The sequence below is a fragment of the Pseudomonas sp. genome (assembly GCF_017744435.1).
Lineage (GTDB): Bacteria > Pseudomonadota > Gammaproteobacteria > Pseudomonadales > Pseudomonadaceae > Aquipseudomonas.
This window is the reverse complement of sequence record NZ_JAGIBG010000018.1, coordinates 1-98,703: the sequence shown is the minus strand read 5'-3', so window position 1 is coordinate 98,703 and position 98,703 is coordinate 1. Positions and strand designations below refer to the sequence as shown.

The following is a 98,703-nucleotide window of genomic DNA, read 5'->3' as shown; positions in this document are numbered from 1 at the left end:
GCCTGCACCTGTCCAACAGCCGGGATCGCCTGCTGCCGGACTAGGGGCTGCTTTGCAGCCCTTCGCGGGCATGCCCGCTCCCACAGGGATCTCACAGATTTCAAGCACGGTGCAGTACCTGTGGGAGCGGGCATGCCCGCGAAGGGCTGCAAAGCAGCCCCTAGTCCGGCAGCAGGCGATCCCGGCTGTTGGACAGGTGCAGGCAGATCGCCGCCCGCGCCGCGTCCGGGTCCTGTCGGCGGATGGCATTGAGGATCGCCTCATGCTCGAGGTTCGCCAGATACGCATGCCGCGCCAGCCTGGCCCCGGCGCGTTCGGCCAGGGCCATGCGGTTACGCGGGATCAACCCGTTACCCAACTGCGCCATCATCTCGCTGAAATACAGGTTGCCGGTGGCCTCGGCGATCAACAGGTGAAAGCGCCGGTCCGCCTCGATGCAGCTGTCCCCGGCAGCCGCCAGGTCCTGATAGTCATCCAGCGCCTTGCGCATGCGTGCCAGGTGCTCGTCACTGCGGCGCACGGCCGCCAGGGCCGCCGCCTGGCCCTCCAGGCCGATGCGCAGCTCCAGCAGGTCGCGCACGCTCGCGGCATTCTCCGCCCCCACGCGCAAACCCGCCTGGCCCTGGCGCTCCATCACGAAAGTGCCGATGCCGTGGCGCGGTTCCACCAGGCCTGAGGCCTGCAGTTTCGACAGCGCTTCACGGACCACGGTGCGGCTGACGCCATGCTCGCGCACCAGGGTGTTCTCCGACGGCAGCTTGTCACCTGGCTTGAAGGTGCCCAGCAGGATCTGCTGGGTCAGGCTCGACACCAGGTCGTGGGCGCGGCTGTGGCTGCGTTTGGCAGGGGAGGTGTCCATTGGTGGTTCCGAATAAGGTTTGCTTGTACGACAAGTTAACCAACAAAAATATTTTTTGCCTGTTTTTTCTCTGCACGGTACAGGGCTGTTAATTACTTTGTCGGCACGTTCGGCTCAATATTGCTATTTATCAGCTTGTATTTTGCCATTTAAGCGATATTCGACACCTTGTCGTACAACCTCGCTGCGCATATGCTCCATCCCACTGTCATGTCAGACAACTTCGACCCGCACAAAAACAATTAGTGGGAGATCCACAAGTGAACGACACCCTCGCTCCGTCTGCCCGAAATGACGGCGACGTCTTGGCCTGTGCCGTGGCCAAGGTCAAGCGCCACGTCCTGCCGCTGTTCGTCATCATGTTCATCGTCAACTACCTCGACCGCGTCAATATCGGCTTCGTCCGCCCGCACCTGGAAAGCGACCTGGGCATCAGTGCCGCCGCCTTTGGTTTCGGCGCCGGGCTGTTCTTCATCGGCTACGCGCTGTTCGAAGTGCCCTCGAACATGCTGCTGCAAAAGGTCGGTGCGCGGCTGTGGCTGACCCGCATCATGTTCACCTGGGGCCTGGTGGCCACCGCCATGGCCTTCGTCCAGAACGAAACCCAGTTCTACGTGTTGCGCTTCCTGCTGGGCGTGGCCGAGGCGGGCTTCTTCCCCGGCGTGATCTACTACTTCACCCGCTGGCTGCCGGCCGCCGAGCGCGGCAAGGCGATCGCCATCTTTCTCAGTGGCTCTGCCTTGGCGTCGCTGATTTCCGGGCCGCTGGCCGGCGCGCTGATGCAGATCCAGGGCCTGGGCCTGCACGGCTGGCAGTGGATGCTGTTCATCGAAGGGATGGCTTCGGTGACCCTGTGCTTCTTCGTGTTCTTCTGGCTCGACTCCAAGCCGCAGGATGCCAAGTGGCTGAGCCAGGCGGAACAGGACGCGCTGGTGGCAACCATCGACCGTGAGCAGCGTGAGCGCGAAGCGGTCGGCGCGGTGAAGCCTTCGGCCTGGAGCCTGCTCAAGGACCGCCAGATCGTACTGTTCTGCCTGATTTACTTCTGCATCCAGCTGACCATCTACGCCGCCACCTTCTGGCTGCCAAGCATCATCAAGCGCATGGGCGACCTCAGCGACCTGCAGGTCGGCTTCTTCAACTCCATCCCATGGCTGATCTCGATCATCGCCATGTATGCCTTCGCTGCCGGCTCCACGCGCTGGAAGTTCCAGCAGGCCTGGGTGGCGGGTGCCCTGGTGGTCGCCGCCATCGGCATGTTCATGTCCACCACCGGCGGCCCGGTGTTCGCCTTCGTCGCCGTGTGCTTCGCCGCCATCGGCTTCAAGTCGGCCTCGTCGCTGTTCTGGCCGATTCCGCAAGGCTACCTGGACGCCCGTATCGCTGCGGCCGTGATCGCCCTGATCAACTCGGTCGGCAACCTCGGTGGCTTTGTTGCCCCCACCACCTTCGGCCTGCTCGAACAGCAGACCGGCTCGATCCAGGGCGGGCTGTATGGCCTGGCCGTGACCTCGGTGCTGGCGGCCATCGCCATCTTCTTCGTACGCATTCGCCCGAAGGGCGCTCCCTCTGACGACCACAAGGCGCCTTCGGCCTTGGGCCAGACCCACTGATGACTGCGAGACAACAACCATGAACCAGCAGACCAATCCCGCCGTTCACACCCGCACACCGGTCGTCACCGACCTGCGCGTGATCCCCGTGGCTGGCCACGACAGCATGCTGCTCAACCTCAGTGGCGCCCATGGCCCGTACTTCACCCGCAATGTCGTGGTGCTGCGCGACAGTGCCGGCAACACTGGCCTGGGCGAAGTGCCCGGTGGCGAGAAGATCCGCCAGACCCTGGAAGACGCCCGCAGCCTGGTGGTCGGCCAGCCGATCGGCCACTACCAGCGCGTGCTCAACGCCATGCGCCAGACCTTCGCCAACCGCGATTCTGCCGGCCGTGGCCTGCAGACCTTCGACCTGCGCATTACCGTGCACGCGGTAACCGCCATCGAGTCGGCGCTGCTCGACCTGCTCGGCCAGCACCTCAATGTGCCGATGGCGGCACTGCTGGGTGAAGGCCAGCAGCGCGAGGCGGTGAAGATGCTCGGCTACCTGTTCTACATCGGCGACCGCCAGCAGACCGACCTGGCCTACCGCAACGAAGCCGATGCCGACGATGACTGGTTCCGCCTGCGCCACGAAAAGGCCCTGACCCCGGAAGCGGTGGTGCGCCTGGCCGAAGCCGCCAAGCAACGCTATGGCTTCAGCGACTTCAAGCTCAAGGGCGGTGTGTTGCGTGGCGAGGAAGAAATGGAAGCGGTAACGGCCCTGGCCGAACGCTTCCCCGAAGCGCGTATCACCCTCGACCCTAACGGCGCCTGGTCGCTGAAAGAAGCCATCGCCCTGTGCCGCGACAAGCACGAGGTGCTGGCCTACGCCGAAGACCCGTGCGGTGCCGAGAACGGCTATTCGGGCCGTGAAGTGATGGCCGAGTTCCGTCGTGCCACCGGCCTGCCGACGGCCACCAACATGATCGCCACCGACTGGCGGCAGATGGGCCATGCGATCCAGCTGCAGTCGGTGGACATCCCCTTGGCCGACCCGCACTTCTGGACCTTGCAGGGCTCGGTGCGGGTGGCGCAGATGTGCAACGACTGGGGCCTGACCTGGGGCTCGCACTCGAACAACCACTTCGACATTTCGCTGGCGATGTTCACCCAGGTGGCAGCGGCGGCGCCGGGTGAAATCACCGCCATCGATACCCACTGGATCTGGCAGGACGGCCAGCGCCTGACCCGTGAGCCGCTGCGCATCGTCGACGGCCATGTGCGGGTGCCGGCGCGGCCAGGGCTGGGGGTGGAGCTGGATGAAGACCAGCTGGCCAAGGCCCATGAGTGCTACCGCAACATGGGGCTGGGCGCGCGGGATGACAGCGTGGCGATGCAGTTCCTGATTCCCGGTTGGCGCTTCGACAACAAGCGGCCTTGCCTGGTGCGCTAAGGAACCTGTGCACAGGCAGGAGCCTGAGCAACAGAGGCCCCGGGGAACCGGGGCTTTTTTGTGCCTGGTGAAAACACATTCAAATGAAAAACGAAAGCGTCATACGGCCCGCTGGCGTGATCGGATATGCCATTCGCGACATCTGGCGTTTATGGAAATGCGCTGTCGTGATCGAACAGTTCCGAGGCGTTCTCGTGTAATTTCCCACAGCCTCGCGGGGCTTAAATGAAGCCCGAACCACACCGGCATCTTGCTCTGTGACGTGTGCCAAAGATCAACAACAGCGCACCAGCAACGTGTCGACTTCCTGATTTGAAAGGAGCTATTTTCGCCTACGCCTGCCCGTCCTTCCTTGTGTCAGCAAAAAGAGAACAAGATCAATGAACACCGTGGGATCTGATGGCAACCTTGCACAAGGTTTCAAGCCACGTCATGTAACGATGCTGTCGATTGCGGGCATCATCGGTGCCGGACTTTTCGTAGGCTCCGGGCACGCCATCGCGGCGGCCGGGCCAGCCACCATTCTTTCGTACTTCGTGGCCGGGACCCTGGTGGTACTGGTCATGCGCATGCTCGGCGAAATGGCCGTGGCACACCCTGACACTGGATCGTTCTCCACTTACGCTGACCAGGCCATCGGCCGCTGGGCCGGCTATACCATCGGCTGGTTGTACTGGTGGTTCTGGGTGCTGGTGATCCCGATCGAGGCACTGGCGGCAGGGCATGTGCTCAACGCCTGGTTCCCCGATATCCCCAGCTGGATCTTCGCCCTCGCTTCGGTGCTGTTACTGGCGGGCACCAACCTGTTCAGCGTGGCCAAGTACGGCGAGTTCGAGTTCTGGTTCGCCATCCTCAAGGTCACGGCGATTCTCGGCTTCATCGGCCTCGGTTTCGCCGCGCTGATGGGCTGGCTGCCCAACCGTGAAGTCAGCGGCCTGAGCGGGCTGATGGCCGAGCATGGCGGCTTCGCGCCGAAGGGCTGGTCGGCGGTGGTCGGTGCGTTCATCACCGTGATGTTCAGCTTCATCGGCACCGAGGCCGTGACCATCGCCGCTTCCGAATCCAGCGACCCATCGCGCAACATTGCCAAGGCCACCCGCTCGGTGATCTGGCGCATCAGCACCTTCTACATCCTGTCGATCTTCGTGATCATCTCTGTGGTGCCGTGGAACGACCCACAGCTGGCAGTGGTGGGTTCGTACCAGCGCGCGCTGGAAATCATGAACATCCCCAACGCTGCCTTCATGGTCGACCTGGTGGTGCTGGTGGCCGTGACCAGCTGCATGAACTCGTCGATCTACATCGCCTCGCGGATGATGTACTCGCTGGCCAAGCGCGGCGACGCCCCGGCGTTCCTCAACAAGACCTCCAAGGTCGGCGTGCCACGTTCGGCAGTGTTCGGCAGTACCCTGATCGGTGCCGCCATCGCCATCCTCAACTACTTCGCACCCAAGGGCGTGTTCGAGTTCCTGCTGGCCAGCTCGGGCGCGATCGCGCTGCTGGTGTACATGGTCATCGCCATCTCCCAGCTGCGCATGCGTCGCCGGCTGGAGCGCGAGAACACCGAGCTGAAGTTCCGCATGTGGCTGTTCCCGTACCTGACCTGGGCGGTGATCATCTTCATTGCCGGCGCGCTGGCGGTGATGATGTACACGCCTGAACACCGGGCGGAAGTGAGTTCGACCTTGGGCCTGGCGATCGTGATTTCCTTCCTGGGGATCGTGACCTCGCGGGGCCATGCGCAAACGGTGGGGGCGCGGTCGATGGGGTGATTGAGTTCACCTTGCAACAAGGGCAGGGGCACCAGTGGATGGGTGCCCTTGTTTTTTGTGTCAGCGCTGCAGGCACAAATCGATGTATCTTTTCACCGCAGGCGCTTTCTCGAAGCGCCGGTGGACCAGGCTCAACCACGAGCTGGCCTGGCAATCGGCAATACGCCGGTAGTTCACTTGCGGCAGGCTGATGCGCTGCACCACCGACTCCGGCACCACTGCAATTCCTTGCCCCAGCGACACCAAGGTAATCACCGCCACCAGGCTGCCCGGTTGGGGCCCCAGCCGTGGGACGAAGCCACCCTGCGCCGCCGCCTCCAGCGTGCCGGAAATCTGTTCCGGCAGGATGAAGGTTTCGTTGGCCAGGCGTGCGGCCGGAATCTGCGCCAGTTCGTTGATCCGCGAGCTGGCAGGCAGGGCGAGCACGAAGCCTTCCTGATGCAGGGCGATGGCTTCGAGTTCTTCCGGCAACTCCATCTGCAAGCGCACATAAGCCAGGTCGAGCAAGCCATCACGCACCATGCCCGGCAGCTCGGCCATGGGCAGTTCGCGGATGTTCAGACGCACCCCGGGGTGTGCATCGCTGAAGTTGATCACCTGCCGCTGCAGCATGCCCGAATACGCCGCCGACGCCACATAGCCCAGCTCGATACGCCCGCTTTCGCCACGCCCGGCACGCTGCGCGCCCAGCTGCGCGGCATCGAACTGGCGCACCGCCTGCTCGGCTTCGATCAGCAGCGCCTGGCCCGCGGCTGTGAGGTTCACTTCACGCTGGTTGCGCTCGAACAGCCGCACGCCCAGCTCGCGCTCCATGTCCTGAATCTGCCGGCTGAGGGTGGGCGGGGCGATGCCCAGCTGCTCGGCGGCACGGGTGAAGTGACCGTGGCGGGCGACGCAGAGGAAGTAGCGGAAGTGACGGATCTCCATGCGGTGTTACCTGCAGGCTAATGACGCGGTCCCTTGAGGCTAACAAGCTTCGGGGCTGAAGGCATTAAGGTGATTGCAACCTGCAGGGGACCGCTGCGCGGTCCATCGCAGGCAAGCCAGCTCCCACAGGTACAGCGCAAGACGCTAGGGTCACGCTGTATTGTGGGAGCCGCGCTTGCCGGCGATGGGCTGCAAAGCAGCCCCGGCGATCTGGCTGACAAACGAAAACCGGAGCCCAACGATGCCCTCAGCCCGCTTCACCCTGCTCACCTCCTCCCTGGTCTGCGCCCTGATCATCCTCGACACCAACATCGTCGCCGTCAGCCTACCGAGCATCGCCCGCGACCTGTCCGGCTCGTTCGCCGATATCGAATGGGTCGTCAGCGCCTACCTCCTGGCCTTCGCCGCCTGCCTGCTGCCCGCAGGCAGCCTGGCCGACCGCTTCGGTCGCCAGCGCATGCTGCTGATCGGCCTGGCCGTATTCGGCATCGCCTCGCTCGCCTGCGGCGCGGCCCCCAGCCTGCTGTTCCTCGACCTGGCCCGGGCAGCCAAAGGCGTAGGCGCGGCCATGCTGCTGACCTCGGCCCTGGCCGCCATCGGCCACCGCTTCCACGAACCGCAAGCGCGCATGCGTGCCTGGGCATTCTGGGGCGCCTGCATGGGCGCGACCATCACCTTCGCGCCACTGCTCGGCGGCGTGATCGCCAGCACCCTCGGCTGGCGCTGGATCTTCTACATCAACCTGCCATTGGTAGCGGTGCTGGCGCTGATGGTGCTGCGCAGTATCGAAGAGTCTCGCGACAGCGATGCCGCGCGGCTCGACCCGATGGGCAGCCTGACCTTCGCCGGCAGCCTGGGCTGCCTGATCTGGGCGATGATTGAGGCCAACCTGGTGGGCTGGACCAGTATCGATACGCTCGGGCGCCTGCTGATCAGTGCGTTTCTGTTGGGGCTGTTCATCATGGTCGAGCGGAGCCAGGAACGGCCGATGATCGACCTGCAACTGATGCGTAGCGGGCGCTTCATCGGGGCCCTGTTGGGGATGTTCGCTTACGCCGCTTGTGCTCAGGTGATGATGACGTTGTTGCCGTTGTACCTGCAGAACGGGTTGCAGTTGTCGGCGCTGGCGGCGGGGGCGGGGATGTTGCCGTTTGCGCTGGCGATGTTGCTGACGCCGCGGTGGGGGATGCGACTGGCTGGGCGGTTGAGCCCGGCGCAGGTGTTTGCCTTGGGGCTGGTGTTGGTGGGGGTGGGGAATCTGCTGTGTGCCTGGGCTGTCGGGGTTGGGGGGTATGGGGCGTTTGCCTTGGCCAGCCTGGTGTTGGGGGCGGGGGCTGGGCTGCTTAATGGGGATACGCAGAAGAACATCATGGCGTGTGTGCCGCGGGAGAGGACGGGGATGGCTTCCGGGTTGAGTACGACTACGCGGTTTGGGGGGATTGTGTTGGCGATTGGTGTCTTGGGCGGAGTGTTGGCTGCACGTGGTGAGCAGTTGCTGCGTCAGGCTTTGCAACAAGTGGCGCCGGACCAGTTAGCTAACGTTGGTGCCATGGCAACACGCGTAGCTGCGGGTGATGTGCCTGCGGCACTGGCGATGGTCGAGCCGAGTTTGCGTGATGCTGTGGCGCCCTTGGCGTTGCAGGCGTTCATGGGTGGGTTTCAGATGATGCTGGTCTGTGCGGGCGGCGCGGCGTTGGTTTTTGCGGTGCTGGTCGGGCTGCTTCTCAGTCGCCCGATGCCTGCATCGGTGCTGCAGACTGCGCGCTAGGTGTTCAACCTCCGAGATCGCCGGGGCCGCTTTGCGGCCTGTTCGCGGGCGGCTTGGCAAGGGATGCCGGCTTCAATGCGGAACAGTGGGTGGGTCTGGTTGTCACCTTGGAAGAAGGTGGTTTTTTGCCGACGGTGAATCGGGTTTCTTCGGTCGCCATTGTTTGATCTCCCTGAAGTCGTAGATGCCTGGCCTGGCAGGCCAGGCGGATCATGATGCGGATCAGTGCAGCGTCTGCGGATCGGCGGGCTTCTGGATCTGGATCAGCGCCGCCTCAAGCAATTTGCGCAAGGTTTCGAGCTCGTGCATCGACGTCATGATCAGCAGCGACACAGGTGATTTGGGCTGCATCAGCATTGCCTGCTGGGCGACGACTTCTGCGCATAGCGCGTAGTCGGCGGCGATCAACAGCGTGTCTTCCAAGGAGTGGAGGAGGTGGGGTGGATCGGGGACTATTTTAAGCATTGTGCAGGCCTGTTCAGTTGGGGCCACCACCGTCTGCTGTCAAACAGAATGGCGGCAGCTGTACATGGGTTGACAGACCGGGAACAGACCAAACCGGCGCTCAAGAGGTGCCCCATGGACAGCTGCCATAACGGCAAAGCCATGTGGTTAGTTCAGGGCGGCCTGTCAAAGCCGGTCGTTGCTTGGCAACGACAGACCGACACTGGTACCTAGCCCGGAGCACCACAATGGCTGCGAGTATCTTTGGGAAATGTCCTACAAAAAAGGGGTTAGTTCTGATTTTTCGCTGCTTTTCGAAACAAACTGTAACGCCAAGTCGGAGATCGCTGGATTTTTCCAGGCACAAAAAAAGACGCCTTAGGGCGTCTTCTTCTTTGGGCCGGGGTCCCTTGAACTTGATTTATAAGATGTTGTTTTATAAGGTTTTCTCTATGTGTAAAAAATAAAAGGCATACATATTGGCATACAAGATGCTGGCTGCTGGCCTGGCTTGAGCCTTCTTAGCTTGCTACTTTATCAATGTTTTTTGGCCAAGCTGATCGAATAAGCGCTTCCCGAGACACTCGGCGCCCAATGCGGACTGTTTCCTGCTCGTCGTTGCTTCTGGAAGCGCGATTTTCCATGGAAACTTTGCTGACACCCGATTCTCGAAAAGCATCTGAACTGGCGCTCTACTTTGCGACGCAGGGTGGCCATTCCCTGCAGTCCCATACAGGCCGATTCCCTGATAACCGGCTTGGTTACCTGTGTTTGTTAACTGATTTTTGCGCTAACCAGCTCACTAACCTGTGTTCGCTAACCAGTTCGTTTCGTGCTTGATTCGCTGCGTACTAGGCCGCCCTATGTGATCGGTGTGACGATTGCTCCGGCCGCCTTGGGGGGGCGCCGCATTCGCCAGCAAATGTCGGCGCGCCGTCTAGAGGTTCGACAGCGCGAACAATCGGAATGGGGGCGACCTTGGCACGTACCTGCGTCTTGGCCTTCTCAACCTTGCGCTTGGCGTTGTACAGCGCGCTGCGTTTGCTCAGCTTGTTGTACGTACTGCGGCGTGCAGTGATCTGCCAGATCACCTACGGGCCTTCATGTTCCGGGCGCTTCTTCACGCCGGTGTAACCCGCGTCGTCACCGACCATGTTTTCCTCGCCGTGCAACAGTCTGTCGACCTGTTAGACTTTCATCCGGTTTAAGCTACTTGAGACGCTTTTAATTGGAAGGCATGGCCATTATGACTGCAGAACCATGGGTTTCCGTCGATCGGGTCGCGCAGCACTTGGGTGTGGCCAAGGACACTGTTTACCGCTGGCGTGAGCATAGAGGGCTGCCAGCGCATCGTGTGGGACGCCTATGGAAATTCAAGCTTTCGGAGGTGGATGACTGGGTATGCGCGGGCGGTGCCGATGATGGTGCTAGCGGTATAGACGAGCCCAAATAAGAAACGCAGAGCACTGGATGCGCTGCCCACGCTGGGACGCAATTCGGGCTGACACTAAACCGCAGCCGTTGTCATTCCAAACACCTTCTTGTACATCGAGATGCACCTATGAGCGCCAACTTTCAACAACTCGCCAATTTCATCTGGTCCGTAGCCGATCTGCTGCGCGGCCCGTATCGCCCGCCGCAATACGAACGCGTGATGCTGCCGCTGACCGTGCTGCGCCGCTTCGATGCAGTGCTGGCCCCCACCAAGCAACTCGTCCTTGCTCGCTACGAAGCACTGAAAGGTAAGGAGCCCGCATTGGTGGACCGGATATTGAACGAGGTTGCCAGGAGCGAGGACGGCACGCCGCTGGGTTTTCACAACCATAGCCAGCTCGATTTCTACAAGCTCAAGGGCGACCCTGACAACATTGCTCGCCACCTCACTGACTACATCAACAATTTTTCTGAGAACGTTCGCAAGATTTTTGAACGTTTCGATTTCGAAAAAGAAATTGAAAAGCTGGAAGAGTCTAACCGCCTCTATCAGGTCGTTTCCCAGTTTGCCGAAATCGACTTGCACCCCGGTCGCGTGGACAACATCACCATGGGACTGCTGTTTGAAGACCTGATCCGTCGCTTCAACGAATCGGCCAATGAAACAGCGGGGGACCACTTCACACCTCGCGAAGTCATCCAGCTGATGGTCAACCTGCTGCTGGAGCCTGACACCAACGTACTCACGCAAGAGGGCGTCATCGTCACCATTTGTGACCCGGCTTGCGGCACGGGCGGCATGCTGGCCGAGGCCCAAAACTGGATACGTGCTCACAACGAGCAGGCCACCGTGAAGGTGTATGGGCAGGACTACAACCCGCGCTCCTATGCCGTGGCGGCCTCCGACCTCCTGATCAAAGGGCAGAAGGATAGCCGCGTCGAACTCGGTAACACCCTCACCGATGATCGCTTTGCCGACATGCAGTGGTTCGATTATCTGCTGGCCAACCCACCGTTCGGGGTGGACTGGAAGGCCGAGAAAAAGGAGATCGACCGCTGGCCCGATTTCCGGGGTTACAAGGGCAAGTTGCCGCGTATCAATGATGGCGCCTTGCTCTTCCTGCTGCACATGATCAGCAAATTTGCCGACTACGAACCGGGCAACAAGGATCTGCCCGGCTCGCGCGCTGCGGTCGTGCTCAATGGCTCGCCGTTGTTCACCGGTGCCGCGGGCAGTGGCGAGAGCGACATTCGCCGCTGGATCATCGAGCTCGATATGCTCGAAGCCATCGTCGCCCTGCCGGAGCAGATGTTCTACAACACCGGCATCGGTACTTTCGTCTGGGTGGTGACCAACCGAAAGGCAGCTGGCCGCAAAGGCAAGATCCAGCTGATCGACGCACGTGAACGCTACACACCCATGAGGCGCAGCCTGGGCGACAAGCGCCGCTACCTTGAGCAGACTGCCATTGATGCCATTACCCGTGAGCATGGATCGAGCTCAAGCGCAAAGTATTGGGTAAGGCTGGACAAGGACGATAAGCCCCTGGAGTGGCGTGAGTCGGGGCCGAAAGAGCAGGCACCCGAAGGTCAGAAGTGGAGCAAACGTGCTACCGCTCAGGTTTTCGACAACACCGACTTCGGCTACCGCCGCATCACCGTGCTGCGCCCCCTTCGCCTGCGCTTTGAGATCAGTGATGAGGCGTGTGAACGTTTCCTCAATACCTGCCCCGAACTGTACGACGCCCTGCAAGCTGTGCAGGAGCGACTTGGCAGTGAGCCGCATTTCGACTGGAACCGGGTGTGGGATGAGGTGCAGCAGGTATTCAAGCATCTGCCTCGCAATGTGGAAGGCTGGACGAAGGGGGCCAAGGGCACAGCGCAGAAGAAAATCTTCCGCGAGTGCTTCACCACGACCGATCCCGATGCCGCGTCGGTCATCGTCAAGCGCCACAAGAAGGGCGAGGTTTCCGTCAGCACTGCACTGTTCCCGCAGCAGGCACTGCCTCCATTGGAGCCCAGTGAGCTGTATGGCCTGCTGGGGTTGTACGCCGAGGGCAACACCCTTGTGGAATACGAACCCGATCCGACCCTGAAGGATGCCGAGAACATTCCGCTGAAAGAGGACATCGTTAGCTACGTGCTGCGCGAGGTGAGCCCCTATGTGGACGACGCCTGGATCGACCGCGAGACGCTAGACGAGCAGGATGGCGGCATCGGCAAGGTGGGTTACGAAATCAACTTCAACCGCGTGTTCTTCCAGTATCAGCCGCCGAGGCCGCTGGCCGAGATCAATGCAGAGCTGGCTGAGGTCGAGAAGCGGATTTTGAGCTTGCTGCGGGAGGTGACGGAGTGAACGAAGCCACAGTTCGAGTGAAGTTTATCTGCCGCCTCGGGTATGGCGAGTCATTGCCAAAGGAAGAAGAGTTCGCCGGTGACGTGCCCGTATATGGGTCGAATGGACAGTACGCAACCACAGCTGCGAGAAATACCGAAGTGCCAGCCATTGTGTTGGGGCGCAAAGGGTCATACGGGAAAGTAAATTGGGCTTCTATGGGCTGCTTCGCTTCAGATACGACTTTCTTCGTCGACGAGCGTCTTACTACCACGAATCTTCGATGGCTATATTGGGGGCTTCAGACTCTGGGTTTGGATGAAGGCTCTCAAGAAGCAGCGGTCCCCGGGCTTAATCGGGAATCTGTATATGAGGAACGAATATTACTTCCTTCATCGGCCAATCAAGCGTTCATCGCCAAATACCTAGATCGCGAAACCGCCCGAATCGACGATTTGATTGCCGAGAAGGAGCGCATGCTATCGCTACTGAATGAAAAGCACGCCGCCCTTGTCAGTCATTCCGTCACCCGTGGCCTCAATCCTGATGCCCCGCTCAAACCAACTGGTCAGGAGTGGCTGGGTGAGATTCCGACGCATTGGGAGCTGTGTCGCATCAAGTTCATTGTTGCTCGGCTGGATCAAGGTAGTTCTCCGGTCGCGGCAAATACCCAAGCGGGACCGGGCGAGCTAGGCGTATTGAAACTAAGTGCCGTTTCAAAAGGACGATTCAACCGGGACGAAAACAAGGCGCTCCGTGCGGCGGAAGAGGAAGATCAGTTCCTCGCGCTTCGCAAAGGGGATGTGCTCATAACTCGGGGAAATACGCCGGAGCTTGTGGCTGACGTTGCATGCGTCCAAAACGACGAGCCGAACTTGCTACTTCCTGACCTCATTTACAGGCTTCGGGTTCAGGAAGAAAAGATTCTTCCCGAGTACCTGACGTCTTTCCTAATTACAGGCAAAGCACGTGTTCAGATTCGTCGTGATGCACGTGGTTCAAGTGGGTCGATGGTGAAGGTCTCACAAGGCCACGTGTTGGATTGGTTAACGCCGCTGCCCCCCGTTTCTGAGCAGACTGAGATAGTGAATAGTCTCCAGCGCGCAGAAGAAAGATTTCAGGCAATGGCAAGAGAAGTCTCTTCTTCTTTGTCTTTACTTCTTGAGTACCGTGCCGCGATGATCTCCGCCGCCGTCACGGGCGAGATCCCACTGGAGGAGATGAAAAGTTGAAGCTGAAAAATTTAAGGCTGACAAACTTTCGTGGTTTTGAACGTCTGGATATCGATTTTGACGAGCACATGACCCTGATTGCAGGGGTTAATGGAGTCGGTAAGTCAACGATCCTGCAGGCAATCGCTATCGCGTATTCCCATGCCCTACCGGAGTTTACGGTTTCCAGAGAGAAACCTCTACCAATACGTAACTCCGACATTCAACAAGGCAAGTCATCCTGCATTATAGAAATGGGAAGTGATGGCTTGGAAGCTGCGTCGCTGATCGTGTTTCTTTCCAAGGAGGATCTTGATCGGAATGAAAAGCTGTCTCTTGAACGCAAACAGTCCTTGATGAAGAAGGAGCTTTCTAGCCTAGAAAAGGGTTTGCCAAATTACAAGAACTTGAAGAATGAAATTTCCTGGATAGATAAGCGATTAGAGGGCGATTTTGAGAAGCGCTTGAACTGGTTATTTACCGACACCCATGAGTCAGAAGCACGACTAAAGCGGTACTTCAAAAGCAGTCCTGTGCAGCCGTTGGTTATTTACTATTCGACACACCGTTTGCTGTCGAGGCTGCCTCCAAAATTACAGGGTGAATTACCTTTTAAGCAGTCTGCCGCTTTCTCAAAATCTCTGACGCAGCTTGAAATATCTCTCACCGAGTTTGCAAAGTGGCACCGCGCAATGAACTCGTCTCGGATTATCAGAAAAGACAGTCAACATGCTTCGCGTATCCTAAGTCATCTCCAAGAAGCAATCACGGGCCTCATGCCCCAGATCAAGGAGTTTTGGTTTCATGAGGGCAGCTCGCCTCGCTACTCCGTCATTAAAAGCGCAGCGCTTGATGAACAGTTTAATGGCGATAGGGTTGAAAAGGAGCTTTTTTTGGAGCAACTATCCGACGGAGAGCGAGGTTTGATTGCATTGGTTTTCGATCTCACCCGTCGTCTAGCTGTTGCCAACCCGAATAGCCAAAATCCCATCGCGGAAGGCGAGGCGTTGGTATTGATTGATGAGGTTGAACTGCACTTACATCCCAAATGGCAAAGAGAGGTGCTTTCACGGTTGCGCGATACTTTCAAGAGTTGCCAGTTTGTGGTTACTACTCATTCGCCGCAGGTTATTGGTGAAGTTGAGGCGCGGTGTGTGCGCTTTCTGGAGTACGTTGATGGCAATGTGAGCGTTACCATTCCAACTGAAGCGTATGGTATTGATTCTAATCGCATCTTGCAGGAGTTCATGGGCGCTCCTGTTCGCAACCGGCTTATAGACATTGAACTTAGAACCCTCTTCGAACTGATTGACCAAGAGCGCTTCGACGAGGCCAGTGCCGCAATCGTGGCACTTGAACGCAAGCTGGGCGAGGACGAACCCGAACTGACGAGGGCCAGTTCGCTGATCCACTTTCTGAAGGGTAGCGAGTAAATGCGGACCATCCAGAAAGGGCCGGAACCAGCCAGCCTGACCCAACATCGGAAGCAAACGCACGCCGACTACGACAATTATGCCGACAAGGCCGCCTTGCGGCAGGCCTTGGTGGCTGAGCAGCGTGGCTTGTGCTGTTACTGCCAGGCGCGTATCCGCGCCACGCCCGAGGGTATGAAAATCGAGCACTGGCAATGTCAAGCGCGTCACCAAGCAAGGCAGATCGATTTCAGCAACTTACACGGTGCCTGTCTTGGTGGTCATGGTCAGCCTGAGCGAAACCATCACTGCGACACACGCAAGCGCAATGATGATTTGTGCTTCAGTGTGTGTGATCCCACGCATCCTATCGAGCGGAAGATCATTTTTTTGGGCGATGGCCGCATTCAGTCTGATGATGAAGCCATCAACACAGACTTGAACAAAGTTCTCAACCTCAATAGCTCTCGCCTTGTACGCAACCGCAAGGCCGTTCTCGACGCGTTCAAACTGCGGCTTGGCAAGGGGACTCTGAACGTAGCGCAAGAGCTGAAGAGGTGGGATGGCACACAGGCCGGCGAGCTGCCTGAATTTGCTCAGGTCATGGTGTTCTGGTTGAAGAAACGAATTGCAAGGAACGCTGCATGAAATCCACTTCCGAAGCCGTCTTTGAAACCGCCATCGAAGCCGTTCTGCTGGCCAATGGCTACGCTTGTGTTGACCGCAAGGCCTTCGACCGCGAGCGGGCAATCTTCCCCGATGAGGCGTTGGCCTTCATCCGTGCCACCCAAGGCAAGGTGTGGAAAAAACTGGAGGCTTTGCACGGTGAGCGGACTGGGGCTCGGGTGCTGGAATCGCTGGTCAAGTGGCTGGATAGCCATGGTGCGCTTGCGACCCTACGCCACGGTTTCAAATGCTTTGGTAAGACGTTGCGCGTTGCCTTCTTCCGCCCGGCGCATGGCTTGAATCCCGAGCTTGAAGCACGCTACCAGGACAACCGGCTGGGGCTGACCCGGCAGTTGCACTTCAGCCCGAAGAATGAAAAGTCGCTGGACGTGGTGCTGTCGGTCAACGGCATTCCGCTGGTGACACTGGAGCTGAAGAACCCCTTGAGCGGGCAGACGGCCGCCAACGCCATTCATCAGTACCGTCATGATCGTGACCCGCGAGAGCCGATCTTCGTTTTCAGCAAACGCACCCTGGTGCACTTTGCGGTGGACACCGAAGAGGCGCACATGGCCACCCGGCTGGCGGGGACTTCCACTTACTTCTTGCCTTTCAACCGAGGTTTTGAGCGCGGCGCTGGCAATCCGCCCGATCCAGATGGCCGCAATTACAAGACCGCCTACCTATGGGAAGAGGTGCTGCAGCGTGACAGCCTGCTTGATTTGCTCGCCCGTTTTTTGCATCTGAGCGTGGAAGAAAAGACCACGGACGAAGGCAAGAAGGTGCGCAAGGAAAGCCTGGTCTTCCCACGCTACCACCAGTTGCAGGCGGTGCGCGCCATGGTGGGGGCGGCTGCCCGCGAGGGTGTCGGGCATAACTATCTGGTCGAGCATTCTGCAGGCAGCGGCAAGAGCAATACCATTGCCTGGCTGGCACATCGCCTCTCTAGTCTGCACAACCAAAAGGATGAGCGGCTGTTCGACAGCGTGGTAGTTATCACCGACCGGGTGGTGCTGGATCGCCAGTTGCAGAACACCATCTACCAGTTCGATCACCGGCAAGGTGTGGTGCAGAAAATCGATGAAGATTCGCGCCAGCTGGCCGAGGCGCTTGAAGCTGGCGTACCCATCATCATCACGACCCTGCAGAAGTTTCCGTTCGTCTCTGCGCAACTGGCCAGATTGAATGAGGAGCGAGGCGAGGCGAAGCGGAGCCATCTGCCCACACGCAAGTACGCAGTCATTATTGACGAGGCGCACAGCTCGCAATCGGGCGAAACGGCCACTGAGCTCAAAGGCGTGTTGGGTGGCGCGCAACTGCGCGACAAGGCGCTGGAAATGGCTATGGAGGAGGGTGAGGCGGATCTCGAACGCCTGTTCCGTTCGATGGCCAAACGTGGCCAGCAGCCCAACATGAGCTTTTTCGCCTTCACTGCTACGCCCAAGCACAAGACCTTGGCGATCTTTGGCCGCAGCGGTGAACCCTTCCACAGCTACACGATGCGGCAGGCGATTGAGGAGGGCTTTATCGAGGACGTGCTGAAGAGCTACGTCACCTACAAGACCTATTACAAGCTGATCAAGAAGGCAGAAGAAGATCCCAGCGTTGAGCGCAAGAAAGCGGCCAAGGCACTCGCCCGTTTCATGCGCCTACACCCGCACAACATCGGCCAGAAAACCGAAGTGATGGTGGAGCACTTTCAGCACTTCACTCGCCACAAGATCGGAGGCCATGCTAAGGCCATGGTTGTGACGGGCTCACGGCTGGAAGCCGTGCGCTACAAACAGGAGTTCGACCGCTACATCCAAGAGAAGGGCTACTCCATCAAGAGCCTGGTGGCATTTTCGGGCAGTGTGGAAGACGACAAGATCCCGGAAAAGCAGTACACCGAAGTCGAAATGAACGATGGGCTGAAGGAAAAGGATCTGCCCGAGACCTTTACCAAGCCTGATTTCCGTGTGCTGCTGGTCGCCGAGAAGTATCAGACCGGCTTCGATCAGCCGCTGTTGCACACCATGTACGTGGACAAGCGCCTAGCGGGCATTCAGGCGGTGCAGACGTTTTCGCGGCTGAACCGTACTCATCCGCTCAAGGATGATACCTTCGTCCTCGATTTCGTGAATGATTCTCGCGAAATCCAAGAGGCCTTCCGCCAGTACTACGAAGGCTCGGTGATGGGGGAAGAGGTTGATCCCGACAAGCTGTACGAGGTGAAGGCTGAGCTCGATGCCTCCGGTATTTACCTGCAAGCCGAAGTGGCCGATTTCACCAGCGTCTTTTTTGCACCGAAGCGTCGCCAAAGCTCAGGTGACCATAAAACCATGAACGCGATCCTTGACCAGGCAGTTGCACGTTTTGCCCAGCTGCAGGGTTCCGAGGAAGAGGAGGCAGAACTCTGGCGCGGAAAGCTGCAAGCCTTCCGCAATCTATACAGCTTCCTGAGTCAAGTGATTCCGTACCAAGACAGCGATTTGGAAAAGCTCTTCACCTACCTGCGACACCTTGCTCTGAAGTTGCCCAAGCGCAAGAGCGGGCCGGGCTATCAGTTCGATGAAGAGGTCGAGCTCGATTACTACAGGCTGCAAAAGATAAGTGAAGGCTCGATCAGCCTCAACGAGGGCTATGCCAAACCACTTGATGGCCCACACGAGGTTGGGTCAGGCATGGTTCGCGAAGAACATGTAGCCCTTTCGCGGCTCATTGACACCATCAACGAGCGCTTTGGTGGCGAGCTGAACGAAGCAGATCAACTCTTCTTTGACCAGATCGCGGAGGCGGCAAGCCTAAACGAATCCCTGCAAAAGGCCGCTGAAGTCAATTCGCTCGACAAGTTTCAGCTAGTGTTTCGGCAGGTGCTGGAGTCCTTGTTTATCGAGCGGATGGAGCTGAACGAAGAGCTGTTTATCGACTATATGGGTAAGCCTGAGTTGCAGGAGCTGATCTCAAAATGGCTCGGTAGCCAAGTCTACGCGCGGCTATCAGTCGCATCTAAGCTTGGAGACTAGTCGGCTTTGTTCGCCTGATCGAGGATTAGCAATTGGGGCACCCCTACTCTCTGTAATAGGCCGATTCCGTGTTAACTGGCTTGTTAACCTCCGTTCGGTAACCCGGCGATTCGTGCTAACTCGTTTGCTTAGCTCCGACGCGCTAACTAGGCCACCACCGACGCACTCTTCGTGGTCGTGCCAGGCTCCTTTGTTCAGATCCACCGAGAGCGAGCCGTGAGTGCCGAAACGCAGCTCGTTGCTCTTACTCATTGCTGCATTCGGCTCGCCAAGAAGGTGAAGCGCTACCGGTCCCATCAAGGAATCGAGGCCGAACGAATCCCCCGTCGCTTGTGCGACGTTTCGATTATTCATTTCTAAGGCCTCGGTTAGGCTGGCGTAGCGACGCTGATCAACGGGCGCCCTGCGTCTGTCTGGAACTGCTCGGTCATTGTGTCCAGCGTCTCGATGGCTCCAATCGGTGAGCCTTGAGCTGCTGCCGCAGAGGATTTCGACGTAGCTGCTTCGGTACGGCTAGCGCCGGTGCGAGGCAACGGGCTGCGTTCTTCTTTGGGAGGCGTGGTCTTTTTCATGCAGCATCCCTGCTGGCGATTTTGGTCTGGCGCCAAGCCTCAACCTCTGCAAACACATAGAACGCTGCCGCCTGGCGGGCATCGCCATCCTTGATTGGTTTAGGGAAGGTCGGATCTTTCCTGCGTAGTTTGTCCAGGCCGGAGCGGGGCAAGTCGAGCCAGTTGCAGAGTGCGGTCTGGCGGACGAGGGCTCTAGCTGGAGAGGGATTGTGTGGCGTCATGTTCATGCCTCTGTATGGTTGAGGCTTCCCATTTTTCACATGGCGCAGAGCCGATCATCCTATTTAACTCGACCTATTTCATATTGGGTGCGTGTGTGATAAGGGCTGCAGCATTGGTAGACGTGCCCGTCTTTTTCTATAAAAGAGTCGGGCACAGGTTTGCGCAATAGTCGGTCAAGCAGATAGGTTGCTGCAGGGCAGCGAAGTAGGAAGCGCCGTCTGGCGCACGAAGGCCATGATCTGAAATCGGCATTCATCACCGGTAAGGTGATCGGGCGTGCTGCCGGACGCGGGTCGTCCTTATGGGGAACCATTGCGGGATCGGTGTGATATTGAATGTCCGGGCCCCCTGGAGTGTGGCCTTCGACTGCGCCTTCACGGTCAGTTCTTGGCCTGTAGATAACCCGTTGAGGCGTCAAACAGTCAGCGCTACTTTTGAATATCGTCTACGAGCACCCGAACCATTACGTTGAGGTGGTATGAGGCTGCGAGCCTGCGATGGTTACCCAACATCACTCCGGTGTGATTGAGATAGCGGGCGCATTCCATGATTTTCGTCGCTTGCTCTTTGGCGTCAATTACCGCTATCCCAGGGGTCGTGCTGAATAGTTGTCGGTCAAGGCCGTAGCGATTATCTGGATTGCCTGCGTAAGCGGTGGCTGCAATTTCGTTTTTTTGCATGGGTGGGCTCTTCTGGGCGTCTGCGCTGGTGCTGAGATTGCTGGGGCCGCTTTGCGGCCCTTTCGCGACGCAAGGCCGCTCCTACAAAAAGAGCGGCTGCGGGAGCTATTTCAGGGCGTGTTGGTCATACCCAGTTCGGCGTCGTCGAGCAGGGCCTTGGCCAGGGCGCAGAGGTAGTGCGAGGCCCAGAGTAGCTGGGGTTTGTCTTCCATGAGGCCGTCGATGGACAGGTCGCGAACGTAGCCCATCAGTTCCGAAGCTTGTTCGCGGGCGCTCTGGCAAGGGATGCCGGCTTCGATGCGGAACAGCGGGTGGGTCTGGTTTTCACCTTGGAAGAAGGTGGTTTTGCCGACGGTGAATCCGGTTTCGTCGGTAGCCATTGTTGGATCTCCCTGAAGTCGTAGATGCCTGGCCCGTCAGGCCAGGCGGATCATGATGCGGATCAGTGCAATGTCTGCGGATCGGCGGGCTTCTGGATCTGGGCCAGCGCCGTTTCGAGCAATTTGCGCAAGCTGTCTAGCTCGTGCATTGACGTCATGATCAGCAACGACACCGGTGACTTGGGCTGCATCAGCATTGCCTGCTGGGCGACGGCTTCTGCGCAGAGCGCGTAGTCGGCGGCCATCATCAGCGTGTCTTCCAGGGAGTGGAGGAGGTGGGGTGGATCGGGGACTATCTTCAGCATTGTGCAGGCCTGTTCAGTTGGGGCCACAACCATCTGCTGTCAAACAGAAAGGCGGCAGCTGTGCATGGGTTGACAGACCGGCGAACAGACCAAAACCGGCGCACACGAGGTGCCCCATGACAGCTGCCATAAAGGCAAAGCCATGTGGTTAGTTCGGGGCGGCCTGTCAAAGCCGATCGTTGCTTGGCAACGACAAACCGACATTAGTACCTAGCCCGGAACACCACAATGGCTGGGAGTATCTTTGGGAAATGCCCTACAAGAAAGGGGTTAAATCTGATTTTTCGCTGCATTTCGAAACAATTTGTAATGTCTAAGCAGGTGGGTCAGATTATCCCAGACACAAAAAAAGACGCCCTAAGGCGTCTGCTTTCTTGGATTTGGTGGAGCCGGGGGGATTTGAACCCCCGTCCGCCAGTACTCCGCTGTCGGTACTACATGCTTAGCCGTGTCTACTGATTTAATCCGCAGCCGCCCGACGGGCAGGGTGCTTTGGATGAGTTGGGTAAGTTTTAGTCGCTTTGCCCCCAACGTGCTACACGACGATCCTGTTCTGTATGACAATCATTTCGGGTTTACAGGCATCCCCTGATGATTGCTGGAGCCGAAGCTACCAGGAGAGCGGGCTCAGCTGCTTACGCAGCGAGAGCGTAGCCCTCGTAGTTTTCGTCATTGGCAACTATAGAAAGTTGCAACAGTGGATTTACGAGTTCTGTTACCAACTCGGCATGCACCTAGAGTTTCGCTACCGGCGTCGAATCCTGATCGGCCCCACACTAGCTCTTGGCTAACGCACCTTACGGCACGTGAGGCGGAGTATACGCCATTGTGCGGGCGACGTCGACAGCCGGTCCTGTCGCCCGCGCTGCGAGGGCTCAAGCACCGCTGCCGGCCGCGCCGCCGCCTTTCTCGGTCTTTTCCAGGCGCTCCAGCACCTTGCTGGTGATGGCGATGCAGTCTTTGGTGTTGCCGGATGCCTGGGCGGCCTTGGCTTTGTCGACCTGCTCGGTCAGGGCCTTGTCCAGGCCTTCGGAGGTGGCGCCGGCGGTGGCCATGCTGTCGTCGATCTTCTGCAGGTTGGTGGTGCACAGGTCATCGGCGGCGAAGGCCGGGGATGCCAGGAGGGTAGCGGCCGCGAAGAGGGCCGAGAGCGCGGTACCTTTCATGGGTGTCTCCTTTTATGGCCGTTTGGAGGTGGGCCTGTAAGGGTGGACTGCCGGGGGTTGGCGTGGGTTCAATCGGGGTGATGGTGTGTGGGAGCGGGCGTGCCCGCGAAGCAGGCGCTGCGGTGGATGGCACGGGCTTCGCCCGTGTTCGCGGGCGCGCCCGCTCCCACAGGGATTGCGCCGGTTTCTGGATATTGAGTTTCAGGGGCCGCAGCGCGGCCCCGGGGCAGGTCAGAGGCTGCGTGGGCGGGTGACGCGGTCTACCAGGTAGACCAGGCCGTGATAGTCGATGCCGCTGTGGCTGGACAGGCCGATTTCGCAAGTGCGGCTGGTGGAGATGCCTTCGCTGCAATACTGCACCGCATCTTTCAGGCTGCGCAGCGAGTGGGCGTTGAGCTCGGGGGTGGTGAAGCCCTTGTCGCCGGCGAAGCCGCAGCAGTGAATGCCTTCCGGGATTACCACCTGCTTGCTGCAACGGCGTGCCAGGTCGATCAGTGCCTGGCTTTCGCCCAGGTGCTGGGTGCTGCAGGTCACGTGCACGGCCACCGGTTCGTCCTGGGGGGTGAACTCCAGTTTGTCGAGCAGGTGGGTGCGGATGAAGCGCACCGGGTCGTACAGGTCCAGCCGGGTTTCGCCCAGGTCCTGCACCAGGCGCAGGGTGCAGGGGCTGGTGTCGCAGTAGATCGGGTCGAGGCCGCCGCGGCTGGCGTGGAGCAGGGCGTTGATCAGTTCCTGGCGCTTGTGTTCGGCTTGCTCGGGGTAGCCCTTGGAGGCGAACGGCTGGCCGCAGCAGAGGCTGTCGGCGTTGTCCGGAAACACCACCTGGTAACCGGCCTTTTCCAGCAGGGCGCGGGTCTTGTCGAGCAGCGAACTTTGCTCGCGGTCGGCGTAAGCCGGGCCCATTACGCGCGATACGCAGGCGGCGAGGTAGACCACGCGGGGGCGGGCGTCGTTGCTTGCCGGGCCGAAGTCCATGGTGCGCAGCGGCTGTGGCATGGCCGGGGTCCACTGCGGCAGGCGGCCTTTGCTGGCCTTGCTCAGTGCTGCACTGAGGCGCCCGAGGCGTGGGGCGCCGAGCAGTTTGCGGGCGGTGTTGGCGGCGGTCAGGGTGAAGCGGGCGCCGCCCAGGGCGGTGTGGAAATGCTCGGCCAGCCAGTCGGCGGCCTTGGCATGGTCGGCGGCCTGGCTGCGCAGCTTCTTTACCAGTTCGCCGGTGTTGATGCCGACCGGGCAGCGCTGGGCGCACAGGCCGGTGGCGGCGCAGGTGTCGATGCCTTGGTATTGGTAGGTCTGCAGCAGTTCGCGGGTGTCGACGCCGGCGCGCTTTTTCGCCTGGATGTCGCGCCACATGACGATGCGCTGGCGCGGGCTGAGGGTCAGTCCCTTGGACGGGCAGACCGGTTCGCAGAAGCCGCACTCGATGCACTTGTCGACGATATCGTCGGCGGCGGGCAGCGGCTTGAGGTTCTTCAGGTGGATATCCGGGTCTTCACTCAGCACCACGTCGGGGTTGAGGATGCCGTTGGGGTCGAGCAGGCGTTTGAGCTTCCACATCAGCTGGTAGGCGTCATGGCCCCACTCCAGCTCCACGAACGGCGCCATGTTGCGGCCGGTGCCGTGCTCGGCCTTGAGCGAGCCGCCGAACTCGACGGCCACCAGCTGCGCGACGTCGTCCATGAACGCCTGGTAGCGTGCGACTTCTTCGGCGCTGTTGAAGCCCTGGGTGAAGACGAAGTGCAGGTTACCTTCCAGCGCGTGGCCGAAGATGATCGCCTCGTCGTAGTGGTGCTTGTCGAACAGCTGGATCAGGCGGTTGACGCCTTCGGCCAGTTGCTCGATGGGGAAGGTGACGTCTTCGATGATCACCGTGGTGCCGGTCTGGCGCACGGCGCCGACGGCGGGGAAGGTGTCCTTGCGGATCTTCCACAGCTGGTTGTACACGGCCGGGTCTTCGCTGAACTCGACCTTCTGCTCCAGCGGGTAGTCGGCGATCGAGGCCATTACCAACTGCAGTTGCTCGTGCAGCAGGCTCTGGCTGGCGGCTCGGGACTCGATCAGCAGGGCGCAGGCGTTGTCCGACAGGCCTTTGACCCACAGCGGCATGCCTGGCATGTTCTGCACCGAACGCAGGCTGCGGCGGTCGAGCAGCTCGACGGCGGACACCGGCTGGCGCTTGAGCACGGTGACGGCGCGGCAGCAGCTTTCCACGCTGGGGAAAACCAGCAGCGCGCTGGCCTTGTGCGGGTGATCGGGCACGGTGTCGTAGGTGACGGCGCTGATGAAGCCCAGGGTGCCTTCGGAGCCGACCAGCAGGTGCTGCAGGATATCCAGCGGCTGGTCGTAGTCCACCAGCGCATTGAGTGACAGACCGGTGGTGTTCTTCAGCCGGTACTTGTGCCTGATGCGGTCGGCTAGGTCGGTGTTGGCGCGGGTTTCGCGGCCCAGCCGGGCCAGCGCTTCGAGCAGGTCGGCGTGGCTGTTTTCAAAGGCTGCGACACTGGCTGGGTCTTCGCTGTCCAGGCGGGTGCCGTCGGCCAGCACCAGGCGCAGGCCGGCGAGGGTGTGGTAGGTGTTCTGCGCGGTGCCGCAGCACATGCCGCTGGCGTTGTTGGCGACGATACCGCCGATCTTGCAGGCGTTGATCGAGGCCGGGTCGGGGCCGATCTTGCGCCCGTACGGGGCCAGCCAGGCGTTGGCCTGGGCGCCGATGACGCCGGGTTGCAGGCGGATCTGCTCACCCTGGCCGCGGATTTCTTTACCCCCCCAGTTATCGCCGAGCACGATCAGCACCGAGTCGCTGATGGCCTGGCCGGACAGGCTGGTGCCAGCGGCGCGGAAGGTCACCGGTACGCGATCGCGCTGGGCCAGTTGAATCAGCCCGACCACTTCGTCCTCGGACTCGACGCGCACCACCAGCTTGGGGATCAGCCGGTAGAAGCTGGCGTCGGTGCCGAAGGCCAGGGTGGAGGTCGGGTCGTCGAAACGGCGTTCGGCGGGGATCAGGCGCTCGGCATCACGCAGGAACGCAGCGGGCAGGCTCATGCAATCTCCTCGCGGGGCCGCAGCGTCTGGCGCGCAGCGTGCCCCGGTCATTCAGGCGGTACTGTAGAGGGGCGCTCAGGCGCCCAGTTCGCGGACCAGCGAGTCGCGGGTGATCTCGCTGATCGACTTGGCGCCGGTCAGCACCATGGCCACGCGCATTTCCTTCTCGAACAGTTCGAGCAGGTTTTTCACCCCGGCCTGGCCATGCACCGCCAGGGCCCAGAGGAAGGCGCGGCCGATTAGCACGGTGTCGGCACCGAGGGCAATCATGCGCACCACGTCGAGGCCGCTGCGGATGCCGGAGTCGGCAAGGATCTTCAGGTCGCCTTTGACCGCGTCGGCAATCGCCGGCAGGGCGCGGGCGCTGGAAAGCACGCCGTCGAGCTGGCGGCCGCCGTGGTTGGACACGACGATGCCGTCGGCGCCGAACTTGACCGCGTCACGGGCGTCGTCGGCGTCGAGGATGCCCTTGATGATCATCGGGCCGTCCCAGAATTCGCGAATCCACTCCAGGTCCTTCCACGAGATCGACGGGTCGAAGTTGTTGCCCAGCCAGCCGATGTAGTCGGCCAGGCCGGTGGGGTTGCCGCGGTACTTGGAGATGTTGCCCAGGTCGTGCGGGCGGCCCATCACGCCGACGTCCCACGCCCACTCGGGGTGCGTCATGGCCTGCAGCACACGGCGGATCGGGCCGTTCGCGCCGCTCATGCCAGAGTGGGCGTCGCGGTAACGGGCTCCAGGCACCGGCATGTCGACGGTGAACACCAGGGTTTTCACGCCGGCGGCCTTGGCCCGTTCCAGGGCGTTGCGCATGAAGCCGCGGTCCTTGAGCACGTACAGCTGGAACCACATCGGCCGGTCGATGGCGGGCGCCACTTCTTCGATCGGGCACACCGACACCGTCGACATGGTGAACGGAATGCCGTGGGCCGCCGCCGCACGGGCCGCCTGCACTTCGCCACGGCGGGCGTACATGCCGGTGAGGCCGACCGGGGCCAGGGCCACGGGCATGCTCAGGGTCTCGTCGAACAGCTTGGTTTCCAGGCTGAGCTCGGACATGTTCCTCAGCACGCGCTGGCGCAGGGCGATGCTGGCCAGATCCGAGACGTTGTGGCGCAGGGTGTGCTCGGCGTAGGCACCGCCGTCGGCGTAGTGGAACAGGAAGGGAGGCAGCTTGCGTTGGGCCGCGGCGCGATAGTCGGTGGAGGCGGAAATGATCATGGATTCTCGCAGCGTGGGTTGAAGGAGATGCCGGGCGCGTCTTGGCGCCCGGCCTCTTTCACTTTAGTGATGAACCAGCATGCCGGTCAGCCAATAGGCCTGGATCAGGGTGATCAGGCCGACGATGGTGGCGAAGAACAGGCTGTGCTTGACGGTGAAGCGGAACAGGTCGGATTCCTTGCCGACCAGGCCGGTGGCGGCGCAAGCCACGGCGATCGACTGCGGCGAGATCATCTTGCCGGTCACGCCGCCGCTGGTGTTGGCCGCTACCAGCAGGGTGTCGTTGACCCCGATCTGGTGCGCGGTGGTGGCCTGCAGCGAGCTGAACAGGGCGTTGGACGAGGTGTCGGAACCGGTCAGGAACACGCCCAGCCAGCCGAGGAACGGCGAGAAGAACGGGAACGCGGCGCCCGTGCCGGCCAGCACCAGGGCCATGGTCGAGGACATGCCCGAGTAGTTGGTGACAAAGGCGAAGGCCAGCACCATGCCGATCGACAGGATCGGCCAGCGCAGTTCCCAGAAGGTCTCTTTGAAAGTGGTCAGACCAGTTTTGAAGTTGATCTTCAGCACGGCCATGGAGATCAGCGCCGAGAGGAAGATGGCAGTGCCGGTGGCGGAGATCGGGTCGAGCTTGAACACTGCTGGCATGGCAGTCGGTGCGGTGACGATGGGCGCGGTCTTGATCACCAGCTGGTCGAGGTGCGGGATGGCGAAGTTGAACACGAAGTTGTACATCGCGCCGCCCGGGGCGAAGGCCGCCTTGAACGGCTTCAGGGTCCAGATGGTGACCAGCACGGTGAGGATCAGGAACGGCGACCAGGCCTTGAAGATCTCGCCGAAGCTGTACGGGGTCGGCTGGCTGCCGCTCGGCTGCACCACGGCGGCGCCGACGCTGCCCTTGGCTTCGGTGAACGAGCGCTTGGGCTGCCAGACTTTCAGGAACAGCGTCAGGCAGATCAGGCTGGCCAGGGCCGAGGTGATGTCCGGCAGCTCAGGGCCGATGAAGTTCGAGGTGAAGTACTGGGTCACGGCGAAGCTCAGGCCGGCGACCAGGGCAGCAGGCCAGGTTTCCTTCACGCCGCGCAGGCCGTCCATCATGAATACCAGCCAGAACGGTACGAACAGCGACAGCAGCGGCAGCTGGCGGCCGGTCATGGCGCCGATGTGGAAGGCGTCGATGCCGGTGACCTGGCCAGCCACGATGATCGGGATGCCCAGGGCGCCAAAGGCCACCGGTGCGGTGTTGGCGATCAGGCACAGGCCAGCGGCGTACAGCGGGTTGAAGCCCAGGCCTACCAGCAGCGCGGCAGTGATGGCCACCGGGGCGCCGAAGCCGGCCGCACCTTCGAGGAAGGCGCCGAAGCAGAAGCCGATCAGCAGTACCTGCAGGCGCTGGTCGTCGGTGATCGACAGTACTGAGCTGCGGATCACTTCGAACTGGCCGCTCTTGACCGTGAGTTTGTACAGGAACACCGCGGCAACGATGATCCAGGCAATCGGCCAGAGGCCGTAGAGGAAGCCATAACCTGCGGCAGCCAGGGCCATGTCGACAGGCATCTGGAAGGCAAAGATCGCCACCAGGATCGACAGGGCAAGGGTGATGCTGCCAGCCACGTGCCCTTTGAGGCGGAACACGGCCAGGGCCAGGAAGAAGAACACGATAGGGATGACCGCCGCCAGTGCGGACAGGCCGAGACTACCAAGCGGGGTATAGAGTTGTTGCCAGGTTTGCATATGGGGTGGCCCCTAATTGTTGTTGGTCAGGCGCTGGCATTGGATAATTGGTAAGACCAATTTACAATGGCTGGTCGCTAGGTTAAAAGCGCTGTCGTGGGTGTGTCAATTTGTCCCGTGCAAAACTTTGGTCGCGGGACGATGAACGGACAGCTGCTTGCTCGCGAAAACCGTCGCCTGATACGTGCTGGCGCGGCGCGGATCGGCGAGAATAGGCGCCCCCTGAAATTGGCCGGGGGTTTGTGGAGAGCATGTGATGGTTTTTGATCAGGTCCGCCAACGGCGCCTGTCCGACGACATCGTCGATCGGTTGGAAGGGATGATTCTGGAAGGCACGCTGACCTCCGGGCAGCGGCTGCCGGCCGAGCGCGTCCTGGCCGAGCAGTTCGGTGTGTCGCGCCCGTCACTGCGTGAGGCGATCCAGAAGCTGGTGGCCAAGGGGCTGCTGGTGAGCCGTCAGGGTGGCGGCAACTACGTGGCCGAATCGCTCGGCTCGACCTTCAGCGACCCGCTGCTGCAACTGCTCGAGCACAGTGCCGAAGCGCAGCGCGACCTGCTCGAGTTTCGCCATACCCTGGAGGCGTCATGCGCCTATTACGCGGCCCAGCGTGCCACCGAGCCCGATCGCGCGCGGCTGAAGGCGGCGTTCGATACCTTGCAGGATTGCTATGCGCGTGCGGACGAGGTGACGCGGGCGGAGGAGGGCGCGGCCGATGCTCGCTTCCACCTGGCGATTGCCGAGGCCAGCCATAACGCAGTGTTGCTGCATACCATTCGTGGCCTGTTCGACCTGCTCAAGCGCAACGTGGTGACCAACATCGGTGGCATGTATCAGCAGCGCACGGAAACACGCGACATGCTGATCAATCAGCACCGCGAGTTGTATCAGGCGATTGTCGAGGGTAGGGCGGAGGATGCGCGGGAGGTTTCCAGCCGGCACATTCTGTATGTGCAGGAAGTGCTGGAAGAGGCACAGGACGAGGCCCAGCGGGTGGCGCGGGCGGAGCGGCGCAGCGGGCGCTGAGAGCGGTGCTGGTTTCTTCGCGGGTAAACCCGCGAAGAGGCCGGAACAGGCTAAAGGAGATTTACTCTTCCTTGCCCTTGTTCCGCACCGCACGCTGCAGTTCGCGGTTGGAGTCGCGTTCGCGCATGGTGTCGCGCTTGTCGAACTCCTTCTTGCCCTTGCCAAGTGCGATCTCGCACTTGATCAGGTGCTTGCTCCAGTACAGCGCCAGCGCCACACAGGTGTAGCCCTTTTGCGCCACGGCGGCTTCCACGCGCTCGAGCTCGCGCTTGTTCAGCAGCAGCTTGCGGGTGCGCATGGGGTCGGCGATGACGTGGGTGCTGGCGGCGGTCAGCGGGGTGATGTGGCTGCCGAACAGCCAGGCTTCGCCATCCTTGAGCAGCACGTAGCTGTCGGTCAGGTGCGCCTTGCCGGCCCGCAGGCTCTTTACTTCCCAGCCGGACAGGACCAGCCCGGCCTCGAACTTGTGTTCGATGAAGTAATCGTGTCGCGCCTTTTTGTTTTGCGCGATGGTCCCGGTCGGATGTTTCTTTTGTTTAGCCATAGGGGCGGCATTATAGGCAAGTCATCGCGCGGTCGGCTATGGGATTTCGGTGTGCTTGAGCCACTGCAATGAATACCGGACAATACAAGGCCTGTTCTATGCACAGAACCTGTTTTCGGCACGCTGCGAAGCGCCGCCACCCAGCCTTGGAAGTGACGCCTGGATGACTACCCATATTCAACGTTCCGCCCTGCTGCCGTACCCTGCCCAGGCGCTCTACGATCTGGTCAATGATGTGGCCAGCTACCCTGATTTCCTGCCCTGGTGCTCGGCTTCGACGGTGATCGAGGCCAGCGACACGCACATGCGGGCGAAGCTGGAAGTGGCCAAGGGCGGCATGAGCCAGCAGTTCGTCACCCGCAATGTATTGGTGCCGGGGCAGTCCATCGAGATGAATTTGGAGGAGGGGCCGTTCACCCAGCTGCATGGCTTGTGGGTGTTCAAGCCGCTCGGTGAAAAGGCCTGCAAGATCAGCCTGGACCTGACCTTCGACTACGCCGGTGCAATTGTGCGTGCCACCCTCGGGCCGCTGTTCAACCAGGCGGCCAATACCCTGGTGGATGCGTTCTGCCAGCGTGCCAAGCAGCTCAATGGTCAAGGTTGAGGTGGCCTACGCCACGGCCGAGCGCCAGTGGCTGTTGGTCTGTGATGTACCGGATGGGACGACTGTGCGTGATGCATTGCGCTTGTCCGGGATTGCCGCGCAGGTCGGCGGGCTGGATGTCGCGCAATGCCCGGTGGGCATTTTTGGCAAGGTGGTCGCGGATGCGCACGAGCGCGTGGTCGAGGAGGGGGATCGCCTGGAGATCTACCGGCCTCTGCTGATCGACCCGGTCGAGGCGCGCAGGCAGCGTGCTGCACAGGCCAAGGCCAAGCGCTAGCGCCTTTGGCAGGCAATAAAAAGCCCGGACCATGGTCCGGGCTTTTTCGTCTGGCCGGCAATTACTGCGGCGAGGTTTCCAGCGGTGCCGGCGTCGGCACTGGGGTGGTCTCGATGGTATCGATCTCGCGCTGGATGGATTCTTCCGTCGAGCCTGGCTTGGCTGGCTTCTCTTCCGGCTGCGGCTTGGCCTGCTCTGGCTGGGTGGCCGGGCTGACCGTGGTGGTGTTGCTGCCACCGAGGATTTCCTGGTCGCGGCTCACACCGGGCATGAAGTCGCCGGACAGGCTGACCAGTTGGTCGCTGTCGTTGAAGAAGATGCTCATGCGCTCCTGCTGACGTTTGCCGCCACCAGGTTGCAGGCTGTACAGGTAGTCCCAGCGATTGGTGTTGAAGGTGTCCTGCAGCAGCGGGTTGCCCATGATAAACCTTACTTGCCGACGGGTCATTCCGGGGCGTAATTGGTCTATCATGTCTTGCGTGACGACATTGCCCTGCTGGATGTCGATTTTGTAAACCCCGGGAAACGAGCAACCGGCGAGTGCGAGCAGTCCCGCGAGGGCGAGGCTGTTTAGCAAGAGCTTGGTGTTTTGCATCGGTGGGCGACTTCCACTATCTTGGCTGGACAACGTAAACCCCGATCATACCCGTATTAAGAGAAGCTGCGAAGCAGCATCGGCGAGAAAGCTGACCATGGTTGAAAATAGCGAATTGCGCAAAGCCGGTCTCAAGGTGACCCTGCCTCGAGTCAAGATCCTTCAGATGCTCGACTCCACCGAGCAACGTCACATGAGCGCCGAAGATGTCTACAAGGCGCTGATGGAGGCTGGCGAGGACGTCGGTCTGGCAACCGTCTATCGCGTACTGACCCAGTTCGAAGCGGCTGGCTTGGTGGTGCGCCACAACTTCGACGGTGGCCATGCGGTGTTCGAGCTGGCTGACGGTGGTCACCACGACCATATGGTCAACGTGGAGACCAGCGAGGTTATCGAGTTCATGGACGCTGAAATCGAGCGCCGCCAGAAAGAGATCGTGGCCGAGCATGGCTACGAGCTCGTGGACCACAATCTGGTCCTTTATGTGCGTAAGAAAAAGTAACGATTTAGCTCGTTATGAATGACAAAGGCGACCTTCGGGTCGCCTTTGTGCTTTCTGGGAAGTTCTACGGGCTATCGGCAATTGTTGTAGGAGCGGCCTTGTGTCGCGAAAGGGCTGCGCAGCGGCCCCAGGTTTTCAGCTTCGCCGCAGAAACTGCCGGGGCCGCTTTGCGGCCCTTTCGCGACACAAGGCCGCTCCTACAGGGATTTGTCAGGGCTGCGGGCTCAAGCCTTGCCGGAAACCACCATCTTGCGCGCATGGGCCAGGGATTCCTTGGTCAGGTCGATGCCGCCGAGCATGCGCGCCACTTCCTCGACCCGCTCGCGCTTGCCCAGGCTGGCTACTGCGGTGTGGGTGGTATCGCTGTTGCGCACCTTGTGCACGAACAGGTGATGGTGCCCTTGCGCCGCCACCTGGGGCAGGTGCGTCACGGTCAGGACCTGGCCGCGCTCGCCCAGGCGGCGCAGCAACTGGCCGACGATTTCGGCCGTAGGGCCGCCGATGCCGACGTCTACTTCGTCGAACACCAGGGTCGGTATGCGCGAGGTCTGCGCCGTGATCACCTGGATCGCCAGGCTGATGCGTGACAGCTCGCCTCCGGACGCCACCTTGGCCAGGCCCTTGAGCGGCTGCCCAGGGTTGGCGCTGACCAGCAGTTCGATCTGCTCCAGGCCGTGGGGCGACAGGTCGTTGCCTTCGTTGGGGGTGAGTTCGATGCAGAACCGGCCGCCCGGCATGCCCAGGCGCTGGATCTCCTGTTCCACGGCGACGGCCAGCTGTCTGGCCGCCTGCTGGCGCAGGGCGCTCAGCTCCAGCGCCTTCTCCTTGTAGTGCTGGGCAAAAGCGCCAAGCTCCTCGCCCAGGCGTTCGATCGACTCGTCACTGGCGTTCAGGCATTCGAGTTCGTCCATCAGCTGCTGTTGCAGGTGTGGCAGCTCGGTGGGGTGTACGCGGTGTTTGCGCGCCAAGGTGTAGATCGTGTCGAGGCGCTCCTCCAGGGCTTGCAGGCGCATGGGGTCGGCATCGAAATTGTCGAGGAAGCGATTGAGCTCGCCCATCGCTTCTTCTACCTGGATCTGTGCGCTGGCGATCATGTTCGCGGCCTCGCCCAGTGCACGCGGGGCGTTCGCCGCAGCGCCAAGGCGGTTGAGGCTGGAGGTGAGGGCGCTGAGCACGTTGCCCGAATCGCTTTCGCTGCACTGGTCGATGACCTGGCGGCAGATGCCGAACAGGGCTTCGGCATTGGTCAGGTTCTTGTGTTCCTGCTCCAGTTGCTCCAGTTCGTTTTCGCCCAGGCCGAGGTTGTCGAGTTCTTCAAGCTGGTAGCTCAGCAGCTGATGGCGGGCGCGTTGCTCGTCGCCGGAATTGCTCAGCCGTTCCAGCTCCAGGCGGGTCTGGTTCCAGCGCTTGGCGGCCAGCTGCACCTGGCGGGCCAGGTCGATGGCACCGGCGTATTCGTCCACCAGGCGGCGGTGGGTGTCGGTCTTCAGCAGCGACTGGTGTTCATGCTGGCTGTGAATGTCGATCAGCAGCTCGCCGAGCGCCTTGAGGTCGCCGAGCGGGCAGGGTGTGCCGTTGATGTAGCCACGGCTGCGGCCTTCGGCGGTGATGACCCGGCGCAGGATGCACAGGCCGTCGTTGTCCAGGTCGCGTTCGGCCAGCCAGGCATGGGCTTCGGGGATGTCCACCAGGTCGAACGTGGCCAGGATGTCCGCCTTGTCGGTGCCGGGGCGCACCACGCCACTGTCGGCGCGGTCGCCCAGGGCCAGGCCGAGGGCGTCGAGCATGATCGATTTGCCCGCACCGGTCTCGCCGGTGATGACCGACATGCCGCGGGCGATTTCGAGGTCGAGGTGCTCGACGATGGCGTAGTTGTGAATGGACAGGTGCACCAGCATGGGGCGGCTCCCGAAAGTCATGTCTGGTTATTTATACAGTAGTTTTTTCGACCCTGCCAATGCCCTCTGGCGGATTCTGTTGCGGCCTGCAAAACCCACTTGCCCCTTGAAGCTGGTTTTTCCGGCCCCATATAGCCGGCAGACACGGCGAGCTTTGCTCGTACAACAGAAATTGCGGAGGAGAGACCCCATGGCTGACGAACAGCTGAATGAAAAAGACCTTAACGCCGAAGAGGCTGGTGCAGTGGATAACGGCGCCCGCGTTCAGGAGCTCGAGGAGCAGCTGGCCGCCGCCAAGGATCAGTCCCTGCGTGTTGCTGCCGAAGCGCAGAACAGCATTCGCCGCGCCGAGCAGGAGGTCGACAAGGCCCGCAAGTTCGCCCTCGAGAAATTCGCTGGCGACCTGCTGCCGGTGATCGACAGCCTGGAGATGGCCCTGACCCACCTCAATCCTGAGGATGACCAGGTCAAGAACACCCGTGAAGGCGTCGAGCTGACCCTGAAGATGTTCCAGGACACCCTCAAGCGCTACAACCTCGAAGCCATCGAGCCGCACGGCCAGCCGTTCAACCCTGAGCACCACCAGGCCATGGCCATGCAGGAAAACGCCGACGTCGAGCCAAACAGCGTGCTGAACGTCTTCCAGAAAGGCTACCTGCTCAACGGTCGCCTGCTGCGCCCCGCCATGGTGGTGGTGAGCAAGGCTCCGGCTGCCCCGCAACCTTCTATCGATGAGAAGGCTTGAAATCTGTTGGGGCATCCCCATCTAGGTGTCAAGCGTTCAAGTATTACCGCAGTTGGCCAGAAGTAGCCGCTGCCACCAAATTCAAGTTTCGGGAGAGTTAACATGGGCAAAATCATCGGTATCGACCTGGGGACCACCAACTCGTGCGTCTCCATTCTGGAAAACGGTAACGTCAAAGTCATCGAAAACGCCGAAGGCGCGCGTACTACCCCTTCGATCGTGGCCTACGCCAACGACGGCGAAATCCTGGTTGGCCAGTCGGCCAAGCGCCAGGCCGTCACCAACCCGCACAACACCCTGTTCGCCGTGAAGCGCCTGATCGGTCGTCGCTTCGAAGAAGACGTCGTGCAGAAAGACATCAAGCTGGTGCCTTACAAGATCGTCAAGGGCAGCAACGGTGACGCCTGGGTACAAGCCAGCGGCAAGGACATGGCGCCACCACAGATCAGCGCCGAAGTGCTGAAGAAAATGAAGAAGACCGCCGAAGACTACCTCGGCGAGGCCGTGACCGAAGCGGTCATCACCGTTCCGGCCTACTTCAACGACAGCCAGCGCCAGGCTACCAAGGATGCCGGCCGCATTGCCGGTCTGGACGTCAAGCGCATCATCAACGAGCCGACCGCTGCTGCACTGGCGTACGGCATGGACAAGGCCAAGGGCGACCACACCGTCATCGTTTATGACCTGGGTGGTGGTACCTTCGACGTTTCGGTCATCGAAATCGCCGAAGTCGACGGTGAGCACCAGTTCGAAGTACTGGCCACCAACGGCGACACCTTCCTGGGTGGCGAAGACTTCGACATGCGCCTGATCGACTACCTCGTGGACGAGTTCAAGAAAGAGTCCGGCATGGACCTGAAGAACGATCCACTGGCCCTGCAGCGCCTGAAAGAAGCCGCTGAAAAGGCCAAGATCGAGCTGTCCTCGACTCAGTCGACCGACGTCAACCTGCCGTACATCACTGCAGACGCCACCGGTCCTAAGCACCTGAACGTGAAGATCTCCCGCGCCAAGCTGGAGTCGCTGGTCGAAGACCTGGTCAACCGTACCATCGAGCCTTGCCGCATTGCCCTGAAAGACGCCGGCATCGACGCCAGCAAGATCGACGACGTGATCCTGGTCGGTGGCCAGACCCGTATGCCGATGGTGCAGAAGGCCGTTGCTGATTTCTTCGGTAAAGAAGCACGCAAGGACGTCAACCCGGACGAAGCCGTGGCCATGGGTGCTGCCATCCAGGGCGCGGTACTGGCCGGTGACGTGAAAGACGTACTGCTGCTGGACGTCAGCCCGCTGACCCTGGGTATCGAAACCATGGGTGGCGTGATGACCGCGCTGATCGAGAAGAACACCACCATCCCGACCAAAAAGTCGCAGGTGTTCTCGACTGCCGACGACAACCAGGGCGCCGTGACCATTCACGTGCTGCAAGGTGAGCGTAAGCAGGCTGCGCAGAACAAGTCGCTGGGCAAGTTCGACCTGGCTGACATTCCGCCAGCGCCACGTGGCGTGCCGCAGATCGAAGTGACCTTCGACATCGACGCCAACGGCATCCTGCACGTCGGCGCCAAAGACAAGGCCACCGGCAAGGCTCAGTCGATCGTGATCAAGGCCAACTCCGGCCTGTCCGACGAAGAAATCGAGCGCATGGTGCGTGACGCCGAGGCCAATGCCGAGGAAGACCGCAAGTTCGAAGAGCTGGCCGCTGCCCGTAACCAGGGTGACGCACTGGTGCACTCGACTCGCAAGATGGTCGTTGACGCCGGTGACAAGGTCACTGCTGAAGAGAAAACTGCGATCGAAGCCGCCGTGGTTGCCCTGGAAGCCGCTGTCAAAGGCGACGACAAGGCTGCCATCGACGCCAAGGTCGAAGAGCTGTCCAAGGTATCGGCTCCGGTTGCCCAGAAGATGTACGCCGAGCAGCAGGCCGAACAGCCTCAGGGTGGCGCTCAGCAGCACGACGAGCCGGAAGCCAAGCACGATGACGTGGTTGACGCCGAGTTCGAAGAAGTGAAAGGCGACGACAAGAAGTAATCGTTGCATGCTGTCGACCCGTTCACCGGCTTATGCCGGTGAACTGGTAGGATGTCGCCGCGCGGGGGCTTGCTCCCGCGTTGGCGTATCTGGAATTCGAGATTTTTTACAGCATTTGTCTGGGCCATTCGTGGTGTGCAGGCAGGTGCTGATGGCGCGGCGCAGATGCCGGACGCCCCACAAGGTGCAAATGACCTATGTCCAAGCGTGATTATTATGAGGTCCTGGGTGTCGAGCGCGGCGCCAGCGAAGCTGACCTCAAGAAGGCCTACCGCCGCCTGGCGATGAAGTACCACCCGGACCGCAACCCGGGCGATAAAGAGTCGGAAGACAAGTTCAAGGAGGCCAACGAGGCCTACGAAGTACTGTCCGATGCGAGCAAGCGTGCGGCGTTCGACCAGTACGGCCATGCCGGCGTCGACCCAAGCATGGGTGGCGGCGGTGCCGGCTTCGGCGGCGCCAACTTCTCCGACATCTTCGGCGACGTCTTCAGCGACTTCTTCGGTGGCGGTCGTGGTGGTGGACGTGGCGGTGCCCAGCGTGGCAGCGACCTGCGCTACACCCTGGAGCTGAACCTGGAAGAAGCGGTGCGTGGCACCACGGTCAGCATCCGCGTGCCAACGCTGGTCAACTGCAAGCCATGCGACGGCTCCGGCGCCAAGAAGGGTTCGACCCCGTCGACCTGCCCAACCTGCGGTGGCATTGGTCAGGTGCGCATGCAACAGGGCTTCTTCTCGGTGCAGCAGACCTGCCCACGCTGCCACGGCCAGGGCAAGATCATCACTGACCCGTGCACCTCGTGCCATGGCGAAGGCCGTGTCGAGGAATACAAGACCCTGTCGGTCAAGGTGCCGGCGGGCGTCGATACCGGCGACCGTATCCGCCTGTCCGGCGAGGGCGAGGCGGGCACCCATGGTGGCCCGACCGGCGATCTGTATGTTGTGATCAACGTGCGCGAGCACGAGATCTTCCAGCGTGATGGCAAGCACCTGTATTGCGAAGTGCCGATCAGCTACACCGATGCCGCCCTGGGTGGCGAGCTGGAAGTGCCGACCCTCGATGGTCGCGTGAAGCTGAAGATTCCGGAAGGCACCCAGACCGGCAAGCAGTTCCGCTTGCGCGGCAAGGGCGTTGCCCCGGTGCGCGGTGGTGGTGCCGGTGACCTGCTGTGCCGCGTGGCGGTCGAGACCCCGGTCAACCTGACCCGTCGCCAGCGCGAACTGCTCGAAGAGCTGCGCAGCTCGCTGGAAGGCGACAACTCGCCCAAGGCCAGTGGCTGGTTCGATGGCGTGAAGCGCTTCTTCGGCGATCTCTGACAAGGAAAATGGCTATGCGACGTATTGCAGTGATGGGCGCGGCGGGGCGGATGGGCAAGACCCTCATCGAAGCCGTTCAGCAAACCCCGGGTGCGGGGCTGACTGCGGCGATCGATCGTCCGGACAGCTCGCTGGTCGGGGCCGATGCGGGTGAGCTGGCAGCGCTGGGTCGGATCGGTGTGCTGCTGTCCGATGACCTGGCCAAGGTTGCCGACGAATTCGACGTGCTGATCGACTTCACTCACCCTTCGGTGACGCTGAAGAACCTGGCGTTCTGCCGCAAGCACGGCAAGGCGATGATCATCGGTACCACCGGTTTCTCCGTCGAGGAGAAGCAGTTGCTGGCCGAGGCGGGCAAGGACATTCCGATCGTATTCGCTGCCAATTTCAGTGTGGGCGTCAACCTCAGCCTCAAGCTGCTGGACATGGCTGCGCGGGTATTGGGCGATGATGTCGACATCGAGATCATCGAAGCGCACCACCGTCACAAGGTCGATGCGCCGTCCGGTACCGCGCTGCGCATGGGTGAAGTGGTTGCCAATGCACTGGGGCGTGATCTACAGGAAGTGGCGGTCTATGGCCGTGAAGGCCAGACCGGCGCGCGTGATCGCAAGACCATCGGCTTCGCCACCGTGCGTGCCGGCGATGTGGTCGGTGACCACACCGTGCTGTTCGCCGCTGAAGGTGAGCGCCTGGAAATCACCCACAAGGCCTCCAGCCGCATGACCTTCGCCAAGGGCGCGGTGCGTGCGGCGCTGTGGCTGGACGGGCGCGAGCCGGGCCTGTACGACATGCAGGACGTGCTCGAGCTGCGATGAGCCGTTCGAGCGACGGTGGCTTCTTCGCGGGTAAACCCGCTCCCACAAGATACGCACTCGGCTCAGGCTCTGTGCGGTCCCTGTGGGAGCGGGTTTACCCGCGAAGCAGGCGCCGCCGATGTCAGTCTGTCGCAATCATGTGTTTTAGAGACACATATGCGGTAGACCGAAAACGCACTTTTCTGTAAGCTACAGCTTTAGTGTGTCCACTAAAAGCGCGCAGCGAATTGAATTCAGCACATAAAAGCGGGGTGACGTGTCCATACGTCACTCCGCTTTTTTGCAACCTGCGATCGCCCTTTCATGCTTGATTTACGGGAGGTCTTCTTGACAAAGCCAGCCATACTCGCCCTTGCCGACGGCAGTATTTTCCGCGGTGAAGCCATCGGTGCCGACGGTCAGACCGTTGGTGAGGTGGTATTCAACACCGCTATGACCGGCTACCAGGAAATCCTTACAGACCCTTCCTACGCGCAGCAAATCGTTACCCTGACCTACCCGCACATTGGCAACACCGGCACCACGCCGGAAGACGCCGAGTCGAACCGTGTCTGGTCCGCTGGCCTGGTCATCCGTGACCTGCCGCTGCTGGCCAGCAACTGGCGTAACACCCAGTCGCTGCCTGAGTACCTCAAGGCCAACAACGTCGTCGCCATCGCCGGCATCGACACCCGTCGCCTGACCCGTATCCTGCGCGAAAAAGGCGCTCAGAACGGCTGCATCCTGGCTGGTGACAACATCAGCGAAGAAGCTGCCATCGCTGCTGCCCGCGGCTTCCCTGGCCTGAAGGGCATGGACCTGGCCAAGGTCGTTTCCACCAAGGAACGCTACGAGTGGCGCTCCAGCGTGTGGGAACTGAAAACCGACAGCCACCCGACCATCGACGCTGCCGACCTGCCGTACCACGTGGTCGCCTTCGACTACGGCGTCAAGCTGAACATCCTGCGCATGCTGGTTGCCCGCGGCTGCCGCGTGACCGTGGTGCCTGCCCAGACCCCGGCCAGCGAAGTGCTGGCGCTGAATCCGGATGGCGTGTTCCTGTCCAACGGCCCTGGTGATCCGGAGCCATGCGACTACGCGATCCAGGCGATCAAGGAAATCCTCGAAACCGAGATTCCGGTATTCGGCATCTGCCTCGGCCACCAGCTGCTGGCCCTGGCCTCCGGTGCCAAGACCGTGAAGATGGGCCACGGTCACCACGGTGCCAACCACCCGGTCCAGGACCTGGATACCGGCGTGGTCATGATCACCAGCCAGAACCACGGTTTCGCCGTTGACGAAACCACCCTGCCGGGCAACGTCCGCGCCATCCACAAGTCGCTGTTCGACGGCACCCTGCAGGGTATCGAGCGCACCGACAAGAGCGCGTTCAGCTTCCAGGGCCACCCTGAAGCGAGCCCTGGCCCGACCGACGTCGCGCCACTGTTCGATCGTTTCACCGATGCCATGGCCAAGCGCCGCTGAGCATCCTGCATCAAGGCCCCGGGCCGGCTTGCGCCGCGCCCGGAAGCGCCTGACCCAGATTGTTCAAGACGGCTTGCCGACTGACCCGCGGATTTGAGTGACAACCATGCCAAAACGTACAGATATCAAAAGCATCCTGATTCTCGGCGCTGGCCCGATCGTGATCGGCCAGGCCTGCGAATTCGACTATTCCGGCGCCCAGGCCTGTAAAGCCCTGCGCGAGGAAGGTTTCCGCGTCATCCTGGTGAACTCCAACCCAGCCACCATCATGACCGACCCGGCCATGGCCGATGCCACCTACATCGAGCCGATCAAGTGGCAGTCGGTGGCCAAGATCATCGAAAAAGAGCGCCCGGACGCGGTACTGCCGACCATGGGTGGTCAGACTGCACTGAACTGCGCCCTGGACCTGGAGCGCCACGGCGTTCTGGAAAAGTTCGGCGTAGAGATGATTGGTGCCAACGCCGACACCATCGACAAGGCCGAAGACCGTTCGCGCTTCGACAAGGCCATGAAGGACATCGGCCTGGAGTGCCCACGCTCCGGTATCGCCCACAGCATGGAAGAGGCCAATGCGGTCCTCGAGAAGCTGGGCTTCCCGTGCATCATCCGCCCGTCGTTCACCATGGGCGGCACTGGCGGTGGTATCGCCTACAACCGTGAAGAATTCGAAGAAATCTGCACCCGTGGTCTGGACCTGTCGCCGACCAAGGAACTGCTGATCGACGAATCGCTGATCGGCTGGAAGGAATACGAGATGGAGGTGGTCCGCGACAAGAAGGACAACTGCATCATCGTCTGCTCCATCGAGAACTTCGACCCGATGGGCGTGCACACCGGTGACTCGATCACCGTGGCTCCGGCACAGACCCTGACCGACAAGGAATACCAGATCATGCGCAACGCCTCGCTGGCGGTGCTGCGTGAAATCGGCGTCGAAACCGGCGGTTCCAACGTGCAGTTCGGCATCTGCCCGAACACCGGCCGCATGGTCGTGATCGAGATGAACCCGCGCGTTTCGCGCTCTTCGGCCCTGGCCTCCAAGGCCACCGGCTTCCCGATCGCCAAGATCGCCGCCAAGCTGGCCATCGGTTACACCCTCGACGAACTGCAGAACGACATCACCGGCGGCCGTACCCCGGCGTCCTTCGAGCCGTCGATCGACTACGTCGTGACCAAGCTGCCACGCTTCGCCTTCGAGAAATTCCCGAAAGCCGACGCCCGCCTGACCACCCAGATGAAATCCGTGGGTGAAGTCATGGCCATCGGCCGTACCTTCCAGGAATCCCTGCAGAAAGCCCTGCGCGGCCTGGAAGTCGGTGCCTGCGGCCTCGACCCGAAAGTCGACCTGGCCAGCCCTGAAGCGGCCGGCATCCTCAAGCGCGAACTGACCGTGCCAGGTGCCGAGCGTATCTGGTACGTCGCCGACGCCATGCGTTCGGGCATGACCTGTGAAGAAATCTTCGCGCTGACCGGCATCGACATGTGGTTCCTTGTGCAGATGGAAGATCTGATCAAGGAAGAAGAGAAGGTCAAGACCCTGGCCCTGTCGTCGATCGACAAGGACTACATGCTGCGCCTCAAGCGCAAGGGCTTCTCGGATCAGCGCCTGGCCAAGCTGCTCGGCATCACCGACAAGAACCTGCGCCGTCACCGCCACAAGCTGGAAGTGTTCCCGGTGTACAAGCGCGTCGATACCTGCGCCGCCGAGTTCGCCACCGACACCGCCTACTTGTACTCGACCTATGAGGAAGAGTGCGAGGCCAACCCGTCGACCCGCGACAAGATCATGATCCTGGGTGGCGGCCCGAACCGTATCGGCCAAGGTATCGAGTTCGACTACTGCTGCGTACACGCCGCACTGGCGCTGCGTGAAGACGGTTACGAGACCATCATGGTCAACTGCAACCCGGAAACCGTCTCCACCGACTACGACACCTCCGACCGCCTGTACTTCGAGCCACTGACCCTGGAAGACGTGCTGGAAGTCTGCCGCGTCGAGAAGCCGAAGGGCGTCATCGTTCACTACGGCGGCCAGACCCCGCTGAAACTGGCTCGCGCCCTGGAAGAAGCCGGCGTACCGATCATCGGTACCAGCCCGGACGCCATTGACCGTGCCGAAGACCGTGAGCGCTTCCAGCAGATGGTTCAGCGCCTGAACCTGCTGCAGCCGCCAAACGCCACCGTGCGCAGCGAAGAAGAAGCCATCCGCGCTGCTGGCGGCATCGGTTACCCACTGGTCGTACGCCCATCCTACGTACTGGGTGGCCGTGCCATGGAGATCGTCTACGAGCTGGACGAGCTCAAGCGCTACCTGCGTGAAGCCGTACAGGTTTCCAACGACAGCCCGGTACTGCTCGACCACTTCCTCAACTGCGCCATCGAGATGGACGTGGATGCGGTCTGCGACGGCACCGACGTGGTGATCGGCGCGATCATGCAGCACATCGAGCAGGCCGGCGTTCACTCCGGTGACTCGGCGTGCTCGCTGCCACCGTACTCGCTGAGCAAGGAAGTGCAGGACGAAGTCCGCGTGCAGGTCAAGAAAATGGCCTTGGAGCTGGGCGTTGTCGGCCTGATGAACGTGCAGCTGGCCCTGCAGGGCGACAAGATCTACGTGATCGAAGTCAACCCGCGCGCTTCGCGTACCGTACCGTTCGTGTCCAAGTGCATCGGCACCTCCCTGGCCATGATCGCTGCCCGCGTGATGGCCGGCAAAACCCTGAAAGAGCTGGGCTTCACCCAGGAAATCATCCCGAACTTCTACAGCGTCAAGGAAGCCGTCTTCCCGTTCGCCAAGTTCCCAGGGGTTGACCCGATCCTCGGCCCTGAGATGAAATCGACCGGTGAAGTCATGGGTGTCGGTGACAGCTTCGGTGAAGCGTTCGCCAAGGCCCAGATGGGTGCCAGCGAAGTGCTGCCGACCGGTGGTACTGCGTTCATCAGCGTGCGTGACGACGACAAGCCACAGGTGGCTGGCGTTGCTCGCGACCTGATCGCCCTGGGCTTCGAAGTGGTTGCAACGGCAGGTACTGCCAAGGTCATCGAAGCGGCTGGCCTGAAAGTGCGCCGTGTGAACAAGGTGACCGAAGGTCGTCCGCACGTGGTCGACATGATCAAGAACGACGAAGTGTCGCTGATCATCAACACCACCGAAGGCCGCCAGTCGATCGCCGATTCCTACTCGATTCGTCGCAATGCGCTGCAGCACAAGATCTACTGCACCACTACCATTGCGGCTGGTGAAGCCATCTGCGAGGCGCTGAAATTCGGTCCCGAGAAGACTGTTCGTCGCCTGCAGGATCTGCATGCAGGACTCAAAGCATGAGCATGACCAAGTACCCGATGACCGTCCAGGGCGCTCGCGCCCTGGAAGAGGAACTGACCTTCCTGAGCAAGACCGAGCGCCCGCGCCTGAGCCAAGCCATTGGCGAAGCGCGTGAGCTGGGCGACCTCAAGGAAAACGCCGAATACCATGCCGCCCGTGAGGAGCAGGGCATGGTTGAAGCGCGTATCCGCGACATCGAAGGCCGTCTGCAGAACTCGGTGGTGATCGACGTCACCACCATCGCCCACACCGGCAAGGTGATTTTCGGCACTACCGTAGTGCTGGCGAACACCGAAACCGATGACGAGGTGACCTACCAGATCGTCGGCGAAGATGAAGCCGACGTGAAACAAGGCAAGCTTTCGAGCAGCGCACCGATCGCCCGTGCCATTATTGGCAAGGAAGAAGGTGACACCGTGGTGGTCAAGACGCCAAGCGGTACGGTCGAGTACGAGATTGTCGAAGTCAAACACATCTGACCGGCGCCTGCGGGCGCCATCCCTCGAGGGGATCCTCTGGCAACTGGCCCAGGTTTTCTGGGTCGGTGGCCTGTGGGTGTTCCATGTGGGGCTGGTGCCGGCGCTGAAAGTCAGTGGCCTGGCACCCTTGCTGGTGCAGGACGTCGCCGGGCAGATCGACCGCTGGTTGATCGGCGTGGCGTTGCTTGGCTTGTTGACCCAGCTGGCGGTGCTGGCGAGGGTAGACGGCCTGGCGGCCTGGTGGCGGCAGTTTCGCGGCCAGATGCTGTTGTTGGGCTTTGCGGCCTGCGTGGGGTACTACACCTTGCGCTACGGCATCTCGGTCGGCGAGCGCTGGCAGATGTTCTGTTTTCTCGTGTTGGGCTTCTCCGGCATCGTGCTGGTGGCCCAACCGGTCCCGGTCAGGGCGCGCCAGGCGCGCCACTGAGCGGAGCCACCGTCACTTGTAACGGTGGATGTTGGACAGCTGCTTGTTCGGCTGCGGATTCTTGCGATAGATCAGCGCCTTCTTGCCGATGGTCTGTACCAGTTCGGCACGGCCTGCCTTGCACAGTTCGGCAATGGCGGCGGCGCGCTCTTCGCGATCTTCCGAGCGAATTTCGACCTTGATCAGTTCGTGATCGGCCAGCGCACGCTCCAGTTCGGCGATCACGCCTTCGTTCAAACCGTTGCCAGCAACGATCAGGACCGGCTTCAGGTCATGACCAATGGACTTGTATTGCTTCTTCTGCTCGTTATTGAGCGGCATAATCTGACCCTTTCCGTCTGATTCTGTAAAATTGACCGGCATTTTACCCGAGGGCCACCGGCTCCGCCCAGTCAATCACGACGCATATCATCGAGGTGCCCCGTGGTACAACGTTCCAAAAGCAGCGCAAACTGGCTGCGAGAGCATTTCAACGACCCTTTTGTTAAGCAGGCACAGAAGGATGGCTACCGCTCGCGTGCGAGCTACAAACTGCTGGAGATCCAGGAAAAAGACCGCCTGATCCGCCCCGGCATGAGCGTGATCGACCTCGGTGCGGCCCCCGGAGGCTGGTCGCAGGTGACCAGTCGTCTGATTGGTGGCCAGGGTCGGCTGATCGCTTCCGATATCCTGGAAATGGACTCGATCCCCGACGTGACCTTCATTCAGGGCGACTTCACCCAGGATGAAGTGCTGCAGCAGATTCTTCAGGCGGTCGGTGATTCGCACGTAGACCTTGTGATTTCCGACATGGCCCCCAATATGAGTGGTACGCCTGCGGTGGATATGCCGCGAGCCATGTTCCTCTGCGAGCTGGCCCTGGATCTGGCGACCCGCGTGCTCAAGCCGGGCGGGGACTTCCTGATCAAGATCTTCCAGGGCGAAGGTTTCGACATGTACCTCAAGGACGTGCGCAGCAAGTTCGACAAGGTGCAGATGCGCAAGCCGTCGTCTTCGCGGGATCGCTCCCGTGAGCAGTACCTGCTGGGCAGGGGTTTCAAAGGGGCATGAGGCGTATTGCGGGGTGGCTGATAGTTATTTCCAATCGGCCGCCCCGTCTGGATCGTCCGAACTTCGTGTAGTCTAGGTTTCACAAAGGGTTACAGACGGTGCCTGCGGATGCGTAGGTAATGTAGTAAGTTAGGGCGATGAATATCATGCGAGGCACGGCTGCGTCGTGCGCCGGCCTCAGAGGGTAGCGAATTGAACGACATGGCAAAGAATCTGATCCTGTGGTTGATCATCGCAGCTGTCCTGGTGACAGTGATGAACAACTTCTCCAGCCCTAACGAGCCGCAGACCCTCAACTATTCCGACTTCATCCAGCAGGTCAAGGATGGCAAGGTCGAGCGTGTGACCGTCGACGGCTACATCATTACCGGCAAGCGCGCCGACGGTGACAATTTCAAGACCGTGCGCCCGGCCATCACCGACAATGGCCTGATCGGCGACCTGGTCGACAACCACGTGGTCGTCGAAGGCAAGCAGCCTGAGCAGCAGAGCATCTGGACTCAGCTGCTGGTGGCGAGCTTCCCGATCCTGGTCATCATCGCCGTGTTCATGTTCTTCATGCGCCAGATGCAAGGTGGCGCGGGTGGCAAGGGCGGGCCGATGAGCTTCGGCAAGAGCAAGGCGCGCCTGCTGTCCGAAGACCAGGTCAAGACTACCCTGGCTGACGTCGCGGGTTGCGACGAGGCCAAGGAAGAGGTTGGCGAGCTGGTCGAGTTCCTGCGTGACCCGGGCAAGTTCCAGCGCCTGGGTGGTCGCATCCCGCGCGGTGTGCTGATGGTCGGCCCACCCGGTACCGGTAAGACCTTGCTGGCCAAGGCCATTGCCGGTGAAGCCAAGGTGCCGTTCTTCACCATTTCCGGTTCCGACTTCGTCGAGATGTTTGTCGGTGTTGGTGCCAGCCGTGTTCGTGACATGTTCGAACAGGCCAAGAAGCACGCACCTTGCATCATCTTCATCGACGAGATCGACGCCGTTGGTCGCCACCGTGGCGCCGGCATGGGCGGTGGTCACGACGAGCGTGAGCAGACCCTCAACCAGTTGCTGGTGGAAATGGACGGCTTCGAAATGAACGATGGCATCATCGTCATTGCCGCCACCAACCGCCCGGACGTGCTCGACCCTGCGCTGCTGCGCCCTGGTCGCTTCGACCGGCAGGTCGTGGTCGGCCTGCCGGATATCCGTGGTCGTGAACAGATCCTCAAGGTGCACATGCGTAAGGTGCCAGTCGGCGAAAACGTCAACCCGGCGGTTATTGCCCGTGGTACCCCAGGCTTCTCCGGTGCCGACCTGGCCAACCTGGTCAACGAGGCTTCGCTGTTCGCCGCTCGCTCCAACAAGCGCCTGGTCGAAATGAAAGAGTTCGAACTGGCCAAGGACAAGATCATGATGGGCGCCGAGCGCAAGACCATGGTCATGTCCGAGAAGGAAAAGAAGAACACCGCCTATCACGAGGCTGGTCACGCGATTGTCGGCCGCTTGGTGCCTGAGCACGATCCGGTCTACAAGGTTTCGATCATTCCGCGTGGTCGTGCCCTGGGTGTGACCATGTTCCTGCCTGAAGAAGACCGTTACAGCCTGTCCAAGCGTGCCCTGATCAGCCAGATCTGCTCGCTCTATGGTGGCCGTATCGCCGAAGAGATGACCTTGGGCTTCGATGGTGTCACCACCGGTGCTTCCAACGACATCATGCGTGCCAGCCAGATCGCACGGAACATGGTGACCAAGTGGGGCCTCTCCGAGAAGCTCGGTCCGCTGATGTACGCGGAAGAGGAGGGCGAGGTGTTCCTCGGCCGTAGTGCCGGCAGCCAGCACGCCAGCGTATCTGGCGAGACTGCTAAGCTGATCGACTCCGAAGTGCGCAGCATCATTGACCAGTGCTATGCCACTGCCAAGCAGCTGCTGATCGACAACCGCGACAAGCTCGAGGCAATGACCGAAGCGTTGATGAAGTACGAGACCATCGATGCCGATCAGATCGACGACATCATGGCTGGCCGTACGCCACGCGAACCGCGCGATTGGGACGACGACAAGGATTCGGGCACCCCGGCTGCCCAGAATGATCGCCCTGAATCGCCGATCGGCGGCCCAGCGGCTCAACACTAAGGGCATCTATGAGCTCAGTGCAGTACCCGACCCGGTTGCCTTGCGGCAACCGGGTTCTTGATCTTTCCCGTACCCATGTCATGGGTATTCTCAACATAACACCCGATTCCTTCTCCGACGGTGGTCGTTTCAGCCAGCGCGACGAAGCGTTGCGGCATGCCGAGGCGATGGTCGCGGCGGGTGCAACGTTGATCGATGTTGGTGGTGAATCGACTCGTCCTGGTGCGCGTGCAGTTTCCGTGACCGAAGAGTTGGAGCGCGTGGCGCCGATGGTCGAGGCCATCAACAGTCGCTTCGACGTGGTCATCTCGGTCGATACCTCGACGCCTGCGGTCATTCGTGAGTCGGCGCGGTTGGGTGCCGGCCTGATCAATGACGTGCGTGCCCTGGAGCGCGACGGTGCCCTGGATGCGGCCGCAGACACCGGCTTGCCGGTTTGCCTGATGCATATGCGCGGCGAACCCGGAAACATGCAGGACGACCCGCATTACGAAGATGTGACCGCCGACGTAACGCGCTATCTTGAACAGCGGATGGCCGCTTGTGCAGCGGCGGGTATCCCCGCCGAACGAATCATTCTTGATCCGGGCTTCGGTTTCGCCAAGACAGTGGCGCACAACCTCAGCCTGTTCAAGCACATGGAAGCGCTCTATCGCCTTGGGCGCCCGCTGCTGGTGGGCGTTTCGCGCAAGAGCATGATCGGCCTGACGCTGGATCGTCCGGTCGGTGAGCGACTGTACGGCAGCCTCGCGCTGGCAGCTCTGGCCATGACCAAGGGGGCCAGCATCCTGCGCGTCCATGATGTGGCCGAGACCGTCGATGTGGTGCGCATGATTGCTGCGGTGCAGAGCGCCGAATAAGAACATTGGAGTCCCTATGAGCAGAAAATACTTTGGTACCGACGGCATCCGTGGCCGCGTCGGCGTATACCCGATCACCCCTGATTTCATGCTGAAGCTGGGTTGGGCTGCTGGCATGGCCTTCCGCAAGCAAGGCAACTGCCGCGTGCTGGTGGGCAAGGACACGCGTATTTCCGGTTACATGTTCGAGTCTGCGCTCGAGGCCGGGTTGTCTGCTGCGGGTGCTGACGTGATGCTGCTCGGGCCTATGCCGACGCCGGCCATCGCTTACCTGACCCGTACCTTCCATGCTGAAGCGGGCATCGTCATCAGTGCTTCGCACAACCCGCACGACGACAACGGCATCAAGTTCTTCTCCGGCCAGGGCACCAAGCTGCCTGACGAAGTCGAGCTGATGATCGAAGAGTTGCTCGATCAGCCGATGACCGTGGTCGAGTCGGGCAAGCTGGGCAAGGTTTCCCGCATCAATGACGCGGCGGGTCGCTATATCGAATTCTGCAAAAGCAGCGTACCGAGCAGCACCAGCTTCGAAGGGCTCAAGCTGGTGGTCGACTGCGCCCACGGTGCCACCTACAAGGTTGCCCCGAGCGTATTCCGCGAGCTGGGCGCCGATGTCACCGTACTGCACGCGCAGCCTGACGGCCTGAACATCAACGAAGGTTGTGGTTCCACTCACATCGAGTCGCTGCAGGCCGCTGTGCTGGTGGGGCATGCCGACCTGGGCATCGCCTTCGATGGTGACGGTGACCGGGTGCTGATGGTCGACCACACGGGCGCCATCGTCGATGGCGACGAGCTGCTGTTCATCATCGCCCGTGACCTGCACGAGCGCGGCAAGCTGCAGGGCGGCGTCGTCGGCACGCTGATGAGCAACCTGGGCCTGGAGCTTGCGCTCAAGGACCTCGACATTCCGTTCGTGCGCGCCAAGGTGGGTGACCGCTATGTGATGGCCGAGCTGCTCGAGCGCGACTGGCTGTTGGGTGGCGAAAACTCCGGCCACGTCGTGTGCTGCAACCACACCACTACCGGTGACGCGATCATTGCCGCGCTTCAGGTGCTGATGGCGCTCAAGCGCCGCGGCGAGACCCTGGCTCAGGCGCGCCAGGCCCTGCGCAAGTGCCCTCAGGTGTTGATCAACGTGCGCTTTGGCGCAAGCAAGGTCGACCCTCTGGAGCACCCGGCAGTCAAGGAAGCCAGCGCCAAGGTCACCGAGGCCATGGCCGGGCGCGGTCGAGTGCTGCTGCGCAAGTCCGGTACCGAGCCGTTGGTGCGGGTGATGGTCGAAGGTGACGATGAAATCCAGGTGCGCAGCCACGCTGAAGCCCTGGCCAAGCTGGTCGCAGAAGTTTGTGCCTGAAAGAGGCTTGCCAGCGCAGATCGGGTTGGGTAAGATCTGCGCCCACTTTGACCGACGAGGTAAAGCATGCGTCGCCCCATGGTAGCTGGTAACTGGAAGATGCACGGTACCCGCGCCAGCGTCGCTGAGCTGATCCTGGGCCTGGGCAATATGTCCGTGCCAAACGGTGTTGAAGTCGCGGTGTTCCCGCCGGCGCTGTTCATCAATCAAGTGGTTGATGGGCTGCAGGGCAAAGGAATCACTGTCGGAGCACAGAATTCTGCGGTAAAGCCCGAACAGGGCGCGCTGACCGGTGAAGTTGCACCGAGTCAGTTGGTTGAAGCAGGTTGCAAGTTGGTCTTGATTGGCCACTCCGAGCGTCGCCAGATCATCGGCGAAAGTGAAGAAGTGCTGAAAGAGAAGTTTGCAGCCGCTCAACTTAGTGGTTTAATGCCGGTGCTCTGCGTAGGGGAAACTCTTGAAGAGCGTGAGGCAGGCAAGACCCTCGAAGTTGTCGGGGGTCAACTAAGCAGTATCATCGACGCGTTCGGTGTTAAGGCTTTTGCCAATGCTGTAATCGCCTATGAGCCGGTTTGGGCCATTGGCACAGGTTTGACGGCTTCGCCTCAACAGGCTCAGGATGTGCATGCAGCCATCCGGGCTCAGTTGGCGGCCGAAGACGCCGAAGTTGCCGCAAACGTGCAGCTTCTCTACGGCGGCAGCGTGAAGGCGGCCAATGCGGCCGAACTGTTCGGCATGCCGGATATCGATGGGGGGCTCATTGGTGGAGCGTCCCTGAACGCAGACGAATTCGGTGCAATTTGTCGCGCCGCAGGAAACTGAACAAATGCTGGAAACAGTTATCGTTGTTTTTCATCTGTTGGCAGCGCTGTCGCTTGTAGTGCTGGTTCTGTTGCAACAGGGTAAAGGTGCGGAAGCAGGTGCATCTTTCGGCGCAGGTGCCTCAAACACTGTGTTCGGAAGCCAAGGTTCTGCTACCTTCCTGAGTAAATTGACTGCTATACTCGCTGCCACTTTCTTTTTGACAGCACTTGGGTTAGGATACTTCGCGAAGCAACAAGCTCACCAGCTTAGCCAAGCAGGTCTTCCAGATCCAGCGGTGCTAGAAGTGAAAGAGCCGCAGAAACCGGCAGTTAATGATGATGTACCGGTGCTCCAGGAACAGAAGAGCGACAGCGCCCCTAAAGGTGATGTTCCTCCTCCAGCCGAAGAGCAGAAGTAACGGGTTTCAAATGTAGTATTGCCGAGGTGGTGGAATTGGTAGACACGCAACCTTGAGGTGGTTGTGCCCATAGGGTGTAGGGGTTCGAGTCCCCTTCTCGGTACCAATTGAAGCTTGAGAGCCCGCTTTAGCGGGCTTTCTTGCAGGTGAAGGTTTGGGTTTGACCCATAAGCAGGTTAAGTCTTATACTTTCGCCCCAGCTTTGTCGCGGGGTGGAGCAGCTTGGTAGCTCGTCGGGCTCATAACCCGAAGGTCGTTGGTTCAAATCCAGCCCCCGCAACCAGCTTCAGCGGAGCCCCTTTTCAGGGGCTTTTTGCTAGCCGAACAAAATTTACGGCGTCGTTGTCCTACGGCGCTTTCAGGGATGGGCGCTTCGCCCATTTTTTATTTGCACAGCATGCACGAGGGGGTTCAGGTGTCGAGCAAGCTAGAACAGTTGCAGGCCTTGTTGGCCCCGGTGGTCGAGGGTCTGGGCTATCAGTGCTGGGGGATCGAATTCGTATCCCAGGGTAAGCATTCGGTACTGCGCATCTATATCGACAAGGAAGACGGCATCCTGGTGGACGACTGTGAAGCGGTCAGCCGTCAGGCCAGCGCGATCCTCGATGTAGAAGATCCGATCAGCAGCGAATATACCCTTGAGGTCTCCTCTCCAGGCATGGATCGCCCACTGTTCACTCTGGAACAGTTTGCCTCGCATGCCGGCGAACAAGTGAAGATCAAGCTGCGTTCACCCTTCGAGGGTCGTCGTAACTTCCAGGGCCTTCTCCGCGGTGTGGAGGATCAGGACGTGGTGGTCCAGGTGGACAACCAGGAGTTCCTGCTGCCGATCGACTCGATCGACAAGGCCAATATTATTCCCAGTTTTGACTGAGACGTGCCGGGCCCGGCGGACTATCCGGGCCCAATGGCTTGCGCAAGGCGAGGCGTACGATGAGCAAAGAAGTACTGCTGGTTGTTGAATCGGTATCCAACGAAAAAGGTGTACCGCCCGGCGTCATTTTCGAAGCGCTGGAAGTGGCCCTGGCTACTGCAACCAAAAAACGTTTTGAGGACGAAGTCGACCTGCGTGTGGAAATCAACCGCCACACCGGTAGCTACGAGACTTTCCGTCGCTGGACCGTGGTCGACGAGAACGACCTGGACGATCCGGCGATCGAAACCTGGCTGGACAAGATCAAGGACACTCACCCGGAAGCAAAAGTCGGTGACGTGATCGAAGAAAAGATCGAGTCCATCGAATTCGGCCGTATCGCCGCGCAGACCGCCAAGCAGGTCATCGTGCAGAAGGTCCGTGAAGCCGAGCGCGCTCAGGTGGTCGACGCCTACCGCGAGCGGGTCAACGAGATCATCTCCGGTACCGTCAAGAAGGTCACCCGCGACAACGTCATCGTTGACCTGGGTAACAACGCCGAGGCCTTGCTGGCTCGCGAAGACATCATTCCACGTGAGACCTTCCGTGTCGGCGTGCGCCTGCGTGCGCTGCTCAAGGAAATCCGCACCGAGAACCGCGGTCCTCAGCTGATCCTGTCGCGCACCGCGCCGCAGATGCTGATCGAACTGTTCCGCATCGAAGTGCCGGAAATCGCCGAAGGCCTCATCGAAGTCATGGCTGCCTCCCGTGATCCGGGGTCGCGTGCCAAGATCGCCGTCCGCTCCAAGGACAAGCGCATCGACCCGCAAGGTGCCTGCATCGGCATGCGCGGTTCGCGCGTCCAGGCCGTATCCGGCGAGCTGGGTGGTGAGCGTGTGGATATCGTCCTGTGGGACGAGAACCCGGCGCAATTCGTCATCAACGCCATGTCGCCGGCTGAAGTCGCGGCGATCATCGTTGATGAAGATGCCCATGCAATGGACATTGCCGTTGCCGAAGACAACCTGGCGCAAGCCATTGGCCGTGGTGGTCAGAACGTTCGCCTGGCCAGTCAGCTGACCGGCTGGACCCTGAACGTGATGACCGAGAAGGACATCCAGGCCAAGCAGCAGGCTGAAACCGGCGACATCCTGCGCAATTTCATCGAAGAGCTGGAAGTCGACGAGGAGCTGGCCCAAGTGCTGGTCGACGAAGGCTTCACCAGCCTCGAAGAAATTGCCTACGTACCGTTGGAAGAAATGCTCAACATCGATGGCTTTGACGAAGATATCGTCAATGAGCTGCGCGCTCGTGCCAAGGACCGTTTGTTGACCAAGGCCATCGCTACCGAAGAAAAACTGGCAGACGCCCATCCGTCCGACGACCTGCTCTCCCTCGAGGGCATGGACAAGGACCTGGCAGCGGAACTGGCGGTGCGCGGCGTGGTTAACCGCGAAGACCTGGCCGAGCAGTCGATTGACGACCTGCTCGACATCGACGGCATCGACGAAGAGCGTGCCGGCAAGTTGATCATGGCCGCCCGAGCCCACTGGTTCGAGTAATTAGGCGCGGCCTGAGGAGAGAAGTGCATGACGCAAGTCACGGTGAAAGAACTGGCCCAAGAGGTCGAGGCACCGGTAGAGCGCCTGCTGCAGCAGATGCGTGAGGCAGGTCTGCCGCACACCGACGCCGGTCAGGTAGTGACCGACAATGAGAAGCAGACTCTGCTGACCCATTTGAAGAGCAGCCACAAGAGCAAGGCGGAAGAGCCGCGCAAGATTACCTTGCAGCGCAAGACCACCAGCACCCTGCGTGTCGCCGGTAGCAAGAGCATCAGCGTAGAAGTACGCAAGAAGAAAGTTTTCGTTCAGCGCAGCCCGGAAGAAATCCAGGCTGAGCAGAAGCGTGAGCTGGATGAGCGCCGCGCGGCTGAAAATGCCGCCCGCGACAAGGTCGAGGCCGAAGTTCGCCAGCGCAACGAAGAGCAGGCTCGCCGTCAGGCAGCCGACGTCGCTGCCGCCGCGCCGGCCCCGGCACCTGCCGCCAAGGCCGAGCCAGCGCCTGCTGCCGCTCCAGCCCCGGTAGTCGCCGACGTACCAGCGTCCGAAGACGCCGCAGCCCGCGCTGCCGAGCGCAAGAAGGACGAAGCCCGTCGCAACGAAGGCCGTACCCGTGACGAAGACCGTCGTGGTGGCGAGCGTCGTGGCGAAGCGCCGCGCGTGTCGATCAAGGTCAAGGTCAAGGAGAAGGAAAAGGCTCCGACGCCTCGTGCCGCTCCGCGCACCACCGACGAAGAGAGCGATGGCGCTCGTCGTGGCCGTGGTGGCAAGAGCAAGCTGAAGAAGCGTAACCAGCACGGCTTCCAGAACCCGACCGGCCCCGTCATTCGTGACGTGACCATCGGCGAGACCATCACCGTCTCTGAGCTGGCCAACCAGATGTCCGTCAAGGGCGCCGAAGTGGTCAAGTTCATGTTCAAGCTGGGCACCCCGGTTACCATCAACCAGGTGCTCGACCAGGAAACCGCTCAGCTGATCGCAGAAGAGTTGGGCCACAAGGTCACCCTGGTCAGCGATACCGCCCTGGAAGATTCCCTGGCCGAGTCGCTGAAGTTCGAAGGTCAGACCGAGTCGCGTGCGCCGGTCGTTACCGTCATGGGTCACGTTGACCACGGTAAGACCTCGCTGCTCGACTACATCCGTCGTGCCAAGGTTGCTGCTGGCGAAGCCGGTGGTATTACCCAGCACATCGGTGCCTACCACGTGGAAACCGACCGCGGCATGGTCACCTTCCTCGATACCCCAGGCCACGCCGCGTTCACCGCGATGCGTGCCCGTGGTGCCAAGGCTACCGACATCGTCATCCTGGTGGTGGCGGCGGACGACGGCGTGATGCCGCAGACCCGCGAAGCCGTTCAGCATGCCAAGGCAGCTGGCGTTCCGCTGGTGGTCGCAGTGAACAAGATCGACAAGCCGGGTGCCGACCTCGATCGCATCCGCAACGAACTGGCCGTCGAAGGCGTGACCTCCGAGGACTGGGGTGGTGACACTCCGTTCGTCAAGGTGTCGGCGAAGATGGGTACCGGTGTCGACGAACTGCTCGAAGCCGTCCTGCTGCAGGCCGAGATCCTCGAGCTGACCGCCACTCCGACCGCTCCAGGTCGTGGCGTCGTGGTCGAATCGCGCCTGGACAAGGGCCGTGGCCCGGTGGCGACCATCCTGGTTCAGGACGGTACCCTGCGTCAGGGCGACATGGTCCTGTGCGGTTCCAACTATGGCCGCGTGCGCGCCATGCTCGACGAGAACGGCAAGCCTGTGAAGGAAGCCGGCCCGTCGATCCCGGTCGAGATTCTTGGCCTGGACGGTACCCCGGAAGCCGGTGACGAGCTGTCCGTGGTTGCCGACGAGAAGAAGGCCCGTGAAGTTGCCCTGTTCCGTCAAGGCAAGTACCGCGAGGTCAAGCTGGCCCGTGCTCACGCCGGCAAGCTGGAAAACATCTTCGAGACCATGGGTCAGGAAGAGAAGAAGACCCTCAACATCGTCCTCAAGACCGACGTGCGTGGTTCCCTGGAAGCACTGCAGGGCTCGCTGGGCGGTCTGGGCAACGACGAAGTTCAGGTGCGCGTGATCGGTGGCGGCGTCGGTGGTATCACCGAAAGCGACGCCAACCTGGCGCTGGCTTCGAATGCAGTACTGTTCGGCTTCAACGTGCGTGCCGATGCCGGCGCGCGCAAGATCGTCGAGCAGGAAGGTCTGGATATGCGTTACTACAACGTGATCTACGACATCATCGAAGACGTCAAGAAAGCCCTGACCGGTATGCTCGGCAGCGATGTTCGCGAGAACATCCTGGGCGTTGCAGAAGTCCGTGACGTGTTCCGTTCGCCGAAGTTCGGCGCCATCGCTGGCTGTATGGTCATCGAAGGTACCGTGTACCGCAACCGTCCGATCCGCGTACTGCGCGAAGACGTTGTGATCTTCGAAGGCGAGCTGGAATCGCTGCGTCGCTTCAAGGATGACGCTTCCGAAGTGCGTTCGGGCATGGAGTGCGGTATTGGCGTCAAGAGCTACAACGACGTCAAGGTCGGCGACAAGATCGAAGTCTTCGAGAAAGTCCAGGTTGCTCGTACCCTTTAAGGGTGAGCAGGGCGCCAGCCCCCGCCGCAGGGCGGTGGGCAGCGCCTCAGTAGGTAGCGCCCGGTCAGGCTTAAGCCTCACCGGGCGTTTGCCGCTTTAAGTTACAGGTAGCAAGAATGGCCAAAGAATACAGCCGTACCCAACGTATCGGTGATCAGATGCAGCGCGAGCTGGCCGAGCTGATCCGCCGTGAAGTCAAGGACCCACGCGTCGGTCTGGTGACCATCACCGCTGTGGATGTCAGCCGCGACCTGGGCCATGCCAAGGTCTTCATCACCGTCATGGGCGAAGAAACGCCAGACGCCGTGCAGCAGTCGCTCAAGGCCCTGAACAGCGCCGCGAGCTTCCTGCGCCTGCACCTGGGCCGCTCGATGCAGCTGCGCAGCGTGCCGCAGTTGCACTTCCACTTCGATGAAAGTGTCAGCCGCGGTGTCCACCTGTCGGCGCTGATCGAGCGTGCAGTGGCCGAAGACCGCCTGCACAAGGATGCCGACGAGCCGGACGCCAAGGAGTAAGCGGTGGCCCAGGTCAAACGTATCCGCCGCAACGTCAGCGGCATCATCCTGCTCGACAAGCCGCTGGGCTTCACCTCCAACGCTGCGCTGCAGAAGGTCCGCTGGCTGCTCAATGCCGAGAAGGCCGGCCACACCGGCAGCCTCGACCCGTTGGCCACCGGCGTGCTGCCGCTGTGCTTCGGTGAGGCGACCAAGTTTTCGCAGTACCTGCTCGATTCCGACAAGGGCTACGAAACGGTCATGCAGATGGGGCAGACTACCACCACCGCGGACGCTGAAGGCGAAGTCCTGCAGACCCGCGAGGTGACCGTTGGTCGCGCCGATATCGAAGCCGTGATCCCGCGTTTTCGCGGTGAAATCCTTCAAGTACCGCCGATGTACTCGGCGCTCAAGCGCGATGGCCAGCCGCTGTATAAACTGGCGCGTGCAGGAGAGGTAGTGGAGCGCGAGGCGCGTTCTGTTACTATTGGCCGCTTGGAGTTGCTCGAGTGCGAAGGCACCCGTGCACGCTTGTCGGTTGGCTGCAGCAAAGGCACCTATATCCGCACCCTGGTGGAGGATATCGGCGAGGCCCTGGGCTGCGGCGCTTATGTCGCCGAGCTGCGCCGGACCCAGGCCGGGCCTTTCGCCCTGGCCCAGACGGTAACCCTCGAGGAACTCGAGCAGGCCCATGCCGAAGGTGGCAACGAAGCGATCGATCGCTTCCTGATGCCGTCCGACAGCGGGCTGCAGGACTGGCCACTGGTGTGCCTGTCCGAGCACAGCGCTTTCTACTGGCTGCATGGCCAGGCAGTGCGTGCTCCGGATGCACCGCAGTTCGGCATGGTCCGCGTACAGGATCACAATGGCCGCTTCATCGGTATCGGTGAAGTGAGCGAAGACGGGCGCATTGCGCCGCGTCGACTGATTCGGTCGGAATGACCGAAACCACCGGCCGAGGCTTTGGCTGAAACCGGTGGACCGAGGGTGGCTGTCAGTAGGCACGGTCACAGCTCATTTTATTAATACAGGGTGTTGTCCCTGGCCTATTGGACCCCGTTTGCGGGATCCGTTTAATTTGGAGAAGCCTCATGGCCCTCAGCGTTGAAGAAAAAGCTCAGATCGTTGCCGAATACCAGCAAGCCGCCGGCGATACCGGTAGCCCGGAAGTGCAGGTTGCTCTGCTGACCGCCAACATCAACAAGCTGCAAGGCCACTTCAAGGCCAACGATAAAGACCACCACTCCCGTCGTGGTCTGATCCGTATGGTCAACCAGCGTCGTAAGCTGCTGGACTACCTGAAGGGCAAAGACACCACTCGTTACAGCGCCCTGATCGGTCGCCTGGGCCTGCGTCGCTAATAGCGGCCTGGTCAGTGGTGTGCATGGCGTGTCGCAGGCTTCGGCTATGCTGCTTTGCAGCATCGCCGTCGGACACGCCACGCGTATCTCCGAGGTTGGCAGCCTGGTTTTGCTGAGCGGTTTACCGCGCAGCAGCCAGGCTCCCAACCTCGTGTTGTATCTGGACGGTCAATGGGGCCGATTCCCCGTTCTGCCCAAGAATTCGCAAGAAACCAGTTCCCCCAGAGCCACTGAAAAAGGTAGGAAACCGTGAACCCGGTAATCAAGAAATTCCAGTTCGGTCAGTCGACCGTTACTCTCGAAACGGGCCGTATCGCCCGTCAGGCAACCGGCGCCGTACTGGTGACCGTCGACAACGACGTCACCGTGCTGGTAACCGTGGTCGGTGCCAAGCAGGCCGATCCAGGCAAGGGTTTCTTCCCACTGTCGGTCCACTACCAGGAAAAGACCTACGCCGCCGGCAAGATCCCGGGTGGCTTCTTCAAGCGTGAAGGCCGTCCTTCCGAGAAAGAGACGCTGACCTCGCGCCTGATCGACCGTCCGATCCGCCCGCTGTTCCCAGAAGGTTTCATGAACGAAGTGCAGGTTGTCTGCACCGTGGTTTCCACCAGCAAGAAGACCGATCCGGACATCGCTGCGATGATCGGTACCTCGGCTGCCCTGGCGATCTCCGGCATTCCGTTCGAAGGCCCGATCGGCGCTGCCCGCGTTGCCTTCCACGAAAGCACCGGCTACCTGCTGAACCCGACCTACGAGCAACTGGCTGCCTCGAGCCTGGACATGGTCGTTGCCGGTACTTCCGATGCCGTGCTGATGGTTGAATCGGAAGCTCAAGAGCTGACCGAAGACCAGATGCTGGGCGCCGTACTGTTCGCCCACGACGAATTCCAGGCTGTCATCCAGGCTGTCAAAGAGCTGGCTGCCGAAGCTGCCAAGCCGACCTGGGACTGGAAACCGGCCGTTGCCAACACCGAACTGTTCAACGCTATCCGCGCCGAGTTCGGCGAAGCTGTTTCGCAGGGCTACACCATCACCGTCAAGGCTGACCGCTATGCACGCCTGGGCGAGCTGCGTGACCAGGCCGTTGCCAAGTTCTCCGGTGAAGAAGGCCAACCTTCGGCTGGCGAAGTCAAAGACATCTTCGGCGAAATCGAATACCGCACCGTTCGCGAAAACATCGTCAACGGCAAGCCACGTATCGACGGCCGCGACACCAAGACCGTACGTCCGCTGAACATCGAAGTCGGTGTGCTGCCGAAGACTCACGGCTCGGCGCTGTTCACCCGTGGCGAAACCCAGGCCCTGGTCGTTGCGACCCTGGGTACTGCGCGCGACGCCCAGCTGCTGGACACCCTCGAAGGCGAGAAGAAAGACCCGTTCATGCTGCACTACAACTTCCCGCCGTTCTCGGTGGGCGAGTGTGGTCGCATGGGTGGTGCCGGCCGCCGCGAAATCGGCCACGGCCGTCTGGCCCGTCGTTCGGTTCAGGCCATGCTGCCAGCTGCTGACGTGTTCCCGTACACCATCCGCGTGGTTTCGGAAATCACCGAATCCAACGGTTCCAGCTCCATGGCTTCGGTCTGCGGTGCTTCCCTGGCACTGATGGACGCTGGTGTACCGATGAAGGCTCCAGTTGCCGGTATCGCCATGGGCCTGGTCAAGGAAGGCGAGAAGTTCGCAGTCCTGACCGACATCCTCGGTGACGAAGACCACCTCGGCGACATGGACTTCAAGGTTGCAGGTACCGCCAAAGGTGTTACCGCGCTGCAGATGGACATCAAGATCAACGGCATCACCGAAGAGATCATGGAAATCGCCCTGGGCCAGGCCCTGGAAGCGCGCCTGAACATCCTCGGCCAGATGAACCAGATCATTGGCGAGTCGCGTACCGAGCTGTCGGCCAACGCCCCGACCATGATCGCGATGAAGATCGACACCGACAAGATCCGTGACGTCATCGGCAAAGGCGGCGCCACCATTCGCGCCATCTGCGAAGAGACCAAGGCTTCGATCGACATCGAAGACGACGGCTCGATCAAGATCTTCGGCGAGACCAAGGAAGCTGCAGACGCTGCCAAGCAGCGCATCCTGGGCATCACCGCCGAGGCCGAGATCGGCAAGATCTACGTCGGCAAGGTCGAGCGCATCGTCGACTTCGGCGCCTTCGTCAACATCCTGCCTGGCAAGGACGGCCTGGTGCACATCTCGATGCTGAGCGACGCTCGCGTAGAGAAGGTGACCGACGTGCTGAAAGAAGGTCAGGAAGTCGAAGTGCTGGTACTGGACGTGGACAACCGCGGCCGTATCAAGCTGTCGATCAAGGACGTCGCCGCGGCCAAGGCCTCGGGCGTCTAAGCGACTGACACGCAACATGAAAAGGGCCCTTCGGGGCCCTTTTTTTATGAGCCTCGGGAACCTTTTGCGGACTTGCATCTTGCATGCAGGTTTTCCGGCCTGATTGCAAAATGCACGACAGCTGTTTACCGATGAATTATCTAAGTAGTTGATTTATAAGGAAACAAGCGAGACGGAAAAGCTGGCACAGCACATGCAACTACACTCTTACCTGTCGCCAGGACTTACGGCGCAGACCTTTCGAAAAACAGGAGTGACCCACATGAAGAAGTTCGCCATTGCTGCCGCTACTGCTACCGCTCTGACCCTGACCATGGCTAACGCGGCGTTCGCCCAACAGTCCACCCAGGCCCCCATGACGATCGCGGCCGGTGAGGTGACCAAAGCCAAGGAAGCGACCTCGGACACCTGGATCACTACCAAGGTGAAATCGGACCTCATGACCGAGAAGGGCATTCCAGGCACCGACATCAAGGTCGAGACCAACAAAGGCGTTGTCTCCCTGTCCTCGACCACTGCCATTACTGAAGCGCAGAAAAAAATGGCGGTTGATATCACCAAGAAAATCAAAGGCGTCAAGGCCGTTTCTGCTGATGGCCTCAAAGCCGAATAAGGAATGTCCCGTCGGCCAAACGGACTTGGCCACCTTCACCGAAAAGCCCCGGCCTGCGCCGGGGCTTTCTCATGGGCGCTCAATACACCGGATTACGGGCAATCACATCGCTCTCGAAGCATTCCTGCTCGACGATCAGCGGCTCGACCAGCGGGCGGCTGTCGCGGAAATGGGCGGTCTGGGTGTGTGCTTCGTACGCATCATCGTCGCGATAGATCTCGTACAGGTAGATGACGTCCGGGTCGATCCGGTCCTGGGAGACGTCGAACACCAGGCAGCCTGGCTCGGTGGCGACGGAGGCAGCGGCATTGACCTTGATGGCGGTGAGAAAGTCCTCGGCGCAACCGGGTTTGACGCGGGTCTTGATAAACAGGCTATACACAGGGCGGTCCTTTTGTTTTAAATTCTATTCTGAATTGTATACAAAAATGGAGTCGCGCCAATGTCCGAATTACCTGTTCGTCCCGGTCGCCTGAATGGTCTGCGCCACATCGCCCTGCTGGTGCCCAACCTGGAGGAGTGCGAGCGTTTCTATGTCGATGTCATGGGCATGGAGGTGCTGAACCGGGCCAACGAAGACCTGGTTTATCTGACCTGTGGTAACGACAACCTGTCGCTTGGGCGTGGGGCAGGGGCGGCCAATGGGCTGCAGACCCTGGACCATTATGGGTTCATCGTGGATAGCGTCGAGGAGCTGGAGGCCTGGTACCAGTACTTCAAGGCGCGTGGGGTGACCTTGCTCGACCGGCCGTTCAACCATGGTGACGGGGCGCGCAGTTTCCACTTGCTGGACCCGGCGGGGAACAAGGTGCAGCCGCTGTATCACCCGTCGGTGTCAGGGCAGCGGCTGGTGTAAGCCTGTACCGGCCCCTTCGCGTCTGAAGCCGCTCCCACAGATACCACACAAGGCCTTGTGGGAGCGGCTTCAGCCGCGAAAGGGCCAGGCCTGAGGACGGAGATCACTCGGCATCCAGGTGCATCGGCGTAATCACCCGCCCATCACTCTCGGCCTGCCCCAGGTTGGTATCGATGAAGTACACCCGGTCATCCTCGAGCTTGCCCTTGTCGACCAGATAGTCCTTGATGCTGCTGGCCCGCTCCTGGCCAAGGGTTCGCAGCAATGCAGTGCTTTCGGCCCAGGACTTGATCACCGCCTCGCGCAGCTTGGCGGTGCGCTCGTCACGGCTCAACTGCTCCCATTCGGCCGGTGGCTGCTGCTTCAGGCGGGTGCGGTAGATGCCTTCGAGCATCGCCGGCTTGTCGCTGTCATCGACCAGCAGCATCGAGGCGTTGGCCGGTACCTTGTCGCCACGGCGCTGCAGGATCTTGTACCAGGTCGCCTGGTATTCGCGCTCCAGGCGCTGCTGGGCGATCAACGGGCCATCGCTGCTCTGGGCACTGGTCCCTTCGATCTCAAGGCGCAGCTCCGGGCGCTCCTTGAGGGCTGACGCGAGCTTGTCCAGTGTTGACTGCGCGTCGCCACTGAGTTCACTGGAGCCTGGGGCAAATGCCACCGTACCGAGGTCTTCCGAGCCGCCACCGGAAATCAGCCCACCGATGAACTTGAACGGTGCCTGAGCCGCACGTAGCACCAGGTTGCGCAGGGTCTGCCAGACGATTGGCATGACGCTGAATTGCGGGTTGTTCAGGTCGCCTGAAACCGGCAGTTCGATGGAGATCCGCCCTTCGGTGTCCTTGAGCAGGGCAATCGCCAGGCGGATCGGCAGGTCCACCGCATCCGGGCTATCGACCTTTTCACCCAGCTGCAGCTGCTCGACCACCACCTTGTTTTCGGCCTTGAGCTGGCCGTTGGTGATCAGGTAATGCAGGTCGAGGTTCAACCGCCCCTTGCGGATGCGGAAACCGGCGAACTTGCCGGAGTAGGGCGTCAAGGTGGTCAGTTCGACGCGCTTGAAGCTGGTGGCGATATCCAGGCTGGCCAGCGGGTTGAATGGGTTGAGTGCACCCTTGATGGTGACCGGGGCATAACGGTCGACCTTGCCTTTGACGTCGACCTTGGCCGGTGCCGGCTTGCGGTTGTCGATGGTGCCGATCTGGCCATTGAGCTGCTGGATGGCAGTGGCGAAGTTCGGCGTCAGGGTCAGGTCGGCGAAGTTGGCCGAGCCATCGTTGATGTCGATCTGGCCGATGTGGATGCCCAAGGGCTTGCTGGCCGCGGCGCTGGCTGGCTTGGCCGGGCTGCGGGCCGGCGCGCCGGCCGGTTGTGGGATGAGCAGGTCGTCGACGCTGGTGGTGCGGTCTTCGTTGATGATGAAGCGCGCGTAGGGCTGCAGCAGGGTCACCTTGTCGATCGACAGGGCATCACCGTGCACATACGACAGGCCATCGACGTTGACTTGCTGCCATTTGACAAAGTCTCGGCCCTTGATGGTGTCCAGGGTGTGCAGCTGGTTCACCTGCGCCTTGCCGGCAACGCTGAAGGCCAGCGGCTCGGTGCTCTTTAGGTCGACCTTGAGGTCGCTGGCGAGCATGCCGCTGCGTAGCTCGAGGCGAATGAACGGGCTGATGTAGGCCTGGGCGACCCGCAGGTCGATGTCACGGGTGCTGACATCGAGCTTGGCCGTGACCGGCGCCAGGTTCACTTCACCGGCCGCCTGCAGCTTGCCTTGTTTACCCACGCCGGTGTCGAGCTTGAGGGTAAAAGGCGACTGGTTGAGGCTGTCGAAACCTTGCATGTCGAGGTTCAACGGGCCTACATCCAGTGCCACCGGCTCCTTCTGACTGCGGTCGGCGAGGTGCACCTGATAGTTGCGCAGTTGTACGTCCTTGAGCAGTACCTGCCAGGGCTTGCTCGGCGTTTTCGCGGCTTTTTCTTCTGCGCTTGGTTCAGCAGCAGCCGGCTCGGCCTTTTCCTTCGGCGTAGCCTTGGCCGGCTGGCTGGCGAACAGCTTCTGCCAGTCGAGTTGGCCGTCCTTTTCCAGGGCTGCCCAGGTTTCCAGTTGTTCGCTGCGAACCTTGCCGACGGTGACCAGCTGCTTTGCCAGGTCGATGGACGTCTCGCTCACCTCCAGATTGGCCAGGCGCACCAACTGCCGGCCATCCGGTGCCTTGATGGCGAACGGCGCGACCTTGACCATGGTGTTGTCCAGCAACAGCTCGGTTTCCTTGGACAGGTTGAGCTTGTAGTGGGTGTCGAGGTTGAACACGCCGTCTTCGAGCACAAGGGGCACGGCATCACGTACATAGGGCCAGAACAGCTTCATCTTGCCGTCGGTGACTTTCAGCGTGCCTTGCGAGGCGATCGGCGCCAGGCTGAGAGTGCCGTTCCAGTCGACCCGCCCGCCGTTGGGGCCGATCGCCACCAGGGTCATGTCGGCGTTGTCGTCCGGCAGGGTGCTGAGGTTCTTCAGCTCCAGGTTCATGTCGTCGTAGACGAACTCGATCGGCTCGCTCGGGCGCTGATCCTGAAAATGCAGGTAGCCGCCGCTGAGCTTGATACTGTCGATACGCAGCGGGAACGGGCCGCTGGGGGGCGCCTCCGGCTTGGGTTCGCTGGCCGGCAACTTGAACAGTTGGGTCAGGTTGAGCGTGCCGTCCTTGGCGAACAGCACCTCGTTGCGTGGCTTGTCGAGCTCGATCGCCTGCAGGTGCAGGGCACGTTTCCACAGGCTGTCGAGTGCCAGGTTGGCGTACAGCCGTTCGAAGCCGACCTGCTCCTTGCCGGGCTCGCCGAGTTGCAGGCCCCACACTGTCAGCTCGAGGCTGAAGGGATTGAGCTCGATGCGTTGCAGGTGCGCCGGCACGGTGGCGTATTGCGCCAACTGCTGGTTGGCGATACGCAAGGCGACACCAGGGAGAATGAGGAAGCCGAGGAGGCTGTAGAGGGCCACGAGAGCCAACAGGGCGCCGAGGGCGCGAGTCAATCCTTTGTACATGTGTCGCTTCGTCTGTCTAAGCAGGAGTGCTTGGAGTATGGCACGTTAAATCGGTTCCGCTGAGGCGAGCATTTACCCGTCACTCGATGCCCATGCGTCGCCTGGCCCGATGCGCCGAACCGTCACGCATGGCCCAGCGCAGGATCGGTGCTGTGCGGCGCAGGCCAAGACGGATCATGCGCCGTTGCAGCGGCCCTTGCTGCAGGCCGAGCATGGCCTGGGCCCAGTCTGGCAGCAGGTCGATGCCTGCATGCAGCATCAGCTTGCCGACCGGTTCGGCAAGGCGGCTCGGGGCGGGGGCTTCGAGCAGGATCCTGACCACTTCCAGGCTATGCGCGCTGCATTGCAGTTGTGGGCGCATCTGCTGCAGATAGTCTTCGATCTGCCGGCAGGAGCGGGGGACATTGCGCGCCCCAAGGCGTTCGGCGATCAGGGCGATTTCTGCGTAATAGGCATCCTGGTCGGCGCGTGACAGGTGCGGGTCACGGTAGCGCAGGTGGGCGGCGAGAAAGCTGCTGACTTCGGCCACATGCACCCAGGTCAGCAGGTCTGGGTCGCTGGCGGCATACGGGCGGCCGTCGGGTGCGGTACCGGTCACCTGCAGGTGAATGGTGCGCACCTTGTCGATCAACCACTCGGCGTCACGGGTGGAGCCGAACGTGGTGCCGGAGATGAACTGGCTGGTGCGACGCAGGCGGCCGAGCAGGTCTTCGCGGAAATTGGAGTGGTCCCACACCCCGGCCAGGGCCAGCGGGTGCAGCAGCTGCAGCATCAGGGCGCTGATTCCGCCGACCAACATGCTCGGGAAGTCGCCATGCACCCGCCAGCTGATGCTGTGCGGGCCAAACAGGCCGGGGTCGCCCTTGGGGGATTCGAGGTCGAGCTGGCCGAGGGCCAGCCCGGTGAGGCTCATGACCTGGGTTTCGATGCGTCGGCGTAGGGCTTCCATGGCGTCCTGTGCTTCAGGACGGCCATGGGACGTGGCCGCCCGCTATTGATTGAGGCGTTTGTCGATCAGGCCCTGAACCACGCTGGGGTCGGCCAGGGTCGAAGTGTCGCCGAGGTTGTCCAGTTCGTTGCAGGCGATTTTGCGCAGTATACGCCGCATGATCTTGCCCGAGCGCGTCTTGGGCAAGGCCGGTGCCCACTGAATCAACTCTGGCTTGGCAAAGCTGCCGATCTCTTTGCTGACCAGTGCCAGCAACTCGGCCTTGAGCGTGTCATCCGGGGTGATGCCATTCATGGGGGTAACGAAGGCATACACGCCCTGGCCCTTGAGATCGTGCGGGTAGCCGACCACGGCCGCCTCGGCGACGCTGTCGTGCAGCACCAGTGCGCTTTCTACCTCGGCAGTACCGATGCGGTGGCCGGAGACATTGATCACATCATCGATGCGCCCGGTGATCCAGTAGTCGCCGTCGGCATCGCGGCGGGCACCGTCACCGGTGAAGTAGTAACCGGGCATGGGTTTGAAGTAAGTGTCGACCATGCGCTGGTGGTCGCCGTAGACGCTGCGGATCTGCCCGGGCCAACTGGCCTTGATCACCAGCAGGCCGGCGCCGGGGCCTTCGATCAGTTGGCCTTTTTCGTCCAGCAGCGCCGGTTGCACGCCGAACATCGGCTGGGTGGCGCAGCCGGGCTTGAGCCTTTGGGCCCCTGGCAGTGGCGTGAGCATGATGCCGCCGGTCTCGGTCTGCCACCAGGTGTCGACGATGGGGCAACGCTTCTGCCCGACGGCTTCGAAGTACCATTCCCAGGCTTCCGGGTTGATCGGCTCGCCCACGCTGCCGAGCAGGCGCAGGCTCTTGCGCGAGGTGCTCTGCAGTGGTGCTGCACCTTCACGCATCAATGCACGCAGAGCAGTGGGCGCGGTGTAGAAGATGTTCACCTGGTGTTTGTCCACCACCTGCCAGAAGCGCGAGGTATCGGGGTAGTTGGGTACACCTTCGAACATCAGTGAAATCGCGCCGTTGGCCAGTGGCCCGTAGACGATATAACTGTGGCCGGTGACCCAGCCGACGTCGGCCGTGCACCAGAACACCTCGCCGTCGCGGTAGTCGAACACCACCTTGAAGGTCATCGTCGCCTGCAGCAGATAGCCAGCGGTGGTGTGCAGTACACCCTTGGGCTTGCCGGTACTGCCGGAGGTATACAGGATGAACAGCGGGGCTTCGGCGTCCATCGGTTCGGGCGGGCAGTCGTCGCCGGCCTTTTCGGTCACTTCGTGATACCAGAGGTCGCGGCCCTCGTTCCACGCGACATCGCCGCCGGTCCGGCGCACCACGAACACGCTGCTGACTGCGGGGCAGTTGGCCAGGGCCTTGTCGACGTTCTGCTTGAGCGGGATGCGCTTGCCGCCGCGCACGCCTTCATCGGCGGTGATCACGGTGCGGCAGTCGGCATCGAGAATGCGGTCACGCAGGGCATCCGGGGAGAAACCGCCGAACACCACCGAGTGGATGGCACCGATCCGCGTGCAGGCGAGCATGGCGTAGGCGGCTTCGGGAATCATCGGCATGTAGATGCACACCCGGTCGCCTTTGTGCACGCCGCGTGCTTTCAGGGCATTGGCCAGGCGGCAAACCTGACGGTGCAGCTCGCGGTAGCTGACGGCCTTGGAATCCTTGGGGTCGTCGCCTTCCCACAGCAGGGCGGTCTGCTCGCCGCGCTGGGCCAGGTGACGATCAATGCAGTTGTAGCTGACGTTCAGCTGCGCGCCGTCGAACCAGCAGGCCTTGCCGGTCTTCAGGTCGCATTGCTGCACGCTCGACCAGGGCTTGATCCAGTCCAGGCGTTTGGCCTGATCGGCCCAGAAGGTGTCGGGGTCATCGACCGACTGGCGGTAGAGGCGCTGGTAGTCGTCGGGGGAGAGGCTGGCGGACTGGCTGACGGCCAGGGCCTGGGGATACTGCTTGATATCGAACATGGCGGGTGGTCCTGCTCTTGTCGGAGGGACGGCAACGGCTATTCGATGGACAGTGTAGCTGGAGGGGGCGTTCAACCTGTGCCGACCACAAGGTCGGCACAGGTTGGCGGTCAACCGCGGTGACGGCCGCGGAAGTAGTTGATCAGGCCTTGGGTGGAGCCATCTTCGGCGCTGTCTTCGAGGCTTCCCACAAGACGCTGGTAGACACCTTTGCCCAGCTCCTTGCCCAGTTCCACGCCCCACTGGTCGAAGGCGTTGATGCCCCAGATCACGCTCTGCACGAACACCTTGTGTTCGTACATCGCCACCAGAGCGCCCAGGCGACGCGGGCTGATGCGCTCGACCACCAGGGTGTTGCTCGGGCGGTTGCCCGGGATCACCTTGTGCGGCGCGAGCTTTTCGATATCCGCTTCGTTCAGGCCCTTCTGGCGCAGTTCGGCCTCGGCTTCTTCACGGGTCTTGCCGAGCATCAGCGCCTGGCTCTGCGACAGGCAGTTGGCGTACAGCCACTGATGGTGGTCGGCCACCGGGTTGAAGCTGACCACCGGCACGATGAAGTCGGCCGGGATCAGCTGGGTGCCCTGGTGCAGCAACTGGTGGTAGGCATGCTGGCCGTTGCAGCCGACGCCGCCCCAGATCACCGGGCCGGTATCGGTCTTGACCGGGGTGCCATCCTGCAGCACGCTCTTGCCGTTGGACTCCATGTCCAGCTGTTGCAGGTGCTTGGTGATGTTGCGCAGGTAATGGTCGTACGGCAGGATCGCGTGGCTGTTGGCGCCCCAGAAGTTGCCATACCAGACGCCCAGCAGGGCCAGCAGCACTGGCATGTTCTTGTCGAACGGCGCGGTCTGGAAGTGCTGGTCCATGGTGTAGGCACCCGACAGCAGCTCCTTGAAGTTGGCGGTGCCGATGGCCAGGGCAATCGGCAGGCCGATGGCCGACCACAGCGAGTAGCGCCCGCCTACCCAGTCCCACATCGGGAAGATGTTCTCTTCGCGAATACCGAAGGCCACGGCGGCGGCCTTGTTGCTGGACACCGCGATGAAGTGGCGATACAGCTCGGCTTCCGAGCCGCCCTGAGCCAGGTACCAGGTGCGCGCGGCCATGGCGTTCTTCAGGGTCTCGAGGGTGTTGAACGACTTCGACGAGACGATGAACAGCGTGGTTTCGGCGCGCAGGTTCGCCGACAGTTCATGGAACTCGCTGCCGTCGATATTGGCCAGATAATGGCAACGCACGCCACGCTGGGCGTAAGGCAGCAAGGCTTCGGAGACCAGCTCGGGGCCGAGGAACGAGCCACCGATGCCGATGTTGACCACATCGGTGATCGGCTTTTCGCTGTAGCCACGCCACAGGCCGTCATGAATACGACCGACCAGCTCGGTGATCTGGTTGAGTACCTTGTGCACTTCCGGCATCACATTGACGCCGTTGACGCTGAGCTTGTCGCCTACCGGGCGGCGCAATGCGGTGTGCAGTACCGGGCGACCTTCCGAGGCGTTGATGATCTCGCCGCTGAACATCGACTTGATCGCATCCTGCAGGCCGACTTGTTCGGCCAGGTCCACCAGCAGGTTGCGGCTTTCGTCGGTGATCAGGTTTTTCGAGTAGTCGAGGAACAGGCCGCAGCAGCTCAGGGAGAACTGATCGAAGCGTTTGGCATCGGCGGCGAAGGCTTCGCGCATGCTGAAGCCTTGCATGGCGTCGCGGTGTTTCTGCAGGGCCTGCCAGGCAGGCAGGGCCGTCACATCGTGGGGTGTACGGTAATACGCCATTGCGCGGAATTCCTTGATGCGTGGTGAGCCTTGGACAGGGCAGTGATTGCCGGGTTCAGACTGGCCATCATTATAGGCAAAGGCCGCGCGCAGGGAATGGGTATGGCGGGGGATTTTGGGGGGCGCACAGCCCCCCAGGCGGTTAGGCGGTCTTCTCGTCCAGATGCAGATAAAGGTTATCGATCAGACGCGTGTTACCCAGGTAAGCCGCTACCAGTACCACCAGGTCCCGGTCGCCGAACGATGCCGGGCGCAGGTTAACTGCATGACGCACTTCCAGGTAATCCGGGCGCAGCCCGGCAGCCACCAGCTGTGCCTTGCCGTCTTCGATCAGGGCGGCGAAATCGACCTGGCCGCGCTCGATGGCGTTACCGATCTGCTTCAGCGTGCGATAAACCACCGGCGCGGTGGCCCGCTGCTCCGGCGTCAGGTAACCGTTGCGCGACGACAGCGCCAGGCCATCTTCGGCCCGCACGGTCGGCTCACCGATGATCTGGATCGGCATGTTCAGGTCGCGCACCATGGCGCGGATCACCGCCAGTTGCTGGTAGTCCTTTTCGCCAAACACGGCCAGATCCGGCTGGACCATGTTGAACAGCTTGCTGACCACGGTCGCCACGCCTTCGAAATGTCCGGGGCGGCTGGCACCGCACAGGCCTTCGGACAGGTTGGGTACGCTGACGCGGGTTTGCACGCTCATGCCGTCGGGGTACATCTCTTCCACGGTGGGCGCGAACAGCAGGTTGCAACCGGCCTGCAGCAGGCGCTCCTGATCGGCGGCGAGGGTGCGCGGGTATTTGTCGAGGTCTTCGTTGGCACCGAACTGCAGTGGGTTGACGAAGATGCTGGCGACCACGAAATCGGCACGTTGGGCAGCCTTGGTCACCAGCGCGGCGTGGCCGCTGTGCAGGTTGCCCATGGTTGGCACGAAGCCGATGCGCTTGCCTTCGCCGCGTGCACGGGCGACGGCGGCACGCAGTTCGCGGACGGTCTTGACTGTGTTCATGCGCTGAATCCGTGTTCGGCAGCGGGGAAGGTAACGTCCTTGACGGCCTTGACGTAGGCAGTGAGGGCGCTCTGGATATCGGGCTGGCCTTCCATGAAGTTCTTCACGAACTTCGGTACCCGGCCGCTCAGTGACAGGCCGAGCATGTCGTGCAGGACCAGTACCTGGCCATCGGTGGCGCTACCGGCACCAATGCCGATCACCGGAATGCTCACCGCCTGGGTGATTTCCGCGGCCAGTTCACTCGGTACGCATTCGAGCAGCAGCATCGCCGCGCCGGCTTGCTCCAGGGCAATGGCGTCGGCGCGCATTTGCCGCGCTTGCGCTTCCTGGCGGCCCTGGACCTTGTAACCGCCCAGCACGTTGACGGTCTGCGGGGTCAGGCCCATATGCGCACACACCGGTACGCCGCGTTCGGCCAGCAGGCGGATGGTTTCGGCCAGCCAGGCGGCGCCTTCGAGCTTGATCATGTGGGCGCCGGCCTGCATCAGCGTGGCGCAGTTGGCAAAGGCCTGCTCGGGGGTGGCGTGGGCCATGAACGGCAGGTCGGCGAGGATCAGCGCACCGTCGTTGCCGCGTTTGACGCAGGCAGTGTGGTAGGCCATCTCGGCAGTGGTGACGGGCAGCGTGCTGTCATGGCCCTGCAGGACCATGCCCAGGGAGTCGCCCACCAGCAACACGTCGACGCCGGCCTGGCTGCAGGCCTTGGCGAAGGTCGCATCGTAGCAGGTCAGCATGGTGATCTTTTCACCCTTGGCCTTGAGGCCATGCAGGGTGGTCAGGGTTACTTCAGGCATGTAGGAAAATCCTCGTTCAGGCGCTGTGAAAAACGACTGCATACAACGCGTGTAGTCATCTTCCGGAGCGGCACATCATCGCGCGTGATGTTCGGGCACAGGTCCGTCCGGGCCTAAATACGGGTGTGCGGCACTTTGCTGCCACACGGGACGCCTATAGTCGTGAGCGAGGTGGGGGAAGTCAATCACCCTGTTACCGCAATGTTACTAACAGGGTGTTACTGGCGTTACCGTGTTCTGAATAATGTCTCAAACGCCCGGTTTACAGGCGTTCCAGACCGACGAACGGGCACGCTTCGAGCAACTGGGTGAGGGCGCGGCCATCGGCCAGGCGGAAGTCGTCCGCCACCAGTTCGGCCAACGGGTACAGCACGAAAGGGCGCGCATGCATGTGGTAGTGCGGCACCTGCAGGCGTGGCACGTCGATCACCTGGTCACCGAACAGCAGGATATCCAGGTCGAGGGTGCGCGGGCCCCAACGCTCCTGGCGCACACGGCCCTGGTCGTTCTCGATGGCCTGCAGCGCGTCGAGCAGGTCCAGCGGTGCCAGGGCGGTGTCGAGTGCAGCTACCGCGTTGGTGTAACGCGGTTGGCCGGGCAGCAGCGAGTCGCTGGTGTACAGCGCCGATGCGCCCGCCAGGCGGCTGTCGGCAATCTGGTCGAGCGCCTGCAGGGCGCTGCGCAGTTGTTCTGCGGGGGCGTCCAGATTGCTGCCGAGGCCGATAAAGGCGCGCGTGGTCACTCGAACGCCTCGTCACCGCCGCTGCGCTTGCGCTTGCTGCCACTGCGCTTGCGTTTGCGCGGGCCGGCACCGGTGCCTTCGTCACGGTTGCCGAGCTCGCGGATCATCTCGCGGCGCTCGCTGTCGTTGGCATCCTGGTAGTCGGTCCACCACTGGCCGAGGTCGTCGGTTTCCTCGCCAGCGCTTTCGCGCAGCAGCAGGAAGTCGTAACCGGCACGGAAGCGTGGGTTGTCGAGCAGTGCGTCGGCACGCTTGCCACTGCGGCGCGGCAGGCGTTCCTGCATGTCCCAGATCTCGCGGATCGGCAGGGTGAAGCGCTTCGGAATGGCGATGCGCGCGCACTGTTCGGCAATCAGGTCGTGGGCCGCACCGTTCATGGCCGGAATCGGCGGCACGCCTTGGCTCTGCAGGTGCAGGACACGGCCTGGCAGGGCTGGCCAGAGCAGGGCGGCGAACAGGAAGGCCGGGGTGACCGGCTTGCCTTGCTTGACGCGCAGGTCGGTGTTGTTCAGCGCCTGGCTGATCAGGGTATGGGTGTAGGTCGGGCGCTCGTCCAGGGCATGGGCACTGGCCGGGAACAGCGGCTCGAACAGCTCCAGGTCGACCAGCATTTCGAAGGCGATGGCACCCTGGCCGGAGAGGAACAGCTTGAGGCATTCCTCGAACAGGCGTGCTGGCGGGATCTCGCGCAGCAGCGGGGCCAGTTTGCGGATCGGCTGGAAGGTGTGCTTCTCGATGCCGAAGTCGAGCTTGGCGGCGAAACGCACGGCACGCAGCATGCGCACCGGGTCTTCCTGGTAGCGGTGGGTCGGGTCGCCGATCAGGCGCAACAGGCGGTTGCGGATGTCGTGCACGCCGTTGGCGTAGTCGAGGATGCGCTCGCTGACCGGATCGTAGTACAGGGCATTGATGGTGAAGTCGCGGCGTTGCGCGTCTTCTTCCAAGGTGCCGTACACGTTGTCACGCAGGATGCGACCGCTGGCGTTGTGCGACGAACGGTGGCTGTCGCCCTGATCGTCTTCCGAGTGGGGCGCGCGGAAGGTGGCGACTTCGATGATCTCACGGCCGAAATGCACGTGGACCAGCTTGAAGCGCCGACCAATGATGCGCGCGTTGCGGAACTCGGCACGGACCTGCTCGGGCGTGGCGCTGGTGGCGACGTCGAAGTCCTTGGGCGTGATGCCCAGCATCAGGTCGCGGACGCAGCCACCGACCAGGTATGCCTGGTAGCCCGCACTCTGCAGGCGCTCGACGATGTTCACCGCGTGGCGGCTGAACTGGTGGCGCTGCAGCGAGTGTTGGCTCTTGTTGATCACCTCAGGCGTGGTGCGCCGGTGGTGCTGGCCCGGTACGGGTGGGCGGAACGACTGGAACAGCTTCTTCAGCATGGGATGCACTGTTTGAAGGAATGTTCGGCCAAGAATAGGAGAATGGCCGCATGATGGGCGGGGATTCTAGCATTTACTCGGGGAATGGTGTAGGCGGTAGCAGGAGACCCTGCTGAAGGGGAGAAACGACAAGGGGAGCCTAAGCTCCCCAAGAAGTCGTTGCGTGCTCTTATTGTTTTTTTACTGGGCTTCTTGTTTTTGTTGAGTGCCCTGTCCACAAATCTCGAAGCTTGTGGACGACCCCCAATCCAGGGGTAAAGAGCAAACGGATTGCTTTGGCCGCTGATGTCACGTTGATCCTTCGATCCAACCAGTTCAGGCGCTGCTTTTAAGTGCAGTTTTTGTTGTTCTCTGCCTGGTCGTGGGGCAAGCCCCAAACACGCATCCTCTCCAAAAGAATCAGTTAGCTGCGCCTCCGCCGTCTTGTTTTTATTGTGCGTGAGCCGTTTCGTCTTGTTCTTATTCTGAGTTGCTGTGCTTGTTATTGTTCTTGTACCAGACATATAGCAGGTGCCGTGCCAACTTTTCGAAACCCAGTAAAATCAAGGGGTTGAGGTGGTTTGGCGGATTTCGACAGGCCGAAAATGTAGATTTTTCGTTACCGTACACCTCGGGAACTGTTACGTCGGAAAGGTTGGGTAACAGATTTGTGCGGGAACTGGTGTGTTACCGGGGTGTGCGCATTGGCTTTGCCGGCCCATTCGCGGGCAAGCCCGCTCCCACAGGATCACGCAGTGTCAGAGACTGTGTAAATCCTGTGGGAGCGGGCTTGCCCGCGAAGAGGCCGGTAAGGCCAAGGGAGATCTGAATCAGTTGTCGCTGGTCGCGTTGCTCTTGCGCCGCGGGATGCCCAGGCGCTGGCGCCGTTCCCACAGGCACTTGCGGCTGACACCGAGCTTGCGTGCGAGCTCGGTCTCGGTCATGTGGTCCTGGTGCTCGAGTACGAAGTGCTGGAAGTAGTCTTCCAGCGACAGGTCCTCGGTCGGCTCATGGCTGGCACTGTTGACACTGGCGCTGGCCGCGACCAGGGCATTGTCGAGGATGTCATCCTCTTCAAGGTCGCTCAGCTCGATGTCGATGCCCAGCATGTCGGCGGAAATTTCCGCGCTCTCGCTGAGGATCACCGCGCGCTCCACGGCGTTTTCCAGTTCGCGCACGTTACCCGGCCAGCTGTAATGACGAATGGCTTGCTCGGCCTCGGCCGAGAAGTGCAGGTCGTCACGGCCGATGCGTGCGCTCTGGCGGGCGAGGAAGGCGTTGGCGATCTCGTTGACGTCACTGCCGCGCTCGCGCAGGGCCGGCAACTTCAGGGCGATCACGTGCAGGCGGTAATAAAGGTCTTCGCGGAACTGCCCGGCCTTGGCCAGGTTCTTCAGGTCGCGGTGGGTCGCGGCGATCAGGCGCACGTCGACTTTCTGCGACTGTACCGAGCCGACCCGGCGAATCTCGCCTTCCTGCAGCACGCGCAGCAGGCGCGCCTGGGCTTCGAGCGGCAGTTCACCGATTTCGTCGAGGAAAAGGGTGCCACCGTCGGCGGCTTCCACCAGGCCGGCACGGCCGGCGCTGGCGCCAGTGAATGCACCCTTCTCGTGGCCGAACAGTTCCGATTCGATCAGGGTTTCAGGAATGGCCGCGCAGTTCACCGAAATCATCGGCGCCTTGGCACGACGCGAAAGATTGTGCAGCGCGCGGGCGACCAGCTCTTTACCGGTGCCCGACTCACCCTGAATGAGCACGTTGGAGTCGGTGGGCGCAACCTTGCGGATCTTGCTGTACATGTCCTGCATAGGCGGGCACGAACCGATGATGCCGATCTCGCCATTGGCGGCGGCACCCTTGTCGGCTGGCGCGGCCTTGCCATTGGCCCGCGGCTCGGCGGCCGGGGCTGAGGCCGGCGCGGCTGCCGGGGCGTTCTGGCGGTCGCGCAAGATGCGCGCCACGGCCTGGAGCATTTCATCGTGGTCGAAGGGCTTGGCGATGTAGTCCACCGCGCCCATCTTCATCGAGTCCACCGCCGAGCGCAGGCTGGCATAGCTGGTCATGATCAGCACCGGGGTGCCCTGGCCAAGCTTGATCAGCTCGGTGCCCGGGGCGCCCGGCAGGCGCAGGTCGCTGACGATCAGGTCGAAGGTGGCAATGCTGAAGCGTTCCTGGGCTTCCTGCACCGAGCCGGCTTCGCTGACCTGGTACTGGTTCCGTTCGAGCAGCCGACGCAGGGCCGAGCGGATGATGGTTTCGTCTTCGACGATCAGAATGTGCGGCATTGATTCAATTCTCTCGACGGTCTCGAATTTCAGGGGACGTCGCTACGACATGCCGGGGCAGGGTCACGCGGATCCGGGTGCCACGTTGCCGTTCGATGTCGGCCGGGCTGTCGATGGTGATTTGCCCATAATGCTCTTCCACGATGGAATAGACCAGAGCGAGCCCCAGTCCGGTTCCTTCGCCCGGGTCCTTGGTGGTGAAGAATGGCTCGAACAGGCGGTCCATGATGTTCTTCGGGATCCCGCTGCCTTCGTCCTCGACGATCAGGTCGACGGTGTGCTCGCTGACTTCGCTGCGCACACGCACGGCACTGCCGGGCGGTGAGGCATCGCGGGCGTTGGAGAGCAGGTTGATCAGCACCTGGGCGAGGCGCTGCGGATCCCCCTCGGCCCAATGGTCCGGGTCGCAGAGGTTGAAGAACTGTACTTCGAAGTTGCGCCGGTTCAATGCCAGCAGGCCGATGGCGTCTTGCGCCACCTCGGCCAGGCACACCGGTTCTTCGCTGTTCTGATGACTACCACCGGCGTGGGCGAAGCTCATCAGCGACTGGACGATGCGCGACACGCGCTTGGTCTGTTCGAGGATCTGGCTGGACAACTCGATGATTTCCCCGTCGCCCTCGCGCTCCTCGCGCAGGTTCTGCGCCAGGCAGGCGATGCCGGTGATCGGGTTGCCGATTTCGTGGGCCACGCCGGCAGCCAGGCGGCCAATGCTGGCCAGGCGCTCGGAATGCACCAGCTTGTCTTCCAGTGCCTGGGTTTCGGTAAGGTCCTCCACCAGCAGCACCAGGCCGCTGTTACCCGGCGCCAGGGGCTCGTCGATGGCCGCCTTGTGCAGGTTCAGCCAGCGCGGCTGGCCGTCCAGCGCCAGGCGCTGCTTGTGCAGGTGTTCGTCGGGCACGTTGATGAAGCCCTGCAGCAGGCCGCGCCAGGGTTCGCTGATGGTTACCAGGCGCGAGCCGACCACGTGCTTGGCGGCGATGCCGGTCAGCTCTTCCATGGCCTTGTTCCACATCAGGATTTCCTGGTCCTTGGCCAGCGAGCAGACGCCCATGGGCAGCTCTTGCAGGGTCTGGCGGTGGTAGCGGCGCAGGGCATCGAGTTCGGCGGCCAGGCCGGTAAGGCGCGAGTGGTAGTCTTCCAGGCGGCTTTCGATGAAGTGGATGTCCTCGGTGACGTAGTTCTCGTTTCCGGACTTGTACGGCAGGAAGGTCTCGACCATGTCCTGGGCCACACTCGGCCCCATCAGGCCGGAGAGGTTGGCCTCGATACGGTCACGCAGGCGGCGCAAGGCATAGGGGCGGCGCTCGTCGAACGGTAGGTAGAGGTCACGAAGGGCCTGTTCGACCTCCTTCTGCGCCGCCTTGGCGCCCAGCGGTTTGGCCAGCTGGGTGGCGAATTCCTGCGGCGAGGCGGCATGCAGCTCGCGGCGTTGTGGCCGGCGCACGTTGTCCACGGCGCAGGCTTCGGCGGCGCTGACTTCTTCGCTGCTGGCATTGGTGAACAGCGAAATCAGCGTGAACAGCAGAACGTTGGCCGCCAGCGAGGCAATGGCCGCCATGTGCCAGCTGGTGTCGTCGAGCACATAGATCATGTCCAGCAGCGGGATATAGAAGCCCTGCAGGTTGCCGAGCAGCGGCAGCAGCATCGTCACCATCCACACCAGGGTCCCGGCCAGCAAGCCGGCGATGAAGCCGCGACGGTTGGCGGTCGGCCAGTACAGCACCGACAACACACCAGGCAGGAACTGCAAGGTAGCGACGAAGGCGACGATACCCAGGTTGGCCAGGCTCTGGTGGTTGTTCTGGGTCAGGTAGAAGACAAATCCGGCAGTGATGATGGCGACGATCAGCGCCCGGCGGGTCCATTTCAGCCAGCGGTAGATATTGCCCTCGGCCGGTGGCTGGTACAGCGGCAGCACCAAGTGGTTGAGGGCCATGCCCGACAAGGCAAGCGTAGTGACGATGATCAGCCCACTGGCGGATGCAAGACCGCCAACGTATGCGAGCAGTGTAAGTGCCTGGTTGTTGGCGGCGATCCCCAGGCCCAGGGTGAAGTACTCGGGGTTGGTGCTGGCGCCCAGGCGCAGGCCGGCCCACAGTACCAGTGGCACGGCCAGGCTCATCAGCAGCAGGAACAGCGGCAGGCCCCAGCTGGCGCTGACCAGCGCGCGTGGGTTGAGGTTCTCGGTGAAGGCCATGTGGTACATGTGCGGCATGACGATGGCCGAGGCGAAGAACACCAGCAACAGGGTGCGCCAAGGGCCTTCCTGCAGCGGCGTATGCAGCGCCGCCAGGGCGGTCTGGTTCTGCAGCAGCCATACCTCCAGCTCATGCGGGCCACCGAACACGCCATAGAGCGCATACAGGCCGATGCCACCCAGGGCCAGCAGCTTGATCACCGATTCGAAGGCGATGGCGAACACCAGGCCTTCGTGTTTTTCACGGGTGGCGATGTGTCGAGAGCCGAAGAAGATGGTGAACAGGATGATCAGCGTACAGAAGGCAAAGGCCACCCGGGCCTTGACCGGCTCGCCGGTGAGGATGCTGATCGAGTCGGCCACCGCCTGGATCTGCAGGGCCAGCAAGGGCAGCACGCCGATCAGCATGATGATCGTGGTCAGCGCGCCGGCCCAGGTACTGCGAAAGCGGAACGCCAGCAGGTCGGCCAGCGACGACAACTGGTAGGTGCGGGTGATCTTGAGGATCGGATACAGCAGCACCGGTGCCAGCAGGAACGCACCAGACACCCCCAGGTAACAGGCTAGGAAACCGTAACCGTATTGGTAGGCCAGGCCCACCGAGCCATAGAAGGCCCAGGCGCTGGCGTAGACGCCCAGCGACAGGGTGTAGGTCAGCGGATGGCGAATGATGGAGCGCGGGATCAGCCCACGCTCACTGATCCAGGCCACGCCGAACAGCACCATGAGGTACGCGGCACTGATCAGGATCATCTGGGTCAGGCTAAAGCTCATCGGCATCTCGTTGGCTCTGCAGGATGAAGGTGACGACGATCAGGATCAGCCAGAGCAGGTAGGGGCGGTACCAGGCACCGGTCGGTTCGATCCACCAGTCCATGATGGCCGGGGAGAACAGGTAGATCCCCACGACCAGAAGCAGGACCAAACGATAGATGTACATGCTGGCCTCGATGGTTGGGCGCTGCGGGCTTGGACTTATTATTGGCGCAAATGGCTGGGGGGATGCTAGCGGGAATCCATAGGGTTCGCCAAGGGGTTGAATTTGTTGGGCTTTTGATTTCGGGAGAAGGGTTGCCTGTGGCGGCCTCTTCGCGGGTGAACCCGCTCCCACAGGAACTCCACAGTTTTTGAGGGCTGCACCGTACCTGTGGGAGCGGGTTTACCCGCGAAGGGGCCATCAACGCTTCAGTGCAAATCAGCCTCTGGCACCGTGGCCTGCCGTGCAATCGCTTCCGGCCGCCACTGTTTGCGCGCCACCGCCAGCACTTCAGCCGGCGTCGCCAGCAGCAACTCTGGGTCTGCTTCCTGGCCCAGCGCCCGCAACGCCCGCAACAACAGCGGCGTCGCATGCTCCGCCAGCAATGGCGGCGAGCGGTACGACTTGCCCAACTTGTGCCCGTCCGGCTGCACGATCAGTGGAATATGCAGGTAACGCGGCTGCGAAAAGCCCAGCAACTCCTGCAGGTAGAGCTGGCGCGGGGTGTTGTCGAGCAGGTCTGCGCCACGCACGATGTCGGTGACGCCCTGCCAGGCATCGTCCAGCACCACCGCCAGTTGATAGGCATACAGCCCATCACGCCGCTGAATGACGAAGTCGCCCACCTCACGGCCCAGGTGCTGCTGGAACTCGCCCTGCACCCGGTCGGTAAAGCGGTAGATCAGTTCTGGCACCCGCAGCCGGATCGCCGCGCCTTCACGGGCATGCCCGGCGTTACGGCAAAAGCCTGGGTAAATGCCGTTGTGCCCTTCCAGCTGCTTGCGTGAGCACGTACAGGCGTAGGCCAGGCCCATGCTGAACAGGCGGTCGACCACGGCGGCATAGGCTTCGTGGCGCTGGCTCTGAAAAACCACCTCGCCATCCCATTCCAGGCCGTAGCGCTCAAGGGTCTGCAAGATCGCGTCGCGGGCCCCTGGCATTTCCCGGGGCGGATCGGTGTCTTCCATGCGCAACAGCCAGCGGCCGTCTACTGCGCGGGCGTCGAGCCAGGAGGCGAGGGCGGCGACCAGCGAGCCGAAGTGCAGGAAACCGCTGGGAGTGGGGGCGAAGCGTCCGATGTAGCGGGAGTCTTTCATGGCGTTGCCGGGCATATAAATGAAACGGGGCGCAAGATGCGCCCCGTTCGGATGGAAGAAGGGTCAGCCTTTGCCGACGGTCTTTTCCTTTTTCTCCGAGATTTCCTTGCAGTCGAAGCACAGGTCGGCGGTCGGGCGGGCTTCCAGACGGCGCAGACCAATCTCGATACCGCAGGAGTCGCACCAGCCGTAATCCTGGTCCTGGATCTTCTGCAGGGTCTTGTCGATCTTCTTGATCAGCTTGCGCTCGCGGTCGCGGTTGCGCAGCTCCAGTGCGAATTCTTCTTCCTGGCTGGCACGGTCGGCCGGGTCGGGGAAGTTGGCTGCTTCGTCCTTCATGTGGTCCACGGTACGGTCCACACTGACCATCAGCTCGCCTTTCCAGGCATTGAGGAGTTTGGTGAAGTGCTTGCGCATGGGCTCGCCCATGTACTCTTCGCCCTTGGTCTCTTTATAGGGCTCGACACCGTACATGGTCTGACCGGTTTTTTGCTTTTCTACGGTGGACATGAATAGACCGCCTCTCACTCATCTGATCCAATGCGCAGGATGCTCCATCTCCGGCACCCGCCGGCCCTGCGACTGCGAGCCGCCGAACTTACCAGATAGATCGGGGGTGCGCTACCCCGCCCGACCCTAGCAGTTGACAGCGGTACGAGCCTCACGTTCGCTGCCATGCAGAGGTAGAATCAACAGTTTAGACCCAATTGAGAGAAGGTCATGGCCCACCCCTACAGTGCGCGCAGTCGCGCCATCGAACCCTTCCACGTCATGGCGTTGCTGGCGCGGGCCAACGAGCTGCAAGCGGCCGGCCATGACGTGATCCACCTGGAAATCGGCGAGCCGGACTTCACCACCGCCGCACCGATCGTCGCTGCCGGCCAGGCCGCACTGGCCGCCGGGCATACCCGCTACACAGCTGCCCGCGGGCTGCCAGCGCTGCGCGAGGCCATTGCCGGTTTCTATGACCAGCGTTACGGCTTGCAGATCGACCCTGAGCGGATTCTCGTCACACCGGGCGGCTCCGGGGCGCTGCTGCTGGCCAGCAGCCTGTTGGTCGACCCCGGCAAACACTGGCTGCTGGCCGACCCAGGTTACCCGTGCAACCGCCACTTCCTGCGCCTGGTCGAGGGCGGCGCGCAGCTGGTGCCGGTGGGGCCGGAGGTCAACTACCAACTGACCGCCGATCTGGTCGAGCGCTACTGGGACAAGGACAGCGTTGGCGCCCTGGTCGCCTCGCCAGCCAACCCGACGGGCACCGTGCTGGGCCGCGACGAGCTGGCCAGCCTGTCCAAGGCCACCCGTGAACACCATGGCCACCTGGTGGTGGACGAGATCTACCACGGCCTGACCTACGGCATGGACGCACCGAGTGTGCTGGAAGTGGATGACTCGGCGTTCGTCCTTAATAGTTTTTCCAAGTATTTCGGCATGACCGGCTGGCGGCTCGGCTGGCTGGTGGCGCCACCCAATGCCGTGGCCGACCTGGAGAAGCTGGCGCAGAACCTCTACATCAGTGCGCCGAGCATGGCCCAGCACGCGGCGCTGGCCTGTTTCCAGCCAGAGACCCTGGCGATTTTCGAAGAGCGCCGTGCCGAATTCGCCCGTCGCCGCGACTATCTGCTGCCGGCCCTGCGCGAACTGGGCTTCCGCATCGCCGTCGAGCCGCAGGGGGCATTCTACCTGTATGCCGACATCAGCGCGTTCGGTGGCGATGCCTTTGCCTTCTGTCAGCATTTCCTCGAAACCGAGCACCTGGCCTTCACCCCTGGCCTGGACTTCGGCCGCCACCTGGCCGGCCACCATGTGCGGTTTGCCTACACCCAGAGCCTGCCGCGCCTTGAGCAGGCGGTCGAGCGCATCGCTCGCGGGCTGAAAAGCTGGCAGGGGTAAAGGGTGTTTTTTCCTCAACTTGAACAAGGGCGCCTGCTGCGCCGCTACAAGCGCTTCCTGGCTGACATCGAACTGGCCAATGGCGAGCAACTGACCATCCACTGCCCGAACACCGGTTCCATGCTCAATTGCATGCGCGAGGGCGGGCAGGTGTGGTTCAGCCGCTCCAACGACCCCAAGCGCAAGCTGCCAGGTACCTGGGAAATCAGCGAAACGCCCCAGGGCCGCCTGGCCTGCATCAATACCGGGCGCGCCAATGCACTGGTTGAAGAGGCACTGCGCAGCGGGGTGATCCACGAACTGGCCGGTTTTACCGTGCTGAAGCGTGAAGTGGCTTACGGCGAAGAGCGCAGCCGGGTGGATTTTCGCCTGGAGTTCGCCGACGGGCCGGCCTATGTCGAGGTCAAGAGCGTGACCCTGGGCTATCCGGAGACTGCCGTGGCGGCGTTCCCGGATGCAGTGACCCAGCGTGGCGCCAAGCACCTGCGCGAGCTGGCGGCCTTGGCCCGCCAGGGCATTCGTGCGGTGCAGCTGTACTGCGTGAACCTTACCGGCATCGAGGCGGTACGCCCTGCCGAGGAGATCGACCTCGCCTACGCCAATGCCCTGCGTGCAGCGGTGGCCGACGGGGTCGAGGTGCTGGCCTACGGCGTGCGACTGGATGACGAGCACATCGTCATTGATCGCCCGCTGCCGGTATTGCTTACCCCTTGAGCCAAATGCCCTGGCTGTCTTCATGGCAGTCCAGGGCCTGCAGTATTTCGCCTTCGCAGGGGCCGGCCACGCATTCACCACTGTCTATCAGAAACAGCGCACCATGATGGGCGCAGTGGATCAGGCTGGCGCTGTCGTCGAGAAAGGCGTCTTGCGCCCAGTTCAGCGGGATGCCGCGGTGCGGGCAGCGGTTACGGTACAGGTAGACCTGGCCCTGTCGGCGTACACCGAACAGGTCGATGCCGTCTACGCTGAAGGCGCGGCTGTGGCCCTCGGCCAAGGCCGTGGAAGGACAGAGAAAATGCATTGCAGGGAAGGCTCGTGAAACAAAGTGATGGCTTGACGCGTCAATGCGAATAATTATCAAATTGCCCGCATTTGCTGCGCCGCCCGCCTATGGTGCGCAGTTCCGCCGCTCGCCACAAGGCGTGCGGCCCTCCTTCAGAAGGAATCCGATGATGCGCCGTCCCGCTGCCTTGCTCGCCCTGTGCGCAGCTTTCGTTGCTACCACCCAGGCCCTGGCCGGCGAATTGCCGCAGCGCTGGGTCAGCGCTGGCGGGGCGCTGAGCGAGTGGATCACTGAGCTGGGCGGCGAGCCACGCCTGGTGGGCGTCGATACCACCAGCCAGCACCCCGAATCGCTGAAGGCCTTGCCGAGTGTGGGGTATCAGCGGCAGTTGTCGGCCGAGGGCATTCTCAGCCTGCGCCCGGATGTGCTGGTGGGCACCGAAGAGATGGGGCCGCCGCCCGTGCTGGCGCAGGTGCGCAAAGCGGGCGTGCGGGTCGAGTTGTTCTCCAGCCAGGCCGAGCTGGCTGCGGTGGACGAGAACCTCAAGCATCTGGGCGCCTTGTTGGGCGCCGAAGAGAAAGCCGCACAGTTGGCGGCAGGCTATCACCAGCAACTCGAAGCGCTGCAGTTGAAGGTCAGGCAGGCTCAGCAGCATCACAAGGCACCGGGTGTGTTGCTGCTGGTCGGGCATGCTGGCGCCAAGCCGCTGATTGCCGGGCAGGGCACCGCTGGTGACTGGGTGCTGCGCCAGGCGGGGGCGCGCAACCTGGCCGAGCACCAAGGCTACAAGAACTTCTCCAGTGAGGCGCTGGCGGCGCTCGACCCGGATGTCGTGGTGTTCTCTGATCGTGCGCTGAGCGGCGAGCAAGCCTTACAGGCGTTGCTCAAGGAAAACCCGGCGCTGGCCGCTTCCCGTGCAGTGCGCGACAAGCGCCTGGTGTCGCTCGACCCGACATTGCTGGTGGGTGGCCTTGGTCCACGCCTGCCAACCGCCTTGCAGGCACTGGCGACTGCGCTCTACCCGGCAAGCGCTGCTAAATGAAACAACGGATCCAGCCGCGAACACTGTTTGTTTACCTGACACTGCTGTGCCTGCTGGCGGTGTGGTTGTCGCTGGCCCTTGGGCCGGTCAGCCTGCCGTTGTGGGATACCTTGCGCGTCGGCCTGCGTTCGCTCGGGCTGCCGATTGCCCCTGATGGCCTGGAGCAGGCTGAAATGATCCTTGGCCAGATCCGCCTGCCACGTACGTTGCTGGGGCTGGCTGTGGGGGCTGTGCTGGCGTTGTCCGGCGTGGCGATGCAGGGGCTGTTCCGCAATCCGCTGGCCGATCCTGGCCTGGTCGGCGTCGCCAGCGGCGCGGCGTTGGGGGCGGCGGTGGCGATTGTCGGTGGCAGCTGGTTTGGTGGCATTCCGCAATGGTTTGGCCCGTACTTGCTGTCGGCCTGCGCGTTCATCGGTGGGCTGGGGGTGACGGCGCTGGTGTACCGCCTGGGACGGCGCGATGGCCAGACCAACGTCGCCACCATGCTGCTGGCGGGGATCGCACTGACGGCATTGGGCGGCTCGGCGGTAGGGCTGTTCACCTACCTGGCCGATGACGCCACGCTGCGCACGCTGACGTTCTGGAACCTGGGCAGCCTCAATGGCGCCAGTTACGAGCGGCTCTGGCCATTGTTGCTGGTGGCTGCAGGCGTTGCGCTTTGGCTGCCGCGCCGGGCCCAGGCGCTGAATGCCTTGCTGCTCGGTGAGTCGGAGGCGCGGCACCTGGGCATCGAGGTGGAGCGGCTCAAGCGCGAGCTGGTGTTCTGCACGGCCTTGGGTGTTGGCGCTGCGGTGGCCGCAGCGGGGTTGATCGGCTTCGTCGGCCTGGTGGTGCCGCATCTGGTGCGGTTGCTGGCCGGGCCCGACCACAGGGTGTTGCTGCCGGCCTCGTTGCTGGCGGGTGGGACCTTGCTGTTGTTCGCCGATCTGGTGGCACGTCTGGCGCTGGCGCCGGCAGAGCTGCCCATCGGCATCGTGACCGCATTCATCGGCGCGCCGTTCTTCCTGTTTCTGCTGATCAGGGGGCGCACCTGATGCTTGAAGTCAAAGGTCTGCATTTGCGCCGCGGCAGCAGTGAAGTGCTGCATGACATCAATCTGCAGTTGCTGCCCGGCCAGGTGCTTGGCGTGCTCGGGCCCAATGGCGCGGGCAAGAGCAGCCTGCTGGGTGCATTGTGCGGCGAGCTTGCGCCAAGCCATGGGCATGTGAACCTGCAGGGCAAGGCCCTGGCCGATTGGCCGGGGCAGGCGCGGGCACAGTGCCTGGCTGTACTGCCGCAAGTATCCGGCCTGGGCTTCGCCTTTCGCGTCGAGGAAGTGGTCGGCATGGGGCGACTGCCCCATGGCAGTGGCCAGCAGCGTGACCGGGAGATCGTCGAGGCCGCATTGCGTGCGGCGGATGCCTGGCATCTGCTGGAGCGCAGCTATCTGGCCCTGTCAGGCGGCGAGCGCCAGCGTGTGCATCTGGCCCGGGTGCTGGCCCAGTTGTGGCCGGGAGAGCAGGGCGCCACGCTGTTGCTCGACGAGCCGACCTCGATGCTCGATCCTTTGCATCAGCATACGACGCTGGAGGCTGTGCGCAGCTTCGCCGACCGCAGTGCTGCAGTGCTGGTGATCCTGCATGACCTCAACCTTGCGGCGCGCTACTGCGATCGTATCCTGTTGCTGCAAGACGGGCGCTGCCATGCCCTGGCCACGCCGCAGGAGGTACTGACGCCTGCCTCACTCAAGGCCGTGTTCGGTATCGAAGTGCTGGTGCAGGCGCACCCGGAACGGGGGCACCCGCTGATCATTACCCGCTAGGAGACACTGCCCATGGGTCATCCTTTGCTGTGCGGTTCATTACTGTGTCTGGCGCTGGCGTTGGGTGGCTGCCAGGCCAGCCTGCCACCGCTGCCTGCCTGGCAGAGCAGCGCAGGGCGGGATAACGCCGAGCTGGGGCAGATCCGCGATCTGGCCAGCGGGCAGGTGATCAGCCCTGAGCAGCTGCTCGAAGGCCTGGCCGATGCCCCGCGGGTGCTGGTCGGTGAGAAGCATGACAACCCGGATCATCACGCCTTGCAGCTGTGGTTGATGCGTGCGCTGCAGCAACGCCGGGCGCAGGGCAGCCTGCTGCTGGAAATGCTGCAACCCGAGCAGCAGGCCCGCGTCGATGCACTCGCGGGGCAGGCGCAGTTGCCGCAGGACCTGCCCAAGGCCCTGGCCTGGGAAGAGGGCTGGGACTGGCAGCTTTACGGCCCTATTGTACGAGAGGCCTTGCAACATCATGTGCCGCTGCTGGCGGCCAACCTGTCACCCACCGAAATGCGCCAGGCCTATCGGCACCCGGCGGCGCTGTCGGGCGCCCGGTCGAATGCGCCTGCGGTGAAGGCGGCACTGCTCGAACAGGTGAAGCAGGGGCATTGTGGCCTGCTGGCGGAAAGCCAGCTGCCGGCAATGCTGGCCGTGCAACAGCAACGGGATCGGCGTATTGCCGAACGGTTGCTGGCGGCGCCGCAGCCGGCATTGCTGTTCGCAGGTTTGTACCACGTGCGCAAGGACCTGGGGGTGCCTTTGCACCTTGCCGATCTGGGCGCGACAGGCGAGAGCAAGGTTGTGCTGCTGGCCGAGGTGGGCGAGCAGGTCGAGCCCGGGATGGCCGACTATGTCTGGTACACGGCGGCGATGCCAGATCAGGACTACTGCGCCCAATTGCGCCAATAGCGGTTACTCGCCTGGGCGGGTTAAAACTGCGGGCAAAAAAAGACCCGGCAAAATGCCGGGTCAATAACCGTGATTAGCCTGATGAGGAGATAATCTGAGAGTCCGAACCAGGGGCTCTTAGCTTATCCAACCAGTCTCGCGACCAGTTGTGGTAATCATAACGATTCTCATTACAGCGTCAATCCCCTTCTTGCGTTTATTTCAGATTTTTTTGGGCAGAGGGCATTTCGCATCGAGTTGTTGATTGAGCGCTTCCTTGCGTTCGGCTGGCAAATCGTTCCAGTGCATGTCCAGCAATGCACCTTCAATGGCGTACAACAGCACCTTCGACGCCCGGAATCCTCGTGTTTTCACGGCCTGGTAGGCACCCACCGCGCCCAACCGGCGCAAGTCCGATGCACTGTGGATACCGGCCGCATGCAACCACTGCGCAGAGGTCTTGCCAAGATTCTTCAGGTGCTGCAATTCATCGTTCATCGAGCCTCCTTGCGATGGCTGAACGGGTCTAGGGGATAAATCGCGAGCAGGTCTGAGAGGAGTGTAGCGGGGGTTCGGAAATGCGCGGCCTTTTGCCATCGGGGACGACGAGCTGCTTTTGGCAGCCTGTGCCGGCCTCTTCGCGGGTAAACCCGCTCCCACAAAGTTCTCTGCCAGCCTCAAGGTTGGCCTAGTACCTGTGGGAGCGGGTTTACCCGCGAAGCGGGTACAGGAAAGCGCTGAACTTACAGGCCTGGCAGACGCTGGCGAATCTGGTCGATCACCTGGTCCATGCCGCTGGCTTCCTGGGTATCGATGCGGGTGCTGTTTGCCAGTTCCTGGGCATCCAGTGGCTCACGGCTGGCCTGCTGGGCCTTGACCACCTCCAGCGTGGCATCCGACGGGTCGCTGTTCTCGGCCTGGCGCTGCTCCAGCCAGCTGGCGATCACCGCTTCCGGGGCATGGCAGTCGAGGATCAGGAACGGCACGCCAGTGTCGTTGGCCACGGTTGCGGCGGCCTGGCGCTGTTCAGCCTTGAGGTAAGTGGCATCGAGCACCACCGGGAAACCGGCACGCAAGATCGTCGCCGCCAGCTCATGCAGGCGCTGGTAGGTTGCCACGCTGGCGTCCTGGTCATAGATGCCGGCAGCCAGTTGGCCGGCGTTTTGCGCCTGCTGTTCACCGAACAGGCGCTTGCGCTCCACATCCGAACGCACGCGAACCGCGCCGAGCGCTTCGACCAGACGCATGGCCACGTGGCTTTTGCCCACCGCCGAGACGCCATGGGTGATCGCCAGCAGGCGGGAAGGGATGGCGCTGTAGCTTTCCGCCAGGTTGGCGTAGTTGCGGTAGGTGCGCAGGGTGGTGGCGCGCTGCACGGCGTCGGCATCGGCCGACAGGCTGAACAGGGCGACCTTGGCCCGTACCAGTGCGCGGTAGGCCTTGTAGAAGTTCAGCAGCTCCAGGCCGGCGTAGTCGCCAGTCAGCTCCAGGTACTGGCTGATGAAGCGACGGGCCAGGCACTTGAGGCCACGGTCTTCCAGGTCCATCGCCAGGAAGCCGACGTCGGCATAGACGTCGGTCAGGCGGAACGGTTCGTTGAACTCGATGCAGTCGAAGATCACCACCTTGCCGTCGATCAGGGTGGCGTTGCCCAGGTGAATGTCACCGTGGCATTCACGGATGAAGCCATTGGCCTTGCGCGCCTGCAGCAGGCCATGCAGGCGCTCGAAGCTGCTGCGTGCCCAGGCCTGGAGGTTGTCCAGTTGCTGCAGGTCGGCTTTTTCGCTGAGGAACGGGCGGATCTGCTCGAAGTTCTGCTCGACCGGCGCCATCACGCTTTCTGGAGTACCCAGCGGATGTTCCGGCGACACTTTCGGTGCCTGCAGGTGGAATTCGGCAATCTGCCGGGCCATCTGGTCGATGTGGCCGGTATGCAGCTCACCATTGGCCTGCAGGGTGCTGAGCATCTGGCCCTGGGGGAACTGGCGCATCTTCAGTGCATATTCGATCGCTTCGCCTTCACCACCGATCTGTGGCGCTTCGGCACTGCCGGTAATCGGCAGGACTTCAAGGTACAGACCCTCGGTCAGGCGCTGGTTCAGGCGCAATTCTTCGTTACAGAAGTGCTGGCGCTGGTCCAGGCCAGTGAAGTCGAGGAAGCCGAAGTTCATCGGCTTCTTGATCTTGTAGGCGTACTCGCCAGTAAGCAGGACCCAGGAGATGTGCGTCTCGATGAGCTGGAACCCGTCCACCGGGTGAGGGTACAGGGCAGGGTTCTGCAATGCGTTGATCAAGGCTTGGCTCACTGGAAATCCTTCAGGTGCAGGGAATTCGAAAGCGCCATTATGGTCAATGGTGCCGTCCCTGCCTACCGCCAGAGGGCGCCTGCCTACCCTTTATAAAGTGCGTATAATCCGCCGCCATGACTCGAACCCGAAATCCTCGTACCCCTCAGAAACGCCCGACCGGCCGCTCGCGCGCCTGGCTGGGCTGGGCCTTGAAGCTCAGCCTGGTCGGCCTGGTGATCGTTGCCGGCTTCGCGGTTTACCTCGATGCTGTCGTTCAGGAGAAGTTCTCCGGCAAGCGCTGGACCATCCCGGCCAAGGTATATGCCCGACCGCTGGAGCTGTTCAGCGGCCAGAAGCTGAGCAAGAACGACTTCCTCACCGAACTCGATGCCCTCGGCTACCGGCGTGAAAGCGCGGCCAACGGCCCGGGCGCGGCGGCGGTCAACGGCAATACCGTCGACCTCAACACCCGTGGCTTCCAGTTCTACGAGGGCATGGAGCCTGCGCAGTTCGTGCGTGTGCGCTTCTCTGGCGACTACGTGGTAGACCTTGCCGGTGCCAACGGCAAGAAACTCGATGTGGTACGCCTCGAACCGCTGATGATCGGCGGTATCTACCCGAAGAACCTCGAAGACCGCATCCTGATCAAGATCGATCAGGTGCCGCCGTACCTGCTCGAGACGCTGGTCGCTACCGAGGACCGGGACTTCTACAGCCACTTCGGTGTGTCACCCAAATCCATCGCCCGGGCCATGTGGGTCAACACCTCGGCAGGTTCCATGCGCCAGGGCGGCAGTACCCTGACCCAGCAGCTGGTAAAGAACTTCTACCTGACCAGCGAGCGTAGCCTCAGCCGCAAGCTGACCGAAGCGATGATGGCCGTGCTGCTGGAGATGCACTACGACAAGCGCGAAATCCTTGAGGCCTACCTCAACGAAGTGTTCGTCGGCCAGGATGGTCAGCGTGCGGTGCATGGCTTCGGCCTGGCCAGCCAGTTCTTCTTCAGCCAGCCGCTGTCGGAACTGAAGCTGCACCAGATCGCCTTGCTGGTAGGCATGGTCAAAGGGCCGTCCTACTACAACCCGCGGCGCTACCCTGACCGCGCGCTGGCGCGGCGCAACCTGGTCCTCGACCTGGTGGCCGAGCAGGGCGTGGCCAGCCAGGCGGAGGTCGATGCGGCGAAGAAGATGCCGCTGGGCGTGACCAAGCGCGGCAGCCTTGCGGACAGCTCATTCCCGGCCTTCCTTGACCTGGTCAAGCGTCAGTTGCGCCAGGACTACCGTGACGAAGACTTGACCGAAGAAGGCCTGCGCATCTTCACCAGCTTCGACCCGATCCTGCAGATGAAGGCCGAAACCTCCATGGCCGAAACCTTCAAGCGCCTGTCTGGGCGCAAAGGTGCCGACGAGGTGGAATCGGCGATGGTCGTGACCAACCCGGAAACCGGCGAAGTGCAGGCACTGATCGGCAGCCGCCAGTCCGGCTTTGCCGGTTTCAACCGTGCCATCGACGCCGTGCGACCGATCGGCTCGCTGGTCAAGCCGGCGGTCTACCTGACCGCACTGGAACAGCCAAGCAAGTACACCCTGACCACCTGGGTGCAGGACGAGCCGTTCTCGGTCAAGGGTGCCGACGGCCAGGTGTGGCGCCCGCAAAACTATGACCGGCGCTCGCACGGCACGATCTACCTGTACCAGGGCCTGGCCAACTCGCTGAACCTTTCGACCGCGAAACTCGGCTTGGAAGTGGGTGTACCGAACGTGATCAAGACCATCGGCCGCCTCGGCGTCAACGTCGACTGGCCGGCCTTCCCGGCGATGCTGCTGGGCGCTGGCGGCATGTCGCCGATGCAGGTCGCGACCATGTACCAGACCATCGCCAACGGTGGCTTCAACACGCCGATGCGCGGCATCCGTAGCGTGCTCACCGCTGAAGGCGAGCCGCTCAAGCGCTACCCGTTCCAGATCCAGCAGACCTTCGACCCGGGTTCCATCTACCTGGTGCAGAACGCCATGCAGCGGGTGATGCGTGAGGGTACCGGCCGCTCGGTCTACAACGTGCTGCCAAGCTCGCTGACCCTGGCGGGCAAGACCGGTACCAGTAACGACTCGCGCGACAGCTGGTTCTCCGGCTTCAGCCAGGACCTGCTGGCCGTGGTGTGGATGGGCCGTGACGATAACGGCAAAACGCCATTTACCGGCGCCACCGGCGCCTTGCAGGTCTGGACCAGCTTCATGAAGAAGGCCGACCCGTTGCCGTTGGACATGCCGCAGCCAGATAACGTGGTGCAGGCGTGGATCGACCCGTACAGCGGCCATGGCTCCGACAGAAGCTGTCCGGGAGCCGTGCAGATGCCGTATATTCGCGGCAGTGAACCGCCCGCCGGGGCGACCTGCGGCGGTGAGCAGAATCCCGTAGAGTCGGTCATGGACTGGGTCAAGGGCTGGATGAACTGAGCCCTTAGCAGCATTGATGAGGTGTGAATTGAATAAGTGGCTGTTTCCTGCCGTGACGGCGCTGGTAGTGCTCCAGGGTTGCTCCAGCGTGCAGCGTGGCAACATTCCGGTGGTCGACTCGAGCACCCGGGTGTCCAATAGTGAGCGTGTCCAGGCCCACCGTACGGCTGCGGGCATGAGCAACGGCACCGCGCAGGCACAGTCGCTGCCCGAGGACTCGGGCGTGACCGTGATGATTCCGCAAGGCGCCGGTGCCGCTGGCATCCAGACCTTCCCGGCAGGCAATGGCGCGGCGCCGATCAGTACCGGCCCGATCACGCCCGGCCCTGTCACTGCAGGCCCGGTTACTTCGGCACCGATGACCACCAACCCCAACCCGATCGCCGATGAACCGTTCGATATCGCTTCGATGAGCAGCACGCCGGCAGCGTCCAGTGCACCGACCGGCATTCCGCGCAGCAATGCGGCTTCCGGTGGTCTGTCGGCCGATGAACAGCTCGACGGCCCAGTGCTGGCGCTGTTGACCACCGCCCAGTCGCAGCAGGGTAGCGGTGACTACAATGGTGCCGCCTCAAGCCTGGAGCGTGCCCAGCGCATTGCCCCGCGCGAGCCGCAGGTGCTGTTCCGCCTGGCCCAGGTGCGCCTGTCGCAAGGCGACGCGCCCCAGGCCGAGCAACTGGCCCGCCGTGCGCTGACCTACGCCAACGGTCGCCCCGACCTGCAGGCCGAGCTGTGGAACACCATCGCCCTGGCCCGCGAGAAGCAGGGTGACAGCGCCGGTGCCGCCCTGGCACGGCAGAAAGCGCGGGTCAATTCGTGATGGTCGAGCAACGCATTCTCGATATCGCCGACCACCTGCTGCTCATCGAGCGTGAGCTGCAGGTTCAGGGCTGGTGGGATGACGAGCCGCCCAGCGACGAAGCGCTGGCCAGTACCGTACCGTTCGCGGTCGACACGCTCAGTTTCGAGCAGTGGTTGCAGTGGATCTTCCTGCCGCGCATGAAGATCATCATCGAGCTCGGCCACCCGCTGCCCAATGCCTCAAGCATCCTGGTGATGGCGGAGACCGTGTTCACCAGTCGCCCGGAAGAAAGTCGCGAGCTGCGCCGGCTGTTGGCAGCATTCGATCAATTGATCGCTCCTTCCGCCTGATTTCTTCAGTTTTTCCGTCAAGGGCCGCAGATTGTGGCCCTTTTTTATGGAAATCTTATTTTTTCTGCTGCTGACTCGGTTTTTAGTGGTGGCAGGAATTCATCTTGGGGAAAAATTGGCAATAATTTTTCTTGACTTGTAGGCGCCAAATCACAAGAATCCAGATTCCGCTGTAGAGGGACTGCCAGAAGCAGACCCGCTAAGCAGATCATGAGGCGCATACCCGCGCCGCCTGTTACACCCCGCAACGCGTTACCTCGCGCTGGGTGGGAACCCCCCGCAACACTCTGGGGAGCTCCCAATACTTGCTCAGTCAGTGCTGACGTTCGCTCATGCTCTGCTTGGCAGTAAACCTATTAAGACCCGTCCACTAGGGACGGTATTCTGGCGTTTTAGAGGTGAACAACGTGGAGCTTTTATCTGGCGCTGAAATGGTCGTCCGCTTCTTGCGTGACGAGGGCGTTAAGCACATCTACGGGTACCCTGGTGGTGCTCTCCTTCATGTTTACGACGCGCTGTTCAAAGAGCCGGAAGTGGAACACATTCTGGTTCGTCATGAGCAGGCGGCAACCCATATGGCGGACGGCTACGCCCGCGCCACCGGCAAGGCCGGTGTGGTGCTGGTAACCTCCGGCCCGGGCGCGACCAATGCCATTACCGGCATTGCCACCGCCTACATGGATTCGATCCCGATGGTCATTCTGTCCGGCCAGGTGCCAAGCACCATGGTCGGTACCGATGCCTTCCAGGAAACCGACATGATCGGCATCTCGCGGCCGATCGTGAAGCACAGCTTCATGATCAAGACCCCGACCGAGATCCCTGAAGTACTCAAGAAAGCCTTCTACCTGGCGCAATCCGGTCGCCCAGGCCCGGTCGTGGTCGACATTCCAAAAGATATGACCAACCCGGCCGAGAAGTTCGAGTACGTCTATCCGAAGAAGGTCAAGCTGCGCTCGTACAGCCCGGCTGTGCGCGGTCACTCCGGCCAGATCCGCAAGGCTGCCGAGATGCTTCTGGCCGCCAAGCGCCCGATCGTCTACGCCGGTGGCGGCGTGATCCTCGGCGGTGGCTCCGAAGCACTGACCGAAATCGCCAAGTCGCTGAATCTGCCAGTCACCAATACCCTGATGGGGCTGGGTGGCTTCCCGGGCACCGACCGTCAGTTCCTCGGCATGCTCGGCATGCACGGCAGTTTCACCGCCAACATGGCCATGCACAATGCCGACGTGATCTTCGCTGTCGGTGCGCGTTTCGATGACCGCGTGGTCAACGGCCCGGCCAAGTTCTGCCCGAACGCCAAGATCATCCATGTCGACATCGACCCTGCGTCGATCTCCAAGATGATCAAGGCCGACGTGCCGATCGTCGGCCCGGTCGACAGCGTGCTCAGCGAAATGCTCGGCATCCTCAAGGAAATCGGCGAGCAGCCTGACAAGGTGGCGCTGGATGCCTGGTGGAAGCAGATCGACGAATGGCGTGGCAATGGCGAACTGTTCCCTTACGACAAGGGCGACGGCAACGTCATCAAGCCGCAGAAGGTCATCGAGACGCTGTGCGAAGTGACCCATGGCGATGCTTTCGTCACCTCCGACGTTGGCCAGCACCAGATGTTCGCGGCGCAGTACTACCGCTTCAACAAGCCGAACCGCTGGATCAACTCCGGTGGCCTGGGCACCATGGGCTTCGGCTTCCCGGCGGCAATGGGCGTCAAGCTCAACTTCCCGGACCAGGACGTGGCCTGCGTGACCGGCGAAGGCAGCATCCAGATGAACATCCAGGAGCTGTCCACCTGCATGCAGTACGGCCTGCCGGTGAAGATCGTCAACCTGAACAACGGTGTGCTGGGCATGGTCCGCCAATGGCAGGACATGGCCTACAACGGTCGTCACTCGCACTCTTACGTCGAGTCGCTGCCTGATTTCATCAAGCTGGCCGAGGCCTATGGCCACGTGGGTATCCGCATCACCAGCCTGAAGGACCTCAAGCCGAAGCTGGAAGAAGCGTTTGCGATGAAAGACCGCCTGGTGTTCATCGACATCGCGGTTGACCGCAGCGAGCACGTCTATCCGATGCAGATCAAGGATGGCTCGATGCGTGACATGTGGCTGAGCAAGACGGAGCGTACCTGATATGCGGCACATCATTTCCCTGCTGCTGGAAAACGAACCCGGTGCTCTGTCCCGTGTGGTCGGCCTGTTCTCCCAGCGCAACTACAACATTGAAAGCCTGACCGTGGCGCCGACCGAAGACCCGACTTTGTCGCGTCTGACGCTGACCACCGTTGGCCATGACGAAGTGATCGAACAGATCACCAAGAACCTGAACAAGCTGGTCGAAGTGGTGAAACTCGTCGACCTGTCGGAAAGCGCTCACATCGAGCGTGAACTGATGTTGGTCAAGGTCAAGGCCACCGGTGCCCAGCGCGCCGAGATCAAGCGCACCACGGATATCTTCCGTGGCCAGATCGTCGATGTGACCGCCAGCGTGTACACCGTGCAGCTGAGCGGCACCAGCGACAAACTGGACAGCTTCATCCAGGCGATCGGCACCGCATCGATTCTCGAAACCGTGCGCAGCGGCGTTACCGGCATTGCCCGTGGCGACAAAGTGCTCAGCATCTAAATTCAAAAATTAGCGATGGCTCCGCAGGGGCCGAGATATAACCAGGGGTATTTTCATGAAAGTTTTCTACGATAAAGACTGCGACCTTTCCATCATCCAGGGTAAGAAAGTCGCCATCATCGGTTACGGTTCCCAGGGCCACGCTCAGGCGTGCAACCTGAAGGACTCCGGTGTAGACGTTACCGTCGGTCTGCGTAAAGGTTCGGCTACCGTTGCCAAGGCCGAAGCCCACGGCCTGAAAGTTGCCGACGTGGCTACCGCCGTCGCTGCTGCCGACCTGGTCATGATCCTGACCCCGGACGAGTTCCAGGGCCAGCTGTACAAGAACGAGATCGAGCCGAACATCAAGAAGGGCGCTACCCTGGCCTTCTCCCACGGCTTCTCGATTCACTACAACCAGGTTGTTCCGCGTGCCGACCTCGACGTGATCATGATCGCGCCGAAAGCCCCGGGCCACACCGTTCGCTCCGAGTTCGTCAAAGGCGGCGGCATCCCTGACCTGATCGCTATCTACCAGGACGCTTCGGGCAACGCCAAGAACGTCGCCCTGTCCTACGCCGCTGGCGTCGGTGGTGGCCGTACCGGCATCATCGAAACCACCTTCAAGGACGAGACTGAAACCGACCTGTTCGGCGAGCAGGCTGTTCTGTGCGGTGGTACCGTCGAGCTGGTCAAAGCCGGTTTCGAAACCCTGGTTGAAGCTGGCTACGCGCCAGAAATGGCCTACTTCGAGTGCCTGCACGAGCTGAAGCTGATCGTTGACCTCATGTACGAAGGCGGCATCGCCAACATGAACTACTCGATCTCCAACAACGCCGAGTACGGTGAGTACGTCACCGGTCCGGAAGTCATCAACGAAGAATCCCGCAAGGCCATGCGCAACGCTCTGAAGCGCATCCAGGACGGCGAGTACGCGAAGATGTTCATCTCCGAAGGTGCTACCAACTACCCATCGATGACCGCCAAGCGCCGCAACAACGCCGCTCACGGCATCGAAATCATCGGCGAGCAGCTGCGTTCGATGATGCCGTGGATTTCGGCTAACAAAATCGTCGACAAGACCAAGAACTAAGTCTTATCGAAAGATGAAAAACGCGGCTTCGGCCGCGTTTTTTCGTTCTGGCAGTCAGCTTCTGGTATAAAGCAGACCAGTGGCTCGCCGTCAGAACCTGTTTCGCGGGCCCGTGTCGAACATTTTCCATCCTGTTGCAAGGTACCCTCCATGAGCGAACGTCCCGAAGAGCCGAACAAGCCCTCCGACGCCGAAAGCCTGCTACCTGTCGATGAGCACGTTGAAGAAGGGCATGACGCCGAAGGGCGCAAGGTGCGTCATCGCGGCATCTATCTGCTGCCCAACCTGTTCACCACCGCCAACCTGTTTGCCGGTTTCTATTCCATCATCAGTTCGATGAGCGCGCAGAGCGCTGGCGACCCACGCGAGGCGAGCAAGTATTTCGCCTTCGCCGCCATTGCGATCTTCGTGGCCATGGTGCTCGACGGCCTCGATGGCCGTGTGGCGCGCATGACCAATACCCAGAGCGCCTTCGGTGCCGAGTACGACTCGCTGTCGGACATGGTCGCCTTCGGCGTGGCCCCGGCCTTGCTGGCCTTTGGCTGGGCGTTGGGTGACATGGGCAAGGTTGGCTGGATGGTCGCCTTCATCTATGTTGCCGGTGCTGCGCTGCGTCTGGCGCGGTTCAATACCCAGGTCGGCACTGCCGACAAACGCTACTTCATCGGCCTGGCCAGCCCGGCCGCCGCCGGTGTGGTCGCCGGTACCGTCTGGGCCTTCAGCGATTACGGCATCCAGGGCTCCAAGCTGTCGTTCCTGGTAGCGCTGCTGGTTGCCGCTGCCGGCATGCTGATGGTCAGCAACATCAAGTACAACAGCTTCAAGGAGCTGGACCTCAAAGGGCGCGTGCCATTCGTGGCAATCCTTGCGGTGGTGCTGGTGTTTGCCGTGGTGTTCAGCGACCCGCCGCGCATCCTGCTGCTGATCTTCCTCGCCTATGCGGCATCGGGGCCGATCCAGTTCCTGCTGCGCGGGCGCCGGCGCAAGGCGTGATAATTATTTAATGCTGGAATAACCCTCCGGCTCCATAGTCTTACTGGTACATCCGTTATCCAGTGCTGTGGAGCCGACCATGCTCATCAAGCTTCCCAGGTCTTCCGACTGCAAGGCAGCGGAGATCACCCCCGAAGGCATCTACCTTTCCCGTCGTACCCTGCTCGGTGGCTCGCTGGCCGGTTTGGCCCTGGGCGCGCTGCCGGGTGGGGCGAGTGCAGCTGATGTGTCGCGCTATGCCGATGTGGCGCCTGGCGCCGCGCCAGGCTGGTTCACCGACAAGCTCGCTGCCGCACGCTGGCAGGCGGTGACGGTCAAGGATGAGGCGATCACGCCGTTCAAGGATGCCACCCACTACAACAACTTCTACGAGTTCGGGCCCGACAAGGGTGACCCGGCTGCCAAGGGGGACAGCCTGAAGACAGCGCCCTGGTCGGTCGTGGTAGATGGCGAGGTGGGTAAGCCGGGGCGCTATGCGCTGGAAGACTTCGTCAAACCTTATCAGCTTGAAGAACGCATCTACCGGCTGCGTTGTGTCGAGGCGTGGTCGATGGTCATTCCCTGGCTGGGTTTTCCCCTGGCGCAGGTGCTCAAGCAGGTCGAGCCGACTTCGAAGGCGCGTTATGTACGTTTCGAGACGCTGAAGGATCCGCAGCATATGCCCGGGCAGCGCTCGGGCTTTGCCCTGATCGACTGGCCATATAGAGAAGGCTTGCGCCTGGATGAGGCGATGCATCCGCTGGCGATTCTGGCCGTAGGCATGTATGGCCGAGAGCTGCCCAACCAGAATGGTGCCCCGTTACGTTTGGTGGTGCCCTGGAAGTACGGTTTCAAAAGCATCAAGTCGATTGTGCGAATCAGCCTGGTGGCTGAGCAGCCGGGGACTACCTGGCAGGGGCTGGCACCGGATGAGTATGGCTTCTATGCCAATGTGAACCCGAACGTTGACCATCCGCGCTGGACTCAGGCGCGCGAGCGGCGTTTGCCCAGCGGGCTGTTCAGCCCCAACGTGCGACAAACACAGATGTTCAATGGCTACGCCGATGAAGTGGCGTCGTTGTATACCGGGCTCGATCTGCGGAAGAACTATTGATGCGCTATCCCTGGTTGCGCCTGGGCATCTTTGTCGTGGGTTGCCTGTTCCCCGTGTGGTGGTTGTATGAGGCCGCGATGAGCCTGCTGGGGCCAGACCCCGGGAAGATCATGATGGATCGCCTTGGGCTTGGGGCGCTGACCTTCCTGCTGGTTACCTTGAGCATGACGCCACTGCAGAAACTTACGGGGTGGTCAGGCTGGATCGTGGTGCGTCGACAGCTGGGGCTGTGGGTGTTTGCCTATATCGTGCTGCACATCCTGGCCTACCTGTTCTTTATCCTTGGGTTGGATTGGGGGCAGTTGGCGGTCGAGCTGCGCAAGCGGCCTTACATTATTGTCGGTGCGCTCGGCTTTCTTGGCTTGCTGGTGCTGGCGGTCACCTCGAATCGGTATAGCCAGCGTCGACTGGGGAGTCGGTGGAGGAAGCTGCACAAGCTGGTGTATGGGGTGCTTGGCCTGGGGTTGCTGCACTTCCTGTGGATTGTTCGCTCGGACCTGAAAGAGTGGGCTATTTATGCATGCATTGGTGCAGTGCTCATGTTGATGCGGGTTCCAGTGGTTTCACGGGTGCTTCCGAGGATTGCCCGGAGGCAGGGGAGGGTGGTTTGAAAAGTTTTTGAAATTAAGGGTTGACGGGGTTTCGAATCCCCTTATAATGCGCCCCACTTCCAGCGACATCGGAACGACAAACTCCTTGAGATTCAATGAGTTAGGTAGTTAAGGTGGTGTTGGAGG

General features: G+C 61.6%; 84 protein-coding genes, 2 tRNA genes, 1 other RNA gene and 2 pseudogenes. 54 read left to right on the top strand and 35 right to left on the bottom strand.

Translation table 11 applies throughout. The features are described from left to right. Positions 1-160: 160 nt before the first annotated feature. Positions 161-859, bottom strand: a complete 699-nt coding sequence (locus J7573_RS14670; protein ID WP_294336179.1) for a FadR/GntR family transcriptional regulator — start codon at positions 857-859, stop codon at positions 161-163. A gap of 260 nt (positions 860-1,119) precedes the next feature. On the opposite strand from J7573_RS14670, the gene J7573_RS14665 reads away from it, so the two are divergent. The 3 genes from J7573_RS14665 to gabP all read left to right on the top strand — a co-directional run bounded on the left by J7573_RS14665 (position 1,120) and on the right by gabP (position 5,619). Then, positions 1,120-2,472, top strand: coding sequence for an MFS transporter (locus tag J7573_RS14665; protein ID WP_294336178.1), 1,353 nt, complete (start codon positions 1,120-1,122; stop codon positions 2,470-2,472). Between the two features lie 19 nt (positions 2,473-2,491). Further along, complete coding sequence (gene gudD / locus J7573_RS14660) at positions 2,492-3,847, top strand: glucarate dehydratase (protein WP_294336175.1); 1,356 nt, start codon at positions 2,492-2,494, stop codon at positions 3,845-3,847. A gap of 380 nt (positions 3,848-4,227) precedes the next feature. Continuing rightward, positions 4,228-5,619, top strand: coding sequence for a GABA permease (gabP, locus tag J7573_RS14655; RefSeq protein ID WP_294336171.1), 1,392 nt, complete (start codon positions 4,228-4,230; stop codon positions 5,617-5,619). 60 nt (positions 5,620-5,679) lie between these two features. Here the strand turns inward: gabP and J7573_RS14650 are convergent, their stop codons facing one another. Next, complete coding sequence (locus tag J7573_RS14650; protein ID WP_294336168.1) at positions 5,680-6,546, bottom strand: LysR family transcriptional regulator; 867 nt, start codon at positions 6,544-6,546, stop codon at positions 5,680-5,682. A gap of 241 nt (positions 6,547-6,787) precedes the next feature. On the opposite strand from J7573_RS14650, the gene J7573_RS14645 reads away from it, so the two are divergent. Next, on the top strand, positions 6,788-8,314 hold the full coding sequence (locus J7573_RS14645; protein ID WP_294336165.1) for an MFS transporter: 1,527 nt from the start codon (positions 6,788-6,790) through the stop codon (positions 8,312-8,314). Positions 8,315-8,343: 29 nt separating this feature from the next. Here J7573_RS14645 and J7573_RS14640 read toward each other — a convergent pair. From J7573_RS14640 to J7573_RS14630, 3 genes and pseudogenes are all read right to left on the bottom strand, one after another. Continuing rightward, positions 8,344-8,474: pseudogene (locus tag J7573_RS14640) on the bottom strand (DUF3077 domain-containing protein); the annotation flags it as partial. Between the two features lie 62 nt (positions 8,475-8,536). Further along, the gene (locus tag J7573_RS14635; RefSeq protein WP_294336163.1) at positions 8,537-8,779 is read right to left on the bottom strand and encodes a hypothetical protein; all 243 of its coding nucleotides are present in this window, start codon (positions 8,777-8,779) and stop codon (positions 8,537-8,539) included. A 916-nt stretch (positions 8,780-9,695) separates the two neighbouring features. Next, a pseudogene (locus J7573_RS14630) lies at positions 9,696-9,951 on the bottom strand (IS5/IS1182 family transposase); the annotation flags it as partial. A 53-nt stretch (positions 9,952-10,004) separates the two neighbouring features. On the opposite strand from J7573_RS14630, the gene J7573_RS14625 reads away from it, so the two are divergent. The 6 genes from J7573_RS14625 (at position 10,005) to J7573_RS14600 (ending at position 18,821) form a co-directional block, all read left to right on the top strand. Next, positions 10,005-10,211 (top strand): helix-turn-helix domain-containing protein, encoded by a 207-nt coding sequence (locus J7573_RS14625; protein ID WP_145248614.1) that lies wholly within the window; start codon positions 10,005-10,007, stop codon positions 10,209-10,211. A gap of 108 nt (positions 10,212-10,319) precedes the next feature. Further along, complete coding sequence (locus J7573_RS14620) at positions 10,320-12,548, top strand: class I SAM-dependent DNA methyltransferase (RefSeq protein WP_294336158.1); 2,229 nt, start codon at positions 10,320-10,322, stop codon at positions 12,546-12,548. Beyond that, a complete protein-coding gene (locus tag J7573_RS14615) occupies positions 12,545-13,759 on the top strand; it encodes a hypothetical protein (RefSeq protein WP_294336156.1) in 1,215 nt (404 codons plus the stop codon). Before J7573_RS14620 ends, J7573_RS14615 begins: the two co-directional genes overlap by 4 nt. Further along, complete coding sequence (locus J7573_RS14610; RefSeq protein WP_294336153.1) at positions 13,756-15,171, top strand: AAA family ATPase; 1,416 nt, start codon at positions 13,756-13,758, stop codon at positions 15,169-15,171. Before J7573_RS14615 ends, J7573_RS14610 begins: the two co-directional genes overlap by 4 nt. Beyond that, positions 15,172-15,798: a retron system putative HNH endonuclease gene (locus J7573_RS14605; protein WP_294336151.1), complete on the top strand. Its 627-nt coding sequence runs from the start codon at positions 15,172-15,174 to the stop codon at positions 15,796-15,798. Then, entirely contained in the window at positions 15,795-18,821 is a 3,027-nt protein-coding gene (locus J7573_RS14600; RefSeq protein WP_294336148.1) for a type I restriction endonuclease, read from the top strand. Before J7573_RS14605 ends, J7573_RS14600 begins: the two co-directional genes overlap by 4 nt. 568 nt (positions 18,822-19,389) lie before the next feature. Here the strand turns inward: J7573_RS14600 and J7573_RS14595 are convergent. From J7573_RS14595 to J7573_RS14555, 9 genes are all read right to left on the bottom strand, one after another. After that, positions 19,390-19,614: a transcriptional regulator gene (locus J7573_RS14595; protein WP_294336147.1), complete on the bottom strand. Its 225-nt coding sequence runs from the start codon at positions 19,612-19,614 to the stop codon at positions 19,390-19,392. A 429-nt stretch (positions 19,615-20,043) separates the two neighbouring features. Further along, positions 20,044-20,295, bottom strand: a complete 252-nt coding sequence (locus J7573_RS14590; protein WP_294336145.1) for a DUF3077 domain-containing protein — start codon at positions 20,293-20,295, stop codon at positions 20,044-20,046. Between the two features lie 110 nt (positions 20,296-20,405). After that, complete coding sequence (locus J7573_RS14585) at positions 20,406-20,675, bottom strand: DUF3077 domain-containing protein (RefSeq protein ID WP_294336143.1); 270 nt, start codon at positions 20,673-20,675, stop codon at positions 20,406-20,408. 62 nt (positions 20,676-20,737) lie between these two features. Next, the gene (locus J7573_RS14580; RefSeq protein WP_079226460.1) at positions 20,738-20,980 is read right to left on the bottom strand and encodes a hypothetical protein; all 243 of its coding nucleotides are present in this window, start codon (positions 20,978-20,980) and stop codon (positions 20,738-20,740) included. Positions 20,981-21,361: 381 nt separating this feature from the next. Then, positions 21,362-21,753, bottom strand: a transfer-messenger RNA (tmRNA) gene (gene ssrA / locus J7573_RS14575). A gap of 102 nt (positions 21,754-21,855) precedes the next feature. Continuing rightward, on the bottom strand, positions 21,856-22,146 hold the full coding sequence (locus tag J7573_RS14570; RefSeq protein ID WP_294336111.1) for a hypothetical protein: 291 nt from the start codon (positions 22,144-22,146) through the stop codon (positions 21,856-21,858). A 231-nt stretch (positions 22,147-22,377) separates the two neighbouring features. Then, positions 22,378-25,188 (bottom strand): FAD-binding and (Fe-S)-binding domain-containing protein, encoded by a 2,811-nt coding sequence (locus tag J7573_RS14565; protein WP_294336107.1) that lies wholly within the window; start codon positions 25,186-25,188, stop codon positions 22,378-22,380. A gap of 75 nt (positions 25,189-25,263) precedes the next feature. Next, entirely contained in the window at positions 25,264-26,409 is a 1,146-nt protein-coding gene (lldD, locus tag J7573_RS14560; protein ID WP_294336105.1) for an FMN-dependent L-lactate dehydrogenase LldD, read from the bottom strand. Positions 26,410-26,472: 63 nt separating this feature from the next. Next, entirely contained in the window at positions 26,473-28,143 is a 1,671-nt protein-coding gene (locus J7573_RS14555) for a lactate permease LctP family transporter (protein ID WP_294336102.1), read from the bottom strand. Between the two features lie 256 nt (positions 28,144-28,399). On the opposite strand from J7573_RS14555, the gene J7573_RS14550 reads away from it, so the two are divergent. Further along, entirely contained in the window at positions 28,400-29,167 is a 768-nt protein-coding gene (locus J7573_RS14550) for an FCD domain-containing protein (RefSeq protein WP_103448893.1), read from the top strand. A gap of 61 nt (positions 29,168-29,228) precedes the next feature. Here the strand turns inward: J7573_RS14550 and smpB are convergent, their stop codons facing one another. After that, complete coding sequence (gene smpB / locus J7573_RS14545; protein WP_152955908.1) at positions 29,229-29,711, bottom strand: SsrA-binding protein SmpB; 483 nt, start codon at positions 29,709-29,711, stop codon at positions 29,229-29,231. A gap of 163 nt (positions 29,712-29,874) precedes the next feature. Here smpB and J7573_RS14540 point away from each other — a divergent pair, with 163 nt between their 5' ends. After that, complete coding sequence (locus J7573_RS14540) at positions 29,875-30,315, top strand: type II toxin-antitoxin system RatA family toxin (protein WP_294336094.1); 441 nt, start codon at positions 29,875-29,877, stop codon at positions 30,313-30,315. Further along, the gene (locus J7573_RS14535) at positions 30,302-30,592 is read left to right on the top strand and encodes an RnfH family protein (RefSeq protein WP_294336091.1); all 291 of its coding nucleotides are present in this window, start codon (positions 30,302-30,304) and stop codon (positions 30,590-30,592) included. The genes J7573_RS14540 and J7573_RS14535 overlap by 14 nt, the downstream gene beginning before the upstream one ends. A gap of 61 nt (positions 30,593-30,653) precedes the next feature. Here the strand turns inward: J7573_RS14535 and J7573_RS14530 are convergent, their stop codons facing one another. Further along, positions 30,654-31,187, bottom strand: a complete 534-nt coding sequence (locus J7573_RS14530) for an outer membrane protein assembly factor BamE (RefSeq protein ID WP_110639670.1) — start codon at positions 31,185-31,187, stop codon at positions 30,654-30,656. Positions 31,188-31,284: 97 nt separating this feature from the next. Between J7573_RS14530 and fur the strand changes: the two genes are divergently transcribed. Continuing rightward, complete coding sequence (gene fur, locus J7573_RS14525) at positions 31,285-31,689, top strand: ferric iron uptake transcriptional regulator (RefSeq protein ID WP_008096237.1); 405 nt, start codon at positions 31,285-31,287, stop codon at positions 31,687-31,689. Positions 31,690-31,913: 224 nt separating this feature from the next. On the opposite strand, the gene recN is transcribed toward fur, so the two are convergent. Then, on the bottom strand, positions 31,914-33,587 hold the full coding sequence (recN, locus tag J7573_RS14520) for a DNA repair protein RecN (RefSeq protein WP_294336080.1): 1,674 nt from the start codon (positions 33,585-33,587) through the stop codon (positions 31,914-31,916). 190 nt (positions 33,588-33,777) lie between these two features. Here recN and grpE point away from each other — a divergent pair, with 190 nt between their 5' ends. From grpE to J7573_RS14480, 8 genes are all read left to right on the top strand, one after another. Beyond that, complete coding sequence (gene grpE, locus J7573_RS14515; protein WP_294336078.1) at positions 33,778-34,332, top strand: nucleotide exchange factor GrpE; 555 nt, start codon at positions 33,778-33,780, stop codon at positions 34,330-34,332. A gap of 102 nt (positions 34,333-34,434) precedes the next feature. After that, a complete protein-coding gene (dnaK, locus tag J7573_RS14510; RefSeq protein ID WP_294336076.1) occupies positions 34,435-36,363 on the top strand; it encodes a molecular chaperone DnaK in 1,929 nt (642 codons plus the stop codon). Between the two features lie 197 nt (positions 36,364-36,560). Beyond that, on the top strand, positions 36,561-37,679 hold the full coding sequence (gene dnaJ / locus J7573_RS14505) for a molecular chaperone DnaJ (RefSeq protein WP_110639666.1): 1,119 nt from the start codon (positions 36,561-36,563) through the stop codon (positions 37,677-37,679). Between the two features lie 14 nt (positions 37,680-37,693). Continuing rightward, a complete protein-coding gene (gene dapB / locus J7573_RS14500) occupies positions 37,694-38,497 on the top strand; it encodes a 4-hydroxy-tetrahydrodipicolinate reductase (protein ID WP_016501648.1) in 804 nt (267 codons plus the stop codon). 327 nt (positions 38,498-38,824) lie between these two features. Beyond that, positions 38,825-39,961, top strand: a complete 1,137-nt coding sequence (gene carA, locus J7573_RS14495; protein WP_294336070.1) for a glutamine-hydrolyzing carbamoyl-phosphate synthase small subunit — start codon at positions 38,825-38,827, stop codon at positions 39,959-39,961. A gap of 106 nt (positions 39,962-40,067) precedes the next feature. After that, positions 40,068-43,289: a carbamoyl-phosphate synthase large subunit gene (gene carB / locus J7573_RS14490; protein ID WP_294336068.1), complete on the top strand. Its 3,222-nt coding sequence runs from the start codon at positions 40,068-40,070 to the stop codon at positions 43,287-43,289. Next, positions 43,286-43,768 (top strand): transcription elongation factor GreA, encoded by a 483-nt coding sequence (gene greA / locus J7573_RS14485; protein WP_177326679.1) that lies wholly within the window; start codon positions 43,286-43,288, stop codon positions 43,766-43,768. Before carB ends, greA begins: the two co-directional genes overlap by 4 nt. Further along, the gene (locus J7573_RS14480) at positions 43,746-44,195 is read left to right on the top strand and encodes an MFS transporter (protein WP_079226471.1); all 450 of its coding nucleotides are present in this window, start codon (positions 43,746-43,748) and stop codon (positions 44,193-44,195) included. Before greA ends, J7573_RS14480 begins: the two co-directional genes overlap by 23 nt. A 12-nt stretch (positions 44,196-44,207) precedes the next feature. On the opposite strand, the gene yhbY is transcribed toward J7573_RS14480, so the two are convergent. Then, positions 44,208-44,516: a ribosome assembly RNA-binding protein YhbY gene (gene yhbY, locus J7573_RS14475; RefSeq protein WP_054892619.1), complete on the bottom strand. Its 309-nt coding sequence runs from the start codon at positions 44,514-44,516 to the stop codon at positions 44,208-44,210. A gap of 102 nt (positions 44,517-44,618) precedes the next feature. Between yhbY and rlmE the strand changes: the two genes are divergently transcribed. From rlmE to J7573_RS14395, 16 genes are all read left to right on the top strand, one after another. Continuing rightward, positions 44,619-45,245, top strand: coding sequence for a 23S rRNA (uridine(2552)-2'-O)-methyltransferase RlmE (gene rlmE, locus J7573_RS14470; protein WP_054885642.1), 627 nt, complete (start codon positions 44,619-44,621; stop codon positions 45,243-45,245). A gap of 201 nt (positions 45,246-45,446) precedes the next feature. After that, the gene (gene ftsH / locus J7573_RS14465; protein WP_159408802.1) at positions 45,447-47,351 is read left to right on the top strand and encodes an ATP-dependent zinc metalloprotease FtsH; all 1,905 of its coding nucleotides are present in this window, start codon (positions 45,447-45,449) and stop codon (positions 47,349-47,351) included. Between the two features lie 8 nt (positions 47,352-47,359). Beyond that, on the top strand, positions 47,360-48,211 hold the full coding sequence (gene folP, locus J7573_RS14460) for a dihydropteroate synthase (RefSeq protein ID WP_294336045.1): 852 nt from the start codon (positions 47,360-47,362) through the stop codon (positions 48,209-48,211). Positions 48,212-48,227: 16 nt separating this feature from the next. Then, the gene (gene glmM / locus J7573_RS14455; protein WP_294336044.1) at positions 48,228-49,568 is read left to right on the top strand and encodes a phosphoglucosamine mutase; all 1,341 of its coding nucleotides are present in this window, start codon (positions 48,228-48,230) and stop codon (positions 49,566-49,568) included. A 66-nt stretch (positions 49,569-49,634) separates the two neighbouring features. After that, on the top strand, positions 49,635-50,390 hold the full coding sequence (gene tpiA / locus J7573_RS14450) for a triose-phosphate isomerase (protein ID WP_294336041.1): 756 nt from the start codon (positions 49,635-49,637) through the stop codon (positions 50,388-50,390). Positions 50,391-50,394: 4 nt separating this feature from the next. Further along, positions 50,395-50,790 (top strand): preprotein translocase subunit SecG, encoded by a 396-nt coding sequence (gene secG, locus J7573_RS14445; protein ID WP_294336038.1) that lies wholly within the window; start codon positions 50,395-50,397, stop codon positions 50,788-50,790. A 20-nt stretch (positions 50,791-50,810) separates the two neighbouring features. Beyond that, positions 50,811-50,896 (top strand) — tRNA-Leu (locus J7573_RS14440). 100 nt (positions 50,897-50,996) lie between these two features. Further along, positions 50,997-51,073: transfer RNA gene (locus J7573_RS14435), tRNA-Met, on the top strand. A gap of 132 nt (positions 51,074-51,205) precedes the next feature. Further along, a complete protein-coding gene (rimP, locus tag J7573_RS14430) occupies positions 51,206-51,664 on the top strand; it encodes a ribosome maturation factor RimP (protein WP_054885662.1) in 459 nt (152 codons plus the stop codon). 59 nt (positions 51,665-51,723) lie between these two features. Then, positions 51,724-53,205 (top strand): transcription termination factor NusA, encoded by a 1,482-nt coding sequence (gene nusA / locus J7573_RS14425; protein WP_110639657.1) that lies wholly within the window; start codon positions 51,724-51,726, stop codon positions 53,203-53,205. 27 nt (positions 53,206-53,232) lie between these two features. Continuing rightward, entirely contained in the window at positions 53,233-55,779 is a 2,547-nt protein-coding gene (gene infB, locus J7573_RS14420; protein WP_294336028.1) for a translation initiation factor IF-2, read from the top strand. 116 nt (positions 55,780-55,895) lie between these two features. Continuing rightward, positions 55,896-56,294, top strand: coding sequence for a 30S ribosome-binding factor RbfA (gene rbfA / locus J7573_RS14415; protein ID WP_085677211.1), 399 nt, complete (start codon positions 55,896-55,898; stop codon positions 56,292-56,294). Between the two features lie 3 nt (positions 56,295-56,297). Continuing rightward, entirely contained in the window at positions 56,298-57,215 is a 918-nt protein-coding gene (gene truB / locus J7573_RS14410; protein ID WP_294336022.1) for a tRNA pseudouridine(55) synthase TruB, read from the top strand. Positions 57,216-57,364: 149 nt separating this feature from the next. After that, on the top strand, positions 57,365-57,634 hold the full coding sequence (rpsO, locus tag J7573_RS14405; protein ID WP_003249971.1) for a 30S ribosomal protein S15: 270 nt from the start codon (positions 57,365-57,367) through the stop codon (positions 57,632-57,634). A gap of 249 nt (positions 57,635-57,883) precedes the next feature. After that, positions 57,884-59,989, top strand: coding sequence for a polyribonucleotide nucleotidyltransferase (gene pnp / locus J7573_RS14400; protein ID WP_110639653.1), 2,106 nt, complete (start codon positions 57,884-57,886; stop codon positions 59,987-59,989). A 262-nt stretch (positions 59,990-60,251) separates the two neighbouring features. Next, the gene (locus J7573_RS14395) at positions 60,252-60,602 is read left to right on the top strand and encodes a BON domain-containing protein (protein WP_294335996.1); all 351 of its coding nucleotides are present in this window, start codon (positions 60,252-60,254) and stop codon (positions 60,600-60,602) included. A 79-nt stretch (positions 60,603-60,681) separates the two neighbouring features. Here J7573_RS14395 and J7573_RS14390 read toward each other — a convergent pair whose 3' ends face one another. Further along, positions 60,682-60,984: a putative quinol monooxygenase gene (locus J7573_RS14390; protein WP_294335995.1), complete on the bottom strand. Its 303-nt coding sequence runs from the start codon at positions 60,982-60,984 to the stop codon at positions 60,682-60,684. A 60-nt stretch (positions 60,985-61,044) separates the two neighbouring features. On the opposite strand from J7573_RS14390, the gene J7573_RS14385 reads away from it, so the two are divergent. Then, positions 61,045-61,458, top strand: a complete 414-nt coding sequence (locus J7573_RS14385; RefSeq protein ID WP_110639843.1) for a VOC family protein — start codon at positions 61,045-61,047, stop codon at positions 61,456-61,458. A gap of 103 nt (positions 61,459-61,561) precedes the next feature. Here the strand turns inward: J7573_RS14385 and J7573_RS14380 are convergent, their stop codons facing one another. The 13 genes from J7573_RS14380 to dksA form a co-directional block, all read right to left on the bottom strand. Continuing rightward, positions 61,562-64,498 carry a DUF748 domain-containing protein gene (locus J7573_RS14380; protein WP_294335994.1) on the bottom strand — a complete coding sequence of 979 codons (2,937 nt, stop codon included), beginning with the start codon at positions 64,496-64,498 and terminating at the stop codon, positions 61,562-61,564. A 79-nt stretch (positions 64,499-64,577) separates the two neighbouring features. After that, positions 64,578-65,447 carry an oxygenase MpaB family protein gene (locus J7573_RS14375; protein WP_294335993.1) on the bottom strand — a complete coding sequence of 290 codons (870 nt, stop codon included), beginning with the start codon at positions 65,445-65,447 and terminating at the stop codon, positions 64,578-64,580. A 42-nt stretch (positions 65,448-65,489) separates the two neighbouring features. Next, positions 65,490-67,424 (bottom strand): acetate--CoA ligase, encoded by a 1,935-nt coding sequence (gene acs, locus J7573_RS14370; protein ID WP_294335992.1) that lies wholly within the window; start codon positions 67,422-67,424, stop codon positions 65,490-65,492. A gap of 110 nt (positions 67,425-67,534) precedes the next feature. Further along, entirely contained in the window at positions 67,535-69,199 is a 1,665-nt protein-coding gene (gene pgi / locus J7573_RS14365; RefSeq protein ID WP_079226483.1) for a glucose-6-phosphate isomerase, read from the bottom strand. Between the two features lie 142 nt (positions 69,200-69,341). After that, entirely contained in the window at positions 69,342-70,205 is an 864-nt protein-coding gene (gene panC, locus J7573_RS14360) for a pantoate--beta-alanine ligase (protein ID WP_294335989.1), read from the bottom strand. Continuing rightward, entirely contained in the window at positions 70,202-71,002 is an 801-nt protein-coding gene (panB, locus tag J7573_RS14355; protein ID WP_294335988.1) for a 3-methyl-2-oxobutanoate hydroxymethyltransferase, read from the bottom strand. The genes panC and panB overlap by 4 nt, the downstream gene beginning before the upstream one ends. A gap of 262 nt (positions 71,003-71,264) precedes the next feature. Further along, a complete protein-coding gene (folK, locus tag J7573_RS14350; protein ID WP_294335986.1) occupies positions 71,265-71,744 on the bottom strand; it encodes a 2-amino-4-hydroxy-6-hydroxymethyldihydropteridine diphosphokinase in 480 nt (159 codons plus the stop codon). Beyond that, on the bottom strand, positions 71,741-73,132 hold the full coding sequence (locus tag J7573_RS14345; RefSeq protein ID WP_294335984.1) for a polynucleotide adenylyltransferase PcnB: 1,392 nt from the start codon (positions 73,130-73,132) through the stop codon (positions 71,741-71,743). The genes folK and J7573_RS14345 overlap by 4 nt, the downstream gene beginning before the upstream one ends. Positions 73,133-73,941: 809 nt before the next feature. Beyond that, the gene (locus J7573_RS14340; RefSeq protein ID WP_294335982.1) at positions 73,942-75,396 is read right to left on the bottom strand and encodes a sigma-54 dependent transcriptional regulator; all 1,455 of its coding nucleotides are present in this window, start codon (positions 75,394-75,396) and stop codon (positions 73,942-73,944) included. Between the two features lie 4 nt (positions 75,397-75,400). Continuing rightward, positions 75,401-78,376 (bottom strand): sensor histidine kinase, encoded by a 2,976-nt coding sequence (locus J7573_RS14335; RefSeq protein ID WP_163985974.1) that lies wholly within the window; start codon positions 78,374-78,376, stop codon positions 75,401-75,403. After that, positions 78,360-78,536, bottom strand: a complete 177-nt coding sequence (locus J7573_RS14330; RefSeq protein WP_003250005.1) for a hypothetical protein — start codon at positions 78,534-78,536, stop codon at positions 78,360-78,362. The genes J7573_RS14335 and J7573_RS14330 overlap by 17 nt, the downstream gene beginning before the upstream one ends. Before the next feature lie 245 nt (positions 78,537-78,781). After that, positions 78,782-79,669: a tRNA glutamyl-Q(34) synthetase GluQRS gene (gluQRS, locus tag J7573_RS14325; RefSeq protein WP_294335916.1), complete on the bottom strand. Its 888-nt coding sequence runs from the start codon at positions 79,667-79,669 to the stop codon at positions 78,782-78,784. Between the two features lie 63 nt (positions 79,670-79,732). After that, positions 79,733-80,179 carry an RNA polymerase-binding protein DksA gene (dksA, locus tag J7573_RS14320; protein WP_103448934.1) on the bottom strand — a complete coding sequence of 149 codons (447 nt, stop codon included), beginning with the start codon at positions 80,177-80,179 and terminating at the stop codon, positions 79,733-79,735. A 210-nt stretch (positions 80,180-80,389) separates the two neighbouring features. Between dksA and J7573_RS14315 the strand changes: the two genes are divergently transcribed. Both J7573_RS14315 and sfsA read left to right on the top strand, forming a co-directional pair. After that, positions 80,390-81,562, top strand: coding sequence for a pyridoxal phosphate-dependent aminotransferase (locus tag J7573_RS14315; RefSeq protein ID WP_294335912.1), 1,173 nt, complete (start codon positions 80,390-80,392; stop codon positions 81,560-81,562). A 3-nt stretch (positions 81,563-81,565) separates the two neighbouring features. Further along, complete coding sequence (sfsA, locus tag J7573_RS14310; protein ID WP_294335910.1) at positions 81,566-82,276, top strand: DNA/RNA nuclease SfsA; 711 nt, start codon at positions 81,566-81,568, stop codon at positions 82,274-82,276. Here the strand turns inward: sfsA and J7573_RS14305 are convergent. Further along, complete coding sequence (locus tag J7573_RS14305) at positions 82,266-82,583, bottom strand: Rieske (2Fe-2S) protein (RefSeq protein ID WP_294335908.1); 318 nt, start codon at positions 82,581-82,583, stop codon at positions 82,266-82,268. The genes sfsA and J7573_RS14305 overlap by 11 nt on opposite strands. A gap of 148 nt (positions 82,584-82,731) precedes the next feature. Between J7573_RS14305 and J7573_RS14300 the strand changes: the two genes are divergently transcribed. From J7573_RS14300 to J7573_RS14285, 4 genes are read left to right on the top strand one after another with little or no spacing between them, the layout of a single operon-like run. Next, complete coding sequence (locus J7573_RS14300; protein WP_294335905.1) at positions 82,732-83,607, top strand: ABC transporter substrate-binding protein; 876 nt, start codon at positions 82,732-82,734, stop codon at positions 83,605-83,607. Positions 83,608-83,657: 50 nt separating this feature from the next. Beyond that, positions 83,658-84,641: an iron ABC transporter permease gene (locus tag J7573_RS14295; protein WP_294336181.1), complete on the top strand. Its 984-nt coding sequence runs from the start codon at positions 83,658-83,660 to the stop codon at positions 84,639-84,641. Beyond that, positions 84,641-85,408, top strand: a complete 768-nt coding sequence (locus J7573_RS14290) for a heme ABC transporter ATP-binding protein (RefSeq protein ID WP_294335902.1) — start codon at positions 84,641-84,643, stop codon at positions 85,406-85,408. The genes J7573_RS14295 and J7573_RS14290 overlap by 1 nt, the downstream gene beginning before the upstream one ends. Positions 85,409-85,420: 12 nt before the next feature. After that, a complete protein-coding gene (locus J7573_RS14285; RefSeq protein ID WP_294335901.1) occupies positions 85,421-86,308 on the top strand; it encodes a ChaN family lipoprotein in 888 nt (295 codons plus the stop codon). Between the two features lie 201 nt (positions 86,309-86,509). On the opposite strand, the gene J7573_RS14280 is transcribed toward J7573_RS14285, so the two are convergent. After that, complete coding sequence (locus tag J7573_RS14280; RefSeq protein ID WP_294335898.1) at positions 86,510-86,785, bottom strand: TfoX/Sxy family protein; 276 nt, start codon at positions 86,783-86,785, stop codon at positions 86,510-86,512. Positions 86,786-87,030: 245 nt separating this feature from the next. Continuing rightward, entirely contained in the window at positions 87,031-88,593 is a 1,563-nt protein-coding gene (locus J7573_RS14275; protein ID WP_294335897.1) for a bifunctional aminoglycoside phosphotransferase/ATP-binding protein, read from the bottom strand. Positions 88,594-88,709: 116 nt separating this feature from the next. Between J7573_RS14275 and mrcB the strand changes: the two genes are divergently transcribed. From mrcB to msrQ, 9 genes are all read left to right on the top strand, one after another. Beyond that, positions 88,710-91,031 (top strand): penicillin-binding protein 1B, encoded by a 2,322-nt coding sequence (gene mrcB / locus J7573_RS14270; RefSeq protein ID WP_294335895.1) that lies wholly within the window; start codon positions 88,710-88,712, stop codon positions 91,029-91,031. Between the two features lie 16 nt (positions 91,032-91,047). Further along, positions 91,048-91,851, top strand: coding sequence for a tetratricopeptide repeat protein (locus J7573_RS14265; protein ID WP_294335892.1), 804 nt, complete (start codon positions 91,048-91,050; stop codon positions 91,849-91,851). Further along, a complete protein-coding gene (locus tag J7573_RS14260; RefSeq protein WP_103448961.1) occupies positions 91,851-92,183 on the top strand; it encodes a YqcC family protein in 333 nt (110 codons plus the stop codon). The genes J7573_RS14265 and J7573_RS14260 overlap by 1 nt, the downstream gene beginning before the upstream one ends. 407 nt (positions 92,184-92,590) lie before the next feature. Next, positions 92,591-94,315 (top strand): acetolactate synthase 3 large subunit, encoded by a 1,725-nt coding sequence (locus J7573_RS14255; protein ID WP_294335881.1) that lies wholly within the window; start codon positions 92,591-92,593, stop codon positions 94,313-94,315. A 1-nt stretch (position 94,316) separates the two neighbouring features. After that, on the top strand, positions 94,317-94,808 hold the full coding sequence (ilvN, locus tag J7573_RS14250; protein ID WP_003250040.1) for an acetolactate synthase small subunit: 492 nt from the start codon (positions 94,317-94,319) through the stop codon (positions 94,806-94,808). Positions 94,809-94,863: 55 nt separating this feature from the next. Further along, positions 94,864-95,880: a ketol-acid reductoisomerase gene (ilvC, locus tag J7573_RS14245; protein ID WP_027917653.1), complete on the top strand. Its 1,017-nt coding sequence runs from the start codon at positions 94,864-94,866 to the stop codon at positions 95,878-95,880. A gap of 150 nt (positions 95,881-96,030) precedes the next feature. After that, positions 96,031-96,873, top strand: a complete 843-nt coding sequence (gene pssA, locus J7573_RS14240) for a CDP-diacylglycerol--serine O-phosphatidyltransferase (protein ID WP_027917652.1) — start codon at positions 96,031-96,033, stop codon at positions 96,871-96,873. A 79-nt stretch (positions 96,874-96,952) separates the two neighbouring features. Beyond that, a complete protein-coding gene (msrP, locus tag J7573_RS14235) occupies positions 96,953-97,966 on the top strand; it encodes a protein-methionine-sulfoxide reductase catalytic subunit MsrP (protein ID WP_294335752.1) in 1,014 nt (337 codons plus the stop codon). Beyond that, complete coding sequence (gene msrQ, locus J7573_RS14230) at positions 97,966-98,577, top strand: protein-methionine-sulfoxide reductase heme-binding subunit MsrQ (RefSeq protein ID WP_294335751.1); 612 nt, start codon at positions 97,966-97,968, stop codon at positions 98,575-98,577. The genes msrP and msrQ overlap by 1 nt, the downstream gene beginning before the upstream one ends. The last annotated feature ends 126 nt before the right edge of the window (positions 98,578-98,703 follow it).

Coding starts and splice junctions, on each gene's coding strand:
- glmM (WP_294336044.1), top strand. CDS start 48,228: ATGAGCAGAAAATACTTTGGTACCGACGGCATCCGTGGCCGCGTCGGC.
- ilvN (WP_003250040.1), top strand. CDS start 94,317: ATGCGGCACATCATTTCCCTGCTGCTGGAAAACGAACCCGGTGCTCTG.
- J7573_RS14280 (WP_294335898.1), bottom strand. CDS start 86,785: ATGAACGATGAATTGCAGCACCTGAAGAATCTTGGCAAGACCTCTGCG.
- J7573_RS14300 (WP_294335905.1), top strand. CDS start 82,732: ATGATGCGCCGTCCCGCTGCCTTGCTCGCCCTGTGCGCAGCTTTCGTT.
- panB (WP_294335988.1), bottom strand. CDS start 71,002: ATGCCTGAAGTAACCCTGACCACCCTGCATGGCCTCAAGGCCAAGGGT.
- J7573_RS14395 (WP_294335996.1), top strand. CDS start 60,252: ATGAAGAAGTTCGCCATTGCTGCCGCTACTGCTACCGCTCTGACCCTG.
- J7573_RS14585 (WP_294336143.1), bottom strand. CDS start 20,675: ATGGCTACCGACGAAACCGGATTCACCGTCGGCAAAACCACCTTCTTC.
- carB (WP_294336068.1), top strand. CDS start 40,068: ATGCCAAAACGTACAGATATCAAAAGCATCCTGATTCTCGGCGCTGGC.
- J7573_RS14335 (WP_163985974.1), bottom strand. CDS start 78,376: ATGCCGATGAGCTTTAGCCTGACCCAGATGATCCTGATCAGTGCCGCG.
- J7573_RS14285 (WP_294335901.1), top strand. CDS start 85,421: ATGGGTCATCCTTTGCTGTGCGGTTCATTACTGTGTCTGGCGCTGGCG.
- yhbY (WP_054892619.1), bottom strand. CDS start 44,516: ATGCCGCTCAATAACGAGCAGAAGAAGCAATACAAGTCCATTGGTCAT.
- J7573_RS14340 (WP_294335982.1), bottom strand. CDS start 75,396: ATGCCGCACATTCTGATCGTCGAAGACGAAACCATCATCCGCTCGGCC.
- dnaK (WP_294336076.1), top strand. CDS start 34,435: ATGGGCAAAATCATCGGTATCGACCTGGGGACCACCAACTCGTGCGTC.
- grpE (WP_294336078.1), top strand. CDS start 33,778: ATGGCTGACGAACAGCTGAATGAAAAAGACCTTAACGCCGAAGAGGCT.
- J7573_RS14650 (WP_294336168.1), bottom strand. CDS start 6,546: ATGGAGATCCGTCACTTCCGCTACTTCCTCTGCGTCGCCCGCCACGGT.
- J7573_RS14330 (WP_003250005.1), bottom strand. CDS start 78,536: ATGTACATCTATCGTTTGGTCCTGCTTCTGGTCGTGGGGATCTACCTG.
- secG (WP_294336038.1), top strand. CDS start 50,395: ATGCTGGAAACAGTTATCGTTGTTTTTCATCTGTTGGCAGCGCTGTCG.
- lldD (WP_294336105.1), bottom strand. CDS start 26,409: ATGATCATTTCCGCCTCCACCGACTATCGCGCCGCGGCCCAACGCAAG.
- fur (WP_008096237.1), top strand. CDS start 31,285: ATGGTTGAAAATAGCGAATTGCGCAAAGCCGGTCTCAAGGTGACCCTG.
- folP (WP_294336045.1), top strand. CDS start 47,360: ATGAGCTCAGTGCAGTACCCGACCCGGTTGCCTTGCGGCAACCGGGTT.
- dapB (WP_016501648.1), top strand. CDS start 37,694: ATGCGACGTATTGCAGTGATGGGCGCGGCGGGGCGGATGGGCAAGACC.
- rpsO (WP_003249971.1), top strand. CDS start 57,365: ATGGCCCTCAGCGTTGAAGAAAAAGCTCAGATCGTTGCCGAATACCAG.
- J7573_RS14620 (WP_294336158.1), top strand. CDS start 10,320: ATGAGCGCCAACTTTCAACAACTCGCCAATTTCATCTGGTCCGTAGCC.
- J7573_RS14670 (WP_294336179.1), bottom strand. CDS start 859: ATGGACACCTCCCCTGCCAAACGCAGCCACAGCCGCGCCCACGACCTG.
- ilvC (WP_027917653.1), top strand. CDS start 94,864: ATGAAAGTTTTCTACGATAAAGACTGCGACCTTTCCATCATCCAGGGT.
- J7573_RS14290 (WP_294335902.1), top strand. CDS start 84,641: ATGCTTGAAGTCAAAGGTCTGCATTTGCGCCGCGGCAGCAGTGAAGTG.
- J7573_RS14260 (WP_103448961.1), top strand. CDS start 91,851: ATGGTCGAGCAACGCATTCTCGATATCGCCGACCACCTGCTGCTCATC.
- J7573_RS14565 (WP_294336107.1), bottom strand. CDS start 25,188: ATGAGCCTGCCCGCTGCGTTCCTGCGTGATGCCGAGCGCCTGATCCCC.
- gudD (WP_294336175.1), top strand. CDS start 2,492: ATGAACCAGCAGACCAATCCCGCCGTTCACACCCGCACACCGGTCGTC.
- J7573_RS14635 (WP_294336163.1), bottom strand. CDS start 8,779: ATGCTTAAAATAGTCCCCGATCCACCCCACCTCCTCCACTCCTTGGAA.
- ftsH (WP_159408802.1), top strand. CDS start 45,447: ATGGCAAAGAATCTGATCCTGTGGTTGATCATCGCAGCTGTCCTGGTG.
- gluQRS (WP_294335916.1), bottom strand. CDS start 79,669: ATGAAAGACTCCCGCTACATCGGACGCTTCGCCCCCACTCCCAGCGGT.
- msrQ (WP_294335751.1), top strand. CDS start 97,966: ATGCGCTATCCCTGGTTGCGCCTGGGCATCTTTGTCGTGGGTTGCCTG.
- J7573_RS14580 (WP_079226460.1), bottom strand. CDS start 20,980: ATGCTGAAGATAGTCCCCGATCCACCCCACCTCCTCCACTCCCTGGAA.
- J7573_RS14570 (WP_294336111.1), bottom strand. CDS start 22,146: ATGAAAGGTACCGCGCTCTCGGCCCTCTTCGCGGCCGCTACCCTCCTG.
- dksA (WP_103448934.1), bottom strand. CDS start 80,179: ATGTCCACCGTAGAAAAGCAAAAAACCGGTCAGACCATGTACGGTGTC.
- J7573_RS14380 (WP_294335994.1), bottom strand. CDS start 64,498: ATGTACAAAGGATTGACTCGCGCCCTCGGCGCCCTGTTGGCTCTCGTG.
- J7573_RS14555 (WP_294336102.1), bottom strand. CDS start 28,143: ATGCAAACCTGGCAACAACTCTATACCCCGCTTGGTAGTCTCGGCCTG.
- J7573_RS14305 (WP_294335908.1), bottom strand. CDS start 82,583: ATGCATTTTCTCTGTCCTTCCACGGCCTTGGCCGAGGGCCACAGCCGC.
- J7573_RS14530 (WP_110639670.1), bottom strand. CDS start 31,187: ATGCAAAACACCAAGCTCTTGCTAAACAGCCTCGCCCTCGCGGGACTG.
- recN (WP_294336080.1), bottom strand. CDS start 33,587: ATGCTGGTGCACCTGTCCATTCACAACTACGCCATCGTCGAGCACCTC.
- J7573_RS14375 (WP_294335993.1), bottom strand. CDS start 65,447: ATGGAAGCCCTACGCCGACGCATCGAAACCCAGGTCATGAGCCTCACC.
- dnaJ (WP_110639666.1), top strand. CDS start 36,561: ATGTCCAAGCGTGATTATTATGAGGTCCTGGGTGTCGAGCGCGGCGCC.
- acs (WP_294335992.1), bottom strand. CDS start 67,424: ATGTTCGATATCAAGCAGTATCCCCAGGCCCTGGCCGTCAGCCAGTCC.
- gabP (WP_294336171.1), top strand. CDS start 4,228: ATGAACACCGTGGGATCTGATGGCAACCTTGCACAAGGTTTCAAGCCA.
- J7573_RS14315 (WP_294335912.1), top strand. CDS start 80,390: ATGGCCCACCCCTACAGTGCGCGCAGTCGCGCCATCGAACCCTTCCAC.
- pssA (WP_027917652.1), top strand. CDS start 96,031: ATGAGCGAACGTCCCGAAGAGCCGAACAAGCCCTCCGACGCCGAAAGC.
- J7573_RS14345 (WP_294335984.1), bottom strand. CDS start 73,132: ATGCTGAAGAAGCTGTTCCAGTCGTTCCGCCCACCCGTACCGGGCCAG.
- tpiA (WP_294336041.1), top strand. CDS start 49,635: ATGCGTCGCCCCATGGTAGCTGGTAACTGGAAGATGCACGGTACCCGC.
- J7573_RS14550 (WP_103448893.1), top strand. CDS start 28,400: ATGGTTTTTGATCAGGTCCGCCAACGGCGCCTGTCCGACGACATCGTC.
- panC (WP_294335989.1), bottom strand. CDS start 70,205: ATGAACACAGTCAAGACCGTCCGCGAACTGCGTGCCGCCGTCGCCCGT.
- J7573_RS14645 (WP_294336165.1), top strand. CDS start 6,788: ATGCCCTCAGCCCGCTTCACCCTGCTCACCTCCTCCCTGGTCTGCGCC.
- J7573_RS14590 (WP_294336145.1), bottom strand. CDS start 20,295: ATGCAAAAAAACGAAATTGCAGCCACCGCTTACGCAGGCAATCCAGAT.
- smpB (WP_152955908.1), bottom strand. CDS start 29,711: ATGGCTAAACAAAAGAAACATCCGACCGGGACCATCGCGCAAAACAAA.
- J7573_RS14600 (WP_294336148.1), top strand. CDS start 15,795: ATGAAATCCACTTCCGAAGCCGTCTTTGAAACCGCCATCGAAGCCGTT.
- nusA (WP_110639657.1), top strand. CDS start 51,724: ATGAGCAAAGAAGTACTGCTGGTTGTTGAATCGGTATCCAACGAAAAA.
- infB (WP_294336028.1), top strand. CDS start 53,233: ATGACGCAAGTCACGGTGAAAGAACTGGCCCAAGAGGTCGAGGCACCG.
- msrP (WP_294335752.1), top strand. CDS start 96,953: ATGCTCATCAAGCTTCCCAGGTCTTCCGACTGCAAGGCAGCGGAGATC.
- pgi (WP_079226483.1), bottom strand. CDS start 69,199: ATGGCGTATTACCGTACACCCCACGATGTGACGGCCCTGCCTGCCTGG.
- J7573_RS14595 (WP_294336147.1), bottom strand. CDS start 19,614: ATGACGCCACACAATCCCTCTCCAGCTAGAGCCCTCGTCCGCCAGACC.
- J7573_RS14265 (WP_294335892.1), top strand. CDS start 91,048: ATGAGGTGTGAATTGAATAAGTGGCTGTTTCCTGCCGTGACGGCGCTG.
- J7573_RS14605 (WP_294336151.1), top strand. CDS start 15,172: ATGCGGACCATCCAGAAAGGGCCGGAACCAGCCAGCCTGACCCAACAT.
- rbfA (WP_085677211.1), top strand. CDS start 55,896: ATGGCCAAAGAATACAGCCGTACCCAACGTATCGGTGATCAGATGCAG.
- J7573_RS14535 (WP_294336091.1), top strand. CDS start 30,302: ATGGTCAAGGTTGAGGTGGCCTACGCCACGGCCGAGCGCCAGTGGCTG.
- J7573_RS14540 (WP_294336094.1), top strand. CDS start 29,875: ATGACTACCCATATTCAACGTTCCGCCCTGCTGCCGTACCCTGCCCAG.
- J7573_RS14625 (WP_145248614.1), top strand. CDS start 10,005: ATGACTGCAGAACCATGGGTTTCCGTCGATCGGGTCGCGCAGCACTTG.
- mrcB (WP_294335895.1), top strand. CDS start 88,710: ATGACTCGAACCCGAAATCCTCGTACCCCTCAGAAACGCCCGACCGGC.
- greA (WP_177326679.1), top strand. CDS start 43,286: ATGAGCATGACCAAGTACCCGATGACCGTCCAGGGCGCTCGCGCCCTG.
- J7573_RS14385 (WP_110639843.1), top strand. CDS start 61,045: ATGTCCGAATTACCTGTTCGTCCCGGTCGCCTGAATGGTCTGCGCCAC.